This is a genomic window from Pseudomonadales bacterium (assembly GCA_024234165.1).
GTDB lineage: Bacteria > Pseudomonadota > Gammaproteobacteria > Pseudomonadales > UBA5518 > UBA5518.
The window spans coordinates 573286-688628 of sequence record JACKOP010000003.1 but is presented as its reverse complement, the minus strand read 5'-3'; the positions used below and the strand labels follow the sequence as shown (position 1 = coordinate 688628).

Sequence of the window (115343 nt, the reverse complement as noted above, 5' to 3'; positions counted from 1 at the left end):
CGGCTCCGAAGGCGAGTGGAAACCCTACGGCGACGAAGGCAACGACGCCTACGACACGGTCGAATGGGCCGCCGCCCAGCCCTGGTCCGACGGCAACGTGGGGCTTTACGGTGCCTGTGCCCTGGGACTGGCTGCCATCCAGGGCGCGGTTGCCGCACCCCCGCATCTGAAAGCCGTGTTTGCCTACATGACCGCAACCGATTTCCACTGCGGCTGGGCCTATTCCGCGGGCGGCGCGCTCGAACTGGGCTTCCAGATGTCGTGGGTGTGGAAGATCCTGGCGCGCGACACGCTGTCACGCCTCGGGCTGAGCGACGCAGAGCGGACCGCCGCAATGGCGCGCATCGACGCCGCAGCCACCGACATGAACGGCTCGGCCGCTTTCCTGCCGCTGATCGACTTCCCGCCCTACCAGGATGGTGCCGCCCCGTACTGGCGCGAGTGGCTCTCGCACCCTGCCTACGACGCCTTCTGGTCGAGCGTCGACAACGTCGCCGCCGCCGGACGCATCCAGGTGCCGGTAATGCACCTGAGCGCCTGGTACGACACCTGCCTCAAGGGACACATGGACTTCGACGCGGCGCTGCGCCGCGACGGCGATCCCGCGCTGCGCTCGCGCCATCGCCTGATCATCGGCCCGACCGACCACAGCGCCTACTACAACAAGCGGCCCTGCCACGCCGGCGAGCGCGACTTCGGCCCCACCGCGATGACCGGCCCCGACGTGCTGGCGGGAATGGCCTTCGACTGGTTCGGCCACCACCTGCGCGGCGAACCGCTGCGCGAGCTGCCCGAGCACGGCGTTCGCTACTGGCAGATGGGCGAGAACCGCTGGCGCGAAGCTCCCGCCTGGCCGCCCACCTACACGCTCAGGCCGTACTACCTGCACAGCGGCGGACGCGCCAACACCCGCCGTGGCGACGGCACGCTGGACACCCGCGCACCCGATGCCGAGGCCGTGGACAGCTTCGTCTACGCCCCCTTCGATCCGGTACCGACCACCGGCGGGCGCAGCATGATCGACGTGCCCACGGGTGTTGCCGACCAGTCGAGCGTCGAGGAACGCCAGGACGTGCTCGTCTACACCTCGGCCTGCCTGGCCGAGCCGCTGGTGCTGAACGGCCCGATCACGCTGGTGCTGCACGCCGCGAGCGACGCCGAGGACACCGACTTCACTGCCAAGCTGGTCGACGTCGAGCCCGATGGCTACTGCGCCAACATCGCCGAAGGCATCATCCGCGCCCGCTACCGCGAGGACCGCGCGCGCGAGGTGTTCCTGGTGCCGAACGAGCCGACCGAGTTTCGCATCGACCTGTGGGATATCGCCCATACCTTCCTGTCCGGACACCGCCTGCGGCTCGAGGTCTCGAGCAGCAACTTTCCGCGCTTCGACCGCAACCTGAACTCGCGCGTGACGCCTGCGCTCGGCGTCGCCAGCGACGCCCGCAAGGCGGTACAGCAGGTGTTCCACGACCACGCGCGCCCGTCGCGGCTGGAGTTGCCGGTGGCACAAGGTCAGGGCTGATGGTTCATCAAGTCCGCAAGACGCGCTGCGACGATCAGGCGTCGCGCAGAACGCTGAACTCCTGGTACAACCGTATCGGCAGCGAGGTTTCGAGACGCCAGTAAATCGTCATCGGCTTGCCACCTTCGGCGCGCTCGAGCACCACGGGACCGCAAGCCACATAGGGCTTCCCTTTGCTGCCACGAACAAACAACTGGAACTGCCAGCCGTTGTGAGGGCTATTCAGGTAGCGCTGGCCTGCTTTGGTCTCGGGTCCGGCGGCGTTTTGTGATTGCCAGTGAAAGCGTTCGGGGCTGATGGCATAGTCATGGTAGGCGATGCGTTCGTGGTAGCCATCACGCTTGTCCAGGGTGACGAACAACAACTCTGCCTGGCGTTCGTACAAGGCCAGAACACCCGCCTGAAATGGCGTGCGCCGCTCTGCCGTGAGCCAGCCGACAGCCGTCAGAATTTCGCGAATGCCATAGCTGCCATGCAGACTCAGCGGCACGTCTTCCAGCCCGGGGACTCGTACCACCGGCTTGAGTGAACGCGAGGCCAACACCTGCGCCAGCTCTCCCAGTTCATCGCACAGCTCGGGATATTGCGTGAGCCGGCCCAGAAAATCCTCACCGCTGCAGGTCTGCGTGCCAGCAGCCTCGATCTGGTAGCTCAGCATCTGCAGCAGACGCTGCTGGCGTGGGCTCTGTACACGGTAGTTGCCACGCTCCTCGCTCACCCGCCGTAACTGGTCGATGCGCTCGGGCTCGTCAAAGTGCAGCAGGTCGACGAAGCGCCGTCCGAGCTTGTCCTGCCCCATGCTGGCCTCACCAGCCAGCAGGCCTGCGTCGCGCTTGAGCTGCGTCCAGCCCGAACGGCCACTGCCGCGATAGATATCGTCGAGCTCTATCGCTTGATCACGCAGGAATTCAACCATCGTGACGACATTGCGCCCGCGCAATGCCGCGTAGCTTTGCAATTCGCTGCGCAGGCGTCGCCAGTTCAGCTGGATCAGTTCACGCAGGCTTACCAGTACCTGTTCGCGCGTCTGGCGCTGAAGCTGGATATGGCAACCCGGCGGCAACTGGCCAAAACCGTGTTCCACCGCCTCGACCAACTGCCCGCGCGGCAGACCGGTGAGCGCGCCAAGCAGCCGATCGAAACGGAACTCGCGCCGATGCTGGCCGACGAAGTCCAGGATCAGACAGCTTTCCTTCCCGGGTGACAAACGCAGACCCCGACCGATCTGCTGCTGGAACAGCACCGGACTGTGAGTAGGGCGCAACAGCAGCAAGGTATCGACCGCGGGCAGGTCGACGCCTTCGTTGAACAGATCGCAGGTGACGATGGCGGCGATCTCGCCACGCGCCAGCCGTTCGGGAGCACTGCGCCGCACATCGGCCGGGGTGCTGCCGACAACGCAGACAGCCGCAATGGCGACAGCGTTGAGTTTGGCCGTCATGAACTCGGCGTGCGCCACCGAAACGCAAAACAGCAGCGCTTTGCCACGTGTCGGGTCATCCGCCAGCCGGTGCCATTCCTGCAGCACCAGCCGTGCCCGGACATCGTTGCCGGTGATGAGCTTGTCCAGCGCCGCCAGCTCGCCCGCCTGGTTCCAGGGAACTTCGGAAAAATCGGTGTCGTCGTCGCAGGCGTAGTACTCGAAGGGGCACAGCAGCTGCAAGTCCAGCGCGTGCCACAGCCGCAGCTCCACGGCGGGCGAACCATCGGGACGATTGTCGAAGTAGCCGAGGATGGGCTTGCCGTCGCTGCGCTCAGGCGTTGCTGTCAGGCCCAACAGCAACTTGGGTTCAACGGCAGTCACGAAGGCATCGAAGCGATCGGCGGCGAGACGGTGGCACTCATCCACGACCACGGCATGCCAGTGGGAGGCGCCGTATCGATGCACCAATTGCCGGCTGGTCACGCTGTCGATGGTGGCAAACAGGTGGTCGTGCTGCTCGGGTTCGGAACCATCCGCCAGCAACTCACCAAAACCATGATCACGCAGCACCTCCCGGTAGGTGCGCAACGCCTGGCGCAGGATTTCCTGGCGGTGGGCAACGAACAACAGACGCGGACGGCCACCTACTTGTTCGCAGCTGTGCCGGTAATCAAACGCAGCCACCACGGTTTTGCCGGTGCCGGTGGCTGCCACCACCAGGTTGCGCCAGCGACCGTGCTCTCGCTCGATCTGCAGTTGCTCCAGCATGTCCTGCTGGTAGCGCCTGGGCTGCAGATCGAAATAGGTCGGCTGGGCCATGACGCCGTTGCCGGCTTCCTGCCGGAGTGCCTCGCTCAGAGCGCGACGGTGTTGTGGGTTGGCCGGATCGTAGGGCTGGAACTCGCTGTCTTCCCACAGGGTTTCGAAGTGTGCCCTGGCGTGCTCGAACAAATCGCTCTGGCCACGCTCGGTGAACTTGACCGTCCATTCAAGTCCACCCATCAGCGCCGCACCCGACAGATTGGCGCTGCCCACGTAGGCGGAACCAAAGCCGCTCTGTCGCTGGAACAGCCAGGCCTTGGCGTGCAGCCGGGTACGTCGCCCGTCCAGCGATACGCGAATTTCGCAGCCGGGCAAGCGTGCCAGCTCATCGAGCGCGCGGAGTTCGGTGGCGCCGGTGTAAGTCGTCGTGATGATGCGCAACCGCGTGCGTGGCCGGTCGTCGGCGCCGATGGCGGTCGCCGTCTGCAGCACGTCAAGCAGTTTGCGCACGCCAGAGTGGGTGATGAAGCTCACCAGGATGTCTACCTGGTCGCAGGCCGCCAGCTCACGGCGCAACTCGTACAGCAGCGAGGGCGAACCCTTGCCTGCCGTGAAAAGCCACGGCAAGACGAGCCCGGTTTGCGGCCACTCAGGGGCAGTCACACCCCGATGGACGGCGCGCAGTACCTGTAAGGGCTGGACCACGGGGTCGGGGGCAAGGTCGACATCAGCCAACTGCGAGCGCGCGTGCTGCAAGAGCGCATTCGCCAACTGCAACTGCTGTCGCTGTCGCTCGGAGGGGTCACCACCGAATTCATCGAGGACCTGCGTCAGTTGGCGTGCAAGCGCTTCCGACAGGCGCCACGCCACTTCCGTGGCCGGCAAGTCCACAAGCGCACGCTGCGACTCGCTGGTGCCTTGCAGCAAGGATTGCGTCAGCAGCAAGTCATACAGACCATCGGGCAAGGACATGAGTGAACGCAGCTAAATGGAATACAACGATCCTGCCGCCGCATGCCTGCCGACAGCGGCAAGAGCCGGATCGATATGCTGGGCGCGGGGCTCGGCTTTGCTCATGAAATGAGCCACTTTTTGCTAACGTCCGGATCACGGGATCCCGTCTAGTCGACCCGGCAGGCGGCGTCGCGCAGTTGTGAGCCCTCGATCGGCGCGCTTGCCTCGAACACGGGATGACCCTGCATCCAGGCGATCTTCCACGCGCCGTTTTCCTTCACGAAACGGTAGAAATGCTGCCCCTCCACCTGGGTTCGTGTATTGCCCGCGCTCCGCTGCGGGTTGTAGCCATAGTGGATGAAGTAGTCCCCGCCGCTGGCCTGGTCACCGTTGATCTGCACCCTGACGTTCGAGATGCTGCTGAACGAGCACTTCTCCGACGGGAACACACCGTGGAGGAACACGTCGCGGATTGCGGCCTTGCCTTTTGCGGGCGGCCGCGCATAAGCGCTGAGATCGTACTCGGCGTCCTCGCTGAAAATCGTCATCAGTGTGTCGATGTCCTTGGCATCGACGGCCCACCCGTAGGTGGTGGCGAGCCGCGCAATCTCCACCTCTGCCAGCAGATCCTGCGCTGCGGGCGCCTGGACTTCGCTTGCCGGTGCGGCGGCCGACACGGATGCCGCGAGTACCGATGCGACGAAAAGGCCGGTGAAGGAGCTCGCAACAGCGCAAAGTCTCATGATTCTGGTCTCCATGCGCGGCAGGTTCGAGGGTATTTGCAGAGTCGCTGGACTATGCGCCAGCAGCACGACGGAGGTCAATCGTCCTGACTACTGGATTGATGAAGCGGTCGCCGCACGAGCCCTTCGAGCGTCGACATGACCGACGCATGAGGACATTGCGCCGGCGCCGCGCGTGGCTGCTGATGGCCGCAGCAGGCGGGCATCATCGCGGGCAGGTCCGACCACCAATACCTGGAAAACCACACCCAGGGCGCTTGTGACGGTGTGCCTTTCGAACCCGGCTGCGTCAGGCCCGACAACGCGAGCAAGGATCGCGACGCCATCGCGAGCGCGAGCGCGTGGCCGCAGTGCGCATGGGGCGACCGGCCGGTCGCCCGTACGGGATTCGTCGTGCCCGTAGGGGCGACCGGCCGGTCGCCCGTACAGATAGGCCGGTCGCCCGTGCGGATATCCGGGCCGCCGCATGATTGACCGTCCGCTGCATGTAGTCGTAGCCTCCGCGGCAACCCCCGAGCAACGGCGATCAGGAGACGGTTCATGGCCCTGCCCGATATCGAGATCGGACTCAGCGAGGAAGACCTTGCGGTTCGCGACACCTGCCACCGCTTTGCGCGCGATGTGTTGCGTCCGGTCGGCATCGAACTCGATCGCCTGCAGGACCCGGCACAGGTGATCGCACGCGATTCGCTGCTGTGGGACATGTTTCGTCAGTACCGCGAACTCGGCCTGCACCAGGTGTACGCCGACACCACGATGGATCCTGTCGCCCGCGCGCGCATGATGTGCGTGGTCAACGAGGAACTGGCGTGGGGTGACGTCGGGCTGACGATCAGTCTCGGCCTGTCGCAATTCCACCAGCCGTGGATCGCCCAGTGCGGCAATGCCGAGTTGCACGAGCGCTTCTGTGATCCGGAACGGCTCACGATCGGCTGCTGGGCACTCACCGAACCCGACCACGGCAGCGACTCGGTCGCCTTCACCGAAACCTGTTTCGACGACCCCAAGGTACGCGCCAACTGCATCGCACGCCGGGACGGCGACCATTACGTGATCAACGGTCAGAAGGCCGCCTGGGTTTCGAACGGCAGCATTGCCGATATCGCCGTGCTGTTCTGCACGCTGGAACCACAACGGGGCTTTCGTGGCGGTGCGGTGATTCTGGTGCCGCTGGACCTGCCGGGGGTGGAGCGCCCGCGCCCGCTCGACAAGATCGGCCAGCGCTCGCTGAACCAGGGGCAGATATTCTTCAGCGACGTGCGTGTACCGGCCTCGTACCTCGTTGCCGGCCCCGACACCTACCCGTTCGTGCTGGAAGCCATGCTGTGCCAGGGCAACGCCGGCATGAGCCAGTTGTTCATCGGCGTGGCGCGTGCTGCGCTCGACCACGCGCTGGCCTACGCGCAGGAACGCGTGCAGGGCGGTGTGCCGATCGGTCACCACCAGAACGTGCGCCAGCGCCTGTTCCGCATGTTCATGAAGGTGGAGGCCGCACGTTCGCTGGCGCGGCGCACGGCGCTGTACCTGGCGGTGAATCCGCCGTCGGTCCAGCACGCGATCGCGGCCAAGGTGTTCACGACCAGCACCGCCTTCGAGGTAGCGAGCGAGGCACTGCAGATCTTCGGTGGCAACGGCCTGAGCCGCGAGTACCCGGTCGAGAAGCTGCTGCGCGATGCGCGAGCCTCGATGATCGAGGACGGTTGCAACGAGATGCTGGGGCTGATTGCCGGCGCACGCATCCAGGGGTTGTGAAAGCATGCCCCTCACGGCAACGCCGTAGCAGACCGCACCGGTCGAAAACATCATCACGGTGGTGCCACCGAAGCCCGACATGAACGGCACCCGGGTCGCCCAAGTTCCGCACTTCGTGCCCGGTTTTGGCGGGGTCGCCGCTAGCCACACTCCATGATTTCAACGACTTGGGCGTGCCGCAAGCCCGATTTCCAGACAATCGTGTTGTGTCACGCCTTAACGTTTTGATGGCTTTAATGGCGGGTTGGCATGTGATAGCGTTGACACATGTACACGCGCATCACCCGCTCCGGCGGCCGGAGCTACCTGCAACTCGTCGAAGGCTTCCGCACCCAGGCCGGGGTGCGCCAGCGCGTGGTCGCCAACCTCGGTCGCCTGGATGAGCTGGACGGCAAGAAACTCGATCCACTCATCCACGGCTTGCAGCGTGCGCTCGGTCGCGTGCCGATCTCGGCACCCGTGCCGGAGTACGACTCGGCACGGGCGCTGGGCGATGTGCATGCCCTGAATGAACTGTGGTCGAGTCTGGGTTTGGGCGATGCCGTACGTCAGGCCCTGCGCTCCTCGCGCCGCGCATTCGATGCCGAGGCGATGGTGCGGGCGATGGTGTTCAACCGCCTGTGTGCACCCGATTCCAAGCTCGGCTGTCTGGAATGGCTGGAGACGGTGGCGATCCCGGGCATGCCCGAGGCGGTCTCGCACGATCACCTGCTGCGCACGCTGGATGCGCTGATGGATCGCGCCGGGAAGGTCGAGGCGAAGGTGGCCCAGCTGTTGCGGCCGATGCTCGATCAGCAATTGTCGGTGGTGTTCTACGATCTGACCACGGTGCGCATCCACGGCGAGGGCCATGTTCCCGAGGATGTACGTGCCTATGGCATGAACAAGGAAACTGGCGGCATCGCCCGGCAGTTCGTGCTGGGCGTGGTGCAGTCGGCCGAGGGTTTGCCGCTGATGCACACCGTGCATGCCGGCAACGTTGCCGAGACCGCCACCCTCAAGGCCATGCTCGAACAGGTGCTGGCGCGCTTCCCGGTCGAGCGGGTGATCCTGGTCGCCGACCGCGGTCTGCTCAGTCTGGACAACATCGCCCAGATCGGCGAGCTGGCCCGGCAGACCGAGCGCAAGTTGCAGTTCATCCTGGCGGTGCCGGCACGGCGCTACGCAGAGCTGGGCGGCACGCTCGATGCGATGAGCTTCGGCGAGGGTCTGGCCGAAGGCCGCTTCGCCGAGCACCGGCTGGTGGTCGCGCACGATCCGACCCGAGCGGCCGAGCAGACGGCCAGCCGCCACCAACGCATCGCCGAACTGGAAGCCTTCGCCGACCAGCTTGTCGCCAAGCTCGACGCGCAGGACAAAGGCCTCACCGAACGCGGCCGCAAGGCCAGCGACCGCGGTGCCTACAGCCGCTTCCAGCAAGCCGTTGCCGAGGCCGAGTTGACTCGCTTCGTGAAGCCGCAATACCACGCCGAGCGCTTCAGCTATACCCTCGACGAGGCGGCCATCGCACGCGCGGAGACCTTCGACGGCAAGCTGGTACTGCTGACCAATGTCGAGGACTTTACAGCCGCGCAGATCGTCGAGCGCTACAAGAGCCTGGCCGACATCGAGCGCGGCTTCCGGGTGCTCAAGAGCGACCTTGCGATTGCACCGGTGTACCACCGCCTCCCGGATCGCATCCGCGCGCACGCGCTGATCTGCTTCCTGGCGCTGCTGCTGTATCGGGTGATGCGCATGCGCTTGAAGCAGCACGGCAGCGTCCACAGCCCGAAGACCGCGCTGGAGCTGCTGCGGCGAATCCAGCAGCACCGCGTCACTATCGGCACGCAACACCTGACCGGTATTGGCAAGATCACACCCCAGCAACTCCAACTCTTCGAGGCCTTGACCGTCAAAGCACCCGCCTGAAGCGCTTGTTGTGGCATTTTTGACTTACGTCACCAAGTCAAATCAAACACTTGCGTGATTAGCTGCGGAACTTGGGGGGTCGGGATCGCGCAGCCTGGCTCCTGCTGCACGTTGCGCGATCGGAACGACACGGCCACGCATCAGACGCCACCGATGCAGACGTACTTGAGCTCGGTGTAATCATGCAGTCCGTAGCGCGAACCCTCACGACCGATGCCCGACTGCTTGATGCCGCCGAAGGGAGCCACCTCGGTCGAGATCAGGCCGGTGTTGACCCCGACGATGCCGCACTCGAGCGCTTCCGCGACACGGAAGGCACGGCCCAGATCCCGCGTATAGAAATACCCGGCCAGCCCCACTTCGGTAGCGTTGGCGAGATCGATCACTTCGGCCTCATCGGAAAACCGGAACAGCGGTGCAACCGGCCCGAAGGTTTCCTCGTGCGCGATCAACATGCCGGCATTCGCGTCGAGCAGTACGGTAGGCTCGTAGAAGGTGCCACCCAGCGCGTGGCGTTTGCCGCCAACTGCCACGCGAGCGCCACGGGCGGTTGCATCGGCCACATGCTCCTCGACCTTGGCGAGTGCCTGTTCGTCGATCAACGGCCCCTGATCGGTGGCACCGGCCAGTCCGTCACCGACGCGCAACGTGCCGATCGCAGCCGTGAGCCTTGCGGCGAACGCCTCGTACACGCCGGCATGCACGTAGAGACGGTTCGCGCACACGCAGGTCTGCCCGGTGTTGCGGTACTTGCTGGCGATTGCTCCTTCCACCGCGGCATCGAGGTCGGCATCCTCGAACACGATGAACGGCGCATTGCCACCGAGTTCGAGCGAGACACGCTTGAGTCCGTCCACGCACTGGGCCGCGAGCCGCTTGCCGACCAGCGTGGAGCCGGTGAAGCTGAGCTTGCGCACCCGTGGATTCGAGGTCATCTCCGTGCCTATCGCCGCCGCGTCACGGCCGGTGACGATGTTGATGACGCCGGGCGGCATGCCGGCGCGCTCGGCCAATGCGGCGATGGCCAGCGCCGAGTACGGCGTCTGCAACGCCGGCTTGCACACCACGGTGCAGCCGGCGGCGAGTGCCGGACCGAGCTTGCGACCCAGCATCGCCGACGGGAAGTTCCACGGCGTGATCGCGGCCACCACGCCGACCGGCTGGCGGATCGTGAGGATGCGCTTGTCAGCGGCATGGGCGGGAATGGTATCGCCGTACATGCGCTTGGCTTCTTCGCCGAACCATTCGATGAAGCTGGCCGAATACGCGACCTCGCCACGCGCTTCGGCCAGCGGCTTGCCCTGCTCGGCCGTCATCAGACGCGCCAGGTCTTCCTGGTTTTCCATCATCAGATGGTAGAGGCGACGCAACCGTTGCGCACGCTCCTTTGCCGTCCTCGCCGCCCACGAGGGAAATGCCGCGTGTGCCGCCTCGATCGCCTGACGCGTTTCGGCTGCGCCCATGTCCGGTACCGTGCCAAGCAGCTCGCCGGTGGCCGGGTTGCGGACTTCACAGCGGCCCTTGCTGTCGGCATCGCGCCACTCGCCTCCCACCAGGCAGCGTTCGCGCAGCAGGTCGGGATCGGAAAGGGTGAAGCTGCTTGCCACACTCATGGGCGACTCCTTGCTTGCCGCACGCTGGCCCGCAAGCGTGCGTTGCACCGGCGGATTGGTGCTGTTCACTGCCCCGACCGATGACCGTCAGCAGCATGCCGGCCGTTCTGGGCGCAAAAGCCGGTGTTCTCGCTGGCGATGCTGTCCCTGTGGCTGTCGTGCGATGTGCTGGAGGCCCGCGCTGCGCCGGCTGGCAGCGCAGGCCAGGCGCTACCCGCACACCCTCTCAGCCGCCGCGCCCGAAGACCTTCTTCAGCAGATCGGTGGTGCGTGCCGCCGGGTTGTTGCGGATCGCTGCCTCCTGCTCGGCGATGACGTGGAACAGGCCGTCGATGGTGTGCTCGGTGACGTAGTGATCGAGATCCAGCGAGTCCTGGCTGGCATGGCCGCCCAGACCCTGCAGCTTGCCGAGCGCGTCGCTGACCGTGTCTGACGCCATCAACTCCTTGTAGCGATGCGTGACGCCGACCGCATCGGTGCTTTTGGCCACGATCGGTTCGATGCGTTCGGCGAGCGCAGCGCCAGCGGTGCGCCTGAAGAAGTCCGTCGCTGCGTGATCGCCTCCGGCGAGGATGTCGCGCACGTCACTCAGCGTCATCTGGCGGATCGCGTTACCGAAAATGTCGGCCACCTGCGGCACGGCCTGCTCGGCCGCATGGTTCAGGCTGCGATGAAAGGCGTCGAACTTTTCACCCTGCCCGAGCCGTTCGGCCACGCTACGGGTCTTGCGCAGCGCCTTGGGCAACGGGATACGAACCGCGTCGTTCTTCCAGAAGCCGTCCTGGCGGCCGAGTTGCTTGATTGCGCGACTGACACCGTTTGCAAGCGCCTCCTTGAGCCCGGCACCGACCTCGCGGTCATCGACCGCGGCAGCGGGAGTGGTCGCCTTCTGCGCGACGCCCTCGAGCACGTCGCGAAAATCCCTGGCCGGACTCGTGGCCGCCAGCAGGCAGCCGAGTACGGTCACCGCACCAAGCCAGACGATTCGCTGTGCACGCATCACACGCTCCTGGTGAATTGACCGAAAGGCGCCCCGGCGGTCGCGTTCGCAACGCTTGCACCGGCATGGGCCCGAACAGTTCCTCAGAGCCGGATATTGTCGTAATACGGGATCATGATCTCGTTCTCGCCCGGGTTGTCGGCACCGACCGTCGCCGGCATGCTCGGGTGCATCTCGCGGGGATCGATCAGCACGTTGATGCACGCCGGGCGCCCGGAATCCAGCGCGCGACGCAGCGCCGGCGCCAGCTCGGCGAGACGTTCCACCCGTTCGGCATGGCAGCCGAACGCCGCCGCAACCGCTTCGTACGGCGTATCCGGCAAGGTACAGATCACCCGTTGCTCACGGCCATAGATCAGATCCTGGCCGTGCGCAGACATGCCCCAGAGCCCGTTGTTCAGCACCACCGTGACGATCGGCAGCCCCAGGCGTGCCATCGTCTCGAACTCCTGGATATGGAAGCCGACCGCACCATCCCCGGTGATATGCAGCACCGGCGTGCCCGGATGCCCGAGCGCGGCACCGATCGCCATTCCAGGCCCCACGCCCAGACAGCCGTGATAACCCGCACCGATCAACTGCCACAGCGCATCTACGCGCAGCACCATATGCGTCCAGGCCGAAACCTCGCCACCGTCGACGACGTAGATGACACCCGGCGGTGCCGCATCGGCAATCGCAGCGACCGCGTGATACGGGTGCAGCGGGGACGCCTCGGGATCCGGAGCACCGAAGGCCGCACCCGTCATATGCTTCACCCCCGTGGCGGCTGCCACCCACTGCGAGCGGTCCGGCCAGTCGATCCTCGCGGCAGCGTCGGCGAGCGCGCGCAAAGCCTCGCGCGCATCGGCAAGCACCGGGATGTTCACCTCACGCAACTTCCCGAACTCCGACGGTTCGAGATCGATCTGCGCGACCGGCACCCCGGGCGCGATCGGCGTACCCAGACGTCCGCCGGTGAACATGCCGAAGCGTGCACCGACCACCAGTACCCCGTCGGTGCCAGGCTGCCCGGTCATCGCGAGCAGCGACAACAGCGCAAAATCCTTGCCCCAGAGCGGGTGATCGTAGGGCAGGGCTCCGTAGCCGTGACCGCCGCAAAAGACCGGGATTCCGCTCGCCTCGGCAAAGCGGCGCAGCTCCGGCTCCGCGCCACTGAAGCGGATGCCGTTGCCGACCAAGAGCGCCGGGCGCTCGGCCGTACGCAGCATCGCGATGATCGCAGCCACATCCTGCGGCGCCGGCGCCGGTGCGGTACGCACGTTGAGGCCGCGCGGCGGCTGCACCAGATCCGCGGCAACCGGGATGTGCAGCACGTCGATCGGCACTTCGAGCAATACCGGACCCGGCCGTCCGTTCAGACAGGTGCGCACGGCCTGTGCGGCGAGCTCGGGTATGCGTTCGGTGTGAGTGACGCGATGCGCCCACTTCACGCTCGGCAGCGCCATCGCGACCTGGTCCACACCGCCCTGCAGCGGGTTGGTCTCCACGTCGCGCAGCGGAGGCGATCCGACGATGAACAGCACCGGGATGGCGTCGAGGTAGGCATTGACGATCGCGGTGATCGCGTTCGTGAACCCCGGTCCCGAGGTGATGACGCACACGCCGAGACGCCCGGTGGTACGGGCGTAGGCGTCAGCCGCGTGTCCTGCCGAAGCCTCGTGGCGGAAATCGGTGAGTTGCAGCTTGTGGCACAGGCATCCCTGCCAGAACGATTCGAGATGCCCGCCATGCAATGCGAAGATGCGCTCCACGCCTGCCGCAGCGAGCGTGCGTGCCAGCAGCTCCCCGCCATCCGGACGGTCGTTCACAGCAGTCGTCATGTTCGGTGCCTCCGCTCGCCGTGTCGCAGTCGCGAGGCTAGCACAACGTCCGGGACCGCGGCGATTTCTTTGCGGTCAGGCTGTTTGCGGTCAGGCGGATCAGAACCGCAGCGTGACACCGGCGTTGAACGAACGCCCCATCCCCGGCACGGCGATTCCCCACCGCACACCGTTCATGCTCATCGTCGTGCCCTGGCCGATGTACGCACCGCCGAGCGGCAGCGCATAGGACTCGTCGAGCACGTTTTCGATCGCAAGGTCGACGCGCACTCGCGACCAGTTGTGACTGAGGTTCAGGTTCAGCAACTGGTAGCTGCCGGTGCTGATCTCGTTGCGCACAGCGGAAACATCGTCCTTGGCGTCGACCAGCACCAGCTCGAGCGCGTTGTCCCAGCCTCCCAGCCGGTGCGTCAGCGCGATCTTCGCGTTCAGCGGCATGATGTTGTAGAGACCGTCGCCACTGTCACGGTTCTTGCCGTCGGTGTAGTTCACGAGCGCTTCGACGCCCACTTCACCGATACCGGTACGCGCGATCGGCAGCCGTGCGTAGACATCGACGCCGTACAGGCGCGCGGACCGGTTCGCAAAGCCGAGCACATTGAACGCACCGACCGCGAAGCCGGGGCGTGCGATCGCATCGACATAGTCTTCGACACGCGTGTAGAACGGCGTGATCCGTAACTGGCGGCTGCGATCGGCCGAATGCCAGTCCAGGGCCGCAGACACGGTATGCGCCTGTTCCGGATCCAGCGCCGGATCGCCCACGTAGCCGTTGCCGTCGCCGACGAAGTTGTTCATCGTCGCGGCCATTGCCCAGCTGGACCAGGTGTAGCGCTCGTAGAGGTTCGGCGACCGCACCTTGTGCGCATAGCCGAACTCGACGTCGAGACGCGGTGACACCACACGGCGCGCCAGTGCGGCGAGATCCCAGTTGTCGTCACCGCGCGAACGGTCGAGCGCGTTGAAGCGCCGACTGTCGGCGTACTGCGCACCCATGGCATTCATCGCGCTGCTGTAGCCCTGTACATCCCCGGCATCGGTCGTGACGCGCTCGTAGCGCAGGCCGAGCGACGCAGTCCAGTCGGCGGCAAGGTGCGCCTCCCACTCGCCGAACAGCGCCTTGCGATCACGCTCACCGTCGCGGATGTTCCAGAACGTTCCCGGCCCCATGGCGCCGCCCGATGCGGGCCACCAGTCGTCGAGCCGGTACGACTGGTATTCGGCGCCGATGCGCAACAGATTTTCCGGCGACAGTCTCAGGTCGGCACGCAGCAGCGCACCCACGGTCGTGCTCTGCGTATACATCGGCATGCCGGCCGCGCAGGTGCCGGCAGGGTCACCGCTGAAGCGGATCGGTGCGCACGGCGCTCCACTGCCCGAGTTGCTGCCGTACCAGAAGCGCTTGTCGTCGCCGAAATCCATCAAGTGATCGACGCTCTCGCGATAGACACGCGCTTCGATCGCGACCGCGTCGAACGAGCCCTGGTAACGCAGGTTGATCCGTTTCTGCTCGTTGTCCAGCAGGTCCATGCGCTGGTTCGGGTAGAGCTGGTACGGCATGTCCTGGTAGCCGACGCCGAGGTGCAGCAGGTGCCGCTCGTTGCGCACCGCGAGTCCGAGCGTGTGGTTGCGGGTCTTCCACGCCGATGAGCCCACCTCGTCGAGGTCGAGCGTGTGGCCGGCACGGCCGGTCTCGCGCGTGGTCTTGAACGCCTTGCCGGCAACGTAGTTGTCCGACTGCGAGGTGGCACCGGTATAGTTCAGCGACACGTTCGTGCTGGCCCACGTTGCCGCCAGGTTGGCGGTCTTGCCATGGCCGTTGCTGCGATAGAGCACACCCGCCTCGCCCTCCAGCACCGGGCGCTGTCCGGGTGCAGCAAACAGCGGCGCGGCGGTTTCTGCGACGATGGTCGCGCCGATGCTGTCGCCGCCCATGCTGACCGGTGCGATTCCCGCGTAGACGTGCAGCGCCGCCAGTTGCGACGGGTCCAGATACGACATGGCCGGGTTCATGTGATTCGGACAGGAGGCGATCAGGTCCATGCCGTCGATCTTGATCCGCAGGCGATCGTCGGCCAGACCGTGCACTGTCGGCAGGCTGGATACGCCACCAGCGCCCCAGACATGCACCCCCGGTACGTTCAGCAGCATCTTCGCGCTGTCGCTCGACGAGGCACGCATGCGCGCCAGCGCTGCGCCATCGACGCTGTAGGCTCCCACCGCCTGCAGCAGCTCGACGCGCGCGCCGCGCACCAGTACTTCCTCGAATTCCTGTGCGGGTGCGGTGTCGTCGGCAACAGCGCCTGCCACCTGGGCGAGGGCAACGAGCAAGGCAATGCGATGCAACGGCATGAGGACTCACCGGCCATGTACGAAGGGCCGCGAGTCTGGTCAGAAAAGGGCGCCATGGGAATGCGACAGATTGTCGCGCCGCAGCGGCTGTCGCACAAACCCTGCACAGCGTGCGGCGATGCATTCGCATCGGGGGGCGTGCGCCGCAGGGACGCGGCGCTCGAGCCTGCAGGGATGCATTTACGGCGCCCCACCGGTGCGAATGCATCGCCGCGCGCTGTGCGCATCAACGATCGGATGTGGTTGCGACCGTCTCCGCAGTGGGCGTTCAGTCGCGTACCGGGCGCTTCTGCAGCTTGCGCTGCAGGGTTCGCCGATGCATGTTCAGGCGACGCGCAGTCTCCGACACGTTGCCGTCGCACTCCTGCAGCACCTTCTGGATGTGTTCCCACTCCAGGCGATTCACCGACAGCGGCCTCTCGGGCACGTCGACCGATGTATCACCCCCGTCACGATGAAACGCCGCCCGGATCTCGTCGGCATCGGCTGGCTTGGCGAGGTAGTGCACTGCGCCGAGCTTGATTGCCTCGACCGCAGTGGCGATCGAGGCGTAGCCGGTCAGCATCACGATACGGGTATTCTCGTCGAGATCCTTCAGCACACGCACCAGCTCCAGCCCCGACGCGCCCGGCATGCGCAGGTCGACCACTGCGTACTCCGGAGGCTCTGCCTGTGCCAGTGCGATGCCGGCATCGACACCATGCGCGACGCGCACCGTGTAGCCGCGGCGGCGGAAGGCCTGCGCGAGTACCGACGCGAAGACCTCGTCGTCGTCGACCAGCAGCAGGCTCGGCTGCTCCAGTGCAGGATTTTCAGTGCCCATCGCCGATCCGCAGTGTGGCGAGCGGCAGGCGCACACGGCAACGCGTGCCACCGCCCTCACGTTCGAACAGCCTGACTTCGCCACCGAAGCGGCGCAGCGTATGGAAGCTCAGGAACAGCCCGAGCCCCATGCCTTCCTGCTTGGTGCTGACGCCGGCGGTGCCGAGCAGCTCCCCGATTCCGGGCGCGATGCCGCTGCCACGGTCGCAAACCTCCAGCAACAGTTCCTCATTACTCCAACGCGCCCTGACCGCGACGGATTGCGGTGACGCATCGCCCGCGTTGTTCAGGACGTTCAGCAGCGCGTGCTCGAGCGTCTGCTCGATCACCAGCCTCGGCGCGGGTCGCGGCCCGTCCAGGTCGAGCTCGGCGTGCACGCCCGCGCGCCCTGCACGCCAGCTTTCGAGCAGGGCGCTCAACCAGTGCTCCAGATCGGTTGCGCTGCCGGATTCCGCGCGCCAGCCGCCTGCAGACGCTGCCAGCGAACCGAGAATCTGCTTGCAACGCTGGACCTGAGCGCGCAGCAACTCCAGCCGCTCGTGGTCGATCGCCTCGCCCGGCACCACGTCCTTCAACACCACCGCCAGCGTCGACAGCGGCGAGCCCAGCTCGTGCGCCGCGCCCGCAGCCAGCGTCCCCAGCGCGAGCACATGGTCCTGCTGCATCTGCTGCTCGTGCAGCGCCGCGATCATGCGGTCGCGATCGCGCACCGATCGCCCCATCTGCACACCGAAGCCTGCGATCAGCAGCGCACTGAACGTGAAGCCCGACCACATGCCGAGTTCGTGCAGGCCGACCGTGCCCCCGTCGTGCCCTGCGTGCACTGCCGGCAACGGCAGATGGAGGCGGCTGAGCAGCGCGTAGCAGCCCATCGTCAGTGCGACCATGGCCCACGCGTAGCCGCCCGGCAGCGATACGGCCGTGAGCGTCAGCGGCAGCAGGTAGAACGGCGCGAACGGATTCGTGACACCACCGCTGAGATACAGCAGCACGGTCAGCGCGCCCACCTCGAACGTGAGGTGCAGGAACAGTTCGGCGTCCACGACGGGCGCTGACCAGCGCAGACGCACGGTCGTCGCAATGGCGAGCAGCGCGACGCCTGCGAACAACGCCAGCATCGGCACCAGCGGCAACGGCAGGTGCCAGCGATAGAGCGCAAGTGCCGCCACCAGCACCTCGGCTGCAAGCACGATCAGGCGCAGCCCGTTCAGGCGACGCAGGTTGATCGTGTTGCTGGAGGGTGGCGGCGCTGCACGCGCCTCAATCGAGAAGCTGGACTCGTGCATCCTCCAACTCCCGCATCACCGGTCGCAGGATCGCTTCCTGGCGCTGCAGGCGGCGATGGAACAGACGCACCAGCTCTGCGTCACGTTCTGCACCGGCGTCTGCCACCAGCTTCTCCAGAGCCTCGTCGGCGGCGCAGCTGTCGGCAGGACGGAAACCGAGCAGCGCCGCGGCTTCGTCGAGGTCGGCTGCCTCGCAGGCGGGACCGAAACGATCGGCACGCCGCAGGTATTCGGCGATCCGCCACGTGGTGTCGGCCTCGTAGTTTGCAGCGGGATCGAGACCGGCCGGAACGTCGAGGCGTGCGAGCAGCGCATCATGACCTGCCGCGTAGCGCGAGCGTGCAGACCGCAGCTCAGCGATCGCGTCGAGCGCGATGCCTTGCCGGTGCGCGATCACCTCGAGCGGCATCCGCGCATACACCAGATACCACGCCAGGTAGCGCACGTAGTCGGTTCCGGGTGGAGGGGCTGCAACGGTCGCCGCAACCGACATCGGCGTACAGATGCCGAAGCGCACCGTGTGGTAGTCGACCGCTGCGATATCGATCGGTTCGCCGCGCACGCGCGCGTAATGCTCCAGTGCCGCAGCGATATCGCCGAGCGGTTCGCTGAGCGTACGCGACCGCAAGCCGCCGAGATCGGCGGCCGGATCACCCAGATACGCGACTTCGAAGTCGAGCATCGTGGTCACGCGCCCCTTGTCGAACAGGAACTGGCCGGAGTCACCGGCCAGGAAGCTCACTTGCGTGCGCTCGCGCGGCACGTTGCGATGCACCCAGCCGATCACGAATTCGATCAGTGGTTCGGGGCGTCGTTTCGCCTTGCGGTAGCCTCGCTCCCAGTGCGCGAAATCACCGAGCGCGATGCGTTGCGGATCGGCGGGAGGGCGCAGCCCGGCAGCGATGAACGGCGCCGTGTCGAGCGCATGCATGCGTGCCAGCAGCTCCATGTAATGCTCGAGCACCGCACGTCGTTCGGCAGGATCGGGACAGGTCGCGAGGTTGGTATGACCGTGCACGCGCTCCATCACGATGCCGCGCGGATGCGGACAGAAACCGTATACCTGCGGCACCGGCATGCCGTGCGCAGCCAGCACCTGCAATGCGTGCATCTCGTCTTCCAGCGTGTAGATGCCGTGGTCGGTGGAACCACGATCGCCCCGAAAATACAGCGGCAGCAGTTCGCCATCGCGCTCGAGATCCAGAAACCAGGCCGGGCGCCAGCGGGGCTGGCGCTCGGCACGCACGATGCGGCCACCGAGTTCGCGTTCGATCCATGCGAAGGCGCTGATCCACGGTTCCTGAACCTCGAGCGCTGCATCGTTCATGGCTTTCTCCTTCCGCTTCGCGTCGACACCCGGCATCCTGGCGCGCGCCTTCAGTGCAGGTGCGGCAGTACCTCGGCAACGAACAGTTCGAGGCTTTCCCAGCCCAGCTCGGGACTCATGCCGGCCATCAGCGGATGCATGTCGAGCCTGCCGTTGCGACGCGCGAGCTCGATACACTGTTGCGGGGTCACGACCTGGTAGTCCCCGCTGGCGCGCAGCACGTCGGCGGTCGGCAGGCTGCGAAAGCTGCCCTCGACACCCGCCTCATCCTGCCAGGCACCGTAGGCGTTGGTCTCGTGCAGGGCGTGCGGCATGATCTGCTCCCACACGCGATCCGGGTCGTGGGTGACGTGCACGAAGGTCGGTGCGGGAAGCGTGAACGGCGGCGGGTTTCGCCCCCTTCGTTCGGCTTCGTCGTAGTAGACCTGGTACAGCTCGGGAAGATGCGTCATGAAGCCGTCGGCAATGCGTCCGGCACGACGCGCTGCGGCCTTCGATGAACCGCCCAGTATGATCGGTATGTGCTCCTGCACCGGCCGTGGCCGTACCAGCACGGGACGGCCGTTGTAATCGAAACGCTCGCCGGTCCACGCCTTGCGCAGCACATCGATACCTTCCTCGACCAGTCGTCCCCGATCCTTGAGGTCGCGCCCGAACATGCGGAATTCCGACGCCACGTAGCCACCGACGATGGCCAGCATCACGCGCCCGCCGCTCAGGTTGTCGAGCACCGCGATGTCTTCGGCCATCCGCACCGGATCGTGCAACGGCAGGATCATGGCGCCGAACAGCAGGCTCATCCGGGTGGTACGCGCCGCGATGGCGGCGCCGAGCACCATCGGCGACGGGTCGTAGCCGTCCTCGCTGCCGTGGTGCTCGGACAGCAAGGCGGTGTGGAAACCGTGACGGTCGCAATACTCGGCCATGCGTACGGCTTCCGGGTAGAGCGTGCGTGCCGGAGTCCCGAAAGCGGGGCAGCGCATGTCGAAGCGTACGTTCAGCCAGAAATCCTGCGGTTTTGTCTCGCTCATATCCTCACCCTTGCGTCTGTCGCACGGCAGCGCTGCCTGCCGCCTCCCCTGGTTCGTACCGCCCGCATCGATGGTTGCAAACGATCAGGGGTGCTGACTGCTGACCGCGACGATTTCGCCGGTCATGTAGCTCGCGTAGTCGCTGGCGAGGAACACCATCACGTTCGCGACTTCCCACACCTCGGCACCGCGTCCGAAGGCTTCCTTCTGCTCGAGTTCGCGCAACAGGTCCACCGGCGTCGTCTTCTTCAGGAAGTCGTGCAGTGCAAGCGACGGTGACACCGCGTTGATGCGGATGCCGTACGGCGCCGCCTCCATCGCCGCGCAGCGTGTCAGCGCCATCACGCCGGCCTTCGCAGCCGCGTAATGACACTGGTCGGGCTGCGCGCGCCAACCGAGAACCGACGCGTTGTTCACGATCACGCCGGCCTGGCGCGGCTGCATGATGCGCAGCATCGCGCGCGTCATGCGCATGGTGCCGGTCAGCGTGATGTCGAGCACGCGGTGCCACTCCTCGTCGCTCATCTCGACCAGCGCCTTCGTACCGCCCAGCCCGGCGTTGTTGATCAGCACGTCCACGCCACCGAGCTTCTGCTCGGCCGCATTCACCAGTGCCTGCACCTGCTGCTCGTCGGTCACGTTGGCGACCAGCCCGAACACCTGTTGCGTGCCGCCGAGCGCCTTCAGCGCCTCGACCGCCTGCGCGGTGCGCCCTTCGTGGATATCGCTGATGAAGATCGCGCGGCAACCTTCCTCGACGCATTTCCTTGCCGCTGCGAAGCCGATGCCGGCACCGGCGGCGGCGGTGATCAGGATGGATTTGCCAGCCAGCAGGTTGTGGCCTTCGACGTAGCGCGGGGACAGGGTCATGGCAGCCTCTCAAAGGGCGTAAGGGGTTGTGATTGCATGCAGAGGGTACGCATTATGCCGCCCTCGATGCGCCAGGGCAGCAGTGGATCGCAATATTCTCCATCTGGCACGCGCCGGGATGGCGCGCTGACTACTGGCGCGTGTCCGTGGCCGGCAGCAGTTGCGGCAATGCGGCCTCGCCACGCTGCATTGCCGGCGGCGGCAGGTACACGCGCAGCGTCATTGCCCACTCGCCAGCGGGAGTGGGCAACCAGTTGGCACGATCGGACGGGGCATCGTGCTGCAGCAGCAGTTCGATATTGCCGTCGGCATCCCGTTGCAAACCCGGCGTACGATCACCGACCGCATAGCGGTGAATCGGGTTATCCGCAAAGAACAGCCTCCCGTCCGGATCCTTTTCGTACATCGAAACCGACCAGAATGCACCGGCAGCGATCGGCGGCACCACCAGCTTCCAGCGAGCGCTGCCGTGCAGCGGCTTTCCGTTGGGGTCCGTACTGAGATTCAGGTACATCGCCTCGTTCACGGGCAACGCACCGAGGCCAGCGAACGCAACCGCGGCACGCAACGCGTAGTCGGTACCGTAGGCGCCAACGGCTGGCGAGGGCAGGCTCCAGCCACCGACCGTGCGTGCGCCGTACTCCAGTCCAGGGCGCAACCGCTCGTGCAGCACCGGCAGGCGGCTGCGCCACGCCGCCTGTACCCGTGCATCGAGCCGGCCGAAGTCGCCCTTTCCGGCTCCCATGCCCAGATCCGACCACGCACGCACGCGCTGCGCCTGTTCGCCGACGGGAGGGTTGCGCACCAGCATTTCATCGACCACCGCAAGGAAATCCTGCGGGTCGGTCGAATCGCGTGCCGGTGCCCGCTGCTCGGGCAGCGCGGCGCCGGGATCCAGTGCCTCGATCCGGATCCCGTCCTGGATCTGGCGTACTGCGGGGATGTCAGTCGCATCGGCGACCAGGAAACGACCGAGCAACTGCACGTCGTTGGTGGGTGCACGGATCAGGCGTTCACCGGGCAGATCACCCTGCCAGTCCGGTCCGACCACGACCACGTCCACCGGACCGTCACCGTCGCTGCGACGCCCCAGGACCGCGATATCGTTGGTGTAGGCGTCGAGCAACGCGATCGACCAGTAACGTCCGTGCCCGATCACGGGCACGTGCACACGCACCGGCGTCGAGTGCAGGTCGAGCCACGCAGCCGAGTACAGCGTGTCGTTGTTCGGTGTGGTGGTCATGCGCGCCGTATGGTCGACCAGGGTGCGCCAGTGCACCGGCGTGCCGTTCGGCGTATGCCTATAGGGGTTCAGCGGGTTGCCCACCGAATTGAAGCGTGCACGCCCCATTTCGTAGAGCGGGAAGAATTCGATGAACGCTGCGTCGATGCGCTGCTCGAGAGTCGGCTCAGCGTAGGTGCGTGCACCGTCGTCCGCGCGCGCCTGTCGGTCCGCCACACTCGATCCCGACACCAAACCCAGCACGCATGCCAGCATCGTCACGGCTTTCATCGCCATTCCTCCGTTCACCGCGCAGCGAGCATGCGGGGGTCGTGGCGCAAGCCGCGACTTCCGGCGACCACTGTGGCCACCTCAGCGCGCCGCCCGCGGTTCCTTGGGCATTCCGAGCGCACGCTCTGCGATGATGTTGCGCTGGATCTGGTTGGTGCCGCCGTAGATCGTGTCCGAACGCGTGAACAGGAACAGCGACTGCAGCCTCGTCAGCTCGTACGGAGCGCCGGCGATCACCTCGGCCTCCGGACCCAGCACGTCCATCGCGAGCTTGCCGAGATTGCGATGCCACACGGCCCAGTACAGCTTGTATGCGGTTGCCTCGCGCGAGAGCGACCCGTCCTGCGTTCCCGAGAGCATGCGCATCGCGTTGTAGCGCATGATGCGCAGCCCGATCCATGCGTCGGCGATGCGCTGGCGGATCACCGGATCCTTGCCACGCCCGTTGCTCCTGGCGATGCGGATCAGCTCGTCGAGTTCGTTCTGGAACAGCATCTGCTGCCCCAGCGTCGACACGCCGCGCTCGAAGCCGAGCAGTGCCATGCCGATCTTCCAGCCATCACCGGGCTTGCCGAGCATGTCGCCGGCCTCGCAGACGGCGTCGTCGAAGAACACCTCGTTGAATTCCGAGGTGCCGGTGATCTGCTCTATCGGGCGCACCGTCACGCCCGGCTGCTCCATCCTGACCAGGAAGAAACCCAGACCAGCGTGCGCAACCGAGTCCGGATCGGTGCGTGCGATCACGAAGCACCACTGCGACTCGTGCGCCAGCGAAGTCCAGACCTTCTGCCCGTTCAGCAGCCAGCGTCCGTTCTCGAAGCGCGCACGCGTCTTCACGTTCGCCAGATCGGAGCCCGCGCCGGGCTCGGAGTAACCCTGGCACCACAGTTCGGTCCCGTTGCGGATCCCCGCCAGCAGGCGCGCCTTCTGGTCGTCGTTGCCGAACGCGATGATCGTGGGTCCCGCCAGCCCTTCGCCGATATGCCCCATGCGCCCCGGACCGCCCGCACGTGCGTATTCCTCGTGGAAGATCACCTGCTGCTCGATCGATGCACCGCGCCCGCCGTACTCGCGCGGCCAGCCGATGCAGGTCCAGCCTCCCTCGGCCAGGCGCTGCTCCCAGCGCTTGCGCTCGTGCGGAAACATGTGCTCGTCGCCCGGGCCACCGCGGAAACGGATCTGCTCGAACTCACCGCACAGGTTGGCGCGCAACCACTCGGCAACCTCCTGGCGGAAGCGCTCGTCCTCCGCGCTGAAACTGAGCCTCATAGTCCCAACTCCACTGCAATGCGTTCACGGTGTTCGGCCGCATCGCCGAGAAAACTCTCGCTGGCGCGCGCACGCTTGAAGTACAGGTGTACGTCGTACTCCCAGGTGAAGCCCACGCCACCGTGCAACTGCAGCGCGGTACCTGCGTTGAAGAAATACGTTTCGCTGCAATACGCCTTGGCCAGGCTGGCAGCCGCCAGCAGCTCGGCGTCACGGGCGCTGTCGGCAAGCGCTTCGTTCGCCACGCAGCCGGCGTAGTAGACCGCCGAGCGCGCGGCCTCGGCCTTCAGCATCATGTCGGCCGCCTTGTGCTTGATCGCCTGGAAGCTCGCGATCGTACGACCGAACTGCTGGCGCTCCTTCGTGTACGCGACCGCGATATCGAGGATCTGCTGCGCACCTCCGGCCTGCTCGGCGGCCAGCGCGACGGTCGCCAGTCCAAGGATTTTCGCCAGCGCGGCACCGGCTTCCTCACCGGCGGCGTCGAGCAGCGCCGTGGCAGGCACCCGCATCCGCTCCAGCCGAATCGCCGCCAGCTTGCGTGTCTGGTCCAGCGTCGGCAGCAGGCTGCGCTGCACGCCCGCCGCATCCGCCGGTACGGCAAACAGCGCGATGCCCTGCGCGCCACCGCTGCCGGGTGTGCGAGCAGCGACGATCAGCAGATCGGCGCCATGGCCGTCAACGACGTAGCGGTACTCGCCGTCAAGAACATAGCCATCGCCATCGCGCACGAAGGTGGCCGATACACCGCTGGCGTCCCAGCGCCCCGACGCGTCGCACCACGCGAGCGTGGCGCGGCATGAACCGTCCGCGATCGTCGGCAGCCAGCGTTGCTGCTGTTCATTGCCAGCCGCCACCAGCAACGCGTTGGCGCCCAGGCAGACCGAGGAAAAATACGGCGCGCAGAGCAGACGGCGTCCCATCTGCTCCATCAACGCGACCACTTCGACGTAGCCGAGCCCGAGGCCGCCGCAGGCTTCCGGAACATGGATCGCGGTCCAGCACATCTCGCCGGCGATCTTCTGCCACAGCTCCGGGTCGAAACCGGCCTCGGTGGCCATCGCACGACGCACGGCAGCGCAATCGCAATGGTCCGCCAGGAACTGCTCTGCCGTCTCGCGGATCATCTGCTGTTCTTCGGTGAAGGCGAATTCCATCTGAGCCCTCGTGTATCACCCGTGATGAATGCCGTTGCGCCCGGTCACGCTCAGGTGCCGAACACCTTCTGTGCCGGCACTTCCTTCGCGAGCAGTTCGGCCATCGCCTGCGTGATCTCGGCCGGCTCCCAGCGCGCCTGCTTGTCCACTCCCGTGGTGCTGCGCCAGCCGTCGCAGATCGCGATGCGTCCGCCCTCGACCTCGAACACGCGACCCGTGACGTGGGCCGAGGCCTCACTGCCAAGCCACACCACCAGCGGCGCGACGTTGGCCGCGTCGTAGCGGTCGAAGCTGCCGTCGGCCGGTTTTTTCATCATGTCCGCAAACACGTTCTCGGTCATGCCGGTACGCGCCGACGGCGCAAGCGCGTTTGCGGTGATGTTGTAGCGGCGCAGTTCGGCCGCCTGCACCAGCGTCAGCGACGCGATACCGCCCTTGGCCGCCGAGTAGTTCGACTGCCCGACCGCGCCCTGCAGCCCGGCGCCCGAGCTGGTGTTGATGATGCGCCCGCTCACCGTCTTGCCTTCCTTCGCCTGCTGGCGCCAGTGGTTGCAGGCGTGGCTGCTGATGCAGAAGTGCCCCTTCAGGTGCACGCGCATCACGTCGTCCCAGTCCTGTTCGCTGAGGCTGAAGAACATGCGGTCACGACAGATGCCGGCGTTGTTCACCACCACGTGCAGATCGCCGAAGGCGTCGAGCGCTGCCTTCACGATCAGCGCCGAATCCTGGTAGTTCGTGATGTCGTTGCTGTTGGCAATCGCCCTGCCACCGCCAGCGGCGATTTCGCTCACGGTACGTGCAGCGGCTTCCGGGTTGATGTCGTTGATCACCACGGATGCGCCTTCCTTCGCGAAAGCCAGCGCGTACTCGCGCCCGAGTCCGCCGCCGGCACCAGTGATGATCACGACGCGTCCGTCACAGATTCCTGCCATGTCCAGTTCTCCCGTTCGGTTCAGATGTTCGGTGGGTCGGGTTTCAATCCGACACGCGTGTCGGCATGAATGCCGACCTATAAATCCATGTCGGCATGAATGCCGACCTACATGGCATGAATGCCGACCTACAGTCGCTCGATGATCGTCACGTTCGCCTGGCCGCCACCCTCGCACATCGTCTGCAGCCCGAAGCGCCCGCCGCTGCGCTCGAGTTCATGCAACAGCGTCGTCATCAGCTTCGCACCGCTCGCACCCAGCGGGTGACCCAGCGCGATCGCACCACCATTCACGTTCGTGCGCGCGTGCGGATAGCCGGTCTCCTTCAGCCAGGCCATCACGACCGAGGCGAAGGCCTCGTTGATCTCGACCAGGTCGATGTCCTCGAGCTTCATTCCCGAGCGTTGCAGTGCGTAGCGGGTCGCCGGGATGGGCGCGGTCAGGTGCCAGATCGGATCGTCGGCACGTACGCTCAGGTGATGGATGCGTGCACGCGGGCGCAGACCATAGCGCTTCAGTGCGGCCTCGGAGACCACCAGCACGGCCGCTGCCGCGTCGCAGGTCGAACTGGAAACCGCAGCGGTGATGCCCGGGTACACCGGGTTGACCGGCGCCAGCGTCGCCATCTTCTCGAGCGTGCTGAGGCGCGCGGTCTCGTCCATGCGAAACACCGAACCGTCCGGCAGCGTGTACGGCACCACCTCGCGATCGAAGCGGCCCTCGGCGATCGCCTTCAGCGCTCGATCGTGACTCTCCTTCGAGAACACCTCCATCGCTTCGCGGCTGACGCCCCAGTGATCGGCGATGCGCTGCGCGGCATAGAACTGGTCGACCGGGGCATCACCGAAGCGGGCGCGCCAGCCGATGCTTTCCGCGAACGGTGTGGTGAATCCGAGCGGCTGCCCGGCCAGCATCGCCGAGGAGATCGGAATGCTGCTCATCGTCTGCACACCGCCTGCCAGCACCACGTCCTGCGTGCCGCTCATCACCGCCTGCGCGGCGAAATGCACCGCCTGCTGCGAGCTGCCGCACTGGCGATCGATCGTGGTACCCGGGACGGAGAGCGGCATGCCTGCGACCAGCCAGGCCGTGCGCGCAATATCGCCGGCAAGCGCGCCGATGGTATCCACGCAGCCGAAGATCACGTCGTCATAGTCTTCGGCAGGAATCGCGTTGCGCTCGACGATCGCACGGATCACGTGTGCGCCGAGATCGGCGCCGTGCACCGCGGCCAGCGAACCCTTGCGCTTGCCGGTGGGCGAACGCAGCGCGTCGACGATGTAGGCTTCGGCCATGGTGTGTTCCTCCGTTCAGAATGTGTTGCCGGCGCCGATCGCAGCACCCTCGGCAAGCACGAAATCCGCGACGCGCAGCTTGTGCAGCGCACGGTCTCCCCACGCGTTGTCGAGTGTCCACGCGCGCTTGGCGAAGATGTGCAGGTCGACTTCCCACGTGTAACCCATCGCGCCGTGCACCTGGATGCCGTTGCGCGCCGCCAGCAGTGCGGCTTCGCTGGTTGCGATCCTGGCGTGCGAGACCGACACCGCTACCCGTGCCGTATCGTTTGCGACGTCATAGGCAGCGCGATGTACCGTCGCCTTGGCGTACTCGAGCTTCACGGCCACGTTCGCCATCAGGTGCTGCACGGCCTGGAAGGTGCCGATCGCCTGCCCGAACTGCTTGCGATCGCGCGTGTACGCGACCGAGATATCGATCATGCGCTGGGCCAATCCCAGGCACTGGGCGGCAGCGCCGAGCGCGCCGCGGTTCAACGCCGCATCGATCAGCGCACGACCCGCAGCGCCCGCGGCGATGCAGCTTTGCGCCGACGGCGTCCAGTCGACCCGAAACAGGCGCCGCGACGGATCCAGACTCTCGTTGGCGACAGGCGTCACATCCGCACGCCGCACCGCATGCATCTCTTCGCCGTGCTGCAGCAACAGCAGGTCCGCCACGTGCGCATCGGCAACCAGCGGGTGACATTCGAGGCCGATCGCAAGCTTCGCCTCGCCGGCAGCAACGCGCGGCAGCCACTCGGCGGCAACCCCGGCATCGGCACAGCGTGCGAGCAGCGGCGCACCGACCAGCACCGTATCGATCAGCGGCTCCGGCAGCGCCACGTAGCCCATTTCCTCGGCGAGCAGCACGAAGTCGAGCTCGTTCATGCCGAGCCCGCCGTGCTCTTCGGCGACCGTGATGCCGGTCAGCCCGAGCCCCACAAGCTGCGCCCACAGTTCGTCCGAACGCCCGGTCGGGGTTTCCCACGCCGCACGTATGCGTTCAGGGGTGACTTCGGCGACCAGGAACTCGCGCACCGTGCGCTGGAACAGTCGCTGGTCTTCGCTGAAACGGAAATCCATGTCCCCTCCCTCAGGCACGTGGCATGCCGAGCATGCGCTGGGCGATGATGTTGCGCTGGATCTCGTTGGCGCCGGCGTAGATGGTGCCGGACTGCGCGAACAGGAAGCCGTCGAGCCAGTTGCCGACCGCACCCGCGTCGGGAGCGTGCGGCCACAGCTCGGCACGTGCGCCGAGAATGCTCAGCGCGGTCTCGTGCATGCGCTGGTCGAGTTCGGACCAGAAGATCTTGTTGGTGCTCGATTCCTCGCCGATCTTGCCACCGGCATTCAGGCGGCACGCGGTCTGGTAGGTGGTGAGGCAGTACGCTTCGGCGTCCATCCAGGCCCGCAGCACTGCCTCGCGCACCATCGGATCACGGTCGGCGCTCTCGCGATTGGCCCGGTACAGCTCGACCAGGCGTGCGGCCGTCTGCTGGAAACGCGCCGGGCTGCGCAGCATCAGGCCGCGCTCGAAGCCCGCCGTGGCCATTGCGACCTTCCAGCCCTTGCCTTCCTCGCCGAGGCGGCAGTCGAGCGGCACCTTCACGTTGTCGAAGAAGATCTCGGCAAAACCCGGCAAACCGTCGAGCTGCGGAATCGGGCGTACCGTGATGCCTTCGAGGTTCAACGGCACGAGGATGAACGTCAGGCCGTTGTGGCGCTCCGAACCAGGATCGGTACGGAACATGCCGAAGCACCAGTCGGCCCATACCGCGCGCGTCGACCACGTCTTCTGCCCATTGATCACGTAGTGATCGCCCTGGCGCTCGGCGCGCGAGCGGATCGCCGCCATGTCGGAACCGGCGCCGGGTTCGGACCAGCCCTGGCACCAGACCTCCTCGCCGGTCGCCATCTTCGGCAGGAAGCGCTTCTTCTGCTCGGCGGTACCGTATTCCATCAGCGTGGGACCAAGCAGGAAGATGCCGTTCTGGTTCACGCGCAGTGGTGCGCCGGCCCGCCAGTATTCCTCCTCGAAGATCAACCATTCGATCAGGTCGCAACCGCGCCCGCCGAGTTCCTCGGGCCATGTCACCATGCCCCAGCGGCCGCCATTCAGTTTCGCTTCCCACTCGCGGTGCTGGCGAAAACCCTCTGCGGTATCGAAGCTCTGCAACGGCTCCGCCGGCACGCTGGCCGCGAGCCAGGCACGGACTTCCTGGCGGAATGTCCGCTGTTTTTCGGTATAGCCCAGATCCATGTGTTCGCGTCTCCGGTCAAACGGTTGCGGCGAGAGATTCAGAAGCTCGCGTCGCGCTTCTGCACGAAGGCGTCACGCGCCTCCTGCGAGTCCTTGGTGGTATAGGCCTCGAGCGTGAAGCCCTGCTCGCTGCGGTACTTGTCCTCGAGATTGCCGTCCTCGATGCCGTTCAGCGCTTCCTTGGCAAGACGGATCATCGCGGGGCTCTTGGCCGCGATCTTTGCCGCGATCTCGCGCGCCGTTGCCCGCAACTGCTCGCGCGGCACCACACGCTCGATCGCGCCGAGGCGGTAGGCTTCCTGCGCGTCGATCATCTCGCCGGTGAAGTACATGTAGCGCACCTTCTGCACCGGGAACAGCCGCTGCAGGTGCGCACCCCCTCCCATTGCGCCACGATCGACCTCCGGAACGCCAAAGCGCGCGCACTCGGAGGCGACCACGATATCGGCCGCACCGCTGATGCCAATGCCGCCACCGAGCACGAAGCCGTGCACCGCAACGATCACCGGCTTTGGATTGCGGTGCACCGCCTTGAACGTGTCGTAGTTGCCCTTGTTGACCTTCACGATCACGTTGCGGTCGGCAGCAAGCTCCTTGATATCGACGCCGGCGCAGAAGCCCCGGCCTTCGGCTGCGATGATGATCACGCGCACGGCGTCGTCCTGCCCGAGTGCCTCGATCTCGGCGGCGATCGCCGCCCAGCCGTTGCTGTCGAAGGCGTTGACGGGCGGATGATCGAACACCAGTTCGGCGATACCTTCGCTGATCGTGGTCGTGAATGGTTTGCCCATGGTGCCTCTCTCTGTGGTGTTCCCTGTATCCGTCGGCATGAATGCCGACCTACGGCGTGGGTCGGGTTTCAACCCGACATCCATATCGGCATGAATGCCGACCTACAAATTCATGTCGGCATGAATGCCGACCTACGTGGCGCGCTTCGCCAGGCTCGCTAGGCACTCCTCGGCCTCGCGCACGATGCGCGCGATCAGATCAGCACAACTTGGCAGATCGTCGATCACGCCAGCCACCTGTCCGCTCGGCAGCACGCCTTCGGCAGGGCGGCCCTCGACCATCGCGCGCTGGATGATCATCGGCGCGTTCGCCGACATGATCGCCTGCGCCGGCGTGAGACCGTCGTCACGCTGCATCGCAATCGCCGCCTTCAGCAACTGTGACAACGAAGCACCTGTATGCTGGCGGAACGCCAGGCCGTTGCGGATCGCGATCAGCAGCCTTTTCAGCGGCCCTGCTCGTTCGAGTTCGACAAGCACCTCGTTCATGATCATGCGCTGCGGCAACCCGTCCATCGCGGTCGAAACCACGATGTCGGCCGGGTTCTTGCACGCGATGTAACGGTCTTTCGTCACCTGCGGCACCGGGCTGTCCGAGGTCATCAGGAAGCGCGTTCCCATCGCGATACCCTCGGCGCCGAAAGCCAGCGCGGCGACCAGTCCACGACCATCCTTGAAGCCACCGGCAGCGACCACCGGCGCCTTCACGGCCTTCACCACGGCCGGCAGCAGCAGCGTGGTTGGCACCGAACCGGTATGCCCTCCACCTTCGCCACCCTGTACGGTCACCACGTCGGCGCCGAGTTCGATCGCCTTGACCGCGTGCTTCACAGCGCCGACGGTCGGCATGCAGACGACGCCTGCATCTTTCAGCTTGCGGATGAACTCCTTGCCCGGTGAACGGCTGTAGCTCACCGCACGTACGCCGTATTTCACGACGAGCGCGACGATGTCCGCAGCATTCGGCTGATACATATGGAAATTCACGCCGAACGGCTGCGAGGTCAGCTCCTTCGTGCGCAGGATGTCACGCTCCATCTGCTCGGCAGGGATGGTCGCACCGGCCAGGAAGCCGAAACCGCCGGCGTTGCAGGTCGAGGCGACCAGCTTCGGATCGGCAATCCAGCCCATTGCGGTCTGTACCACCGGATAGCGGCACCCAAGCAGCTCGGTCAGACGGGTATCGAGCACGGTTTGTCTCCCTCGCTGTCAGCGAGCCGAGCGATCGCCCGGCGGGTTGTCCTTGATCTCGCGCGCGCGCAGGTTGTGCGGATCCATGCGCCGGATCACCTCGAGCTGCGTCGCAGTAGGCGCCGGCGTGGTCACCACGTCACCCGGAATACAGATCGGGAAGCCGGTGTTCTGCGCGACCTGCTCGGCACTGATGCCCGGATGCAGCGAACGCAGCCGGAGCTGGTGATCCGGTCCGCCGAAGTCCATCACGCACAGATCGGTGATCACCAGCCGGATATCGACCAGCTCTTCCATCGTGTAGCCCTTCGGCATGCGCGCCGGGTTGTAGCCGATCGAGGCCACCACGTCGCACTCACCATCCTTGAACACGCGCGAACTGTGCGCGGGCACGAAGAACGAGTTGGCATGATTGATCGAATTTCCGGGAAAGCCGCGCACGCCCAGCATCATCGCCTTCGGCTTCGCATAGTCGCCGATGCACGAGATGTTCGCCTGACCGAAGCGATCGATCTGGGTCGGGCCGACCATCGCATGGCGCTTGCCGCCCCAGACGTTGTCGAAGATCCGCGAGAAGCCCATCCACGTCTCGTACTGCGGGCGGAAATCGGCCGGACGCGGACCCATCGGATTCGGCACCGACAGCAGGAAGGCCTCGGAGTCGGTCATCAGCAGGTCCGGGTTCGAAGTCAGCATCGACAGTGATGCAGCCAGACGCGGAACCGTGCCGATGCCGGTGGCAAGCACTTCGCCGTCGTGACGCCAGGCCTCGGAAGCCGCGCAGATCAGCAGTTCCGCCAGGGTGTATTCGCTCGTTGCCATCGTCGCAGACCTCTGATCAGTACACAGGAAGCGCAAGCTTGCGGATCGCGTCCAGGCCGCCCACCGCCTGCTGGTAATGTGCCTCGGAATCGCCCACATACCGGCTCATGTACTCGGCCCAGCCGTTCTCGGCCGCGGCAGACGCCTGGTACTCCTTGAAGTGGGGCACGTCGAAGCCGTACAGCGGATTGCAGCTGCTCGGATGCGCGCCGCCGGGAATATGCACCACGCCGGTGGTTTCCGAACGCTCCCAGTAGACGTGGCGCGCCTCCTCGGGCGAGGCGAAGAACGCGGTATCGACGAGCTCGTCGCAACTCACGTAGGTCCTGGCCGCAGCGCGGGCCATCACATCGTCCATGTAATGGTCCGGCCCCTTGATCTGGCAGACCCCGCGCGCGTCGGCACGATCGACGTGGATCAGCGCGGCATCGAGCGGCAGTGCCGGCATCGCGACCAGCTCGCGTCCGTCGGCGTACGGCGACATGATCGTCTTGATCTGTGGATTGTGCCGCAGCACGTCGGTGCCAAAACCGAGGCGGGTCGGCAGGAACGGCACGCGCATCGCTGCTGCACGCAGGCCGAGCAGATACATGCCCTCGTCGATTTCCATCACCTCGATCTCGCCGCGCTGGCGCGCCAGACGGAAATACGGCTCGAGCGGAATGAAGTCCAGTGTCACGAACGCGAACACCAGCTTGCGCACCTTGCCGGCCGCACACAGCATGCCCACATCGGCGCCACCGTACGCGACCACCGTGAGGTCACGCAGATCCGATCGCAGGATCTCGCGTACCAGCGCCATCGGCTTGCGCCGCGGCCCCCAGCCTCCGATGCCGATCGTCATGCCATTGCGCAGCTGACCGATCACCTCTGCCGCACTCATCGTCTTGTTCATCGCGGTGCTTCCTCACCCTCGCCGGACAACGGGCCGGCAGTATAACCCTTTTGACCTGGCATCAATGAAATGAATCGCTGCTTTCTACGCATATCGTTTGCGATGACTGCATCAAAACCGGAATGCAACAGAGAAACCCTGCCACGCTACGCATTTTGCCGCTCCTGCGACGTACTGCACGGTACGATACGACTGATCCGGTAGTCGTGCTTCACGAAACGCGCCCCCAGCGAACACTCGGCGCGGCGCACACCCTCGATCGCATACACGTTGGCGTGCAGGAACGCACTCAACTGCTCCGCCGACTGCACCATCGTGATCGCCAGAATATCGAAACGCCCGACCATGATAGCGACGAAACCGATCTGCGGGTCACGCGCCAGCGCCTCGGCGACCGCCCGGCTGTAACTGCCACGCTCCACCTCGACACGAATGAACGCCAGCGCCGGGTTCACCAGCTTGCGGATGTTCGTGATCGCGGTGATCCGGATCTGTCCCTCTTCCTCCATGCGCCGGATGCGTGCCCGCACCGTGCCTTCGGTGACCCCCAGCACCTCCGCGATACGCCGGTTGCTGGTGCGCGCATCGCGCACCAGATGGTCGAGGATGCGCTGGTCGACCTCGTCGAGGCGCCGCTCAGTCATCGAAGGGCACCCAGTCGGGCTGGTTCTTCAATACATCGACGGCGAGTCCGGTCAGGATGCGACGCACCCCGGCGATGTTCACCAGTCGATCCGTCACGAGCTCCGCCAGATGTTCGTGGTCACGCGCCACCATCAGCAGTTCGATATCGTGCGTGCCAACGACCAGACTGACCGAAAACACCTCGTCGATGGTGGCCAGCGCCTCGGCGACCTCGATCGCCGGGCGTCCGTCGACCTCGACACCGACCGCCAGCAGCAGCTCGTAGCCAACCGCCTCGGCATCGGCCACCGCGACCACCTTCATGGTGCCCGAGGATTCGAGCTGGCGCACCCGCGCGCGCACGGCGGATTCGGTCAGATCGAGCGTGTCGGCGAGGGCACGGAACGCCATCCTGCCGTCGGCGCGCAGCAGCTCGATCAGCCGCCGGTCCGTCTCGTCCAGCCCGGCCATATGTGCCAGGCGCGGCTCGCGCGGCGACGCCTCGCTCATGGCGCGCTCGCCACCGTGTTCAGGCGGGCTGCCCGCGCAGCACGGTCTTCTGCACCTTGCCGGCCGCGTTGACCGGCAGCGCAGCCACGAACTCGACGCTGCGCGGCACCTTGTAGTTCGCCATGTTGCGCCGGCACCAGTCGATCACGCCCTGCTCGGTCAGCGCAGCGTCCGCTCGCAGCACGATGAACGCCTTCGCCACTTCCCCCATGCGCTCGTCGGGCACACCGATCACCGCTGCCTGCGCGACGCCGTCGAGCGAACACAGCAGATTCTCGATCTCGGCCGGATAGCAGTTGAAGCCGCCGACGATGAACATGTCCTTGATGCGATCCGTGATACGCAGATAACCCTCCGCGTTCAGGACGCCGATGTCGCCGGTCTTCAGCCAGCCATCGGGAGTGATTGCCTCCGCAGTCGCGATCGGATCGTCGAAATAGCCCTGCATGACGTTGTAGCCGCGCACCCACACCTCGCCGGGCTCGCCGGCCGGCACCGGCTCACCGGCTGCACTGGCACAGATCACCTCGACCCCCGGCATGGCGCGCCCTGCCGTCGTCGCGACCAGCTCGGGCTCATCGTCGAGACCGCTGATCGTGACCACACCACAGGTTTCCGTCAGCCCGTAGGCGGTAAGCACCGTGCGAAAGCCCAGCTCGCTGCGCATGCGCCGGATCAGGTCAACGGGCACCGACGCAGCGCCGGTGACTGCCAGGCGCAGTGACGACAGGTCGTAGTTCTGACGCTCCGGATGCGCGAGCAGCGACTGGTAGATCGTCGGCGGCCCGGGCAGCATGCTGACACGCTCGAACTGGACACGACGCAACACCTCGGTGACATCGAAGTTTGCCACCGGCAGGATGCACGCGCCGCGGATGATTGCCGCGAGCCAACCGGCCCTGTAACCGAAGGAGTGGAAGAAGGGGTTGATGATCAGGTAATTGTCACCGGCCGTGAGGCCTACGGTGCGGCTCCAGGTATCGAAGCTGCGGATATTCTGCGCGTGTCCGCACATCACACCCTTCGGCTTGCCGGTAGTACCCGAAGTGAACATCAGGTCGAGCGTATCCAGCGGCATCACGCGCGCTGCCAGTCGCTCGACCTCTGCGTCGGCTACCGCACCTCCCCGTGCGACGAAATCATCCCAGCCTGCGTGAGCGCCACGTGCCTGACCGAACAGCACGATGCGCTCGAGCGCCGGCAGGTCCTGGTTCTCGAGCATCTCCGGGTAATGGTTGCCGGCGAACTCGGACACGGTGAACAGCAGCCGCGCCCCGCTACGCTGCAGGATGTACGCCGCCTCCGCCCCCTTCATGCGCGTATTCAGCGGCACCAGCACGGCCCCGATGCTCTGTGCACCGACGGCGGCAAGGATCCACTCGTGGCGGTTCGGTGCCCAGATCGCGATGCGATCGCCGTGACGTATGCCGGCGGCAACCAGCGCCCGCGAAGCCTCACGGCAACGGGCTGCCAGCGCGATGAAATCGAGCGTCAATTCGCCTTCGACGAGTGCCGCACGCTCACCGTGCGTCGCTGCCGCCCACGCGATCAGTTGCGGCATCACCTGCGGTATGGCGAATTCTTCCTGCATTGGATCCTCCGATGAGATATCGCATCTTCATGCCACTGTATCGACGCAAAATGATACTTTTGCCGCCCGAGCAGCACAAGAATTCGTAATGTAACAGCCTGGAATCTGCGCATCGATTTCGACACGAACCACGCTCCACGGCCCCGCACACAAGCACGCTGCCGCTGTCTGCTTACAGGCGCTTCGTCTATCCTTTGGCCAACGCCGATCCCGGGCACACCCACTGGCCTTGACCAGGCATGACCGCATGAGCGAAACCATTGCAGCGGCACAGGCAGCCTACCGCGAAAGCCGCGCCGAACATAATGCCCGCGTTCGCTGGTACTACGCCATGCCGCTGCTCGCCATCGCAGCCGTGATGCTGGTGGCCCACCTGATGGGCGGCTCGATGGCGCGACTCGGGCTGCGCGGCACGGTCCAGGGCTACGCGATGGTGTTTGCGTATCTGGCGCTGATCGCGCTGGCGGGCTTCCTGGGAGGGCCGCGATCCCGGGTACGCGCCCCCCGTCTGCGGCAGTTGCTGGACGATACCTGGATGCTGCTGCTGATGCCCGGAGCCGGCGCACTGGCGGCGCTCGACGCCGTCAGCGGCGATATCTCCGCGTTCACGATGATCTGTCTGCCGGTGGCGATCTTTCACAGCACACGGGTGCGAGCCGCGATCGCACTGCAGGCCTGCGGCTTCGCATGCGCCGCGGCCGGCATCCTGCTGCAGGCGCGGCTCGACCCGATCTCGCGATCGGTGCTGCTGACCGTGATCGCGCTCAGCTCCACCGTGTTCGCATACATCGGGATCCATCTCGAGCGTAACCGCAGGCGCGCTTTCGTTGCCGGCTGGGAACTCGCCGCGCACTCAAAGACGCTGGAGGAGCTCAACGCACGGCTCGAAGGGAACAATCAGACGCTTGCGCAGCACGGCGACGAGCTTGCACAGCTCAACGCGGAGCTCGAAACACGCAGCGCCGAACTCGAAGCCGCGAACCGGCGTCTCGAGGAGCTGGCGGGCACCGACCCGCTGACCGGCGTCGCGAACCGTCGTCAATTGTTCGAAGCGATAGACCGCGAATTCGGCCGTGCGCGCCGCTTCGACAACGAGCTCGCCCTGGCGGTGCTCGACCTCGACAATTTCGGCCCGGTCAACAAGATGCATGGGGTAATCGCCGGTGACGAGGTGCTGCGCGATTTCGCCGCCACGCTGCGCAGCCAGGTGCGCAGCATCGACATGGTCGCGCGCTACGGCGGCGAGGAGTTCGTGGTCGCGATGCCGGACTGCTCTGCAGCCGCGGCGCTGCAGCTGCTGGAGCGCGTGCGCGTGCACCTCGAGGCAACCCCGCTCAGTTCGCGGCGCATCGCGATCACCTTCAGCTCCGGTGTGGCGGAGCTTGCGCCCGACGATCATGACACCGCCAACATGCTGCACCGCGCGGATGGGGCGCTGCGCAAGGCCAAGGCCGCGGGCAAGAACCGGGTGGAACGCGGTTGAACGCGATCCGTCAGCCGAGCATCGACGCCTCGCCCGTCTCGATCACCGCGATCCTGTCCCTGGCGCTGCCATCGAGCGCGGTGTTCCTGGTCGGAACACTGGTCGCGGTGATGATGATCCGCTTTGCTGCGGGCCTCGGTGCGGATGCGGTCGCCGCAGTGAGTGCCGGGACGCGCCTCTACAACGTGTTCTTCGCTGTCGCGACCGGGATCAACGCCGGTGCGCTGGCGCTGATCGCCAACGCGTGGGGCGGCGGCCTGCGCGAAGAGGCCGAACAGTATTTCGCGGTATCGCTGCTGATTGCACTGCTGCTCGGTGCGGCGGTCACGCTGCTGACCTGGATCGGCGCCGACTGGCTGATCGGACGCTTCGGACTCGACCCCGGCGCGCACGCCAGCGCCGTGAGCTTCATCTGCTGGCTGTCACTGTTCTATCCACTGATCGGCACCTCGCTGGTCTTCGGGTCCGGGCTGCGCGCGGCCGGCGACGCACACACGCCGATGTTCGTTGCGTTACTGGTCAACCTGGCGTCCGCGCTGCTCGCGTGGCGCTGGAGCGTCGTTCCACCGTTCGGTCATGCCCCCCATGTGCGCTACATCGCGCTCGGCATGGGGCTAGGCAACACGGCCGGCTTCGTGCTCACGATCCTGTGGTGGCGCAGCGGGCGGCTACGGCTCGCGATCGCGCGGCCGGATCATCGCTACCGCGAGCGCCTGCGCGCGCTGTGGCAGATCGGATATCCGGCGGCGATCGAACAGGGGCTGCTGCAGGTCGGTCTGATCGCGTTCCTGTGGGTGGTCGCACATTACGGTACGCCCGCGTTTGCCGCCTACGGCAGCAGTGTGAGCCTGATGTCACTCGCCATGGTGGTCGGCTTCGGATTTGCCATCGCCGTTTCGGTACTGGTGGCACAGCAACTCGGCGCAGGATCGCCCGCGAACGCCCGTCGTGTCGCACTGCGCGCCCTGGGCGTAACGGCCGCGATGCTGAGCGTGCCCGGACTGCTGCTGGCGTGGTACGCACACCCGGTTGCGTTGTGGCTGACCGGCGATACAGCGATCGCTGATCACATGGTACCGATCATCTACGCATTCACCGTGACACTGCCGTTGCTCGCCGTCGAATTCTGCATCGGTGGGGCGCTGCGCGGTGCCGGCGACACCCGCTTTCCGGTACTCAACGTGCTGGTTGGGCTGGTGGTGGTGCGCTTTGGGCTTGCACTGCTGCTGTGGCAGCTCGATTTCGCGGTCGAGTGGATCTACGCCACCCTGATCGCCGACTACGCAGTGAAATCGGTGTTGTTGATGCGCCGTTTTCGCTCCAGTCGCTGGATCAAGCTGCCCGTCGCAAACCCGGCTCCAGGCGAATGAGCCGTCATCGACCTGCCTGTCGAAGGATTTGACAGTTCACCCGGAGCCTGCCTTCGATTTCACGGTATCTGATTGATTTTACATTATTTTTGTAAAAGTGCCCGAATCTTGCTTGCCGCTCCGGAAACGGATGATCACGGGACTGGGCATGCCGTTACCACTGCGTGACGAAGGCGCCTCACTGAAACAGGCTCTTGCGGACGACACGCGCGCACGCCTGCGATCGGCGTGCGCGGATGTCGTGAATATGCTGTTCGACAGCGCGGCACTGGCAGACGACGCACAACGTCATGCGCGCACGCTGTTGTGGCTGCGTACGCTGCGCGAGCGTGGCGCTGCGATCATCGAGGCACTGCAGACGGATCTGGCGCGTTCCGGCGGAGTGAGCCGGACGCCCGACGGATGCGAGCTGCACGACCTGTTGCGCCACCATTTTGCCGTGCTCGACCCGCAACCCGACGAACTTGCGTTGCTCGCAACCGTGTTCAGGCAGCGTCTGCTGCAGGCGTACCCAGCGATCGATCCAAACCGGCGCGGCAACGATGTCGATGCTGCAACGGAGCGCATCGTTGCACGCCTGCGGATGGGTGCTCGGGATGCAGCGCTCGCCGAACGCGACGGCGGTGGACCCGATCCCGCAACACTGGCCACCCTGGCGGCAGCGGCTCCGTCTGCCGCGCGTCCCCGCAGTATCTGGCATTCCGTCGTGCCGACAGTGGTCGCATCGATGATGCTGCTGATCGCGGCGGGTCCGCAGGCGCCGGCATCGACGCAGGCTACCCAGACTACCCGGGCCGCCGTGACGACACTCACCGCAACCACGATCGTCCCGAGCGTGGCGAAGACGGCACAACCCGAGGCAGCCGCAAGCGATGTCACCGCTGATCCCGAAGCCGGCACAGCATCGCCACCGGCACCCGACACGCACGCGGCCACGGATCCAGCACCGAACGCACTCGATGAGACACCGGCACCACCGCCAACAGTGCCTGCATCGGTACCTCAGACCGTCAGCGATCCACGTCTGGTGTTGCAGGTGGAATTCCTGCTGCACCGCGCCGACGCCGCGCTCGCAGCCCTGCGCCTCACGGAACCGTTCCCGGACAGCGCGGCAGCGAACTATACGGCCGTGCTGGCCCTGACGCCGGACAACACACGGGCACTCGAGGGACTCGAACGTATCGTCGCGATGTACGGCAGCCTGGTGAGAGCTGCACTGGCAAGCGGCAACATGATGTACGCCAACGAACTCTTCCAGCGCGCGCACAGCGTGCAACCCGATTCACCGCTGCTGGCGCAAATGGACCACGAAATCGCGACGGCAGGCGGCTCAGCGCGCTGACCAGACGCCCTCGCATTCGATCGAACGCCCCTCGCGCTCGAGCTTGATCAGGTGCGCCCACAAGGAGTACTTCGCCATCAGGTGCATGGCGGCAGGCACATCGTCGTAGGCAGCCGGCACCAGCTCATCGAGGGTGCCGGCACGCGCCGCCAGCACACCAGCGATCTTCTTCTCACGCTGCAGCCGATGCGCGACGATGGCGTCGATCGCTGCGAGCGGCTCCGGCATCAACGCACCGTGCCCCGGCGCAAAGCGCTGCAGGGGCAGCGCGCGCAGACGGTGCAGCGACTCGAGATAGTCGTGCATGTCGCCACTGGGCGGAATGATGACCACCGTCGAGCCGTTCATGATGTGATCGCCGGTCATCAGCGTGCCCTCGTCCTCGAGCAGCACGCAGTAATGGTTCGCGACATGCCCCGGCGTATGGATCGCGCGCAGCCTGAACTCGCGCGTAGCCAGCAGCGGCTCCGCGCCGAATGGCACGTCGGGCCGGAACGAACGATCCTGGTAGGGATCATCGGGCGGGGCCGGCGCACCACGCAATTCGGCACCGGTTTCACCCGCCAGCCGCAGTGCGGCCGGCGAATGATCCTCGTGGGTATGCGTGACCAGGATCCAGCGGATCCGGCCGGCTCCCGCCGCGAGAATCGCGTCGATATGGGACGAATCGTCGGGACCGGGGTCGATCACGGCGATCTCGCGCGTGCCGACCAGGTAGGTATTGGTTCCCGGTCCGGTCATCACCGAAGGATTCGGCGCGACGATACGGCGCACGCGCGCCGAAAGCGTGCTGGTCCTGCCCGGTTCGAGCGTGATCATCGTCCCGGCCCTGCCTGCGGATGCAAGACCGCAGTCGGCCCCTGCACGCGTGCGCTCAAGCAACGAGGCCCGGAATCGGCGCTGCCGGATCCACGTCGGCATCGTAGTCGACACCCTGAAAGCCGAAGCCGAACAACTGCAGGAACTCCTGCTGGTAGCCGGCGAAATCGGTGAGCTGATCGATGTTCGCGGTCTCGACCAGCGGCCACAGGCGTTCGACCTCGCGTTGTACCTGCGGGTCGAGCTCCTTGCCGTCCATGCGCAGGCGCCCGGCATCGTCCAGCGCCGGTGCCGCCGCGTACAGGGCGGTGCGAAACAGACCATCGACCTGCTCGATGCACCCCTCGTGGGTCCCGCGCGCCTTCATGACCCTGAACAGCAGCGCAAGATAGAGCGGCATGATCGGAATCGCCGAGCTCGCCTGCGTGACCACCGCCTTCAGCACCGACACGAAAGCCTTGCCGCCGAGCGGTGCCAGCTTCTCGTTCAGGCGCAGCGCAACGCGATCCAGATCCTTCTTTGCTGCGCCGATCGTGCCATCCCAGTAGATGTCCCACGTGATCCGGTCACCGAGGTAGGTATAGGCCGTGGTACGGGCTCCCGGTGCGAGCACGCCGGCGCCGGCGAGCGCATCGATCCACATCTCCCAGTCCTCGCCCCCCATCACGGCCACCGTGTCGGCGATTTCCTCGGCACTCGCCGGATCGAGCGCGACCTGCCGGATCTCGCGCCGATCGGTATCCAGCGTGCGCTCCTCGATCCGCTTGCCGATCGGCTTCAGTGTCGACTTGTGCGTGACGCCGGTCGCGGGATGCGTCCGTCGCGGTGCCGCCAGGCTGTAGACCACCAGATCTACCTGTCCGAGCTCCCGGCGCACCAGATCGATCGTCTTCTGCTTGACCTCGTCGGAAAACGCATCACCGTTGATGCTCCATGCGCCCAGCCCTGCCGCCGCAGCCTCACGGTGAAACGCGGCACTGTTGTACCAGCCTGCGGTGGCGCACTTGCCGTCGCTGCCTTCCTTCTCGAAGAAGACTCCCACCGTCGACGCTCCACACCCGAACGCTGCCGTGATCCGCGACGCCAGCCCGTAGCCCGTCGACGCGCCCAGCACGAGCACGCGTTTCGGCCCGTTCGCGATCGGCCCCTGCGCTCGCACCCAGGCGATCTGCCTGGCCACACTGGCCGCGCAACCGCTCGGGTGCGCCGTGATGCACATGAATCCGCGAACCTTGGGCTTGATGATCATCGTGTGTCGTTCCTGTTGGAATCGGTTGCGCTGCGACGACGCATTATAGCCCCTACCCACCGGCCACCCGCACCGCCTGCGGACGGATCGCCTACCGGCGTTCGAAGCGGTACATCGCGCTGCCCGCAGGCCAGTTGCTCCTTGCCATCGTGCCGGCAGGCGGTGCATCGTTCGCATCGGGATGGGCGCTGCCTTCGCTCCAGAACCACACACCACGCCGATCCGGCACGGCAATCTGCGCGCTGAAGTGTTGCTCCCATTCTTCGCGACTCACGTGCTCGACCGCTGCAGCGATGCGCTCGCGATCGCCGAAATCCAGCGCCCCGATCGTGATCTCGGCCCAAAGCCGCTGGCTTGCCTCGGCAAGCGATTTCGGCTTCTCGCGCAGACGCTCCGCAAGCGATTGTCGATGGCGTGCGAACGTCGCCTCGTCGAGCTCGTTCGCCGTCTTGCGCTGCCCGGCGAGAAACTCCTCGAACGCCGCCGCCAGCCCGCGCGGCGCCGCCACCGGCGACTGCACTGCGAAGACCACGCCAGGCACCCGGTACAGCGGGTAGTTCTGCGCAAACGTCACGTAACCGAGCTGCTTCTCGGTTCGCAGTTCGTTGAAGAACGCCGCCCCCAGGATCTGCGCATCGAGGGCAACCCGCGCCCGCTCTTCGTCGCTGCTGTCTGCACCCTGCACGTACAGGAGCAGCGCGGAGTCCGGATGATCCACCTTGATCTCACGCGCAAGCGAGCCGCGCTTCAGCGCGACGACTTCGACCGGCGGCACCACAGCCGGTGGCGGCGAACCCAGCGCCGTGCGCGCAAGCTCAGCGAGTGCGCGCGCCTCGTCGGGGCTGTAGTTGCCGTGCACCAGCATCTCCAGCGTCAGCGCACCGCGCAACTCGGCAACGAAGCGTGCCAGATCCTCCGGCCCCGTCTGCTCGAGCGCTGCACGCAATTCGGCGTCGCGGTAGTTGCCTGCGACCAGGCTGGAGTGCATCTCGTCGACGAGTTGCTGGTACGGCGGCCGCCGCGCGCTGTTGCTCCACTGGCGCAGCAGTTCGGTGCGAATCGCAGCGAGGCGTTCCGGCGCAAACCGCTCGCGCTGCAGCGTTGCGAGCACCTTGCCGAGCAGCACCGACTGCCGATCATCGTAACCGCCGATGCGCACCGTCAGCCCGCGCGCATCGGGCTCCACGGCGTAATCGAGCCCGGCGAGCGTGGCCGGATAGGCGTATTCGTTCAGTGCATCGTTCACGAGCCGCGCATGCAACACCGCCAGCGCCGCATCGCGCGCACTGCGCCCGGGAACCGGCGACAGCAACTGCAGCACGATCGATGCCTTGGGAACTCCGAAGCTTGCGTCCTGCAAATGCCACAGCCGCAGTGACGCGGAATCGACGAGCAACTGCGGGCGCTGCTGCGCCGCGACGACCTGTTTCAACTCCACGTTGTGCGGCACGAACTCGTTCGGCCCGGGCAACACGAGCGGTACCGTGACTGCGGCCGCCTCGCGCGCCAGCTCGTTCGCATCGAGCCGGCTCACGCCGTAGGGCGTCTCGAACCAGCGACTGCTGCGGTCCGTTGCCACATCGCGGTGCGACAGCGTGAGCAACAGGTTGTCTGCACGCAGGTAACCAAGGTATCTGGCGATCAGCGCCGGGTCGTAGTCGCTGTACACGTAGGGCCCTCGCAGCGCGTCGCTGACCGGGTACTTCTGCAGCGACTCGGCCAGTCCGATCGCCGCCGAGGTCGGACTGCCCTTTTCGCGGAAACGGAAACCAAGCGCGGCCAGGTCTGCCTGCTCGCGAAAGCGCCACTCGTCGACGCCACCACGCACCGTCTGGACGGCATGCAGCACCAGCGCAGTGATCTCGCGGTAGTGCGCCACACCCTGCGCAGTGAGCTGCAGGCTGATCTGGAACGCGTCTTCACCGTAAAGGTCGAGCCCGGCCCCGGCGCTCAGGCTCTCGGCCCAGCCGCGTGCCTTCAGCGCCGACAGCACGCTCCCGGGCCCCTCGTGACCGAGCAGGTTGCCGATGTATTCGAGCGGCTTCGCCGCGTAACGCGCGCGCGCCGACGGCATGGGAAACAGCAGCGTCAGCTCGCGCAGCTCCTTTTCGGGGCGGATGCGCACCTCGAGTGGCAACGTTCCCGGCGCGAACATCGAGGGCACGTCGTGCAGTTCGCTGCGCCCGTGATCCGCGACCACACCGAAGTCCTCCGCGACCAGCGACTGCAGCTCGTCGAGCGATTCGCGCCCCAGCACCACCAGCGTCATCAGCGCCGCACTGTAGTAGCGCTCGTGAAACGCCAGCAGATCCGCGCGCAGACCACCGCGGGCAACGTCCAGCGTCTGCAGGTTGCCGACACCGAGCTTCGCGAGCGGATGGTCCGGGCGCACCAGTTCGCGCAACACGTCGTACTCACGTCGTCCATCGTCCTTCAGGCCAAGGCGGTATTCCGAGTCCACCGCATTCGCCTCGCGCTCGACGTAGGCCGGATCGAACAAGGGAGCGACGAAGAACTGCGCAAAGCGATCCAGCGCGGGCGCGAGGCTTGCCGGTTCAACGCTGAAGAAATAGTTCGTGCGGTCGATGCCGGTGTAGGCGTTGTTCGAGCCACCGTGCGCGTTGATGAACTCCATGTACTCGCCCGGGTCGGGATACTTGCGGGTGCCAAGGAACAGCATGTGTTCGAGGAAATGCGCCAACCCCTGCCGGTGCGCCGGATCGTTGCCGGAGCCTGCGCGCACCAGCAGGCTCGCTGCCGCCTTGTCGGTCTGCGGATCGGACACCAACAGCACGCGCATGCGGTTCGGCAGTTCGAGATAGCGGTATTCGCGTGAATCGTGTGCACTGCGGACCACCGCGTCGGTGGCGGCTGGCGGCACCGTGGCACAGGTCGCCAGCACGACACAGAGGAACGGCAGCAACAGCAGACGCAACGGCATCGATGCACGCATGGAGATACTCCGCAGGCGGTGGCAATGAATGAATGAATGAAGAATGAAGGATGGATGGGGTCGAGCCGGCTCAGCTGGCAACACGCTTCTGCAGCACGTGGGTGTAGACATCGTTCTCGCACGAGAATTCCAGCAACAGGTTGCCGCTCTGTTCGCAGAATGCATGGAAATCACGCACCGAACCCGCATCCGTGCTGAGCACGCGCACGCGCTCCCCGGGCGACATCGCATTGAGGGCCTTCTTGGCCTTGAGCAGCGGCAACGGACAGGACATGCCGCGTGCATCCACCTCGTGCATCGAACCGTCTCCGTACGTACGATCAGCCGTATCCGGCTGGCGTTGTAGTATAACTACCGCGTTTCGACGCCCCAAGCACGGAATCTTTGGTGTGCAGGGCGATCGAATACGGCGATTCGTCCAACCAGCAGCAGAGGCCAGCCAGTCACGTGCCATTTCCGTTCGCCAGCGTCTGCAGTCGCTCGCTTGCTCTTGCCATCGGCGGCCTTGCGCTGGTCATCGGCTGGCAGAATGCCCAGGCGATCGACATCGAACTGCCTGCTCTCGGCGACGCGTCGTCAGCAGTGGTTTCGCCACAGGTGGAGCGCAAGCTCGGGCAGGCGTGGCTGCGCATGTTCCGCAGCCAGGTGCGCACGGTATCCGACCCTCTGCTGGCAGACTACCTCGAGCACCTCGTGTTCGATCTCGCCTCCCACAGCGAACTGAGCGAGGTGCAACTCGACGTCGTCGTGGTCGAGAACCAGACCATCAACGCATTCGCGGTCCCCGGCGGCATCGTCGGGATACATAACGGCCTGTTGCTGTACGCGGAACACGAGGACGAACTCGCATCGGTCATCGCGCACGAACTCGCGCACCTCAGCCAGCGTCACTTCGCACGCGGTGTCGAGGAGGCACGCAGCAAGTCGGTGCCGAACATGCTGGCATTGCTGGGCAGCCTGGTCATCGCGGCAACCGCCGGCGGCGATGCAGGCATGGCGGCGATCACGGCGACCCAGGCAGCGATCCAGCAGCAGCAACTGCGCTTCAGCCGCTCACACGAGAGCGAGGCCGACCGGATCGGGATGCAGACGCTGGTTGCCACCGGCTACGACCCCGAAGGCATGCCACGGATGTTCACGCGCATGCTCGAATCGCTGCGCTACGCAGGGCAACGCCCGCCGGAATTCCTCCTCTCGCACCCGGTGACCGAGAACCGCGTCGCCGATTCGCGCAACCGCGCCCGCAATTCTGCGCAAGGTGGCCGTCAGAACAGCGTCGATTTCGCGCTGATGCGCGCACGCGTGCAGCTCTCCTTCGCCGAGACCCCGGGCTTTGCGATCAAGCGCTTTCGCGCCGAAATCGACAAACACGGCGAGGGTACGCCCGGTGATATCTACGGCCTCGTGCTGGCACTGACCCAGGCCAACGAACTGGAGCAGGCGCGACAGGCCCTGGCACCATTGCTGCGTGCCGATCCGGGACGCATCGCGTATGTGCTCGCGGCCGCGGATATCGACCTCGCAGCAGGCAATCCCGGCGCTGCCGCCGAGCGCCTGCAACGCCAGCTCGCCGTCAGCCCCGGCAACCATCCCTTGACGATGGCGTACGCCGAAGCGCTGCAACGCCAGGGCGACCCGCAGCAGGCTGCGCGCATCCTGGCTGCGCACGCTCAGCGTCGGCCTGCGGATCCACAGGTGTGGTACGAGCTTGCCGAAGCCTGGGGACTTGCGGGACGCATTGTCGATGTGCACCGCACCCGTGCCGAGTACTTCATCCTGAATGGTGCGCTGGACCAGGCCGAGCACCAGCTCGGTTACGCACTCGATCTCGCCTCGGGTGACTTCCACACCAGCGCCAGTGTGCAGGCACGCATCACCGACATTCGCGCGATGCGGGAAGAAATCGACCTGTAAGACAGCGCTTCAGTCGAACGGACGCGTCGGGTTTGACACGAATCCCTGTCGGCATGAATGCCGGCCTACGTGGGTCGGGTTTCAACCTGACGGCTTGGCGCAAATTCCTGTCGGCATGAATGCCGACCTACGTGGGTCGGGTTTCAACCCGACAGGTTTGACGCGAATTCCCGTCGGCATGAATGCCGACCTACGTGGGTCGGGTTTCAACCCGACAGGTTTGACGCGAACTCCCGTCGGCATGAATGCCGGCCTACGCCCTGGCGCGTTCGCGCGAAAAATTGACCATGCGCTGCAACGGAATCATCGCGCGTGCACCAAGCTCACGATCGACTTCTATCTCGTGTCCCGGGCCACCGTCCAGACAAGCCAGCAACGCTTCCAGATCATTCATCGCCATCCACGGACAGTGGGCACAACTGCGGCAGGTGGCTCCCTCTCCGGCCGTCGGGGCGATGATGAACTCCTTGTCCGGAACCTGGCGCTGCAACTGGTAGAAGATGCCCTGATCGGTGGCCACGATGAAGCGTGGATTCGGCATACGGCGCGCCGCATCGATGATCTGCGTGGTGCTGCCGACGGCATCCGCCAGCGCGATCACCGGTGCCGGTGACTCCGGATGCACCAGCACGGCAGCGTCCGGGTACACCTTCAGCAGATCCTCGATCCCCTTGGCCTTGAACTCCTCGTGCACGATGCAGGCACCGTCCCACAGCAGCATGTCGGCACCGGTCTCGCGTTGCACCCACGAGCCGAGATACTTGTCCGGCGCCCACAGGATCTTCTCGCCCCGTGACGAGAGGTATTCGACCACGTCGAGCGCGATGCTCGACGTCACGACCCAGTCGGAGCGCGCCTTGACGGCCGCCGAGGTGTTCGCGTACACGACGACGGTGCGGTCCGGGTGCCGGTCACAGAACTCCCCGAACGGACCCGCAGGGCAGCCGACATCAAGCGAGCAGGTCGCCTCCAGCGTCGGCATCAGTACCCGCTTGTCGGGAGTGAGTATCTTCGCGGTCTCGCCCATGAAGCGCACGCCTGCGACGACCAGCGTGCTCGCCGGATGGTCGTGCCCGAAACGGGCCATCTGCAGCGAATCGGAAACGCAGCCGCCGGTTTCCTCGGCAAGAGCCTGCACCAGTGGCGACGTGTAGTAGTGCGCGACGAGGACTGCATCCGTCTCGCGCAGGCGCGCGGCAATGCGCGACTTGAGGCCCGCTATCTCCTCATCGCTCAACTCGACGGGATGCCTGGTACGCAGGAACGCCTTGACCATTTCGGCCTCGGCGGCCATGTGCCCGAGCTGCATCGGATCCCCGGTCGTCATGCAGATCTCCGCGAAATCACGTGGCGAAGCATAACATGCATCCGCATTGTATATTTGACTTCACGCATCGGCACTCACCCAGTCCGGCACGTGCGTCCATGCCTGGCGCATCTCCACGCGCATCGAATCCAGGTCGGGCTCGAAGCGACGCACGGTCGCCCAGAAGCGCGGCGAATGATTCATCTCGACCGTATGGCAGAGTTCGTGCAGCAGCACGTGGCGCAGCAACGGCGGCGGCAGGAACAGCAACTGGTAGTTGAGGCTGATGTCACCACGCGTCGAGCAACTGCCCCAGCGCTTGCGCTGGGCACGGACCGTGACACTGGCGAAATCGAGACCGGTCTCCTCTGCAACCGCTTCCAGACACTCCGGCAGCGTGTCACGGGCGCGCCGCATCACCCAGCGACGCAGTGCTGCAACGCGCGCCGGCACGTCGCCAGAGGCACCGCTCAACAGCAGCTGACCGTCGTCCTTCATGGTCACGCGCGCCGACGCCGAAGACGTATGGCGATGCACTACGTCCCATTCCTCTTCGAGACCGGCCAGCAGGATAGTGTCAGGCAATTCGATCCCGTCGGCGCCGGCAGCGCCGAATTCGTCGATGCCCAGCGCATCGAGCTGATGTGCCACCCAGTCACGCCACTCGTACGCAAGCCGTGCAAGCTGGAGGCGACTCACGCCCGGCGGCGTAACCATCACCAGCCCGTCACGCGGATTCAGCGTGAGACGCACACGACGACTGCGCGGCGAAACGCGAATCCGGTACGGGATCCGGCGTCCGTCGGCGAGATGGATCAACGGCATGCTGCAGACACGGCGACAAGCGGCAAACGGGCCATTATTGTAACGCCGTGCGCCGGGGTGACGCAGGCGCAGGATGTCACACTCGCAACAGCCAGCCTGGGAGCCTCGTTCATGAGTATCCGTCCCTTCACGATCGCCATCCCTGACGAACGCCTCGACTGGATCGCCCGCCGGCTCGACGAGGCGCAATGGCCCGACCCCGCCGAGGGAGAGCCCTGGGCCTACGGCACCAGCATCACCGTGCTGCGCGATCTGGTCGAGCATTGGCGCAGCGCATACGACTGGCGCGCACGTGAGGCGGCAATGAACCGCTTTGCGCAGTTCCTGGTCGATGTCGACGTGGACGGAACGCCGTACTCGATCCACCTCATCCACGTCACCGGCCGCGGACCGCAGCCGCAGCCGAAGCCGGTACTGATCACCCACGGCTGGCCGGGTTCATTCGTCGAATTCCTCGACGTGATCGAACCACTGACCGACCCGGCCGCGCACGGAGGCGACGCCGCCGACGCGCTGAGCGTCGTGATCCCGTCACTGATCGGCTACGGCTTTTCGTCCAAGCCACGCAAGCCGATCGGACCACGGACGATCGCGCGCGCCTTCGACGCTGCGATGGCTGTGCTCGGCTATCGCGATTACGTAGCCCAGGGCGGTGACTGGGGCGCCTCGGTATCGAGCTGGCTCGGCTACGAAGCACCAGGCTGCACGGCCGTTCACCTCAACTTCACGTTCGGATGGACCAACCCCGACACGCGCCCCGAAACCGCAGAGGAAATCGCCGCGGTGACGGCTATCGGCAACATGTGGCGCGTCGAGAGTGGCTACATGGTCATCCAGTCGACCAAGCCGCAGACGCTCTCCTACGCGATGGGCGACAGCCCGCTCGGCGTTGCCGCCTGGATTCTCGAGAAATTCCACCGCTGGTCGGACCTGCCCGACGGCGACCTCTGGGCAGTCCATTCGCGCGAGAGGATCATCGACAACATCATGGTCTATCTGGCGACCGGAACCTTCGGCACCGCCTCGTGGCTGTATCGCGGCGTGCTGGACGAGCCGGTTCCGCCCGGTGCACGGGTACTCAAACCCGTTGCGGTCGCCAACTTCCCCGGCGAGCTCACGCGCTATCCGCGCTCGATGGTCGAAAAGAGCTGCAACGTGGTGCGCTGGAGCGAGCAGCCACGCGGCGGACACTTTGCCGCGATGGAACAGCCCGCGCTATTCGTCGCCGAACTGCGCGAGTTCGTTCGCAGCCTGCGCTGAAAGCCGGGCTGCGCGTCAGGGCGCGCCCGCAGGGGCGACCGTCCGGTCGCCCCTGCGGTTCGGGCAGGACTGGAGCGGCGCGAGCGGCTTGGCTGAGGGCGCGCACCGCCAAATGTCTCAATCCGGCGTTCAACCCTGTGGACGTGCCGTCGGCCTCCACCTTCACTCTGTCCAGGAAGGAGGGTCCAGAGGCGTACGCAGCGCCGGTGGTGATGAAGACAACCTTGCCCTCGACTGGTTTGCTCATCGTTTGCCCCCTTCCGCGGGATCGGCCCAGCCACCGCATCGATAGGCGGAGGTGAGGATCACCGAACCGCGAGCCAGATCGAGGAAGCGCGCGACGTTGTTCATCTCACGCTTGTGGTTGGCCTTGAAAGCCGCTTCCTTGCCGCCGGCGTTCCAGTACACCAGCGGGTCGGTCATGGCTTCGAGCGCGTAGCATTCCTCCACGATGCCGTCCCACATCGGCGCGCCGGCGGTCAGCACGCGCGTCACGATGTTCTGGCAATAGTAGAAGCTGTCCTGCGTCTCCATCCCGACCACGGTCTGGTCGCGCATCCAGATATCCATGTAGCCGTCGCGCGTGATGTCCGGGCGCTTGAACAGGAAGGCGATCTGCGAGAAGCCGGGCACGCGATCGTCCTTGCCGGGTGAGTCGGCGTTGGCGCGCGGCGTGGACTCCGCCACCGCGTAGCCGGCGATGCGCGTGACCGACTCGTCGAGCACCGCCTCGACCCGGGTGCGGATGTTCGCCGAATTCAGCCAGAACGAGACGAGCGCGTCGGGCGCGGGTTTCACCGGCTCGGCGCGCATATGCGCACCCGGCGCGACCACGTCGTCGACGATGTTGAACTGCAGCCTCTCGACGCCGAGCTCTCGCAGCGCCGCGCGCACCGGACCCAGAAGACGACTATTGAAGGCAGGCAGCGCTTCGCTCCCGTCCTTCCACAGCACGTAGATCAGCTTTTCCATGACCACTCCCTTTGCCCGGCAGTCCAGTGGGCAGAGGTTCTGCCGAAAACCGCCAGGACGGTTCAGCGTACCGCGCCAGATCCGGCATCGGGGCCGCCGAGCCAGAGTTCCTGCCGTCGCACCAGATCGACCGAGATGAAGGACAGGCAGAGCAATGCCCCTGCCCGCCGGCGTCAGGGTTCGAGCGGAAACAACTGCACGGCAGCACCATTGACCACGCTGGTGCCGGAAGCCATATCCAGCACGTCGTCGTCGATCAGGTCATTGCAGCTCACACCGGGCTGTACCGACGTGGCGATCGACTGCAATGAATCACCGTAACGGTGCCCGAAGCCGTGCGGCAGGCTGACCACGCCAGTCATCACTTCGTCGCTGACCTCGACGATCACTTCCGCGCTGCCGACACGCGAGCTCACACGGGCGCGGCCACCATCGATCAGGCCAATGCGAAGGGCGTCGTCGGGATGCACCTTCAGGGTGCAACGATTCCTGCCACGCACGTACGCACGCTGGTTGTGCAGCCAGCTGTTCATGTCGCGCAGGTGGCGACGCCCGATCAGCAACATGTCGCTGGGCCCACAACTGCCACGGCGTTCGAACTCCGCGCGCAGCCGCGGCAGATCGTCGGTGAAGATATGGTGCATCAGATCGATGCGACCGCCCGGCGTACGCAGTGCTTGCGGCAACGCCGGCTGCATCGGACCAAGATCCACACAACGATCACCGGCAATCACCTTGGCCAGCGACAGACCATCGGCCGCATCGTCGAAACCATCACCATACGGCCCGCAGCGCAGCATGGCGTCGAGCATGCGTTCGGGACCGCCCGTCTCGCCGAGCCTGACCAGCATCGTTGCAGCGTCCACGTTGCGCCCCGGCACTGCGGCAAGCTGTTGCACCAGACCTTCGATGATCATGTCATCCATGGTTGGCGCATCGATGCCGGCTACACGCGCCGTGATCTCGAGGAGGATCTCCCACAGGTCCATCGACCCCGGGTCAGGCGGCAGCACTGCCGGCGAATAGTTGACGAAATTGCGCAAGCTCGTGCTCTGCGACATCAGATCGCAATTGTTGCGTTCCAGTTGCGAGCGGGAGGGCAGGATGATGTCTGCCTGGCTGGTGGTCTCGTTGATGTAGATATCCATCGCCACCATGAAGTCCACGGATTTCATCGCTTCGCGAATGCGCTTGCCGTTCGGCACGCTGAGCACCGGGTTGCCGCACAGCGTCATCACGGCACGCACCCGGTCCTTGCCCGGAGCGGTGATTTCTTCTGCCATCAGCGAGGCTGGCAGCTCACCGCAGGTTTCGGGAAAGCCGCGCACCCGCGAATGCCAGCGGCCGTAGGGAGGCGCGTGCGCAGCCTCGCTGGCCGGGCCGGACATGCCGGTCGCTGGGCGCGGAAACATCATGCCGCCACGCCGATCGAGCTTGCCGGTGAGCAGGCTGATCGCACAGATCAACCAGTGCGCCAGCGTACCGAAGCGCTGCGTGCTCACGCCGCAGCGCCCGTACAGGGTGGCGCGTTCGGTGCCCTGGTACAGACGCACCAGGTCGCGCAGCACCTCTGGGGCCACACCGGTGATCGCCGCCGTGTTCTCCGGGGTAAAACCGTCAGTCAATGCCCGCAGTCCATCGATGCCGTCGATCAGTGGCCCAAGCCGACCCGGATCGACACCATGACCGGCAAACAGCACGTTGACGAACGCCAGCAGGAAGAAGGCATCGGTACCCGGACGGATGAATATGTGCTGGTCAGCCGCAGCCGCCGTCTCGTTGCGCCGCGGATCGATCACGACCACCTTGCCGCCACGCGCCTGCAGCTCGTCGAGGCGACGCCCCACATCCGGCGCCGACATCACGCTGCCCTGCGATACCCGCGGGTTGGCACCCATGCAGATGAACAGATCGGTGTGGTCGAGGTCCGGCACCGGGAAGGCCCATTGCTGGCCGAACAACGCATGGCAGACCATCTGCTGCGGATGCTGGTCGACCGTACCCGACGAGAAGAAGCGCTCGGTCTGGAACAGCTTCATCAGCGGCTGCAGGTAGAGCTGTGCGCCGTAGTCGTGGCCGGTAGGCTCACCTACGTAGATGGCGATGGCATCCTTGCCGTGCTCGGCGCGAATCGCGCTGAGGCGGCTGGCAACCGTATGCAGCGCTTCTTCCCAGGAAATCTGCTCCCATCCGTTCGCAGTACGCCTCACCGGATGGCGCAGGCGCTCGGGATCGTCGTGGACATGGTGAATAGCCTGCGATTTGGCGCACACGTAGCCACCGCTGCGATGGTCGTTCGGATCGCCACGCACGGACAATATGCTGTCGTTGCGGCGGTCGACCTGGACCAGCAGCCCACAACTCGCCTCGCAGATCGGACACGAGCGGCGCACGGTTTCGATGTGCGACCCCACACCGGCACCAGGACTGTCTGCGACAACCACGGCCTCGTTCATGTCGTCCTCCTCCGCCAGCTCCCGGACCTTGCTTCGATATTCCCGAACTGCAACTTTCCAGCCGCTTGGGCAACAGGATTATAAACGCGCTGCGCAGCCGCCCGCAGCACTGACGGCAACGCCAAGATCGCAACGCTGTAATGACATCGATGCTGCGGCTGATCGATCGGGATATTTTTGGCTCCGGAGGGATCAAACGGCTGCGTCGTCCGCCTGCTCTCTTGCGGAACGGATGCAGACATCGTATGCAGACAACATCGGAACCGGGAACGAGAAGGCAATGCGCATTCTGGTCATCGAAGACAACCGCGACATCCTCGCCAACGTGCTCGACTACCTGCAGTTGAAGGGCTTCAGCGTGGACTGCGCGCAGGATGGCCTGAGCGGGCTGCATCTGGCGAGCAGCGGGCATTACGACCTGATCGTGCTCGACGTCATGCTGCCGGGCATCGATGGCTACCAGGTCTGCAGGCGCCTGCGCGAAGACAGCCGCAGCGAGGTTCCGATCCTGATGCTGACGGCACGTGATGCGCTCGAGGATCGCCTGCAGGGCCTGCAGGTCGGCGCGGACGATTACCTGATCAAGCCCTTTGCGCTGTCGGAGCTGGTCGCGCGGATCGAAGCCATCCTGCGTCGCAGCAGCGGCGGACATAAACGCCTGTTACGGGTGGCCGATCTGTGTTATGACCTCGACACCCTGCAGGTGAGTCGCCGCGGACAAACGCTCAAGCTGAACCCGCTCGGGCTCAGATTGCTGGCCATCCTGATGCAGAAAAGCCCGGCCGTGGTACGCCGCGAAGTACTGGAAGAAGCGCTCTGGGGCGAGGACAGCCCGGACAGCGACAGCCTGCGCAGCCACGTCCACCAGCTTCGCCAGATAGTCGACAAGCCTTTCGACAAGCCGCTGCTGCATACCATTCACAGCGTGGGCTACCGGCTTGCGGAGCTGCCTGATGACCAGGCCTAGACAGCCTTTTGCGCGCCGCCTTCTGGTGGCGTTCGTGCTCATGACGGCGGCCGTGAGCGGGATGTTCTCGCTCGGCATCGTTGCCGTGGTCCACTTCGTCGAAGCACACCTGGTATCCCGTGAGCTTGGCCGCGATCTCGACGACGTGCTGCAGCAGGACATCCGCCAGGGACGCCCGCCACGACACGATGCCGACACGCAATTCTTCTCTTCCGAACTCGATGGATACGCGATTCCGGCATATCTGCAGGGCTTGAAGGAGGGGTTCACCGAAGTCGAGCATGGAGACGATGCGTACTACGCGTACACCCGGGTCATCGATGGCCACACGTATATGCTGCTGGAGGAGCAAAACGAATTCGAGCGGCGTGAGGACACCCTTTTCATGGCCGTACTCGTGGGCTTCGTGCTGTCGGTCCTGAGCGCCTGGGGACTGGGTTACATGATGGCGCGAAAGGTCATGGCTCCGGTCATCCGGCTGGCGTCACAGGTGCGCCATCGCGACCAGCTTCACGCCGCCGCACCCCCGCTCGCCCCCGAGTATGCGAATGACGAAATCGGCCAACTGGCTGCCGCGTTTGACAGCACGCTGGACCGGATCCGCCAGATGCTGGAACGTGAGCGCCTGTTTGCTGCCGACGCCAGCCACGAGTTGCGCACACCGCTGATGATCATGGCCAGTTCCTGCGAACTGCTGGCCGAAGCGCCACTGGGCCAACGCGAACACGAACAGGTATCGCGCATCGCCCGTGCCGTCGAGGAAATGCGTGAACTGGTGGAAACCTTCATGCAATTGGCACGCGACAAGAACAACGGGACGACTTTTGCCCGCACTGCCCGGCTGGACACGGTGGCGGCAGAGGAAGTAAGACGCTGGGGCGAGCTGATACGGGCGAAGGGACTCGACTTCGAGTTCATCGAGGAAGGAAAGGACGACACGCTGTACAACGCCACGCTGCTGCGCAGCGTGATCGGAAACCTGCTGCGCAACGCCTTGCACTACACCGAACAGGGCTACGTGCACCTGGTACTGGAATACGGTGCGTTCCGCGTCGAGGACAGCGGCAGCGGAATTCCATCAGCCGATCAGACGAGAATTTTCGAGCCCTTCGTGCGTGGTTCCAGGACACGCGGAGACGGGCTGGGTCTCGGGTTGTCACTGGTCAAGCGCATCTGCACCCGGCAGGACTGGGAAATCAGCGTACACAGCGATCCGGGCGGCGGAAGCTGTTTCAGGGTATCGATGGGCAATCGATCTTGACGAATTCATGTGTTTTGACGAAATTTTCACACCCGCATTTTTAGGGTAACGGGAAATCCACCGCGCAAGTGCCTCTGATGCCAAAACAGAACGTCATCGAACTCGATTTTTCGCGCAAATACGATCGTGAACACGCACGACAGTATCTGCACAAGCATCAGGATGGACTCGCGCGCCGCCTCTCGAACTGGCGCGACGTGCAGCTTGCGCGACGCGCGCTGAAGATTGCCGGTGAGCCCAGCCTGGTTCTGGACCTTCCCTGCGGCGCCGGGCGCTTCTGGCCCTTGTTGTGCGAGCAGCCGAACCGGGTCGTATTCGCCGCCGACAACTCCGCGGACATGCTGGCCACGGCACAGGCCGCCCACCCGCCGGAAGTAACGTCACGAGTACACGCATTCCAGACTTCGGCGTTCGCCATCGACCTCGATGACGAGGCTGTGGACTGCGTGTTCTGCATCCGGCTGTTGCACCACGTCGAAGCACCGGCCAACCGGCTGACCATCCTGCGCGAATTCCACCGTGTCAGTCGCGATACCGCGATCGTGTCGTTATGGGTGGACGGCAACTACAAGGCGTGGAAACGTCGCCGCCTCGAGCAGCGTCGTGCAGCACGCAAATCGGATGCCGCAAACCTGAACCGATTCATCGTGTCGCGCAGGGTGATCGAACAGGAGTTTGCGCAAGCCGGCTTTGATATCCTCGCGCGGCTGGACTTCCTGCCACGGTATGCGATGTGGCGAACCTACGTGCTGCGCAAGACGAACTGACCACAACATGACTGTAGCGAGCACTGCTGCCGCGCCGGTAAGCGAATTCCAATGCTGGTGGGACCGGCAGGGGCAGTGGGTCGAACCCGAGAACATTCGTCGTGGCGGCAACAGCGGCGTGCAGTTGCTGATGCAGGATGACCCTCGCCTGCCGCCGCTGTACTGCAAGCGTCAGACCGGACACATTTACCGCAGCCTGCGCCACCCCTGCGGGCAGCCTACCATTCTGCGTGAACTGCAGGCCTACGAGGCGATCGCACGCCTGGGGATCCAGGTGCCGCGCGTGGTCTTTGGTGGTGCTCGCAAGCACCAGGGTCAGTGGCAGGCATTGCTCATCACCGAAGCACTCAGCGGCTTCGTCAGCCTGGATCATTGGTACGCCGGTGCTCCTGCAGCCACGCTCAATCAGGCGATTCTGCGCCAGCTTGCGGCAAGCCTGGCCCGCCTGCACCACGCACGCTGGCAGCACGGCTGCTGCTACCCCAAACACATCTTCGTCAAGGCGGAAACACTGCTCACCGGCGATGCCGTGGCCGAGGTGGCTCTGCTGGATCTGGAAAAGTGCCGGCACCGCCTGCGCGTCGCAAACGCATCTTCGCGTGACATGGCCCAGCTTGCCCGTCATTGGGGAGCCATCCCCGCTGCCGATCTGGATTTTCTGCACCGCAGCTATGCGACGGCCTTCAACGCGTCGTAGCGACGACAAAACCCCAGGGGAAATCCAGGTTTTGATCGCGTAGGCTCACGGCAGGATAGACGCCGAGCGCCAGCGTCTCTTGCTTGACGCCGACACGATAGGACAGCCGCCAGTACCTCGCGCCTGATGGCGACACTTCGAGGAACATTCCGCCCCCGTCGCTCAGGCGGCAAGCCCTTTCCGTCGGCTTGGCGTTGCGGATTTGCGCGTCATTCAGCGGCATTGTCCCCGTGTCGGTATTTTTTGCGGTATTGCTTACCGCACATGACCAGATACCGCCAAACGTACTGCCAACAGCGGCGCAATGTCTAGCCGTTTCATGGGGTACCTTGGGGCGATCAGAAACAAAAAAGCCCGGAAAATCCGGGCCTTGGCGTCTTTCTGGGGTTTCTTGGAAGGGGGTACTGGTGGGTCGTGCTGGATTCGAACCAGCGACCAATTGGTTAAAAGCCAACTGCTCTACCGACTGAGCTAACGACCCGTCGAAGGACGCGTATGGTAGCGGCTGACCATCAAAAAACAAGAGCCCTTTATTGCAGTTCAGAAATTCTGCTGCAGATACTCGCGCGCCTGCTGCGGCGCAGTGCTGTCCGCACCCGCGTACTCGTTGATCACACGGTCGAGCATGTCCCGCGCACGCGCGGTATCGCCGTTCTGGTGATAGATGCGGCCGAGTTTGAACATCGCATCGGGAACCCGCCGGTTGTCACCAAACTGCGCCAGCAAGGTTTCGAAATGTTTTCTGGCGCGCTCGCTGTCGCCTTCGAGCAGGTACAGTTCGCCGAGCCAGTAATGCGCATTGCCGGCATAGTTGCCAGCCGGGTACTGACCGACGAAGGCATTGAATGCCGTCCGAGCCTCAGGAAACTTGCGCGCCTGGATCAACGCATAGGCATCACGATAGGCCTGCTCCTCCTGTGCCGATGCGGCAGCACGTGGTGGTGCTGCCGGCGGCACTGGTGCCGCCGACGCATCGATGGGCGCTTCGGACGCGCTCGGTCCCGGAGCAGCAGGACCCGAGGCGTCCTGCGCCGGCGGCACGCTGCCGCCACCCATGCTGCTGATGCGTCGATCCAGGCTGATGTAGTCGTCGAGCCGCTGTTGCTTGAGCTGGCGCAACTGCTCACCCTGCTCCTCGACGATGCCACGCAACTTCATCACCTCGTCCTGCAGCAACTGGAGCTGATAGAACAGCTCACCACTGGCCGCCACCGGTTGCGCCGGAGTGCGGGCAGAACGCTGCTGTGCGGGTCCGCCGTGGCGGGCTGCTCCGGCACCACCGGGTTCGACCACCTCGACTTGTGCGACTGCCAGCGGTGCGGCGACGAGCATCGCGGCCAGAACGACGATTCCGCGCATGGTGTCCCGGCCTCAGCGCAACTCCACACGCCGATTGCGCGCCCAGGACGCCTCGTCCTGACCGAGTGCGGCCGGACGCTCCTCACCATAGCTCACGGCCTCGATCCGACTACGGTCGATCCCCTGCAGGATCAGGTAGTTGGCAATCGCCTTTGCGCGACGCTCACCGAGCGCGAGGTTGTACTCGCGCGAACCGCGCTCATCTGCATGGCCTTCGAGGCGAACCACGCCGCGTTGGTTGCGCAGCGCGTTCGCCTGCGCATCGAGTGCTGCGCGCGTCTCGGGCGAAAGCGCCGATTGGTCGAAGTCGAAATAGAACACGGTCTGCAAGCCACCCAGGCCACGCGCGGCCATTTCCTCCGGCGACAATCCCCCATCCGAACCCACACCGACCGAGGTCGCACCACCGTCGCCTACCGCCGTGCCGTCCGGCATGTCCGACGTCGCACTCCCGCCACCCGCACCCTTGTTGCCACTGCAGGCCGCCATCAGCGCCGCCAGAAAAATCGCGGTCGTCACGCGTACGAATCGCTTGCTCATGCTGCTCACGGATCGATCATCCTCATGTATCCAGTTTCGGGGGGAGTCAACGCATGTACGGGGACCACGCCGGCTCGCGCACTTCGCGCGCCGCCGACGGCAAGAAATACTTGACATTCGCGTCCACCGACACGACGGCGAGTATACCTTTACCCAGTCGCTTCGTCGCGTAAATAATCATGCTGCCGTTCGGCGCGACGCTCGGGGATTCGTCGTAACTGGTCTCGGTCAGCACGCGCACCGTATTGCGCTGAAAATTCTGCAATGCAATGTGAAACGGCCCGTTCGATTCGCTGCGGTGCACGTAGACGATCCCGGAACCATCCGGCATCGGTCGCGGACGCGAATTGTAGGCGCCCTCGAAGGTCAGCCGCGTCAGTTCACGCGTCACGACATCGACACGGTAGATATGCGGCCGTCCGCCGCGATCCGATGTGAACACGATCGAGCGTCCGTCGGGCATCCACGCCGGTTCGGTATCGATCGCGAAGTGATTCGTCATGCGCGTGAGTTCACGCGTCGCCAGATCCATCACGTAGATCTCGGGGTTGTCGTCCTTCGACAGCACCATGGCCATGCGCCGCCCGTCGGGCGACCAGGCGGGCGCGCCGTTCAGCCCGGGAAACGAGGTCAGCTTCTGCCGCTCGCCGGTTGCGATCACCTGCCGGTAGATTCCCGGGCGGCGGTCCTCGAACGACACGTACGCGAGCTGCTTGGCATCCGGCGACCATGATGGCGACAGGATCGGCTCGGAAGATTCGAGGATCATCTGTGCCCGCTCGCCGTCGGCATCGGCCTTGATCAGACGGAAATTCTGCCGGCTGCCCTCCTGGGCAACCGAAACGTAGGCGATCTTGGTCGAGAAGGCCCCCTTGATACCGGTCAGTTTCTCGTAGACCTTGTCAGCGATGTAGTGCGCAATATCGCGCAACTGGTTTTCGGAACCGTTCACGGTCTCCTGCAGCAGCACCGACTGACGCAACACGTCCAGCAGCTCGAACTGCACGCGATAAAGCCCTGCCGCATCGCGCGTCATGCGACCGACCACCAGGTAGTCCACATTCATCAGGCGCCAATCGGTATAGAACACCTCGCTCTGCTGATGGGGTTGCGCAATCATGTCGGAAACCCTCATCGGGGCAAACATGCCGCTGCGCTGCAGATCGGCCGACACCACCGCATCGACCGCAGTTGGCGGCAGCAACCCCGGCGTGGCGCCCAGCGGTACAACCGCGATCGACGTCGGATTGTCCGTACCGCGCGTGATCTCGATGCTCAATTCCGCCGCATGGGCAACGGCGCAGCCAAGCAGCCACAGTAAAACCACACCCACACGCTTGATCACTGGCGCAGATCCTCTGGTCGGAACACAAGTTGCAAAGTTCGCAGGCGACGTTCGAACACCTGTGGCGGCGCATCGGCCACTTCCGGAAAGCGTGCCGCCTTGTTTACCGCGTTGACCGCACTGCGATCGAACGCGTCGTCACCGCTGCTCTTCAGCACGCTGACACCCACCACTTCGCCGGTAGGGATCAATTGTATCCGCAACACGACCTGCATATCGCGACGTGCGCTCGGCGGACGACTCCAGTTGTCCTCGATCGCCTCCGCAATCGCGTCTTCATAGGTACTGGTTTCACCCCCCTCGGCCAGGGCATCCTCCGCTGCCAGCGCGAGGGCGAGCTCCCGCTCGCGCTGCTGGCGTTGGCGCTGCTCAACCTCCCGTTGCTTCTGCTCGCGCTGGCGTGCCTGCTCCTGCACACGCGGGTCGGGTTTGGGTGGCTCCGGCTTGACCTGCGGTTTGGATTGCGGCTTCGGTTTCGGTGGTTCCGGCTTGGGCTTCGGTGGCTCTGGCTTGGGCTTCGGTGGCTCCGGCTTGGGCTTCGGTGGCTCTGGCTTGGGCTTCGGTGGCTCTGGCTTGGGCGGCTCGGGTGGACGCTGGGGCGGCGTCTGGGCCGCGGGTTTCGGCGCCGACTTCGGGCTGCTCTTTTCCTGTGCAACGAGACGCGCCTTGACGTGCCGTGGCGCAGGCTTCACCAACGGCTCGCGCGTGGAGTGCCAATTCATGGTGAGCACAGCCAGCAGCGCTGCATGCAGCACCAGCGTGACTGCCACGGGCACGATGTAACCCTCGAGGGTGCGCATGGTTCAGGGGTTCTCGGTCACCAACCCGACGCTCGTCGCACCCGCCTGCTGCAACTCGCTCATCAGCACGACCACGGTGCCATAGGGAACCTTTTCGTCACCCCACACCAGCACGGGCGTCTTCGGCTTGGCCTTGAGTATCTTGCCGACCTTGTCCTTGATGACCGCGAGCTGCTCGGGGCGGTCAGGTGAGCCGCCGAGGTTGATGTAGTACGTCCCGTCAGCCTTCACCGACACGATCAGCGGCTCGTCTTTCTGGTTCTCGATCGGTTCGGAAGCAGCATCCGGCAATTCCACCTCGACACCCTGCATCAGCATCGGTGCGGTGATCATGAAGATGATCAGCAGCACGAGCATCACGTCGATGTACGGCACGACGTTGATCTCTGCCATCGGCTTGCGGCGTTCCCTTGACATCGTGGTCCTCCGGCTCTCAGGCACTCTTTCTGCCAGCGTGCGCCTGGCGATGGAGAATGCTCGAAAACTCCTCCGCGAAGGTCTCGTAGTTCGCCACGAGGCTGTCGACCTGCGCGGAGTAGCGGTTGTAGGCAATCACTGCAGGAATTGCCGCGAACAGGCCCATTGCGGTCGCGACCAGCGCTTCCGAGATGCCCGGAGCCACCGTCGCGAGCGTCGCCTGATGCACGTTGGCCAGCCCGCGAAACGAGTGCATGATCCCCCATACCGTGCCGAACAAACCAACGTACGGACTGGTGGAACCCACCGTGGCAAGAAACGGCAGGTGGCGCTCGAGGAACTCGACCTCACGCGAAAGTGCCACACGCATCGCACGCTGCGCCCCCTCCATGATCGCGTCGGATTCGATGCCTGCCTGCTGACGCAGACGCGTGAACTCCTTGAAACCGGCCCTGAACAGGTTCTCCACTCCTTCGATCTGTCCGTTGGCCTCGAGACGGGAACTGCCGTCGCGATAGAGCTGTCCGAGATCGATACCGGACCAGAACGTCTGCTCGAAGTCCGTGAACTGCTTCTTTGCGCGGCGCAGCAGCAGTGCACGCTGCACGATCATCCCCCACGACACCACCGATGCCATGAACAGGATGAACATGACCATCTGGACGGTCAGACTCGCCTCTGCGACAAGACCCCAGAGCGACAATTCCTGGTTCACCTGGAACTCTCCGTTGACTGATGTATCGATTTTTCCGGCGTGTCTGCCAATGCAGCCTCGAGCGCCATGCGCAGCGCTGGCGGCAACGCACGCGGGCGCCGTGTGCTGCCGTCCACGCAAGCCACCGTCACCCGCGCGCGACAGATCTCTGTTCCCGCACGCAGCACGCGTTGAGCGAACTGCAGCCGCGCACCGCGCACCTCACGCAGCGAGGCACACGCGTCGAGTTGATCGTCGAGCACTGCGGCATGCAGGTACTCGACCTCGAGCGAGTGCACCACGAACAGGAACTCGCCATCGAGCAACGCGGCCTTTGCAAAACCCAGTCGGCGCATGAACTCGGTGCGAGCCCGCTCGAAATACTTCAGGTAATTCACGTAGAACACGATGCCACCCGCATCGGTATCCTCGATGTAGACACGCACCGGCAGCCGCAGCTCGTCACTCAGCGCGGCACCCGCACTCACGTTGCGTCTCCGTCGAGCAGATCGGGTATCGCGTAACTGCCGCGCGGCTGCAGCCCGAAGTGCAGATACGCGGCACGCGTCACCATGCGCCCGCGCGGCGTGCGCAGCACATAGCCCTGCTGGATCAGAAACGGCTCCAGCACGTCTTCGATGGTGCCGCGCTCCTCTCCGATTGCCGCCGCCAGACTGTCGACACCAACCGGTCCACCGTCGAACTTCTCGATCATCGCAAGCAGCAGACGACGATCCATGTGATCGAAGCCCTGCTGATCGACGCTCAGCATGTCGAGCGCCGCATCGGCAATCACAGCATCGATGCGCCCTTCGTGGCGCACCTCGGCAAAATCGCGTACGCGTCTGAGCAGGCGGTTTGCGATCCGTGGCGTACCCCGCGAGCGGCGTGCGATCTCGCGCGCACCGTCTGTGTCGATTTCGAAACCGAGCAGCCGCCCCGAGCGTGCGACGATGTGCGCGAGGTCGGCAACCGAGTAGAACTCCAGCCGCTGCACGATGCCGAAGCGGTCGCGCAAGGGCGAGGTCAGCAGGCCGGCACGCGTGGTCGCACCGACCAGCGTGAATTGCGGCAAATCGAGCTTGATCGAACGCGCCGCCGGCCCTTCACCGATCATGATATCGAGCTGGAAGTCCTCCATCGCGGGATACAGAACTTCCTCGACGTGCGGACTGAGCCGGTGGATCTCGTCGATGAACAGCACATCGCGCGGTTCGAGGTTGGTCAGCATCGCTGCAAGGTCACCAGCCTTCTCGAGCACCGGTCCCGATGTGCTTTTCATCGAAACGCCCATTTCATTCGCAATGATGTTCGCCAGCGTGGTCTTGCCCAGGCCGGGCGGACCGAAGATCAGGGTGTGATCGAGCGCCTCGCCTCGTCCACGTGCAGCGGCGACGAAGATCTCCATCTGCTCGCGCACTACCGGTTGCCCCACATAATCGGCGAGCATGCGCGGCCGGATCGTGCGATCCAGCACCTCGTCCTGACGCATGCCCGCAGGCCCCACCAGCCGGTCGGTCTCGATCATCTCGCGCCCTCAGCGTCCACTTCCCAGCGCCTTCAGGGCACGCCGGATCAGTTCCTCGCTGGCGTCCACTGTGTCGTCGAGCACCGCTGCCACTGCCCGTGTCGCCTCAGATGGCTTGTAGCCAAGCGCGACCAGCGCACTCTCGGCATCGTGTACCAGCCGGTTGCGGCCCACTGCAGCAATGTCCGGCGACGCCGGCGCTCCGTCACGTCCAGGCGCCGATTCCGGCCGCCATTCACGCAGCACATCGCGCATCTCGACCATCAGCCGTTCCGCGGTCTTCTTGCCTACACCAGGCAGTCGTACCAGTGCGCTGGCATCACCACGCTGCACGCAGCGCGCGAATTCATCGCTGTCCATGCCGGACAGGATCGCCAGCGCCAGCTTGGGCCCCACCCCACTGACACGAATCAGCGCGCGGAACAGCTCACGGTCATCACGATGCCAGAAACCGAAGAGTTGCTGTGCGTCCTCGCGCACCACGAAATGCGTGTACAGCACCACTTCCTGCCCAACCGGCGGCAGGCGGCACAATGTGCTGATCGGCGCCTGCACTTCGTAGCCGACACCAGCAGCATCGATCACGAGTTCAGGCGCCTGCTTGTCGACGATGATGCCGCGAATCCGTCCGATCATGTCTGTTGTATCCGTTGCCCCTCAGCGCACACGCCCGCGCCGGGTCGCACGCGCCTCGGGCAGACGCTCCAGGCCCTGGCGCGTATGAGCATGGCACAGCGCCACAGCCAGCGCATCGGCCGCGTCTGCCTGCGGTGCCGCAGGCAGACCGAGCAATGCGCACACCATGTGCTGTACCTGCTCCTTGCCGGCCGCACCGGTCCCCACCACCGATTGTTTGATGCTGCGTGGTGAATACTCGAACACCGCCAGACCCAGGCGTGCTGCGGCGACGATCGCTGCGCCGCGGGCCTGCCCAAGCTTCAGCGCCGAACCAGCGCTGCGGGCCACGAACACCTGCTCGATCGCGAGTTCGGTCGGACGGTAACGTTCGATGATTTCGCTCAGGCAGTCGAATATGCGTCGCAAGCGTTCGGGCAGCTCCGCGTCCGCGACCCGGATACAGCCGCTGCCGGCATACTCGAGGCGCTTGCCCGTGCTGTGGATCACTCCGAAACCGGTCACCCGCGAACCCGGGTCCACCCCGAGAATCACAGCCGCCGTCGCCGGCGCACCATGCCCGGGCGACTGCACACCCACGTTCAGCCTGTGGTCTCCGCTGCGGGCGCGCGCAGCCGGATGTGCAGGTCACGCAGTTGTCCTGCATCGATGACGCCAGGCGCCTCGGTGAGCAGGCAGTTCGCACTCTGCGTTTTCGGAAACGCAATCACGTCGCGGATCGAGGCCGATCGCGTCATCAGCATCACGAGTCGGTCCAGACCGAACGCCAGACCACCGTGCGGCGGCGCCCCGTAGCGCAGCGCATCGAGCAGAAAACCGAACTTCTCGTGTGCCTCATCCTCGCCGATCCCAAGTATGCGGAATACCGATTGCTGCATGTCGCGCGTGTGGATACGAATCGAACCACCGCCGAGTTCCGTACCGTTCAGCACCATATCGTAAGCCTGCGAAAGCGCACTCCCCGGATCATTGACCAGAACCTCCGGCGCACAGGCCGGACGCGTGAACGGATGATGCAGCGGACTCCAGCGCCCCTTGTCGTCACGCTCGAACATCGGGAAATCGACCACCCACAGCGGCGCCCACTCGCAGGTGTAGAGATCGAGATCGGCACCAAGCTTGCAACGCAGGGCTCCGAGCGCTTCGTTGACCACCTTCGCACGGTCGGCGCCAAAGAAGATGAGATCACCGTCCTGCGCCGCAGTGCGCTCGAGCAACTCGCGCCTTGCTTCGAGCGGCAGGAATTTCACGATCGGCGATTGCAGTCCTTCCTCGAGGTCGTTGCGATCGTTCACCTTGATGTATGCCAATCCCCTGGCGCCGTAGATTCCGACGAAACGCGTGTAGTCGTCGATCTGCTTGCGACTCAGCAACGCCCCTCCACGAGGCACTTTCAGCGCTGCAACGCGCCCCTCCGGATCGCTGGCCGGCGCTGCGAACACCTTGAAGTCCACATCGCGCATCAGATCACTCACCTCGACCAGTTCGAGTGGGATGCGCAAATCAGGCTTGTCGCTGCCGAAACGCCGCATCGCCTCGGCCCAGGTCAGGCGCGGAAATTCACCGAGATCGTGCCCGAGAACCACGTCGAACAGCTCGCGCACCATGGCTTCGGCGGTCGCGGTGATCTCCGCCTGGTCGGCGAAGGCGAACTCGATGTCGATCTGCGTGAATTCTGGCTGGCGGTCAGCACGCAGATCCTCGTCACGAAAGCACTTCACGATCTGGTAGTAGCGATCGAAGCCAGCCACCATCAGCAGCTGCTTGAACAGTTGGGGCGATTGCGGCAGCGCGAAGAAACGCCCCGGGTGCGTACGGCTCGGCACCAGATAATCCCGCGCACCTTCGGGCGTTGCACGCGTCAGCATCGGTGTTTCGACTTCGATGAAACCACGGTCGCCGAGGAAATTGCGAATCGAGCGCGCGATATCGGAGCGCAGACGCAGGTTGCCGAGCATCTCCGGGCGGCGCAGATCGAGATAGCGGTAGCGCAGCCGGGTCTCCTCACCGACATGCGCGTGCTCGTCGAGCTGGAACGGCGGCGTTTCGGCTACGTTCAGAATTTCCAGTGCGCTCGCGTAAACCTCGATGCACCCGGTCTTCATCGCCGGGTTCACGGTGGCTTCGCTGCGCTCGCGCACGCGCCCTCGCACGCACAGCACGTATTCACTGCGCACGCGATCGGCAATCGCAAAGTGTTCGCCGCAATCCGGATCGACTACGACCTGCACCACTCCCTCGCGATCGCGCAAGTCCACGAAAATCACGCCACCATGATCACGACGGCGGTCCGCCCAGCCACAGAGCGTGACCTCCTGGCCAGTGTGGGAGACGTCGAGATCGCCACAATAGTGCGTGCGCATACCTGGATTCCGCCGTGTTCGAGTGCCTGGTTGTCTCAATTGTTGCCGTCTGCAGCGGGTGCTGCCGATGGTGTTGCAGCAGCGGCTGGCTTGTCGGGGGCCGTCGCGCCCGCCGCGTCGCCCGCCAGATTCTTCTTGCTGCCGCTCTTGAAGTCGGTCTCGTACCAGCCGCCGCCCTTCAGCCGGAAGCCGGCGGCGCTGATCTTGCGCCGCAGCTTCGTCTCGCCGCAGCTGGGACAAAGCGTCAGCGGTTCATCCGCGATCTTCTGCAGTTTCTCCAACCCGTGATTGCAGCCATCGCAGCAGTATTCGTAGATGGGCACGCCAGGTCCTCCTGCGGATATCCGGTCACACCGGCTGCGTCGACGACACAGCCAACAAAAAGACCGGGGATTATACTCCAGCTCCCACGCATGGATTATGCGAATTCATGCCGGATCCCGGACATCGGCGGCTGGCGCTGACGCCCCGGCAACGTCACCGCGCAGCGCCTGCTGGCGGGCGCGCAGAATTGAGGCAACACGCTGTTGCCGTGCAGGAATGAATGCATTATATATACGCGCGCTGCCGCGAGCCGCGCATGAAATCCGGTTTCTGCAGTATGCAAACAGGCTTCATCGGTGCGGGAGCCGCATCACCGAACAACCCCCCGAACCCACAAAGGAAGACACATGGCCGCAGACAAGAAAAAAGCCGCGAAGGCAAAGGCAGCTCCGAAGAAGGCTGCTGCAAAGGCAGCCCCGAAGAAGGCTGCTTCCAAACCCGCCGCGAAGGCTGCGGCAAAACCAGGACCGATCAAGGATCGCTGGAGCAAGACCGAGATCCTGAACGAAATCGCCGAACGTACGCAGGTCTCGCGCAAGCAGGCTACCGCCATCATCGATGAGCTTGCGGACATCATTGGTCGCCATCTTGGCAAGGGCGGCGCCGGTGAATTCGTGCTGCCGGGGCTGTTCAAGATCAACACCCGCAAGAAGCCTGCACAAAAGGCACGCAAGGGCGTCGATCCGTTCACCAAACAGGAGCGGACATTCCCTGCCAAGCCTGCCTCGGTATCGGTGAAGGTTCGCCCGCTGAAAAAACTGAAGGACATGGCTCACTGAGCCGCCCGGCACTCAGCCGGATCGAACGCCCTCACGGACATCCGTGGGGGCGTTTTGCATGCCTGCGCAATCCCGCACGCGAGACTCCCTCATCACGCCGCTCCAAGAAGGTCTCGCAGCGTCGCACACAAGGCGTCGCATTCGACAGCAGAATAAGGGGTGACGGGCACTACGCCCCAGACCGGACGCGGCCACGCCGGATCGCCCGTGAAACGCACGATATGGTGTACATGCAACTGTGGCACCTGGTTGCCGAGTGCGGCGACATTGAGCTTGTCACCGCCGAAATGCACCATCAACGCGCGGCCGAGCCTTGCCGATTCGCTCCAGAACTGCGCCAGATCCGGCTCGGAGAGCTCGTGAAGCTCACGCAGAGCGCTGCGCCGTGGCACGAGGATCAGCCACGGATAGTTGCGATCGCGCATCAGCAGCACGCGGCACAGCGGCAGATCGCCGACCAGTGCACAATCCGCCGCAAGCGCGGGATGCAATGCGAATCCGGTTTCCTGTTGCGTCATCGTTCCTTCCCTTCTTCACGGTCGTTTTCGCCTGTACGCTGATCACCCGTAGCCGTAGAATCCGCTGCTCCAACCCAACCTCCGGATATCGCGGAATACTAGCAGCATGCGCGCCAGCCAGCTCCTGATCGCCACCCTGAAGCAGACACCGGCCGACGCCGAGGTGATCAGCCACCAACTGATGTTGCGCGCAGGAATGATTCGCCGCCTGGCGTCCGGCCTCTATACCTGGCTCCCGCTGGGCCTGCGGGTGTTGCGTAAGGTCGAGCGTATCGTGCGCGAGGAAATGGACCGCAGCGGAGCGCAGGAAGTCCTGATGCCGGTGGTGCAGCCGGCGGAACTGTGGCAGGAATCAGGACGTTGGGTGCAGTATGGCCCGGAACTGCTGCGCATCGCGGATCGTCACGAGCGCGCCTTCTGCCTCGGACCCACGCACGAGGAAGTGATCACCGACCTGGCACGCAACGAGTTGCGCAGCTACCGCCAGTTGCCGGTCAACTTCTACCAGATCCAGACCAAGTTTCGCGACGAGATCCGCCCGCGCTTCGGCGTGATGCGTGCGCGTGAGTTCGTGATGAAGGACGCCTATTCCTTCCACCTCGACGAGCAGTCGCTGGACCGGACCTACCGTGAGATGCACCGTGCGTACTGCCGCATCTTCGATCGCATCGGGCTCGACTACCGCCCGGTAGTGGCCGACACCGGCAGCATCGGCGGCAGCGAGTCACACGAGTTCCACGTGCTTGCCGACTCCGGCGAAGACGCGATCGCGTTCAGTGATACCGGCGACTATGCCGCCAACGTCGAGAAGGCCGAAGCGCTTGCGCCGGCAGAGCCTCGTGCAGAACCGCGCGAGACATTGACCGAAGTGGCGACACCGGGCAGGCACACGATCGCCGACGTCAGCGAGTTCCTGAGTGTCACTCCGCAAGGCACGCTGAAGACACTGATCGTGATCGGCACCGAGACGCCGTTGGTGGCGCTGGTATTACGCGGCGACCATCAGTTGAACGCAATCAAGGCCGAGGCACATCCGCTGGTCGCCACGCCTCTGCGCCTCGCCGACGACGCTGCGATCACCGCAACGCTCGGCTGCCGTCCGGGTTCGCTGGGACCGGTGGGCATCGGCATTCCGGTACTCGCCGATCGCAGTGCTGCCGTTCTGTCCGACTTCGTCTGCGGTGCAAACCGCGATGGCTACCACCTGTGTGGTGTGAACTGGGGACGCGACTGCAGCCACGACGAGGTCTGCGACCTGCGCAACGTGGTCGACGGCGATGCCAGCCCCGACCACCAGGGCACCCTGACGGTACGTCGCGGCATCGAGGTCGGGCACATCTTCAAGCTCGGGCGCAAATACAGCGCAGCGCTTGGCGCGCGCGTGCTCGACGAGACTGGCGCCGAATGCACCCTGATCATGGGCTGCTATGGCATCGGCGTTTCCCGTATCGTCGCGGCGGCAATCGAGCAGAACCATGACGGCACCGGCATCGTTTGGCCCCGGGCGATCGCACCGTTCACGGTCGCAGTCGTACCGCTGAATGCACAGAAGTCGACACTCGTACGCGAAACTGCCGAGCGGCTGTACGCGGATCTCACCGCCCTCGGCATCGACGTGCTGCTCGACGATCGCGAAGAGCGCCCCGGCGTCAAGTTCGCCGACATGGAGCTGATCGGGATTCCGTATCAGGTGGTGATCGGCGAGCGTTCGCTTGCGAACGGCATGGTCGAATACCGGCAGCGCTCCGGAGGCGAACGCGCGGAGGTGCCGGTTGCATCGATCGCGCAGTTGCTGCGTGACCGTATAATCCAGAACTGAACCCGAAAGCGAGGAGAAGACGATGATCAAACTGATCCTGCTCGTGGCGATCGCCTGGCTGCTGTGGCTGATCCGTGAGGAACTGGTACAGATGGGCGAACGCCAGCGCAACCTCAAGGCGATGCTGGAACGGCTCACGGAACGCGTCGATCGTCTGGCCAGCGCGACCCGTCAGCCGGACTCCGGAAGCGACGACTGATTCAGCCGCGGTGCAGCCAGCGCGCGACGTCCTCGGCAAAGTAGCTGAGGATCATGTCCGCGCCGGCGCGCCGGAACGCGGTCATGGTCTCCATGACCAGCGCACGCTCGTCCATCAATCCGGCTGCCGCTGCGGCCTTGATCATCGCGTATTCCCCACTGACCTGGTAGACGGCGAGCGGGCGCGCACAGTGGGCACGGATCGCGGCCAGCACGTCGAGATATGCGAGCCCCGGCTTGACCATCAGGATATCGGCGCCCTCTTCCTCGTCGCGCAGTGATTCCGCGAGCGCTTCGCGGGCATTGGCTGCGTCGAGCTGGTAGGCGGCACGGTTGCCCTTGAAACTGCTGTCGACCGCATCACGGAACGGACCGTAGAATGCCGAGGCGAACTTGGTCGAGTACGACATCACCGGCAGGTGCGAAAAGCCGGCCCCGTCGAGGCCGGCACGGATTGCAGCGATCATCCCGTCCATCATGCCCGACGGAGCGATCATGTCGACACCCGCATGCGCTGCGGTCAGCACCTGGCGCACCAGATTCGTAACGGTCGGGTCGTTCAGCACCCGGTCACCCTCGACCACACCGCAGTGACCATGATCGGTGTATTCGCAGAAACAGTTGTCGCTGATCACCAGCATGTCGGGCGCCGCATGCCTGGCACCACGGATCATGCGCGCCATCAGCCCTTCCGGATTCCAGGTGTCGCTGCCACAGGCGTCCTTGTGCTGCGACACGCCGAACAGCATCACCGCACCGATACCGAGATCGCGCGCACGTGCAACGACCTCGCCAAGCCCGGCCTCGGTATGGCGCACCACGCCCGGCATGCTCGGAATCGGCACGGCACGCTTCGCGCCCTCCTCCACGAATACCGGCAGGATAAGTTGCGAGGGTGCAAGCGAGGTCTCGCGTACCAGCGCACGCAAGCGCTCGCTGCCACGCAGACGACGGAAACGGAACCGCAGTTCGGTCACGACAGGGACTCTCCGGTGCGATGCAGGTGAATCGGACTCAGACGCCCATGTTGCCGAGCGTAACCAGCATGCTGTTGACGATCGCCGTCAGATTGGGATGGCGCGCCTCGAAGCCGCTCAGCGCCTCCTCGAACTCGGCCACCAGGCCAGCAGGATCGCCGACGCGGTTCTCCGCATCGAGTTCGTGCTGCACGCTCTCCGCAAGCCGATGCAGTCGCGCGAGCCGCGCCACATCGGCGCTATCGGTACGTGCGATTTCCTCGCGCAGGCGCACCAAGTCGGCACGCAGTCTGTCGATCGGCATGACAAGTCTCCGGCTGTCGATGTCCGGATTATCGACCATCACGCCGGGGCGGCATACCCCCGCGATCACGACGAATCCTGACGTATTGGCAATTCGAGCCGGATGTCGACTGGTTGGGATCGTGGCGAAAGACACGGCACGACCCCGTCGGCATGAATGCCGACCTGCGCCCAGATCAGGTCCGCGCGTGGCAACACCTTCGCGTCGGGGGGCGTGCGCCGCAGGGATGCATTACGGCATCCCTGCGGTGTGAAGGCATCGTCGCGCGCTGCTTGCCCCGACAATCAGAGGCTCTTGCGACAGCCTCTCAGGGCGCACCGTCGAAGAAGGTACGGAATCCGCTCGGTGCATGGCGCCCGAAGCAGATCGTCTCCAGCGTGCCCACGCCTTCGCGATCCCCCATGCGCGCACGCACCATCTGGTGCACATGGATGCTGCTGTACTCGAGAGGATCGATGGCATCCAGGCGCCACGTTTCGCCGGTGATCGCTTCCTCGCCCTTCCAGAACCCGTGCCCCCATTCGGGGTGCGAATAACCGATCCCCTTCATCTGGAACGCCACCAGTGGTTCGAGCGTGATCGTCAGTTCCTCGCCGGAGTGTTCCACGAAGTGGAACTCGGCAGCGCGACTGCGCCGCGTTCCCTGCTGCCAATGGATGCGATGACGCGCGGTCTGCATGTGTCGCAACGCGGTTTCCTGCTGCGGCACCAGCTCGGGTGCTGCGTAGACCGGTTGAATGCACGCGGCGAGTTGCGTCGGATTGCCGTCACGATCCTCGAATGTGTTGAACTGCGTGCACACATCGCCGAAATCGATCGGGGACCAGACCCAGTAGACGCCGGGCTCACCGTTCATCAGCCCGGGCGCACCGCCTTCGGGCTCACCGACCGGTCGCACACCCCACGACTTGTCGCGCGCCCCGAAGGTGCTTTCCCGGCGCACCTCGTAACGGCGCCCCTCGATCGCGAAGTGCCCGTGCCAGCAACCGAACTGCGTGAAGCGGCTGTTGTGCATGATCAGGCGACCGTCATCATACATGACGTTCTTCGGCTCCTCGGTCGGCACGCTGCGCGCCTCGAACATCAGGTCGCACTCGATTCCGGTCTCGTTCGGCAGCAGGCGCACGCGCACGCGGCGCATCGGTTCGATCACCTCGACCGTGAACGGACCGACCACCGTATGCGCGCGCTCGTGCGGCGCGCGCCGGGAGCCGTGGAAACTGTGCTGCACGCCGTCGACCACCACGCTGAAATGGCCGTCCAGCACGCGCCGGTTCGGATACAGCCCGAGACCGACCTCGAATATGAACGCCCCGGCGGTATCGAAACCGTTGAACCAGTAGCGATCGTAGAAATTGCGATCGCTCTGCGAAGGCTGCGCTACGGGCTCGTGCGTCTGGTGGATGCAGTAGTCGTCGAAGCTGGTGATCATTGGCATGCCTCCTAGGCTTTCCGCCGCACTATCCACGGCTGGCATCGGCGATGCAAGTTACGCTTTTGCCAGAGACTGCATTCTGCCGCCGGCCCCGCAACTCACTCGCGGAACGTCGTGATCGCGACATCGTAGACGCCGGCTTCACGCGCCTGGTCAGCGATCGCCGCGAACACCCCGGTAGCGGAATCCTCGTGAGCACGCACGACCAGTCCGGCCTGCGGCCGGGTCGCATGCAGGCGCTCAAGGGCGGTGCGCACCGAACGCACGTCGATGCGGCGCGCGCCGAGCCAGATCTGATCGTCGTGCGCAACAGTCAGCACCAGACTGCGCTCCCCGGCATCGGCTTCCATGGCCGCCGCAGGCGCACCCGCGACGCCGATTCCCGTCTCGCGCACGAAGGACGCGGTCACGATGAAGAAGATCAGCATGATGAAGACCACATCGAGCAGCGGCGCGAGATCGATCTCCACATCTTCTTCTGCGGCACGCCGGTGCGGAATGTGCGCAATCATGGTCTGCGCTCCTCAGCCCAGCAGCCGTGCTGCCCGTTCCAGATAGCGCTCCACGATCCGCGCCACCTGCTCGGGCGGTGCGGTCTTCATGCCTCCACTCGCCCCCTTGACCAGTCGCGCATACACCCCCTCGACGATACAGGCCTGCTTCCACCAGCCGAAGGCCGCAAAGAAGTCCGCATCGGCCAGCGGCACACCGCTGAATTCCTCGTAGCAGGCGACGACCTCGGCACGACGCGGAAACTGCGGCAGGCGAGTAGGGGCGTCCGGCAGCAGCGTGATGTCGTCCCCCGGCTCTGCCCAGTACATCAGCGACCAGTAGAAGTCGGCTACCGGATCACCGATCGTGCACAGCTCCCAGTCGAGCACAGCGCACACGCGATGATCGGCACCCAGCACCGTGTTGTCGAAGCGGTAGTCGCCGTGCGCCAGCGCAGACGGACGCGTCTGTGCCGGGATCTGCGCGCTGAGCCGCTCGTGCAGCGTTTCGAGCAATGGCAGGTCGCGCGTCTTCGATGCCTCCACCTGGCGGCGCCAGCGTGCCAGCTGGCGTGCCACATAGCCCTCGTGTCGACCAAGGTCGCCGAGACCGATCGCCACCGGATCCAGCGCGTGCAGTGCTGCCTGTGTCGCCACCAGCGAGCGCATTGCCACACGCGCCTGCACCGCATCGAGCGATGCGGCCGCACCCGCATCACGCAGGATCAGCCCATCGACGAAGCTCATCGCATAGAACTGCGCACCCGTGATCGTCTCGTCGGCACAGTACGCGAGTGGCCGTGGCACCGGAACCGCAGGTGCATTTGCAGCCAGTGCGCGCATGATGCGCCACTCGCGGCTCATGTCGTGGGCGGTCGCGAGGGCTCCGGCCACCGGCGGACGACGCAGCACGAACACCGCGCCGCGTGCATCCTCGACGCGGTAGGTCAGATTCGACCCACCTGCAGCTATCAGCCGGAAGCTGAGCGGCACCACCAGGTCGGGTAACTCCTGGGCCAGCCAGTCGACGACGCGCTCGCGATCGATCCCCTTCAGCACCGGCGCTTCGCTCATGACACCGTCCCCGGCACGCCGGCACGGATCTCGCCCACACGCTCGCCGAACAGCTCCTGCGCACGCCGCCGCCGCGCAGGCATATACTCGCTCGGCTGCTCGACCGCGACCCAGTTGCGCAGCAGTTCGCGTACGACGGTCTGCTTGTGCACCTCGTCGGCACCGTCGGCGATGCGCAGCGCACGTGCCGTGCGGTACATCTCCTCGAGCGGCAGGTCGGAGGTATAGCCGAGGGCGCCGTGGATCTGGATCGCGCGATCGATGATCGCGAGCAGTGTGCGCGGCACGACGAACTTGACCAGCGCGATCTCGCGGCGCGCCTCACGGCTGTAGTCGCCGCTCTGATCCATGCGCCAGGCAGCGCGCAGCACCAGCAGGCGCGCCATCTCCAGTTCCGCGTGCGACTCGGCGATCATATCCTGCACCATCTGGTGCTTTCCGAGCGGCTTGCCCTGCGTGACACGGGAAACCGCGCGCTCGCACATCATCTCGAAGGCGCGCGCGGCCTGCCCCAGGCAGCGCATCGCATGGTGGATGCGCCCGCCACCGAGGCGCTTCTGCGCCAGCACGAAACCATCGCCCGGTTCACCGATCATGTGATCGAGCGGGACGCGGCAGTTCGTGAACTGCACTTCGGTGTGCCCGCCGATGCGATCCATCAACCCGTCACCGGAGAACGGGTGATGCATCGAACCGACGTCGCGCAACAGTTCGACGCCGGGATGACGGCACGGCACGACCAGCATCGCCGCGCGCCGGTGCAGTGGTGCTGCGGGGTCGGTCACTGCCATCACGAGCATGAAATCCGAGACGCTGGAGTTCGATGCGAACCACTTGCGTCCGTTGATCACCCATTCGTCGCCGTCGCGCTCGCAACGCGTCGTGATCCCGGTCGGGTCGGAACCGCTATTGCCTGGCTCGGTCAACGCGAAAGTACTGCGCACTCGCCCTGCGAGCAGCGGCTCCAGCCAGCGTATGGCCTGCTCCTCGTTGGCACCGGCAGCAAGCAGTTCGGCGTTACCGGAATCGGGCGCCTGACAGCCGAAAATCTCCGGCGCGAGCACGCTGCGCCCGAGCACCTCCTGCAACAGCGCCAGACGGAGCTGCCCCATGCCGCCACCGCCGTGCTCTGGCGGCAGATGCGCCGCCCACAGCCCGCGCTCCTTCACCTGCTGCTTGAACGGTGCCCAGAGCACGTCGAGCTGGCGCTGGTTCAAGCCCTCGCCCGCGATCTCCAGCGGTATCACGGTCTCATCGACGAACCCGCGCACCCACGCGAGGTCACGCTCGAAATCCGCATCGGTACTGAAATCCCACGCCATTGCAGATCCTCCCGGGTGTTTGCGGTTCAAGGGCAAGCTGCGCCCATGGTAGCGTCCGCCGCCACGGGCGCAATGCCGGTGCTGTTCGACTTCGGGTGACGCTGGCGCTCAATCCGCCGCAGTATCGGACCGGCACAGGGCTTCGATGATCGGACGGTCGGCAGCGGGAAAGTCGAAGGGATCGAGGTGATGTACTGCCACCCAGCGCAGCGGTTGACCTTCGCGCCCGCGCACATCGCCGGCGAACGCGGTCACGCGCCACACATGCAGCTCCACCGAACGGTCGGGATAAGCGTGCCGAACCGTGAGCAAGGGCTGCGCGCTTTCGACGCGGATACCGAGCTCCTCGTGCAGCTCGCGGGCAAGCGCTGCTTCGACGCTCTCGCCGTCGGCGATCTTGCCACCCGGAAACTCCCACAGACCGCCCTGGTGCAGGTGTGCGTGGCGCAACGCGACCAGCACCTCGCCAGCCGCGTTGCCGATCACGCCGACGGCGACGCGCAACATCACCACTCAGGTACGGTATTCGGCGTTGATGCGCACGTAGTCGTGCGAAAGGTCGCTGGTCCACACGCTCGCCGACGCCGCGCCACGACCAAGATCGATCACGATCCGGATCTCCTCACGCGCCATCACGCGCTGTCCATCAGCCTCGGTATAGGCAGGATCACGCGCCCCGCCACGCACGATCGGCACCTCGTCGAGATCGATGGCCACTCGCGCGACATCCAGTCCGGCAACGCCGGCGCGCCCGACCGCAGCGAGAATGCGCCCCCAGTTCGGATCGCTGGCAAACAGCGCCGTCTTCACCAGCGGCGACTCGGCGACTGCATACGCGGCACGCCGGCACTCCGCGACGTCGAGCCCACCCCGCACCATCACCTCGACGAATTTCGTCGCACCCTCGGCGTCGCGCACGATCGCCTGCGCGAGTTCCAGGCAGACTTCCTCGAGTGCCGCCGCCAATTCCATCGCGCCAGCATCCGTGATCGAGCGGATCGGCGGTGCGCCGGCCGCACCGGTTGCAACCAGCACGCAGGCGTCATTGGTCGACGTGTCACCATCGACCGTGATCGCGTTGAAGCTGGCGTCCACCGCGCGCCCGAGCAGCGCATCGAGCAGCGCCGGATCGACCGTGGCGTCCGTCGCAACGAAGGCGAGCATCGTCGCCATGTCGGGACGGATCATGCCCGCCCCCTTCGCGATGCCGCTGACCGTCACCGCGGACGTGCCGATACGCACACGACGGCTGGCTCCCTTGGGCCGTGTATCGGTGGTCATGATGCCTTCGGCTGCCATTTGCCAGCCTTCGGCATCCAGCGCCGCCAGCGCCTGCGACAACCCCGCAATCACACGGGCGGTCGGCAGTGGCTCGCCGATCACGCCGGTCGAGAACGGGAGGACGGCTTGCGGTGTCAGCGCCACGAGATCCGCAAGCGCGTCACAGCACGCGCGGGCGTCCTGTATCCCGCGCTCACCGGTACCTGCGTTGGCATTGCCGGTATTGATCAGCAGATGGCGTACTCCGGCGGCCGTCGCAAGATGTTCGCGAGCCACCGTCACCGGTGCGGCGCAAAAGGCGTTGCGCGTGAACCGTGCAGCAACGCGACTGCCCGGAGCCAGTTCGAGGATCACCAGGTCGCGGCGACCCGGCTTGCGGATGCCGGCGCAGGCGCTACCGAGGCGCACGCCCTGCACCGGGGCGAGCGGAAAGCGGGAGGCTGCGCCTACTGCCATCGAATGTACTCCTCGCGACGGCGTGCGCCGATCAGGCGATCTGCCCGTGGCAATGCTTGTATTTCTTGCCCGAACCGCATGGGCACGGCTCGTTGCGCCCGACCTTCGGCGTCTCGCGCACGAACGGCTCCGCTGCCACCGCCGGTGGCGGTTCGGCGTCAGCCGCATCCTCATCCGGCGCAACCGCCAACCCGGAAGCCGATGCATGCATGTAGCGGGCACGCTGCTGTTCGCGTTCCTGCGCTTCGCGCTGCTGGCGCTCCAGCGCCTCGACTTCCTCCTCGCTGCGCACCTGTACGCGCGACAGGAATCGCACGACCTCGTACTTGACGTTCTCGAGCAGTTGCTCGAACAGCTTGAACGCCTCGCTCTTGTATTCCTGCTTCGGGTTGCGCGCGGCATAGGCGCGCAGGTGGATGCCCTGGCGCAGCGCGTCCATCGTCGCCAGGTGTTCCTTCCACAGCGTATCGAGCACCTGCAGCATGATATGGCGCTCGAGCTTGCGGGCTTCCTCGCCAAGCGGTGCGATACGGTGGCGGTAGTCTTCGGCCACTGCGTTCACGATGCGCTCACGCACCGCACGCTCCTCCAGTCCGGACTCCTCCTCCAGCCAGTGCACAACCGGCAATTGCAGCCCGTATTCGGCGTGCAGGTGCTGTTCGAGGCCGGCGATGTTCCACTGCTCCTCGATGCTTTGCGGTGGCATGAAGCCATCGATCACGCCATTGACCACATCGGCCCGGATCCGCTCGATGGCGTCGCTGACATCGGCTGCCATGAGCAGTTCGTTGCGCTGCGTGTAGACCACGCGACGCTGGTCGTTGGCGACATCGTCGTACTCGAGCAACTGCTTGCGGATATCGAAGTTCCGGCCTTCGACCTTGCGCTGCGCCTTCTCGATCGCATTGCTGACCATGCGGTGCTCGATCGCCTCGCCGCGCTGCATCCCGAGCGCCTGCATGAACCCCTTGACGCGATCGGACGCAAAGATACGCATCAGATTGTCTTCGAGCGACAGATAGAAACGCGACAGCCCGGGATCCCCCTGGCGGCCCGCGCGTCCGCGCAACTGGTTGTCGATCCGCCGCGATTCGTGTCGCTCGGTACCGATGATGTGCAGCCCGCCGGCCTCGAGCACACGGCGGTGACGCCCCTCCCAGTCCGCACGCAGCGCCGCAACCTTTGCCTCGGTGACATCCTCGATCTGCGCGATCTCGGCCTCGAGATTGCCACCCAGCACGATGTCGGTACCGCGACCGGCCATGTTGGTTGCGATCGTGACCGTTGCGGGCCGTCCGGCCTGTGCGATGATCTCTGCCTCGCGCTCGTGGTACTTCGCGTTCAGCACCTGGTGCGGAATCTTCTGCTTGTGCAGGAACTGCGAGAGTTCCTCCGAGGTTTCGATCGACGCCGTGCCGACCAGAACCGGCGCGCTCTTGTCGGTGTACGACTTGATGTCGGCGACCACCGCCTCGAACTTTTCCTCCTTGGTCAGGTACACGAGGTCGTTCAGGTCCTGGCGGATGCACGGCTTGTTGGTCGGGATCACGACGACGTCGAGGCCGTAGATCTGGCGGAACTCGAACGCTTCGGTGTCTGCGGTACCGGTCATCCCGGCAAGCTTCGCGTACAGGCGGAAATAGTTCTGGAACGTCGTCGAGGCCAGTGTCTGGCTTTCGGACTGGATGCGCACGCCTTCCTTGGCTTCGATCGCCTGGTGCAATCCTTCCGACAGCCGCCGCCCCTGCATCGTGCGCCCGGTGTGCTCGTCGATCAGCACCACCTGTCCGTTCTGCACGATGTACTCCACATCGCGCTGGAACAGGTGATGAGCGCGCAACGCCGTATGCACATGGTGCAGCAGCGCGAGATTGATTGCGTGATAGAGACTCTCGCCTTCCGGCAACAGGCCTTCGGCGATCAGCAACTGCTCGATGAACAGATGCCCGTCCTCGGTGAGTTCGACCTGGCGTGTCTTCTCGTCGATCACGAAGTGTCCTTCGGCACTTTCCTCGGCAGCGCGGCGCATGCGCGGCACCAGCGCATTGATGTGCTTGTACAGCCGCGAACTGTCCTCGCTGGCACCGGAGATGATCAGCGGCGTGCGCGCCTCGTCGATGAGAATCGAATCGACCTCGTCGACGATCGCGAAATTGGGCTCGCGCTGCATGCGGTCCTCGAGACTGAAGACCATGTTGTCGCGCAGATAGTCGAAGCCGAACTCGTTGTTGGTGCCATAGGTGATGTCGGCTGCGTAGGCTTCGCGCTTGCTCTGCGCATCCTGCCCGGTGAGGATCACACCGACCGTCATGCCGAGGAAGCGGTAGATCGGCGCCATCCAGTTAGCGTCGCGCTGCGCAAGGTAGTCGTTCACGGTCACCACGTGCACGCCCTTGCCGGCAAGCGCGTTCAGATAGACCGGCAGGGTAGCGACCAGCGTCTTGCCTTCACCGGTGCGCATCTCGGCGATGCACCCCTCGTGCAGCGTGATGCCGCCGATCATCTGCACATCGAAATGCCGCATGCCGAGCACGCGCCGGCCAGCCTCCCGCACGCAGGCAAATGCCTCCGGCAGCAGCTGGTCCAGCGCTTCACCACCGGCAAGGCGCTCACGCAAACGCACGGTCGACGCACGCAGCTCAGCGTCGTCGAGAGCGCTGATCTGTGGTTCCAATGCGTTGATACGCGTCACGATACGCCGCATTCGCTTGAGTTCGCGGGCGTTCTTCGTGCCGAAAATCTTCTGGATCAGCGAGCGGACCATGGTTCAGGCGGGTTCCGGGCGTGAAGCGGCACGCGATTATAACCGAGGCAACCGTACTGCCGCGCGAGCTTGCATGGTGAAGCAACGCTCCGGCAGCCCCGGAGCGTCTCTGGATTGCGACAGGATCAGCGGTTCAGGCAAGCGACGTTCAGGCCGCCGCACGGATGCGGCGGTAACTGCCGGCGACTTCTTCCACCAGCTCCCACGCATCGGGGCGCGCAAGCAGCGCACGCAGCAGGGCCACGTTCATCGCATGCCCCGATTTATGGCCGCGGAACTCCGCCACCAGGCGCCGGCCGAGCAGGTACAGATCGCCGATCGCATCGAGAATCTTGTGCCGCACGAACTCGTCCTGGTAACGCAATCCGTCTTCGTTCAGGATGCGATCGCTGTCGACGACGATCGCGTTGTCGGTACTGCCGCCGAGCGCAAGGCCGTGCGAGCGCAGGTACTCGACTTCGTGGGTAAAACCGAAGGTACGTGCGCGACTGATGTCCTTCACGAACGATGCCGTCGCACTGTCGAAGCTTGCCGTCGCCTTGCTGTGGCGCAGCACCGGATGATCGAACTCTATCGAGAACTCGACCCGGAACGAATCCGACGGATACAGCGCCGCGAACTTGTCACCATCGCTCACCTCGATCGGGCGCAGCACGCGCACGTAGTGGCGCGGCTGGTGCTGCTCGGCGATTCCGGCCGACTGCAGCAGGAATACCAACGGCCCCGCACTGCCGTCCATGATCGGCACCTCGGATGCCGACAATTCGACGATCATGTTGTCGATGCCGACGCCCGCGCACGCCGCAAGCAGATGTTCTATCGTGCCGACCTGGACCCCGTCGCGGCGCAGCATCGTGCACAGCCGCGATTCGCATACGTAGTCCACTCGCGCCGGCAACTCGACCACGGGATTCAGATCCACGCGCCGGAACACGATGCCGGTACCCGGCGGTGCCGGAAGCAGATTGAGGTGGATGTCCTCACCCGTATGCAGACCGACACCGCGTGCGCGAATCGAATTGCGAAGCGTATGTTCCATCGTCAGCATTTTCACAGTTGTACCCCACCCATATGGTTATCCGATCTGCGGGGTCGGCCTGCCTTGTCGACGGATGCCGTACACCGCACCATGCGTGGCGCGGCGCACGGGTCCCACCCGTTGCCGGCCCTCAGTCCACTTGCCGGCGCAGAAAAGCGGGAATATCCAGATAATCCAGATCCCGCTCCGCACCGACCGCGATCTGCGGCCGCTCGGCTGCCGGCTCGCGCCCTCCGGCCTGGCGTCGCCGCACCGCCGGCGAATCCAGCCCGCGATAATCCGGACCGGCAGCCGCCACGTGCGTGTTGTCGACCACCTTGACCGGTCGCTCCTTGCGCGCTTCACCCAACCCCGTGGCCACCACCGTGACCTTGATCTCCCCGTTCATTTCCGGATCGATCACCGTTCCGACCACCACGGTCGCGGAGTCAGATGCGAACTCCTCGACAGTGTCGCCGACTTCTTCGAATTCGCCGAGAGAGAGATCGGGTCCCGCGGTGATATTCACCAAAATACCCCGGGCTCCCTGCAGATTGATGTCCTCCAGCAACGGGCTGCGGATCGCCGCCTCGGCAGCCTCGCGCGCACGGTTCTCGCCACGTGCAACGCCGGTTCCCATCATCGCCATGCCCATTTCCGACATCACGGTACGCACATCCGCGAAATCGACGTTGATCATCCCCGGGCGGATGATCAGATCGGCAATGCCCTGTACCGCGCCGAGAAGCACGTCATTCGCCGCCTTGAACGCATCGAGCAGACTGGTGTTCTTGCCAAGCACGCTGAGCAGCTTCTCGTTCGGGATCGTGATCAGCGAGTCGACGTGCTGCTGCAATTCCAGCAATCCCTCTTCGGCGATCGTTGCGCGCTTCTTGCCCTCGAACTTGAACGGCCGGGTGACCACCGCAACGGTCAGGATGCCGAGCTCCTTGGCCACCTCGGCGACGATCGGCGCCGCACCGGTGCCGGTGCCGCCACCCATGCCAGCCGTGATGAACACCATATCGGCACCGCCCAGCACTTCCGCGATGCGGTCGCGATCCTCGAGTGCCGCCTGGCGCCCGATCTGCGGATTGGCACCCGCGCCGAGCCCCTTGGTGATACCCGAGCCAAGCTGCAGCACGGTACGCGAGGCGATGTCGGACAGTGCCTGCGCGTCGGTATTCGCGCAGATGAACTCCACCCCATCGACCGAGTTGCCGATCATGTGCTTGACGGCGTTGCCGCCGCCACCACCGACGCCTACCACCTTGATGACTGCGGTCTGCGGTACGTTGTCTACCAGTTCGAACATGGCTCACACCTCTCCGTTGAATTGACTGACGGTCCAAAAATCAGAAATTGCCCTGCAACCACTGCTTCATCTTCTTCACCAGGCCGCGGCCCGGAGCTTCCTTGACACCTGCGCCGGCCGCGTACTGCTTGACGCCGAACAGCAGCAGTCCCACGGCCGTCGAATAGATCGGGTTCTTCACGATATCGGCCATGCCCTGCACGCCGGCGGGAGAACCGATGCGTACCGGCATGTGGAAGATCTCCTCGGCGAGTTCGACCACGCCTTCCATCTTCGAGGTGCCACCGGTCAGCACGATGCCGCCGGCCAGCATGTCCTCGAAGCCGCTGCGGCGGATCTCCGACTGCACCAACGTGAACAGCTCGTCGTAGCGCGGCTCCACGACCTCCGCCAGCGCCTGCCGCGACAGGTCACGCGCGCCGCGCTCGCCGACACCGGGCACCTTGATCGTCTCGTCTGCGCCGGCCAATTGCGCGAGCGCGCACGCATAGCGGATCTTGATCTCCTCGGCGTACTGCGTCGGCGTGCGCAACGCCATCGCAATGTCGTTGGTGACCTGGTCACCGGCGATCGGGATCACGCCGGTATGGCGGATCGCGCCTTCGGTGAAGACCGCGATATCCGTCGTGCCACCGCCGATATCGACCAGGCAGACGCCGAGCTCACGCTCATCGTCGGTCAGCACCGCGTAGCTCGATGCGAGTTGTTCGAGGATGATCTCCTCGACTTCGAGGCCGCAGCGACGAATGCACTTCTCGATGTTCTGCGCCGCATTGACCGCACAGGTCACGACGTGCACCTTCGCCTCGAGGCGCACGCCGGACATCCCGAGCGGCTCCTTGATCCCCTCCTGGCTATCGATGATGTATTCCTGCGGCAGGATATGCAGGATCTTCTGGTCGGCCGGTATCGCCACCGCCTGCGCTGCATCGATCACGCGTTCGATGTCGTGCGCGTAGACCTCACGGTCACGGATCGCAACGATGCCGTGCGAGTTCAGGCTGCGGATGTGGCTGCCGGCGATACCGGCATATACCGAGTGGATCTGACAGCCTGCCATCAATTCGGCCTCTTCGATCGCACGCTGGATCGACTGCACGGTCGATTCGATATTGACCACCACACCCTTCTTCAGGCCGCGCGAAGGGTGCGAACCCAGCCCGACGATCTTCAGCAAACCGTCGCCAGCAACCTCGCCGACCATCGCGACCACTTTCGAGGTGCCTATATCCAGCCCGACAATCATCTTTCCGCTCATCGATACCCTCATTCACTGCTGTGTCGCGCCGGCGCCACCGGCGCGCGCGCGATACTTGCGTCCCGCTGCCGGTTCGCCCTTCCAGGCCACCGCGACGCCGTTGGTGTAACGCATGTCCAGGCGCTCCACGCGGTCGCGCTCCATCGCCCAGTCGTGCGTGAACAGGCGCGCCATCCGCGCGGCCCTGCGCTCGATGTCGCGCCGCCCCAACAGCACCTCACTGCCGTTGTCGAGCCGCATGCGCCACGCGTGCTTGCCGTCCAGCATCAGTCGTGCGATGCGCAGCCCCGCCGGCTCCAGCAGCCCCGTGAACACATCGAACTGGCGCAGCAACATCGTCTCGCTGCCCGCAGGTCCGTCGACACGCGGCAACTCCACACCCGGCAGCCCGACCTGCGGATGAAACACCTCGGCGTAGGGGTTGAGGTACGCGTCGTCACCGAAGCGCAGCACCGGGACCTGCTCCGTGATGAACACCATCAACCGATCCGGCCAGGCGCGGCGCACCGTGACCTGGTACACCATCGGCAACGCCAGCAGGTCGTCGCGGATGCGCGCGAGATCGACCATGAAATAACCCGTACCCAGATGCGGCAGCATGATCCGCTCCACCACCTCGCGATCCAGAAAGCGGAAATCTCCGTTTACCGTGACCTTGCTGATCGGCACGTTTGCGACTTCGGTCAGTGCGGCGTAGCCGAGTCGCAACGCCACCACCAGCAGCACCGCGATCGTTACCGGCGTCAGCCACGCTGCACGCGTGACGCGCCGGCCAGCACCCTTGCGCGTCGCGCCGCGGCGCAGTCCGGCCCGACCACCGAGGCGCAGCAACACGCTGCTCATGCACCGGACCCCATGTACTGGCTGCACGCGAGACTCGCATTGAAGATGCGCGCCACCAGATCATCGAAACCGATCCCGGCCGCCCGTGCTGCCATCGGTACCAGGCTGTGGTCGGTCATGCCGGGCGAGGTGTTCACCTCGAGCACCAGAAATTCGCCACTGCCGGCATCGCGCATCACGTCCACGCGCCCCCACCCGCTGCAACCCAGGCTGTCGTAGGCGTGTGCGGCAAGCCGGGCGAGCGAGCGCTCCTCGGCCGGCTCGAGCCCCGAGGGGCACAGGTAGCGCGTACTGTCGAGACGGTATTTCGCGTCGTAGTCATAGAACGTGCGCGGTGTTTCGAGCCGGATCGACGGCAGCACCTCGCCATCGACGATCGCCACCGTGTATTCCGGGCCGTCGACACGGCGCTCGACCAGCACCTGGGTGTCGTATCGACGCGCCAGCGCGATGGCCGCGCGCAGCGTCGGCGCGTCGTCGACCGGCGAGATGCCGATGCTGGAGCCCTCGCTGGCCGGCTTCACGAACAGACGCGGCCCGAGCCGGGCGCTCAGCGCCGCATAATCCGCGGCGGCGTCCCCGACCAGCGCAAAGTCCGGCGTGGCGACACCCTCGGCCTGCCAGAAGCGCTTGCAACGCAATTTGTCCATGGCCAGCGCGCAGGCGAGCACACCGCTCCCCGTGTAGCTGATTCCCAGCGTCTGCAGCGCTCCCTGCATCGCACCGTCTTCACCGCCTCGGCCATGCAGCGCTATGAACGCATGCGCCACACCGGCATCGACCAGACGTTGCACGACGTCCGCGCCAACATCGAACGCCAGCACCTCGCCCAGCCGTCGCGCGAGCGCCGCGTGCACGGCTCGCCCGGAGGCGAGCGATACCTCGCGCTCCGCCGACGTGCCACCCATCAGCACGGCCACCGGTCCGCGCAGCGCTGCGGTATCGATCGCGAACTCCCTCATGCCTGCCTCTCGCTTCGAGTGGCCCACTCGACGACGGCTCCGACCAGCCTGCCAACGCTGCCCGCGCCCTGCAGCAGCAGGAAATCGTCTGGCCTGAGCACCTGCTCCAGCAGTTCAAGCACGTCCTCGGTTCGTTCGACGAAGATGGGGTCGATGCGTCCGCGCTGGCGGATGCTGCCACTGAGACTGCGCCCGTCGGCACCCGGCAACGGATCCTCGCCTGCCGGATACACCTCGAGCAGCAGCAGCACATCGACCTGCGACAGCACGCGCACGAAGTCCTCGTAGAGTTCGCGCGTGCGCGAATAGCGGTGTGGCTGGTACACCATCACCAGGCGCCGCCCGGGCCAGCCGGCACGCACCGCGGCAAGGTTTGCTGCAACCTCGGTCGGGTGATGCCCGTAATCGTCGACCAGCAGGAAGCTGCCACCGGCGCACGGAAGCTCCCCGTGCGACTCGAACCGTCTGGCCACGCCCTGGAAATTCGCCAGACCACGCACGATGGCCTCGTCAGCGACGCCCTCGTCGCTCGCCACCGCCACCGCAGCCGTCGCGTTCAGCGCATAGTGACGCCCGGGCAGGCCAAGGTGCAGATCGAGCGCGGCACGCCCCCCGGGGCGCAGCACCCGGAACCGCGAACTGGCCCCGTGCTGCCGGTAATCGCGCAGGCGATAGTCGGCGGATTCCGATTCGCCATAGGTCAGAACCTGGCGCGCCACCTCAGGGAGGATCGAAGCCGCTGCCGGATCATCGATGCACACCACGCACATGCCATAGAAAGGCAGGTTGTGCAGAAACTCCACGTAGGTGCGCTTCAAACGCTCGAAATCGCCGCCATAGGTCCCCATATGGTCGGCGTCGATGTTCGTGACCACGGCCACCATCGGCTGCAGGTGCAGGAACGATGCATCACTTTCGTCGGCCTCGGCGACCAGATAGCGGCTGTCGCCCAGACGTGCATTGGCCTGCACGCTGTTCACGCGCCCGCCGATCACGAATGTGGGGTCTAGTCCTGCCTCGGCGAAGATCGTCGCGATCATGCTCGTGGTGGTGGTCTTGCCATGGGTGCCCGCAATCGCGATGCCGTGACGAAAGCGCATGATCTCGGCAAGCATCTCCGCGCGCGGCACCACCGGCACGCGACGTTCGCGCGCGGCGACGATCTCGACGTTCCCGGCAGTGATCGCACTCGAGGCAACCACGACATCCGCGCCGGAAATATTCGTCGCACGATGACCGATGTGCACTTCGATGCCGAGCGAGCGCAGGCGATCGATCACCGCCGATGCGGCCGTGTCGGAGCCCGAGACGCGGTAGCCCTGATTGCACAGCACCTCGGCGATTCCGCACATCCCCGAGCCGCCGATGCCGACGAAATGGATATGTCTGATGCGACGCATCCCGGGAACCGGCGTGTGATGCTGCCCGCTCATCGTGCAATCTCCAGGCATGCGGTGGCGACGCGCACCGCGGCGTCAGGCCTCGCGAGCGAACGGGAACGAAGCGCCATCGCGAACAGCTCTGCGCGCGCCGACCCGAGACGCTGCAGTTCTGCAGCCAGCCAGACTGGTGTGAAGTCACGCTGAGCCACTGCGACCGCCGCACCCGCAGCCACGAGCCAGCGCGCATTCGCACTCTGGTGATCGTCGATCGCCGTGGGCAGCGGCACCAGCAGTGCCGCCAGTCCCGCGGCCGCGAGTTCGCTGATGGTGAGCGCCCCGGCGCGGCACACGACCAGATCGGCCCATGCGTATGCATTCGCCATGTCGTCGATGAATGCGCTGGTGCGGGCTTCCACACCCGCCTCGCGATAGCGTTCCGCACAGGCCGGGAGCTCCTGCGCCCCGCACTGGTGCCACACCTCAGGGCGCTGCGCAGCGTCGATCAGCGCCAGTGCAGCCGGCAGGGTTTCGTTCAGCACGCGCGCTCCCTGGCTGCCGCCGACGACCAGCAGCCGCAGCGCGCCCTGGCGCCTTGCAAGACGCTGCTCGGGGGCCGGCAGGCTCGCGATCGCCGCACGCACCGGATTGCCGACGACCTGCGCCCGCGGGTTCCCGGCGAACGGCCCCGGCAACCCGAGCAGGATGCGCCGCGCCAGGCGTGCCAGCAGGCGGTTCGTGGTCCCTGCGATCGCGTTCTGCTCGTGCACCACGATCGGCACGCGCAGCAGCCACGCCGCCAGCCCGCCCGGACCGGCGACGAAACCGCCAGTGCCGAGCACACAGGACGGGCGCAGCCTCCACAGCAGGCGCAGTGCCTGCACCACGGCGCGCAGCAAGCGCAGCGGCAGCAGCAGTTGCTCGCTGCGACGCTTGCCGCGCACACCGCTGGTGTCAAGGAAGTCCAGCGCGATGCCGGCCGCCGGCACCAGGCGTGCTTCCATGCCGCTGCGCGTTCCCAGCCAGTGCACCCGCGCTCCGCACGCGACGAGCTCTGCCGCCGCCGCAAGCCCGGGGAACACATGCCCACCGGTCCCGCCGCCGGTGATCAGCACCAGAGGCTGCTGCTCAGGCATGACGCAGCCTCCATGGCGCAGGCGCCGCAACCGGTGCGATACGCAGTTCGCGCTCGATGCGCAGCACCAGCCCCATCATGGCGAGCAGGACCAACAGGCTGCTGCCACCGTAGCTGAGGAACGGCAAGGTCAAGCCCTTGGTGGGCAGCAGGCCCGCATTGACGCCGATGTTGATGAACACCTGCGCTGCGACAAGCAACGCAATGCCGAAGCACACATGGGCCTGGAACGGCTGCTGGCGCCGCGCAGCCTCGCTGCCGATGCGCAGGATGCGCGCCACCAGCGCTGCGAACAGTGCGATCAGCGCCATGCAGCCGATCAGTCCGAGTTCCTCGGCGATGATCGCGAACACGAAGTCGGTGTGAGCTTCCGGCAGGTAGAACAGCTTCTGCACGCTGTTGCCGAGCCCGACGCCGAACACCTCGCCACGACCGAAGGCAATCAACGCCTGCGTGAGCTGGTAGCCACCGCCAAACTGCTCCGACCACGGGTCGAGGAAGGTGATCAGGCGCTGCACCCGGTACGGGGACCACACCGCCACGACTGCGGCGCCGCCGAGGGCGGGCAACAGCAGCACACCAAACTGCAGCAGGCGCGCTCCGCCGAGGAACAGCATCGCCATTGCAGTGCCGCTGATCACCACCGCAGCGCCGAAATCGGGTTCGAGCAGCAGCAGCAGCACCACCACGCCGAGCAACCCGAGCGGCTTGAACATCCCGCGCCAGTGGTTCTGCACCTCGTGCTGGCGCCGCGTCATGTAGCCTGCGAGGTAGACGATGAAGAACAGCTTCATCAGCTCGGAGGGTTGCAGATTGAACGGACCGAAAGCGATCCAGCGTGTCGCGCCGTTCACTTCGCGACCGACGCCGGGAACCAGCACCAGCGCGAGAATGGCGATCCCGGCCACCAGCAGCCACGACCCCGCGTGTTCCCACAGCCGCACCGGCAACTGCAGCATCAGCCACAGCGCACCCGTTCCCAGCACCAGAAAGATCGCGTGACGGACGATGTGATAGAAGGGATCACCGTACTGTTCCGCGGCGTAATCCATCGACGCCGAACCCATCATCACGAAACCCGCTGCCGACAGCGTCACCACCAGCACGAGCAGCTGACTGTCGAGACTGCCAGCGCGGCGGATCAGCACGGCTTCGGTCTGTGTCGACTGCATCTCAGCCTGCGCCTCCGCCCGCGAGTGCCTGCACGGCACGTACAAATGCGTCGCCACGCTCCTCGAAGTCACGGAACATGTCGAAACTGGCGCATGCCGGAGAGAGCAGCACGATGTCGCCCGCCCGTGCGAGGCCGCGTGCCACACTGACCGCCGCATCCATCCCGGCAGCACGGTGCACCGGCAGCACGTCGCCGAGCGCATGCTGCATCCGCGCGGCCGCCTCGCCGATCAGCACCACGGCACGCCCCACGCGCTCGAGCTCGGCAGCAAGCGCCGTGAACTCGTTCTCCTTCGCCACGCCACCGGCGATCAGCACGATGCGACCGGCGCAGTCGGCGGCGAGGCCACGCAACGCAGCGACTGCGGCCGCCACATTGGTTCCCTTGGAATCGTCGAAGTAATCGACACCTTCAAAGTGGCGCACGTGCTGGCAACGGTGCCGCAAGCCCCGGTACTCGCGCAGCACCGCGAGTTGTGCCGCACGCGGTATGCCTGCCGCGTCGGCCAGCGCCACCGCAGCCAGCGCGTTGCCAACGTTGTGGCGCCCGCGCAATCCGAGTTCGGAGACGCCCAGCAATGGCTCGCCGCCCTGCGCCAACCACGGCCGACCCGCCAATGCGACGAGTCCGTAGTCCGGCGCCTGCGCCGACCCGAGCCCGAAGCTGCTGCGCGTGCCCGTGCAGCGCGCCGGCACAAAGGTCCGCGGGTCGTCACGGTTGAACACCACGTGGCGGGCACCGTCGTAGACGCGCAGCTTCGCCCGATGGTAGGCGTCCAGATCGGAATAGCGGTCGAGGTGATCCGGTGCGAAATTGAGGATCGTCGCCACGTCGGCAGCGAAATCGATCACGGTCTCGAGCTGGAAGCTCGACAACTCGAGCACGTAGAGCGCCGCTGCGGGATCCAGCAGTTCGAGCGCCGGCGTACCCAGATTGCCGCCGCAGCCGCAGCGCAGACCGGCCGCGTGCGCCATCATGCCGACCAGCGTGGTGACCGTACTCTTGCCGTTGGTACCCGTGATCGCGACGATCGGTGCACGCGCCTCGCGATGGAAGAGTTCGATATCGCCGATCACCGCCGCACCGGCAGCACGTGCTGCAGCCAACGCCGGCCCATGCGGATCCAGCCCTGGACTCACGAGCAACTCGCGGGCGCCGGCGAGAAAGGCTGCATCGAGCGCGCCAGTACGCAACTCCACGTCGGGAAATTCGCTGCGGAACGACTCGAGTGCGGGCGGGCGCTCACGGCTGTCGACAACCGCAAACGGCACGCCACGCCGTGCCAGAAAGCGCGCGCACGACAGCCCGGTGCGGCCCATGCCGACTACGATTTGCGAGGCCTTTGCTGCGGCGTCTTGCATCATGTGAATGGCTGCTCAGCGCAATTTCAAGGTCGCCAGCCCGAACAGGACCAGCACCACGGTGATGATCCAGAAGCGCACGATCACGCGCGGCTCCGGCCAGCCCTTGAGCTCGAAATGGTGATGGATCGGCGCCATGCGAAAGATCCGCTTGCCGGTCAGCTTGTACGAGCCGACCTGCAGCATCACCGATACGGTCTCCATCACGAACACGCCACTCATGATGAAAAACACGATCTCGTGGCGCACGATCACTGCAATGACACCCAGCGCGGCACCGAGCGCCAGCGCCCCCACATCACCCATGAAGACCATCGCGGGATAAGTGTTGAACCACAGGAAGCCGAGTCCTGCGCCGACCATCGCCCCGCAGAAGATCACCAGCTCACCGGCGCCGGCGATATAGGGAATGTGCAGGTACGGCGCAAACTCGCTGTGTCCGGCCAGGTACGCAATCACCGCGAGCGCACCGGCCACCAGTACGCTCGGCAGGATCGCCAGCCCGTCGAGACCGTCGGTGAGATTCACGGCATTGCTCGCACCGACGATCACGAAATAGGCGAGCACCACGTAGAGCGGGCCAAGCGCGAACGCAACCTGCTTGAAGAACGGCACTATCAACTGGGTTTCGGCAGCAGAGCCTGCGTTCGCGTAGAGATACACGGCAGCCCCGGCACCTGCCAGCGACTGCCAGAAATACTTCCAGCGCGCCGGCAGACCACGCGGGTCCTTCTCGATGACCTTGCGGTAATCGTCGACCCAGCCGATGGCACCGAACGCCACCGTCACGGCGAGCACCACCCAGACGTAACGGTTGTCGAGATCGCCCCACAACAGCGTGCTGGTCACGATGCCGACCAGGATCAGTGCGCCCCCCATCGTCGGCGTGCCCGCCTTGCTGAGGTGCGACTGCGGTCCGTCGCTGCGTACCGCCTGGCCGATCTGCCCGCGATTCAGCCGCCGGATCATCACCGGCCCCACCAGCAAGGTGATCGCCAGTGCGGTCAGCACGCCGAGGATGCCGCGAAACGTCAGGTACTGGAATACCGCAAATCCCTTGGCATACTGGCTGAGCCACTCGGCCAACAACAGCAGCATCAATGCCTCCCTGCCCCGGCCACGCCGGGGTCCGCGTCGACGAGTGCGTCCACCACCCGCTCCATCGCCGCCGCACGCGACCCCTTCACCAGGATCACGCAACCGGGACGATCGAAGCTGCGGCAGGCGGCGGTCAGCTCTTCATGTGATGCGAAGATCCGGGCACCGGTGCCGAATCCCGCCGCGAGCGCCTCTGCATGTTCGCCGCAGGCGAACAGCTGCGTGACACCACGCAAGCGCGCATGCGCCCCGACTTCACGATGCAGGTCGCGGCTCCCGGCACCGAGTTCGGCCATCGCACCGAGCACCAGCACACGCTCACCGTCGAAGCTCACCAGCGAGTCGATCGCGGCCCGCACCGACCCCGGATTGGCGTTGTAGCTGTCGTCGATCAGCAAGGCGCCGCGTGTCGTGACACGCGGCTGCATGCGTCCGGCTACCGGAACGACCGCCTGCAGGCCGGCGCGAATCGCCTCGGGCCGCACACCGAGCGCCACCCCGACCGCAGCAGCGCATACGGCGTTCGCCACCTGCTGCACGCCGGGCACTGCCAGGCGCACATCGCCGCATCCGGCCGGGGTCAGCAGACGAAAGCGTGCGCAGCCATCCTGCAGTCGCACGTCTTCGGCGCACACGTCGGCGAGTGCATCGCCTCGCACACTGACTCCGATCACACGCCGCGATCCGACGCGCGCACGCCACGTGGCAGCGAAGGGATCGTCGAGATTCAGTATGGCGATGCCATCGGCACCGAGCGCCTCGTAGATTTCGCCCTTGGCAGCGGCCACCGCTGCCAGCGTGCCGAAGCCCTGCAGGTGCGCCGGCAACGCGTTCGTGACCAGCGCCACATCCGGGCGCACGAACGCTGCCAGGTACGCGATATCGCCGGGCCGGGCGGCACCCATCTCGATGACCGCCGCGTGCGCCTGCGGCCCCAGTCCGAGCAGCGTCAGCGGCACTCCGACCTCGTTGTTGAGGTTGCCGGCGGTGGCGTGCACCGGACCGCCGGTGCGCAGGATCGCCGCGATCATCTCGCGCGTCGTCGTCTTGCCGGCACTGCCGGTCAACGCCACCACGGGGCCGCTGAACAGCTCACGGTTATGCCGTGCAATCGCACCGAGCGCCCGCAGCGTGTCGGGCACCAGCAGCACCGGAACGCCGGCGCTGACCGGACGCGAACACAGCAGCGCAACCGCTCCGCCACGCTCGGCCTCGCCGACAAAGGCATGCGCATCGAAGCGCTCGCCGCACAGCGCGACGAACAGGCTTGCCGGCGCAATCGCGCGTGAATCGGTGCTGACGGCGGTGAAATGCACGTTGTGCGCGGGTGCAGCCACGCCCAGCACGCGCGCCACCTCCACCAGGCCCATCGCTCGCATCATGTGCGTAGCTCCCGCGCTGCGAGTGCCGCACGTGCAATCGCAGCGTCGCTGAACGGCACGCGCACCCCGCGCGCTTCCTGGTACTCCTCGTGCCCCTTGCCGGCGATCAGCACGCAATCGCCCGGCGCAGCCCGGGCGATTGCGTAGCGGATCGCCGCGGCGCGATCGCATTCGCGGCGAGCGCCTGCAGCCGGGATTCCGGTCGCGATGTCGTCGATGATCGCCTGCGGATCCTCGCTGCGCGGGTTGTCGCTGGTCAGCAGCACTTCGTCAGCGTGTTCCCATGCGATACGCCCCATCAACGGGCGCTTGGCGCGATCACGATCACCACCACAACCGAACACGCACCACAGCCTCCCGCTGGCGTGTTCGCGCAGCGCGCGCAGCGTCTGCTCCAGCGCGTCGGGCGAGTGCGCATAATCGACGATGACGAGCGGCGCACCCGCGGCATCGATCCGCTGCATTCTTCCGGGCACCGCGGGTGCGTTCTCCAGCGCGGCAAGCGCGTCGCCCAGCGCCACACCGCTCATGCACAGCGAGCCAAGCACTGCCAGCGCGTTATACAGATTGAAGCGCCCGAGCAGCGGCACACGCAGCGTTCCCGTCCCCCACGGGCTGAGGATCTCGGCAAGCAGCCCGCGTGATCCGGCCGTGACGCGCACCGCCCGCAACGGCGCATCACCGTCGCCGAGCGCATAGCCGAGCCCCTGCATGTCGCCTGGCAAGGTCTGCAGCAGGTGTCGCCCCCAGCCATCATCGGCATTGATCACCGCATGCCGAAGTCCGGGGTGTGCGAACAGCAGGCGCTTGGCCGCACCATAGTTCTCCAGCGTACCGTGGTAGTCGAGATGATCGTGACTGAGATTGGTGAACACGGCGGTGTGCAGATGCACTGCACGCACGCGACCCTGTTCGAGCGCGTGCGAAGACACCTCGAGCGCTGCGGCTCGTGCATCCTCGGCGCGCAGCACCGCCAGCATGCGCTGGATCGAGACCGCATCGGGCGTGGTGTGCCGGGTTGCGTCGAGCCGGCCCGGGAAGCCCCACCCGAGCGTACCGATCACGCCACAGCGCGTGCCGAGCGATTCCAGTGCTGCGGCGATCAACTGCGTGCAGGTCGTCTTGCCGTTGGTTCCGGTCACCCCGAACAGCGTCAGCTCCCGGGACGGATCACCGTAGAACCGCCCTGCAATCTCGCTGACCCGCTCGGCGAGTCCAGGCACCGCGATGATTGCGCCGGAGGATGCAGCACCGCTGGCCGCGTCTGCCAATACCACACGCGCGCCCCGACCAAGCGCATCGGCGGCGAACGCCATACCGTCATGATGAGCGCCGCGCAGTGCGATGAACGCCTCGCCGGCGCGTACTTCCCGGCTGTCGAGGCTGAGACCCGACAGCACAAGAGCACCTTGCGCCGTTCCCGCGAACTCGGGCAGCAGTTCGGCAAGCGTACGCGCCGTGGCCGCCGTGGCGCTCATGCCGGCTTCCTCGCCAACGCCTGCGCAGGCGGCAGGATCTGCTCCAGATCGTCGGGAGCCACATTCATCAGCCGCAGCGCACCGGCAACCACGGACGAAAACACCGGTGCCGCAATCGCACCACCGTAATAGACTCCACCGCGCGGATCACTGACGATCACCACACCGACCACGCGCGGATCGCTGGCTGGAGCAAAGCCGGCAAACAGCGATACGTAGCGATCTGCCTCGTAGCCATGCGACCCGAGGCGATGCACCGTCCCGGTCTTGCCGGCAACCGTGTAACCCTTGATTGCTGCCCGCACGGCGGTGCCGCCGGGCTGGGTCACGGTGCGCATCATCGTGATCAGCTCGGCAACCGACTCGCGCTCGTACACCTGCTTTTCCTGGCGTGTCTCGCGCGCACGCAGCAGCGTGATCGGACGCTCGACACCGCCCGCCGCGATGACGCTGTACGCCCGCGCAAGCTGCAGTGGCGTCACCGACAGCCCGTAACCGAACGCGAAGTTCGCACGCGCCACGTCGCTCCACTTTCGCGGCGCAGGCAGCCTGCCGATGCTCTCGCCCGGAAACCCGGTGCCCAGTGACTGCCCCAGACCAGCGCGCACGAACACATCACGGATCGCGTTCGGATCCAGTGACAGTGCGATCTTCGTGGTTCCGACCTGGCTCGACTTGGTAATCACGCCGCCCAGCGACAGCAGGCCGTAATTGTTGTGATCACGGAATGTCTTGCGCCCGACGCGGATATACCCGGGAGAAGTGTCGATCGTCATCCCGGGGTGGTACTTGCCGCTTTCGAGCGCAGCAATCATCGTCAGCGGCTTCATCGTCGAGCCGGGTTCGAACTGATCGGTGATCGCCCGGTTGCGCAGCGCCTGACCGATGTCCGCGCCACGATTGTTCGGGTTGTACGACGGCACATTGGCCATTGCGAGCACTTCACCGCTGCGCGCGTCGATCAGCACCACGCAGCCTGCTTCGGCGCCGGCGGCTTCGACTGCCTTCGTCAGTTCGCGGTGCGCGAGGTACTGCATGCGCAGGTCGAGGCCAAGCTCGAGTGCCCGGCCCGGGCGTGCTGGACTCAATTCCTGCACGTCGCGGATCACGTGACCGAACAGATCCTTGATGACCTGCTTCGACCCCTCTACGCCGGCCAGCCATTCGTCGTACGCGAGCTCGATGCCTTCCTGCCCGTGATCGTCGACGTTGGTGAACCCGATCACGTGTGCGGCAATCTGCCCGGCGGGATAGAAGCGCTGGTATTCCCGGCGCGCATAGACCCCGACGATGCCCAGATCGAGCACGCGCTGTGCGTCGGCCGGCGTCATGCGCCGGCGCAGATACGCGAACTCGCGGTTCGCCAGTGCGCGCATGCGCTGCTCCAGCTCGCCCGCCGGCACCTCGAGTGCGCCCTCGAGCCGCGCCCAGTCTCCGGCCTGCATGCCGGCTACCAACTGGCGCGGATTCGCCCACAGCGTCTGTACCGGAGTGCTGATCGCCAGCGGTTCGCCATTGCGGTCCGAGATGATTCCCCGGTGTGTCGGGATCGGCTCCACCCGCAGGGAGCGTGCATTGCCCTGCTTCTGCAGGAAGCGGTAGCCGCGCTCGGTGTCGAGCAACTGCAGTGATATCAGCCGCGCCACCAGCACGAGCGCCAGACAACCGAGCCCCACCGCCACCACGCGGATGCGCCACGCCGGCACGGCTGCGACCGGCCGCGTCTTCATTCGCCCACCAGCACGCGAAATTCCCCCTCGACCGGAACCATGCGCAGTCGCTCACGCGCGATGGCCTCGACGCGGGCATGCGAGGACAGTGTGCCGCGCTCGAGCAGCAGTTGCCGCCACTCGTTCTGGATCTCGTTCTCGTCACGCCGCGCCTGTTCGAGCTGGCGAAACAGCTCACGCGAGCTGTGCGCGGTGTAGATCACGCCGAACGACGACGCGACGACCAGCACCAGCAGGACCAACGCCAGCCAGGGCCAGCGATTGCGCCCGGGCGCAGCTCGCAGCGCACTCTCCACGTCTGCCATCACGCGGCCCTCCCGTCGCTTGCCAGGCGCTCGGCGACACGCAGTACCGCGCTGCGCGCGCGGGGGTTGTTCGCGACCTCCGCTTCGCACGGGCGCATTGCACGGCCGAGCCGTTGCAGCCGGGGCGCAACGACGGCCGGCATGCCGGGTTGCCCGGAATGACGCGAGGCATCACGCATGAAGCGCTTCACGATGCGGTCCTCGAGCGAGTGGAAACTGATCACCACCAGCCGACCACCCGGGCGCAGCAGCTCGGCGGCCTGCGCCAGCGCGGTGACGAGCGCTTCGAGCTCGCCGTTGACGAAGATGCGGATTGCCTGGAAGGCGCGCGTCGCCGGATGCTTGCCTTTTTCCCAGGCCGGATTTGCTGCAGCCACGATGCGGGCAAGCTGCGTGGTGGTGTGGATCGGTGCGCTTGCACGCTCGCGCACGATCGCCGCCGCCATGCGTCGCGCAAAGCGCTCCTCGCCGTACTCGCGCAACACCCGCTCGATCTCTTCGGCGCGTGCACGCGCGATCCATTCGGCAGCACTGCGCCCGGCGTGCGGATCCATGCGCATGTCGAGTGGTCCATCCTGCAGGAAGCTGAAGCCGCGGTGCGGATCATCGAGCTGTGGCGAGGACACGCCGAGGTCGAACAGGATGCCGTGCACGCCACCCTGCATGCCGTGACGATGCATGACCCGCGCAAGTTCGGCGAACGACGCCTGCTCGATCGTGAAGCGCGGATCGTCGGCAAGCACCGCCGCTCCGGCAGCACTCACCGCCTCGGGATCACGATCGATCGCAAGCAAGCGACCGCCGACGGCAAGGCGCCCCAGAATCGCGCGGGAATGACCACCACGACCGAAAGTTCCGTCCACGTACCAGCCAGTGGGATCTGTCACCAGAAAATCCACCGCCTCCTGCAACATCACAGGTGTATGCATCGCAACCGCCTGCCGCCGCTGGCCTAGAGTGACAATCGCAGCATCTCGGCGGGAATCGCATCCCCGGCACGAGTCATCTGCAGGCAGTTGTCACGCTCAGCCAGCCACGTGTCCTCGTCCCACAGTTCCATCTTGTTGCCCTGCCCCACGAGCACGGCCTTCTTGTCGAGTCCGGCGTACTCACGCAATGCCGGCGGGATCAGCACACGCCCACTGGCATCGCACTCGAGATCGCTCGCATAGCCGATCAGCAGGCGCTGGAAGCGACGCACCACGGGATTCAGGGTCGGAAGTGCCTGAATCTCGCGCTCCAGCTCTTCCCAGGTCGGCAACGGATAGACCAGCAGGCAGCGGCTCTGGGTGTCGATCGTCGCCACCAGCTGCCCGGCGCACAGCGACTGCAGCCGATCCCGCTGACGCGCAGGCATCGCCACGCGCCCCTTCGGATCGATGCTGAGATGGTGTACGCCGCGGAACACTGTCAGTTGCAGCCCGTTTTATTGTTGAAAATATCCCCATTCATCCACTTTCACCCACTTCGTCCCACTTTTTTGCACTATATGGACGCGCAAACTACCGGTCAAGGACGCAAAAACCCCTGACGCATGAAAATTTTTCTTTTTGAATCAAAGAATTACGAACGGATAAGGAGCACAGGAAAGGCTCACCAAAACGATTGGCGCCCCTTTACATGCCGTTGCACAGACAACTTAAAGTGAAACCTCAACAATGAGAATATTTTGTTATTAATTATAATAAAACTAATACAAGTCGTAATAAGAAGCAGAGTCGGCCTGTAAGCCGGGTTCTGTCGAGGACAGTCATTCATCTGGGACGAGCGTCACCGCGCGCCTCTAGCGACCTACCCGAACCCCGTGCGGGCCGCACGAAAGGGTTCCTATTTGGTCTTGCTCCGGGTGGGGTTTACCATCGCCACGCCTGTTGCCAGCCGTGCGGTGCGCTCTTACCGCACCATTTCACCCTTGCCTGCAACCGCCACCACGAAGGCGGAGGCTGCATCGGCGGTATGCTTTCTGTTGCACTTTCCGTGGGCTCACGCCCCCCAGGCATTACCTGGCACCCTGCCCTGTGGAGCCCGGACTTTCCTCCCGGAAAACCCACACGCAGAGACGCGGGCGCCTCCTGGTGCGAAGATCTTCCGGGCGACTGCCCGGCCAACTCTGCGCCGCGGAGTATATCACCGCGACGCTTCGGTCGGCCGCAACGCCAGGGCACTGCGGTAGACCTCGTTGCGTGCCCGCCCGCTGATCTGCGCCGCGCAGGCAACGGCCTCGCTGAGGGACATGCGCTCGAGCAAGGCCTTCAGCAGCACGTCGAGGCTCACGCTCACCTCATTCTGCTCGACAATCGCTTCGGCACCATCGAGCAGCAGCACGACCTCGCCGAGTTGCTGCTCCGGATCGCCCTCGACCTTCAGCAGCACGTCGTCGACACTGCCGCCGAGCACCGTCTCGTGCACCTTGGTCAGCTCACGTGCGAGCACACAGCGTCGCCCGCCACCGATCGTCTGTGCGACATCACGCAATGTCTCGAGAATGCGCCGCGGCGATTCGTAGAACACCAGCGTGCGGGTCTCCGTTGCCAGTTCAGCCAGACGCGCCTGACGTGCCGCGCTGCGCGCCGGGAGAAAACCTTCGAACACGAAGCGATCGGTAGGCAACCCGGCAACGCTCAACGCAGCGATTGCCGCACAGGGTCCGGGCACCGCCACCACCGTTACGCCTGCCGCCCGCGCGTCGCGCACCAACCGGTAGCCCGGGTCGGAGATCAGCGGCGTTCCGGCATCCGCCACCAGCGCCACCGAATCGCCTTCACCCAGGCGGCGCAGCAGGCCAGCACCACGGGAAGCCTCATTGTGGTCGTGATACGCAATCACCGGACGCGATATGCCCAACTGCGCCAGCAACCGTCGGCAGCGTCGAGTATCTTCGGCAGCGATCACGTCGACACCCGCGAGCACATCGACAGCACGCTGCGTGATGTCAGCGGGGTTACCGATCGGGGTCGCCACGACAAAAAGCAAGGTTCCACCCCCACGCCGGCAATCGCGCCGCAGCCGCTGCGACGGTTTGCGTTAGTATACCGGCATGACATCACCGCTTCGCCGTTACCTGCCCGTCCTGCTGGCCCTGCTCGTCGCGACCGGCTGCTCCGAGCAACCGACACGTCCGGACACCGACACGCCCCCGGCTCCTGCCGAAACACGTCCCGTGATACCGCAGCAGCCTGTCGAGGACGAAGTCGAACGGCTGCTCGCACTGGCAGCGCGTAGCGGCAAGTCCGCAGCTGCCAGCGAAGCGCGCCTGGATGCAGCGGCGGAGCTGCTGCGCCGGGGTGATCTGGTGCGTGCACGCGCGCTGCTCGATGAACTCGCGTCAACCACCCTCCAGCCACGGCAGCAGGCACGCCATGCACTGCTCGGGACGCAGCTCGACCTGGATGCGGGAAACGCGCAGGGCGCGTTGCTTCGCCTGCAGTCGATCGCACCCGCGGCGCAGCAATACGATAGTGCGCTGCAGGTCGAACTGGCACTGACGCGCGCCGACGTGTTCAGCGCCCTGGACCGCCATCTCGACAGCGCACACGAACGCACGCTGATCCATCCCTGGCTCAGCGACGAGACGATGCGCCGCGACAATGTGAATGCACTGTTTGCTGCACTGGCCGCCGTCGACATGCCCGAACTGGAACGGGCAGCTACCGCTGCCACGCGCGAAGACTGGCGGGGCTGGCTGGAACTGGCCACGCTGGTGCGCGACATTCGTCGCGGACCGCGCACCCAGCTCACCGAACTGGCACGCTGGGAACGACGTTACGCACAGATCGCTCCGCTACGTTCCGCCGCCGACATGCTCCCGGTGATTCGCGAGCGCATTCGCCAGCCTGCACGCATAGCGCTGCTGTTGCCCCTGAGTGGCGACGCCGCGGCGGGCGGGCTGTCGGTGCTGCACGGCTATCTCGCTGAACACCTGCAGCAATCGTCTGCCGGCGAGACGTTGCCTCCAGTCGCCGTGGTCGACACCGCAGCGACGAACGGTGGCTTTGCGGCCGCCTACGCCGGCGCGATCGCCGACGGCGCCGATTTCGTGATCGGCCCCCTGCTGAAGGAAGACCTGGCTGCCTTCGGGCCTGCACTGCCGGTCAGCGTGCCTACGCTGGCATTGAACTTTTCGGATGCACCCCCACCGCTGGACGGACATCTGTACAGCTTCGGCCTCGATGCCATCGACGAGGTCGACCAGCTCGCACGATCCGCATACGAGCGCGACTTTCGTCGGGTGGTGCTTCTGAGTGACGACTCCCAGCTTTCACAACGTCAGTTGGAGCGGTTTCGCGAACGCTGGCACGCGATCGCGGCAGAAGACGTCGCCGATGCGCTGACACTGACCGATCTCAACCTAAACGCGTTCCGGCGAGACTTCGAGCGCATGCTGCTGATCGAGGGCAGCAGGCAACGCACTGCGGCACTGACGAGGCTGCTCGGACGCGAACTGATCAGCGAAGCCCGACGGCGTCAGGATCTGGACCTGCTCGTGATGTTCGCCAATCCAGTCGCCGCGCGTTCGCTGCGCCCCCTGGTTTCCTTCCTCTATGCCGGCGACCTGCCGCTGTGGGCGACGAGCCAGAGCAACGCGGCTCAAACCGACCGGCGCGACGACCGCGACCTCGAGACAGTGCACCTCCTCGACGCACCGTGGTTTTCCACTGCCGAACGCCCGCTGCGCGATGCGCTCGGCGATGGCGCACCACCGGGTGGGATGCAGCGGCTTGCGGCTCTCGGCGTCGATGCCTGCAGGCTGCAATCACGCACCGGACTGCTGGAATGGATGAACGCGCTGGGGCTGTCGGGGGCAACCGGCGAGTTGCTGCTCGATGGGAACCGGCGCCTGCATCGCCGCCTGTCGTGGTATGTATTCACCGACGGCATTGCCGTTGCCGAGGACGCCCGCGCGTCACTCGCGGCGCCGTCTCGCATCGACAGTCTGTCCACGGAGGGAGAGACGCCATGGAGCACCGAAGCCGGCATGCAACCGACTCAGCAACCATAGGTCGTGCGGCAGAAGATCATGCGCTGCAGCAACTGAGCACACAGGGATTGCGGCTCGTCGCGCGCAATTTCCGCTGCCGCCTCGGCGAAATCGACCTCGTGATGCGCGATGGCGATACACTCGTGTTCGTCGAGGTGCGCGCACGCGCCAGCGCCAGCGCACGCTTCGGCAGCGCCGTCGAAACCATCAGTGCGACGAAGCGACGCCGCCTGCAGGCGAGTGCCGCGTTGTTCATCGCCTGGCATCCATCGCTGCAACGCCAGCCGCTGCGATTCGACCTGTTCGCGATCGACGGAGCGCCTGGCGTCGCCACACCGCGCACTACCTGGATCCGCGGTATCTTCGACTGAGCTTGGGGAGTTTTCACATGGACCAGATCGACGACCCCCTGCAGGCACTGTTCGCAGCCCACGTGGATGCGGTCTATCGCACTCTCGACGTGCTCTACACGGAGGTATCGCGTGCCGTCGACCTGCTTGGCGACAGTCTGCTGTCCGGTCACCGCATCCTCGTCTGCGGGGTGGGCATCAGCTCCGCACTGGCCCAGGGTTTCGCCGCCGTACTGCTGAACCGCACTCACATGGATCGACCCGCGTTGCCCGCGATCCTGATCGGTGCCGAACACACGGCGAGCGGTGCGATTGCGGAATCTTACGGGGTTGCAAACGTCTTCTCGCGCCAGGTGCGCGCGCTGGGCCAACCCGGCGACGTGCTGGTACTTGTCCAGGGTTCCAGGAACGTCTCCGTGCTGGGACCTGCGATCAGCGCTGCGCACTTGCGCGAAATGCGCGTCCTCGTACTCTCGGCAGACGACGGCGAGCACGCACCGATCATCCTCGCGCGTGAGGACGTCGAATTGCAGGTGCCGCTACAGGATCCCTTGCGGGTGCTGGAGTGTCAGCAGTTGCTGCTGGACGCCCTGGCAGAACTGCTCGAAATCCGCCTGTTCGGATCCGCTTGAGTGCTATTTCACCACGCGTAACGAAGGTTTCCCCGAACGGCTCGGGTCGTCGATCCCGGGCGGTTCAGGCGTGTCCGGCGGCTCCGGATCGAAGACCATTCCCTGGCCATTCTCCCGCGCATAGATTCCAAGCACTGCAGCGACGGGAACGAGGATGTCGATCGCAACCCCGCCGAATCGGCCGCGGAAACGGATTTCCTCATTGCCCATCGTGATGCCACCGACGGCCGTCGGTGAAATGTTCAATACGATCTGCCCGTTCTTCACGTACTGCTGCGGCACATCGACGCCCCTGGCCATCGCATCGACCAGCAGATACGGCGTACAGCCGTTGTCGACGATCCACTCATGCAGCGCACGCACCAGGTAGGGTCGGCTCGATTTCATCTTGGGACCTGAAGCGCAGGCAACGAGTTCCTGGCCGAACTCGCCAACATCACTGTCGAGTGCGTCGTCAGCCGCACGGCAATCGCACCATGCACACCTGCATGCACCGTCATCGGCCTGGTGCGAGCCGCCCGGGCGACCCGCACCCTCTTCATCAATGCACGTCTTTCCAGTACTCGCGATTCAGCAAGTAGGCAAATACGCCGAAGACCACCACGAACAGCAGTGCATAGACACCGAGTCGCTTGCGTTCGAGCGCCATCGGCTCGGCAACGTAGGCGAGAAAATTGGTCAGATCAGCCGCCACTGCGTCGAACTCCGCATTGGTCATGCTGCCGGCCTGCCCCACCGCGAGCGTGGCGCATTTGTGCTCACCTGCTGCCACGCATTCCGGTACTCCCTGCAACTCGGCCATCACGTGCGGCATCGCAACGTCCGCAAACACGCGGTTGTTGACACCCCATGGGCGGGCCGGTGAATCGTCACGGTAGAAATTGCGCAGGTACGTATAAATCCACTCCGGTGTACGCGCACGCGAGATCAGGGTGAGATCGGGTGGTGGCGCACCGAACCACTTCTTCGCCAGCGGCACCGGCATCGCGTTCTGCATCAGATCGCCGATCTTCGTATTGTCGAAGATCAGATACTGCTCGGCGAGTTCGACCGGTATGCCCAGATCGAGCGCGGTGCGTTCGTACCGCGCATGCTTCAGCGAATGGCAACCCATGCAGTAGTTCATGTAGTACTTCGCACCGCGCTGCAGCGACTCCTTGTCGTGCAGATCGGCCTGGAACGAGTCGCACTGGATCGTTCCGCACGAAAGTTCGGCTTCCGAGCCCACCGCCTTCAGCGGCAGGAACGCAAGCAGGCCGACCAGCACCAGTGCCCCGACGAACTTCACCGGTCCGATGCCGCCGTCCATCGTGACGCGCGCCGGCTCCGGCTGCGTCTTCTCCATGCGCGTATAGAACGGCATCAGCAGGAAGAAGGCGAAATAGAGAACGGTGCACACCTGCGCCAGCGCAGTGCGCGCAGGGGTCGGCGGCTTCACGCCAAGAACGCCGAGGATGATGAACGATGCCGCGAAGATCACGATTGCCGCACGGCTCAGCACACCCTTGTAGCGAATCGACTTCACGGGGCTGCGATCGAGCCACGGCAGCACGAACATGATCGCAATGGCTGCCGCCATCACCACGAAACCGCCGAACTTGTCCGGTACTGCCCGCAGCATCGAATAGAACGGCGTGTAGTACCACACCGGTGCAATGTGCGCGGGGGTCTTCAGTGAATCCGCCTGTTCGAAGTTCGCGTGTTCGAGGAAGTAGCCGCCCATCTCGGGGAAGAAGAACAACACGGTGCAGAACACGAACAGGAACACCGAGATCCCGACCAGATCGTGCACGGTGTAATACGGATGGAACGCCACGCCGTCGAGCGGCACACCGTTGGCGTCCTTGTTCTTCTTGATCTCGACCCCATCGGGGTTGTTCGAACCGACCTCGTGCAATGCCAGGATGTGCAGCAACACCAGTGCGAGCAGAATGATCGGCACCGCGACCACATGCAGTGCAAAGAAACGGTTCAGGGTGATACCGGAGATCAGGTAGTCACCGCGTATCCACTGCACGATGTCCTCACCGAAGTACGGAATCGCACCGAACAGCGAGATGATCACCTGCGCGCCCCAGTACGACATCTGGCCCCAGGGCAGCACGTACCCGAGGAAGCCTTCCGCCATCAGCGCGAGGTAGATCGTCATGCCGAAGATCCACACCAGCTCGCGCGGCTTGCGGTACGAGCCGTAGAGCAGTCCGCGGAACATGTGCAGATAGACGACTGCGAAGAACGCCGAAGCACCTGTGGAGTGCATGTAGCGGATCAGCCAGCCGTATTCCACGTCGCGCATGATGTATTCGACCGATGCGAACGCGCGTTCGGCCGAGGGCTCGAAGCTCATCGTCAGCCAGACGCCCGTCAGCAGCTGGTTGACCAGCACCAGCAGCGACAGCACGCCGAAGAAAAACCAGAAATTGAAGTTCTTGGGCGCGTAGTACTTGCCCATGTGGGTGTCCCACGCGCGTACGATCGGCAGACGCGCATCGACCCAGTCCCGCAGACCAATCAGCCAGTTCATTATGCGGTCTCCTGATCAACGCCGATTACCAGAACCTTGTCTCCCTCGTAGCTGTATGGCGGCACTTCGAGGTTGGTGGGCGCGGGCACGCCCTTGAAGACACGTCCCGCGAGGTCGAACTTGGACCCGTGGCACGGACAGAAGAACCCACCCAGCCAGTCCGCGCCGCCCAGATCGGTTGCCCCCACATCGGGACGATACTTCGGCGCGCATCCAAGGTGCGTGCACAAGCCGAGCAGGACCAGGTACTCGGGCCGGATCGAACGCTGCACCGGATCGACGTATTTTGGCTGCACCGACTCCTGCGACTGGGGATCGCGCAGTCGGTCGATCAGTGCCTGCTGCTTGAGCGATTCCAGCGACTCCGTCGTGCGCCTGACTACGTAGACCGGCTTGCCACGCCACTCGACGACGACCATCTGACCGGGTTCGAGCTTGCTGATATCGGCTTTCACAGGTGCGCCGGCCGCCCGCGCCTTCGCGCTCGGGTTCCAGGAGGCCACAAACGGCACCGCGACACCGACGACGCCTGCCGCACCCACCACCGAAGTGGCGGCGGTCAGGAACTGCCGTCGCTTCTTGTTAACGCCTTGATTGCTCACGAGGGGAAGTCTCCGATCCTGGATGGATGCAACACCGTGTAGTCCGGTGAATTTTGCGGACGGAATGCTAAAGAAAAACCAGGGTTGTTACAAGAAACGGCCTTCCCATGGTCGGCCAGAATGGTCTCCCGCCATGATCCAGCAGATGACCAGGGCATACGGACTACCTTCCGACCGCCGATCGAAGCACCCGCATGCGTCGGACGAAACCAGTCGCCCCAATCGCGACACCCCGTGCCCAAGCGTCACCGGCCCGGCCCGATCCACGAGCGGGTGGCGGCTTTGCTGCCTCCGTGTCCTGCCGGGCCGGCATCACCGCGACGGCCCGACATGCGGAGCCGGCCGCTCTCCCTGCAGCGGACAAGAGCCACAGCCACCTTGGCTCAGCGTAGCGGCATGGTGCATCGCCTGCATCGTGCTGGTCTGACGGATATTCTGTTCGAGAAAAATACTCGCCGTCCCGATTTTCCCGATGATGCCGCAACGCTGCATCACCTGGTGCATCTGCGGCCGAACTCCGCAGAGCAGCACCCGGATGCCACGTGCCGACAGGCGATCACACAGTCCCTCGAGTTGCGCCATGCCCACGGCGTCCGGGTTGCGCGCCCGCTTCATGCGCAGCACGACTACCTGCGTGTTGGCGTCGACCTGCTCCTCGATGCGCTCCATGTGACGCTCGATGTTGGTGCCAGCGGCAAAGAAGAATTCACCTTCGAATCCGTAAATCCGGATCCGCGGGCAGGCGTCGTCCTCCGGCAACCGCTCGTGAACGATGCCGTCCTCGGCCGGGATGAACTCAGTCATGTGCATGTTGCCCGCGCGCGGGACGGCAAGCATGAAAGAAAGGAACGTCCCGATCAGGATGCAGAACTCGATGGAAATGGCAAAGGCCGTGACGGCCGTTACCGTCACGATGATCGCATCGTAGCGAGTCACTCGCAGGTGGAAGCGCAGATCGTGGAAATTGATCATGCCGGCGGCGGTGACGATCAGGAGCCCCGCCAGCGCCGGGCGCGGAATGAAGGCCGCGTAGGGTGCGAGCACGACCATGACGACAGCGACTGCGATGGCAGAGATCACCCCGGACCACTGGGTACGCGCCCCTGCCTGCTGGTTGATGGCCGAGCGGGTCAGTGACCCCGAGCCCGGCATGCAGGAAAAAAACGAGCCGACGATATTGGCCATGCCTTCGGACAGGCATTGCTGGTTGAGGTCGAGCTTCTGTCGGGTGACCGCAGCAATGGCCTTGGACATGGAAATGGCCTCCAGCAGCCCGAGCAGCGCGATGGCGAGCGCCGGCGTGGCGAGCTCTTCCATGAGAGCCACATCGAGCACGGGCATTTCGGGTCGCGGCAGGGTCGCCGGGATGGTGCCAACCACCTTCACTCCCATGGCGGCAAAGTCGAAATAGGCGCTGAGCCCCGCCATGACCAGCACGACCAGCAGGAATTCGGGCAGCAGCACCCAGGACCAGCGCCGCTTCAGCCAACGCAGCGCGACCACCAGCGTTATCGACGCAAGACCGATGTAGACCGTAGGCTGGTGCACGTCGCCGCCAGCGACCAGCGAGTGATAGACCCGGAGCAGGAAGTGGTCATGAACGTCGCCGACCGCGCGCTGGCCCAGCAGGTTCTTCAGTTGGTCGAGGACAAGCAACAGACTCGCGCCGGCGGTAAAGCCCACGATCACCGAATGCGAAATATAGCGTGTCAGATCACCGAGTCGCAGCAGGCTGATGCCCAGCTGGATGCTGCCGATCATGAACGCCATCAGCACCACGGCCTGCAGGCGCTCTCCGGGGTCGACGATGGCACCGACCGCGCTCAGCAGCGCGATCGAGATGGCGTTGGTCGGACCGTTGATCAGTTGTCGCGACGAGTCGAAGACTGCGCCGACGGCTGTCATGATGATCGCGGTACACAGCCCCACCTCGGGCGGCAGCCCGACGACCATCGCGTAGGCCATGGCCTGGGGTACTGCAACCGCAGCGACCGAGAGGCCGGCGAGCAGGTCGCCGCGGGCATCGCTGGTGCGGTAGCCGCGCAGCACTTCCAGGGCCGGGATCCGGAGATAGGACGGTCTCATCGATGGCTCATGCCTCGACAGCGTCCCAAGGCGCGGTCGTGGTGTCGTGGTTCTGCACGTGCGCTATGCCATCGCCGCCCTCAGGCCTGCTTGCAGGCGATATACCCTCGGATCATCCTGCCCGGGTTCAACCTGCAGGGAACATCGCTGACCGGCCCAATGTGGCGGCATGTCCAAATGGGCCTGACAGCAGACAGAAGGTCGATCAGCGCTTCGAGTACTGAGGGCGCTTGCGTGCCTTGCGCAACCCGACCTTCTTGCGTTCGACCTCGCGCGCATCGCGGGTCACGTAGCCCTGCTGGCGCAACGTCGGCTTCAATGTTTCGTCGTATTCGATCAGCGCACGCGTGATGCCATGGCGGATCGCGCCGGCCTGACCGAAGCTGCCACCGCCAGCGACCGACACCTGCACATCGAACTTCTCGCCCAACCCGAGCAGCTCGAGCGGCTGGCGCACGATCATGCGCGCAACCTCACGCCCGAAGTACTGTTCCAGCGGGCGGTCATTGATCGAGATGCTGCCGCGTCCCTGCCGGAGGAACACCCGGGCAGTGGCGGTCTTGCGTCGTCCGGTTCCGTAATACTGCGTGGCTGCCATGTGTGCGTCCCAGTCAGAGCTCCAGTGCTTGCGGTTGCTGCGCGGCGTGCGGATGGTCGCCGCCGGCGTAGACCTTCAGTTTGCGCGCCATCGCGCGACCCAGCGGATTCTTCGGCAGCATGCCGCGTACCGCCAGTTCGATCGCCTGCTCCGGCGCCTTCTCGATCAGCTTCTCGAAGCTTATCGACTTCAGCCCGCCGGGATGGCCGGTATGGTGGTGATAGATCTTCGATTTCGCCTTGTCACCGGTCACACGCACCTTTCCGGCATTGACGACGACGATGTAGTCACCCGTGTCCGTGTGCGGTGTGAACTCGGGCTTGTGCTTGCCGCGCAGCCGCGAGGCGATCGCACTGGCCATGCGACCCAGCGTCTTGCCGCTGGCGTCGACGACGTACCACGACTGTTCGACGCTGCCGGGTTTGGCGGAATATGTCTTCATTTCAAACCTCGACGGGTAAGGTGCCCGGAAAAGGGGCCGAATCTTACACCACGGGCTTTTGCTGCCACAAGTTCGATGGCGGGAATTTTCACGCACGGTGCGCGCGCGCCAGGTACTCGTGAGACTGCATTTCCATCAGACGGCTCACGGTGCGCCGGAACTCGAACGCCAGCCTGCCGCCGGCGTAGAGCTCGGCAAGCGGCGCCGCGCCCGCCAGCACCAGCTTCACGTTGCGATCGTAGAACTCGTCGACGAGGTTGATGAAACGCCGCGCCTGATCGTCCGTCTCGGCAGTGAACACCGGAACACCACCGATCAGCACGGCATGGTATTCACGAGCCAGCTCGATATAGTCGTTCTGGCTGCGCGGTCCGTCACACACATCGTCGAAGTCGAACCAGACCACGTCATCGGCACAGTAGCGCGCACGTATCGGGCGCCCCTCGACTTCGAGCACACACTCCGCAACCGGAGTCTCCGGCGCCAGGCTGGCAAAGCAGCGCATCAGATTTGCTTCGGCAGCATCGTCGAGCGGGCTGTGGTACAGCTCGGCCTGCTCGAGCACACGCAGCCGGTGATCGATGCCACCGTCGACGTCGATCACCCGCGTGTGGCGCTTGATCATCTCGATCGCCGGCAGGAAACGGGCACGCTGCAGTCCGTCGCGGTACAGATCGTCAGGAGCCACGTTGGACGTGGCGACCAGCGTCACGCCACGTGCGAACAGCTCCTCGAACAGCCCGGCGAGCAGCATCGCGTCGGTAATGTCGGCGACGAAGAATTCATCGAAGCACAGCAACCGCGCCTCGCGCGCAATACGCGCCCCGACCAGACGCAACGGATCCTTCTCGCCGGCACAGTCACGCAGCTCGCGATGCACACGCTGCATGAATCGGTGGAAATGCGTGCGCAACCGCTCCTTGAACGGAATGCTCTCGAAGAACAGGTCCATCAGGTGCGTCTTGCCCCGCCCCACGCCGCCCCACATATAGAGGCCGGTCACCGGCTGGCGCTTCGCCCGCCCCAGGCGCACGGCGAGGCGCTGCACCACACCGCCCTCGTCTGCGGCAAGGAGTTCGTCGTGGACGCGCTGCAACTCGTGCACCGCACGCTCCTGGGCAGGATCGTGCACGAATCCTGGTCGTTGCAGTTCGGCATGATAACGATCGACCGGGCCCATATCCCTCCCTTGCGACGCGATCACCGGCCTCGAGGCGGTGCGCAATTTATCGGTGCGCTGACGTGATCGCAACCCGAGCGCGGCCGGGCTGCGCCTACCTGCAGTCCGGCATAGTCGCTATACTCGGCGACACCACCAGCAGCACCGCATCGGGAGCATACCGTTGTACAGTTCTGTCGTTTTCTGGATCACCGCGCTCTCCTGCCTGCTGGCAGGTGCCATCGCTGGCTGGCTGCTGCGGCGCGCCTTCGACCCGTCGGAGCAGCATCAGCGCGAGCTGGAACGCCGCCTGCACGAGAGTGAAATGGCACTGCACGACTACCGCAACCAGGTCACCGAACATTTCCGGGGTACCGCCGAACGGGTCAACCGCCTGACGGAGAACTACCGCGAATTGCATCAGCACCTCTCTGGTGGAGCCATCGAACTCTGCGACGTCAGCGCGGCGGATACCGCGCCCTTGCTGACCAGCCTCGGCGCAGCACCCCATGCAAGCGCTGCCCCGTCCGACACGGCCACCGCCGTGAACCCGCCGCTCGACTACGCACCGCGCAGCTCACCGGATGCCCCCGGAATCCTGAACGAGGAATACGGTCTGGACCGCCCTCGCGGTGGAGCCTGAGCAGCGCCCGTCAGGCAGGGCGAAACGCGTCGTGTCGAAAGGCCTGCAGGGCATGGGCTGGCCGGTTGCCGTCGGCCTGATGGCTGCGCTGCTGATCATCCAGACGCTGCATTATCGTGATCTCGCCAAACGTAGCCCGGCGCTGGCGACCCCGGCCGCACCCGTCTCGTACGCCGACGCCGTGCGGCGCGCCACACCGGCAGTGGTCAACATCTATACCCGTACGGTCGTACGTGACCCTCTGGCCATGCCATTCTTTCAGGGCCGACTGTTGCGTGAACGCATCCAGCGCAGCCTGGGCTCCGGCGTGATCATGACCGCCGACGGCTACATCCTGACCAACAATCACGTCATCCGTGGCGCCAGCGAAATCCTGGTCCTGCTCGCCGACGGGCGCGAGACGATGGCGCGCCTGATAGGCAGCGACCCCGACACCGATCTTGCGGTGCTCGACATCGACCTGCCCGATCTGCAGCCGATCACCGTCGGCGACGTCGATACGGCCGAGGTCGGCGATGTCGTGCTCGCGATCGGCAATCCCTACGGTTTCGGCCAAAGCGTCTCGCAGGGCATCATCAGCGCCACCGGGCGCTACGGCCTGCAGCTCAACACCTACGAGAACTACATCCAGACCGATGCAGCAATCAATCCCGGCAACTCGGGCGGTGCACTGCTCGACGCCCACGGCAACCTGCTCGGCATCAATACCGCGATCTACTCGCGCAGCGGCGGCTCGCAGGGCATCGGCCTCGCCATCCCGGCCGACTACGCAATCAAGGCGCTGCGCGACATCGTCGACCACGGCCAGGTGGTACGCGGATGGCTCGGTGTCGAGGTACAACCACTACCGGCGCGGATCAACGGCACCGACCAGGGCGGACTGACCGGGATGGTCGTGAGCGACGTCGAACCGGGCAGCCCGGCCCAGGCGGCCGGCTTGCAGCCGGGGGACATCCTGCTTGCACTGAACGGAACACCGACCAGCCAGGGGCGAAACGCCATGTATCGCATCCTGCTGATGGCACCGGGTGACGCGTTCACGCTGACGGTGTGGCGCAACGGCTCGACGCAGGAGCTCCGCGGCAAGCTCGGGCAACGGCCCGTCCACTAGTCCTCGAGCGCGGCGCGCAGCGCCTGCGTCATGCGGGCGTTCTCCTCGGCGCTGCCGATGGTCACGCGCAGACACCCTGCGAGCAGCGGGTGCGAACCGTCCAGACACTTCACGAGCACGCCGCGCCTACGCATGCGTTCGTGCGTCGCCCGCGCGTCCGCAGCGCGCAGCCTGATCAGCAGGAAGTTCGCCTCGCTCGGCCAGACTTCGAGCCGCGGATCGCTCGCGAGCACGGCGAACAGGCGGGAACGTTCGCCGACCAGCATCGCGGTCTGTTCGCGCAGTACCTCGTAGTGGTCGAGCACCACCGCTGCCGCAACCTGGTTCAGCGTACCGATGTTGTACGGCAACCGCAGCTTGTCGAGTTCGTCGATCCATGCCGGGTCGCCGAACAGCATGCCGAGCCGCAGCCCGGCCAGCCCCAGCTTCGACAGCGTGCGCATCACCACCACGTTCGGATAGCGCACGAGCAGATCGGCATGATCACGCGAGGCGAACGGCAGGTAGGCCTCGTCGATCACCACCAGCGCCCCGCAGGACTCGATCAGCGTACACACGGCGTCGTGCGCAAAAATATTCCCGGTCGGGTTGTTCGGACAGGCGAGAAACACCACCCGCGGCCGGTGGACGCGTACCGCCTCGAGCATCGCGGGCATATCGAGAGAGAAGTCTGCTGCGAGCGGCACCTCGTGGAACGGCACGCGCAGCCACTGGGCGATCAGTCGGAACATCACGAAGGTCGGTGCCGGTGCCAGCACCCCGTGCCCGGACGTGGCAAGCGCCGCGATCAGGATCTGGATGATCTCGTCCGAACCATTGCCGAGCACGATGCGCCAGCGCGGATCCACGCCGAAAGTCTGCTGCAGTCGCCGGGTCAATGCCTGCGCCTGCGGATCCGGGTAGCGGTTCAGCTCGACTGCTGCCAGACGCTGTGCGAGATCCGCGCGCAGCCCAGGCGGCAATGCAAACGGATTCTCCATCGCGTCGAGCTTCACGAGCCCGCCGGCATCGGCGACGTGATAGCCGGCGGTAGCGCGCACATCGGCACGTACCAGCTCGGCGACCCAGTCCGGCACGCTGCGCCTGGTCATGCGTCTTCCCCGTCGCCAAGACGCGCTGCCGCAGACAATGCGTGCGCGTGCAGGGATTCTGCCTGCGCGAGCACCCGTGCAACCTCGCCAAGACGTCGCGCCCCCGCCATCGAGCAACCGATCAGCGAACTGCGCTTCTGGAAGTCGTGCACGCCGAGCGGAGACGCGAAACGCGCGCTGCCAGAGGTCGGCAGTACGTGACTGGGCCCCGCGCAGTAGTCGCCTATCGCCTCGGATGTGAAGCGGCCGAGGAAGATCGCACCGGCGTGGCGGATCGAATCCAGCAGCGCCTGCGGGTCTGCGACCGAGAGCTCGAGGTGTTCCGGCGCGATGCGATTCGATACCTCCGCGGCATGCGCGAGGTCGCGCACGTGAATGAGTGCGCCACGACGGCCGAGCGATGCCGTGATGATCGCCGAGCGCTCCATCGACGGCAGCAGGCGCTCGATCGCCTGCGCGACGCGGTCGAGGAAAGCCGCATCCGGACTGATCAGGATTGCCTGGGCATCCTCGTCGTGCTCGGCCTGCGAGAACAGATCGAAGGCGATCCACTCTGCATCGGTTTCACCATCGCAGATCACCACGATCTCCGACGGCCCTGCGATCATGTCGATACCGACTTCACCGAACAGTTGCCGCTTCGCTTCGGCGACATACACGTTGCCGGGGCCGACGATCTTGTCCACACGCGCCACGGTAGCCGTCCCCAGCGCAAGCGCCGCAACCGCCTGTGCACCGCCGATCGTGAACACACGGTCGACGCCAGCGACTGCGGCTGCAGCCAACACGACATCGCTCAGCTCACCGTGCGGCGCAGGCACCGCCATCACGACCTCGTCGACGCCGGCAACACGTGCCGGGATCGCGTTCATCAACACCGTCGACGGATAGCTCGCCTTGCCGCCCGGAACATAGATGCCGACCCGCCCGAGCGCGGTGATGCGCTGCCCGAGCAGGTTGCCGTCGGCGTCGTGGTACTGCCACGGATCCTGCAACTGGCGCCGGTGGTACTCCGCGATGCGGGCCGCAGCCTGCTGCAGTGCAGCGCGTACCGGCTCGGCCATGCGCCGCAGCGCAGCCTCACAGGCGTCGGCTTCGATCCGCAATTGCGCACCGCTGTCCAGCGCGCGCGCGTCGAAGCGGTTGGTGTACTCGAGCAGTGCGGCGTCGCCTCGTTCGCGCACGGCGCCGATGATCGCTGCCACGCGCGCCGCGAGCCCCGGATCACGCGCCGTCGCAACCGCGAGCAACTCACCCAGTACGGCGTCGAAACCGTCCGCCGTGGCGTCGATCCGGCGAATCACTGCCCCGCTCCCCCTGCCTGCATATCGCGACGGACCACGGCCGCCGCGATCCCTTCGACCAGTTCACCGAGCAAGCGCGGACGCAGCTTCATCGCCGCCTTGTTCACGACCAGCCGCGAACTGACCTCGGCAATCGTCTCCAGCGGTTCCAGCCCGTTTGCGCGCAGCGTGTTGCCGGTGTCGACGATGTCGACGATCCGCTCGGCGAGGCCGAGCACCGGCGCAAGCTCCATCGCACCGTAGAGCTTGACGATGTCGGCCTGTACGCCACGCGCCGAATAGAAGCGCCGCGCGACAT

General features: G+C 65.2%; 103 protein-coding genes, 1 tRNA gene and 1 other RNA gene (2 of these 105 only partly in view). 20 read left to right on the top strand and 85 right to left on the bottom strand.

The genetic code is table 11. The features are described 5' to 3' along the window. A protein-coding gene (locus H7A12_12440; protein MCP5321611.1) for a CocE/NonD family hydrolase crosses the window boundary here: on the top strand, nucleotides 1-1525 show its 3' portion. Its footprint begins 230 nt before the window's first position; 1525 of the gene's 1755 nt are visible here — the last part of the coding sequence; its start codon lies beyond the left edge, outside the window; it ends in the stop codon at nucleotides 1523-1525. A gap of 34 nt (nucleotides 1526-1559) precedes the next feature. Here H7A12_12440 and H7A12_12435 read toward each other — a convergent pair whose 3' ends face one another. Further along, complete coding sequence (locus tag H7A12_12435) at nucleotides 1560-4682, bottom strand: DUF3427 domain-containing protein (protein ID MCP5321610.1); 3123 nt, start codon at nucleotides 4680-4682, stop codon at nucleotides 1560-1562. A gap of 149 nt (nucleotides 4683-4831) precedes the next feature. Then, nucleotides 4832-5407, bottom strand: coding sequence for a nuclear transport factor 2 family protein (locus H7A12_12430; GenBank protein ID MCP5321609.1), 576 nt, complete (start codon nucleotides 5405-5407; stop codon nucleotides 4832-4834). Nucleotides 5408-5947: 540 nt separating this feature from the next. On the opposite strand from H7A12_12430, the gene H7A12_12425 reads away from it, so the two are divergent. Both H7A12_12425 and H7A12_12420 read left to right on the top strand, forming a co-directional pair. Further along, the gene (locus H7A12_12425; GenBank protein ID MCP5321608.1) at nucleotides 5948-7159 is read left to right on the top strand and encodes an acyl-CoA/acyl-ACP dehydrogenase; all 1212 of its coding nucleotides are present in this window, start codon (nucleotides 5948-5950) and stop codon (nucleotides 7157-7159) included. A 267-nt stretch (nucleotides 7160-7426) separates the two neighbouring features. Next, entirely contained in the window at nucleotides 7427-9067 is a 1641-nt protein-coding gene (locus H7A12_12420; GenBank protein ID MCP5321607.1) for an IS1634 family transposase, read from the top strand. A 140-nt stretch (nucleotides 9068-9207) separates the two neighbouring features. On the opposite strand, the gene H7A12_12415 is transcribed toward H7A12_12420, so the two are convergent. The 23 genes from H7A12_12415 to H7A12_12305 all read right to left on the bottom strand — a co-directional run bounded on the left by H7A12_12415 (nucleotide 9208) and on the right by H7A12_12305 (nucleotide 36023). Continuing rightward, nucleotides 9208-10680 carry an NAD-dependent succinate-semialdehyde dehydrogenase gene (locus H7A12_12415; protein ID MCP5321606.1) on the bottom strand — a complete coding sequence of 491 codons (1473 nt, stop codon included), beginning with the start codon at nucleotides 10678-10680 and terminating at the stop codon, nucleotides 9208-9210. 226 nt (nucleotides 10681-10906) lie between these two features. After that, nucleotides 10907-11680: a DUF4197 domain-containing protein gene (locus tag H7A12_12410; protein ID MCP5321605.1), complete on the bottom strand. Its 774-nt coding sequence runs from the start codon at nucleotides 11678-11680 to the stop codon at nucleotides 10907-10909. A gap of 83 nt (nucleotides 11681-11763) precedes the next feature. After that, a complete protein-coding gene (locus H7A12_12405) occupies nucleotides 11764-13503 on the bottom strand; it encodes a thiamine pyrophosphate-binding protein (protein MCP5321604.1) in 1740 nt (579 codons plus the stop codon). A gap of 99 nt (nucleotides 13504-13602) precedes the next feature. Next, on the bottom strand, nucleotides 13603-15855 hold the full coding sequence (locus H7A12_12400; GenBank protein MCP5321603.1) for a TonB-dependent receptor: 2253 nt from the start codon (nucleotides 15853-15855) through the stop codon (nucleotides 13603-13605). 268 nt (nucleotides 15856-16123) lie between these two features. After that, the gene (locus H7A12_12395) at nucleotides 16124-16678 is read right to left on the bottom strand and encodes a response regulator transcription factor (GenBank protein MCP5321602.1); all 555 of its coding nucleotides are present in this window, start codon (nucleotides 16676-16678) and stop codon (nucleotides 16124-16126) included. After that, entirely contained in the window at nucleotides 16668-17963 is a 1296-nt protein-coding gene (locus H7A12_12390) for a HAMP domain-containing histidine kinase (protein ID MCP5321601.1), read from the bottom strand. The genes H7A12_12395 and H7A12_12390 overlap by 11 nt, the downstream gene beginning before the upstream one ends. Then, the gene (locus H7A12_12385; protein MCP5321600.1) at nucleotides 17938-19290 is read right to left on the bottom strand and encodes a phosphotransferase family protein; all 1353 of its coding nucleotides are present in this window, start codon (nucleotides 19288-19290) and stop codon (nucleotides 17938-17940) included. Before H7A12_12385 ends, H7A12_12390 begins: the two co-directional genes overlap by 26 nt. Before the next feature lie 50 nt (nucleotides 19291-19340). Continuing rightward, nucleotides 19341-20321, bottom strand: coding sequence for an LLM class flavin-dependent oxidoreductase (locus tag H7A12_12380; GenBank protein MCP5321599.1), 981 nt, complete (start codon nucleotides 20319-20321; stop codon nucleotides 19341-19343). Nucleotides 20322-20405: 84 nt separating this feature from the next. After that, on the bottom strand, nucleotides 20406-21191 hold the full coding sequence (locus H7A12_12375) for an SDR family oxidoreductase (GenBank protein ID MCP5321598.1): 786 nt from the start codon (nucleotides 21189-21191) through the stop codon (nucleotides 20406-20408). Nucleotides 21192-21321: 130 nt separating this feature from the next. Continuing rightward, nucleotides 21322-22704, bottom strand: coding sequence for a DUF1254 domain-containing protein (locus tag H7A12_12370; protein MCP5321597.1), 1383 nt, complete (start codon nucleotides 22702-22704; stop codon nucleotides 21322-21324). A gap of 81 nt (nucleotides 22705-22785) precedes the next feature. Next, nucleotides 22786-23973 carry an acyl-CoA dehydrogenase family protein gene (locus H7A12_12365; protein MCP5321596.1) on the bottom strand — a complete coding sequence of 396 codons (1188 nt, stop codon included), beginning with the start codon at nucleotides 23971-23973 and terminating at the stop codon, nucleotides 22786-22788. Further along, complete coding sequence (locus tag H7A12_12360) at nucleotides 23970-25130, bottom strand: acyl-CoA dehydrogenase family protein (GenBank protein MCP5321595.1); 1161 nt, start codon at nucleotides 25128-25130, stop codon at nucleotides 23970-23972. Before H7A12_12360 ends, H7A12_12365 begins: the two co-directional genes overlap by 4 nt. 50 nt (nucleotides 25131-25180) lie before the next feature. Continuing rightward, complete coding sequence (locus H7A12_12355; protein ID MCP5321594.1) at nucleotides 25181-26062, bottom strand: SDR family oxidoreductase; 882 nt, start codon at nucleotides 26060-26062, stop codon at nucleotides 25181-25183. Nucleotides 26063-26190: 128 nt separating this feature from the next. Further along, a complete protein-coding gene (locus H7A12_12350) occupies nucleotides 26191-27357 on the bottom strand; it encodes an acetyl-CoA C-acetyltransferase (protein ID MCP5321593.1) in 1167 nt (388 codons plus the stop codon). 15 nt (nucleotides 27358-27372) lie between these two features. Beyond that, the gene (locus H7A12_12345) at nucleotides 27373-28422 is read right to left on the bottom strand and encodes an acyl-CoA/acyl-ACP dehydrogenase (GenBank protein ID MCP5321592.1); all 1050 of its coding nucleotides are present in this window, start codon (nucleotides 28420-28422) and stop codon (nucleotides 27373-27375) included. A 10-nt stretch (nucleotides 28423-28432) separates the two neighbouring features. Beyond that, nucleotides 28433-29599, bottom strand: coding sequence for an acyl-CoA dehydrogenase family protein (locus H7A12_12340; GenBank protein ID MCP5321591.1), 1167 nt, complete (start codon nucleotides 29597-29599; stop codon nucleotides 28433-28435). A gap of 38 nt (nucleotides 29600-29637) precedes the next feature. Then, on the bottom strand, nucleotides 29638-30390 hold the full coding sequence (locus H7A12_12335; protein ID MCP5321590.1) for an enoyl-CoA hydratase family protein: 753 nt from the start codon (nucleotides 30388-30390) through the stop codon (nucleotides 29638-29640). 132 nt (nucleotides 30391-30522) lie between these two features. Beyond that, nucleotides 30523-31581 (bottom strand): nitronate monooxygenase, encoded by a 1059-nt coding sequence (locus H7A12_12330; protein ID MCP5321589.1) that lies wholly within the window; start codon nucleotides 31579-31581, stop codon nucleotides 30523-30525. 18 nt (nucleotides 31582-31599) lie between these two features. Next, entirely contained in the window at nucleotides 31600-32403 is an 804-nt protein-coding gene (locus H7A12_12325) for a ketoacid CoA transferase (GenBank protein MCP5321588.1), read from the bottom strand. A gap of 16 nt (nucleotides 32404-32419) precedes the next feature. After that, nucleotides 32420-33298 (bottom strand): CoA transferase subunit A, encoded by an 879-nt coding sequence (locus H7A12_12320; protein MCP5321587.1) that lies wholly within the window; start codon nucleotides 33296-33298, stop codon nucleotides 32420-32422. Between the two features lie 146 nt (nucleotides 33299-33444). Beyond that, entirely contained in the window at nucleotides 33445-33942 is a 498-nt protein-coding gene (locus tag H7A12_12315) for an Lrp/AsnC family transcriptional regulator (protein ID MCP5321586.1), read from the bottom strand. Then, nucleotides 33935-34432: an Lrp/AsnC family transcriptional regulator gene (locus tag H7A12_12310; GenBank protein MCP5321585.1), complete on the bottom strand. Its 498-nt coding sequence runs from the start codon at nucleotides 34430-34432 to the stop codon at nucleotides 33935-33937. Before H7A12_12310 ends, H7A12_12315 begins: the two co-directional genes overlap by 8 nt. 19 nt (nucleotides 34433-34451) lie before the next feature. After that, nucleotides 34452-36023: an AMP-binding protein gene (locus H7A12_12305; protein MCP5321584.1), complete on the bottom strand. Its 1572-nt coding sequence runs from the start codon at nucleotides 36021-36023 to the stop codon at nucleotides 34452-34454. 247 nt (nucleotides 36024-36270) lie between these two features. Here H7A12_12305 and H7A12_12300 point away from each other — a divergent pair, with 247 nt between their 5' ends. From H7A12_12300 to H7A12_12290, 3 genes are all read left to right on the top strand, one after another. Further along, nucleotides 36271-37506, top strand: coding sequence for a diguanylate cyclase (locus H7A12_12300; GenBank protein ID MCP5321583.1), 1236 nt, complete (start codon nucleotides 36271-36273; stop codon nucleotides 37504-37506). After that, nucleotides 37503-38876 carry an MATE family efflux transporter gene (locus H7A12_12295; GenBank protein ID MCP5321582.1) on the top strand — a complete coding sequence of 458 codons (1374 nt, stop codon included), beginning with the start codon at nucleotides 37503-37505 and terminating at the stop codon, nucleotides 38874-38876. Before H7A12_12300 ends, H7A12_12295 begins: the two co-directional genes overlap by 4 nt. Nucleotides 38877-39006: 130 nt before the next feature. After that, complete coding sequence (locus H7A12_12290; protein MCP5321581.1) at nucleotides 39007-40218, top strand: hypothetical protein; 1212 nt, start codon at nucleotides 39007-39009, stop codon at nucleotides 40216-40218. Here the strand turns inward: H7A12_12290 and H7A12_12285 are convergent. The 4 genes from H7A12_12285 to H7A12_12270 all read right to left on the bottom strand — a co-directional run bounded on the left by H7A12_12285 (nucleotide 40207) and on the right by H7A12_12270 (nucleotide 45537). Beyond that, nucleotides 40207-40959, bottom strand: a complete 753-nt coding sequence (locus H7A12_12285; protein ID MCP5321580.1) for an MBL fold metallo-hydrolase — start codon at nucleotides 40957-40959, stop codon at nucleotides 40207-40209. The two genes, H7A12_12290 and H7A12_12285, sit on opposite strands and share 12 nt — an antisense overlap. Nucleotides 40960-41092: 133 nt before the next feature. Further along, nucleotides 41093-42286: a trans-2-enoyl-CoA reductase family protein gene (locus H7A12_12280; protein MCP5321579.1), complete on the bottom strand. Its 1194-nt coding sequence runs from the start codon at nucleotides 42284-42286 to the stop codon at nucleotides 41093-41095. A 91-nt stretch (nucleotides 42287-42377) separates the two neighbouring features. Then, nucleotides 42378-45239, bottom strand: coding sequence for an insulinase family protein (locus tag H7A12_12275; protein ID MCP5321578.1), 2862 nt, complete (start codon nucleotides 45237-45239; stop codon nucleotides 42378-42380). Nucleotides 45240-45309: 70 nt separating this feature from the next. Next, entirely contained in the window at nucleotides 45310-45537 is a 228-nt protein-coding gene (locus H7A12_12270) for a sulfurtransferase TusA family protein (GenBank protein MCP5321577.1), read from the bottom strand. 149 nt (nucleotides 45538-45686) lie between these two features. Between H7A12_12270 and H7A12_12265 the strand changes: the two genes are divergently transcribed. Beyond that, a complete protein-coding gene (locus H7A12_12265) occupies nucleotides 45687-47153 on the top strand; it encodes a M48 family metallopeptidase (GenBank protein MCP5321576.1) in 1467 nt (488 codons plus the stop codon). Nucleotides 47154-47406: 253 nt separating this feature from the next. Here H7A12_12265 and nadA read toward each other — a convergent pair whose 3' ends face one another. Then, nucleotides 47407-48447 carry a quinolinate synthase NadA gene (gene nadA / locus H7A12_12260; protein MCP5321575.1) on the bottom strand — a complete coding sequence of 347 codons (1041 nt, stop codon included), beginning with the start codon at nucleotides 48445-48447 and terminating at the stop codon, nucleotides 47407-47409. A 93-nt stretch (nucleotides 48448-48540) separates the two neighbouring features. Beyond that, nucleotides 48541-49284 carry a DUF45 domain-containing protein gene (locus H7A12_12255; protein MCP5321574.1) on the bottom strand — a complete coding sequence of 248 codons (744 nt, stop codon included), beginning with the start codon at nucleotides 49282-49284 and terminating at the stop codon, nucleotides 48541-48543. 111 nt (nucleotides 49285-49395) lie between these two features. On the opposite strand from H7A12_12255, the gene H7A12_12250 reads away from it, so the two are divergent. Beyond that, nucleotides 49396-50544: an alpha/beta fold hydrolase gene (locus tag H7A12_12250; protein MCP5321573.1), complete on the top strand. Its 1149-nt coding sequence runs from the start codon at nucleotides 49396-49398 to the stop codon at nucleotides 50542-50544. Between the two features lie 243 nt (nucleotides 50545-50787). On the opposite strand, the gene H7A12_12245 is transcribed toward H7A12_12250, so the two are convergent. Both H7A12_12245 and H7A12_12240 read right to left on the bottom strand, forming a co-directional pair. After that, a complete protein-coding gene (locus H7A12_12245) occupies nucleotides 50788-51516 on the bottom strand; it encodes a hypothetical protein (protein MCP5321572.1) in 729 nt (242 codons plus the stop codon). A 173-nt stretch (nucleotides 51517-51689) separates the two neighbouring features. Continuing rightward, nucleotides 51690-53972: a molybdopterin-dependent oxidoreductase gene (locus H7A12_12240; protein ID MCP5321571.1), complete on the bottom strand. Its 2283-nt coding sequence runs from the start codon at nucleotides 53970-53972 to the stop codon at nucleotides 51690-51692. A gap of 280 nt (nucleotides 53973-54252) precedes the next feature. Here H7A12_12240 and H7A12_12235 point away from each other — a divergent pair, with 280 nt between their 5' ends. The 4 genes from H7A12_12235 to H7A12_12220 all read left to right on the top strand — a co-directional run bounded on the left by H7A12_12235 (nucleotide 54253) and on the right by H7A12_12220 (nucleotide 57664). After that, nucleotides 54253-54939, top strand: coding sequence for a response regulator transcription factor (locus H7A12_12235; protein ID MCP5321570.1), 687 nt, complete (start codon nucleotides 54253-54255; stop codon nucleotides 54937-54939). Beyond that, entirely contained in the window at nucleotides 54926-56200 is a 1275-nt protein-coding gene (locus H7A12_12230; protein MCP5321569.1) for a HAMP domain-containing histidine kinase, read from the top strand. Before H7A12_12235 ends, H7A12_12230 begins: the two co-directional genes overlap by 14 nt. Nucleotides 56201-56277: 77 nt before the next feature. Beyond that, nucleotides 56278-56967, top strand: a complete 690-nt coding sequence (locus tag H7A12_12225; GenBank protein ID MCP5321568.1) for a class I SAM-dependent methyltransferase — start codon at nucleotides 56278-56280, stop codon at nucleotides 56965-56967. A 7-nt stretch (nucleotides 56968-56974) separates the two neighbouring features. Then, nucleotides 56975-57664, top strand: a complete 690-nt coding sequence (locus H7A12_12220; protein MCP5321567.1) for a phosphotransferase — start codon at nucleotides 56975-56977, stop codon at nucleotides 57662-57664. Here the strand turns inward: H7A12_12220 and H7A12_12215 are convergent. From H7A12_12215 to H7A12_12150, 14 genes are all read right to left on the bottom strand, one after another. Next, nucleotides 57651-57887, bottom strand: coding sequence for a DUF4102 domain-containing protein (locus tag H7A12_12215; GenBank protein ID MCP5321566.1), 237 nt, complete (start codon nucleotides 57885-57887; stop codon nucleotides 57651-57653). The two genes, H7A12_12220 and H7A12_12215, sit on opposite strands and share 14 nt — an antisense overlap. A 182-nt stretch (nucleotides 57888-58069) precedes the next feature. Then, a tRNA-Lys gene (locus tag H7A12_12210) sits at nucleotides 58070-58145 on the bottom strand. A 59-nt stretch (nucleotides 58146-58204) separates the two neighbouring features. Further along, complete coding sequence (gene ybgF, locus H7A12_12205; GenBank protein ID MCP5321565.1) at nucleotides 58205-59023, bottom strand: tol-pal system protein YbgF; 819 nt, start codon at nucleotides 59021-59023, stop codon at nucleotides 58205-58207. Nucleotides 59024-59035: 12 nt separating this feature from the next. Then, nucleotides 59036-59512, bottom strand: coding sequence for a peptidoglycan-associated lipoprotein Pal (gene pal / locus H7A12_12200; GenBank protein ID MCP5321564.1), 477 nt, complete (start codon nucleotides 59510-59512; stop codon nucleotides 59036-59038). A gap of 97 nt (nucleotides 59513-59609) precedes the next feature. Beyond that, nucleotides 59610-60908 carry a Tol-Pal system protein TolB gene (gene tolB / locus H7A12_12195; protein MCP5321563.1) on the bottom strand — a complete coding sequence of 433 codons (1299 nt, stop codon included), beginning with the start codon at nucleotides 60906-60908 and terminating at the stop codon, nucleotides 59610-59612. Next, nucleotides 60905-61708 carry a cell envelope integrity protein TolA gene (gene tolA / locus H7A12_12190; GenBank protein MCP5321562.1) on the bottom strand — a complete coding sequence of 268 codons (804 nt, stop codon included), beginning with the start codon at nucleotides 61706-61708 and terminating at the stop codon, nucleotides 60905-60907. Before tolA ends, tolB begins: the two co-directional genes overlap by 4 nt. 3 nt (nucleotides 61709-61711) lie before the next feature. Beyond that, complete coding sequence (gene tolR / locus H7A12_12185; GenBank protein ID MCP5321561.1) at nucleotides 61712-62125, bottom strand: protein TolR; 414 nt, start codon at nucleotides 62123-62125, stop codon at nucleotides 61712-61714. A 16-nt stretch (nucleotides 62126-62141) separates the two neighbouring features. Then, on the bottom strand, nucleotides 62142-62840 hold the full coding sequence (gene tolQ / locus H7A12_12180) for a protein TolQ (protein MCP5321560.1): 699 nt from the start codon (nucleotides 62838-62840) through the stop codon (nucleotides 62142-62144). Next, nucleotides 62837-63289, bottom strand: coding sequence for a tol-pal system-associated acyl-CoA thioesterase (ybgC, locus tag H7A12_12175; GenBank protein ID MCP5321559.1), 453 nt, complete (start codon nucleotides 63287-63289; stop codon nucleotides 62837-62839). The genes tolQ and ybgC overlap by 4 nt, the downstream gene beginning before the upstream one ends. Nucleotides 63290-63303: 14 nt before the next feature. After that, the gene (ruvB, locus tag H7A12_12170) at nucleotides 63304-64347 is read right to left on the bottom strand and encodes a Holliday junction branch migration DNA helicase RuvB (protein MCP5321558.1); all 1044 of its coding nucleotides are present in this window, start codon (nucleotides 64345-64347) and stop codon (nucleotides 63304-63306) included. Between the two features lie 9 nt (nucleotides 64348-64356). Then, entirely contained in the window at nucleotides 64357-64983 is a 627-nt protein-coding gene (gene ruvA / locus H7A12_12165) for a Holliday junction branch migration protein RuvA (GenBank protein ID MCP5321557.1), read from the bottom strand. A 21-nt stretch (nucleotides 64984-65004) separates the two neighbouring features. Further along, nucleotides 65005-65556, bottom strand: a complete 552-nt coding sequence (gene ruvC / locus H7A12_12160; GenBank protein ID MCP5321556.1) for a crossover junction endodeoxyribonuclease RuvC — start codon at nucleotides 65554-65556, stop codon at nucleotides 65005-65007. Nucleotides 65557-65564: 8 nt separating this feature from the next. Beyond that, nucleotides 65565-67346 carry an aspartate--tRNA ligase gene (gene aspS, locus H7A12_12155; GenBank protein ID MCP5321555.1) on the bottom strand — a complete coding sequence of 594 codons (1782 nt, stop codon included), beginning with the start codon at nucleotides 67344-67346 and terminating at the stop codon, nucleotides 65565-65567. Nucleotides 67347-67381: 35 nt separating this feature from the next. Then, a complete protein-coding gene (locus H7A12_12150; protein ID MCP5321554.1) occupies nucleotides 67382-67669 on the bottom strand; it encodes a zinc ribbon domain-containing protein in 288 nt (95 codons plus the stop codon). 348 nt (nucleotides 67670-68017) lie between these two features. Here H7A12_12150 and H7A12_12145 point away from each other — a divergent pair, with 348 nt between their 5' ends. Beyond that, complete coding sequence (locus H7A12_12145; protein ID MCP5321553.1) at nucleotides 68018-68449, top strand: HU family DNA-binding protein; 432 nt, start codon at nucleotides 68018-68020, stop codon at nucleotides 68447-68449. Between the two features lie 92 nt (nucleotides 68450-68541). Here H7A12_12145 and H7A12_12140 read toward each other — a convergent pair whose 3' ends face one another. Beyond that, on the bottom strand, nucleotides 68542-68967 hold the full coding sequence (locus H7A12_12140) for an HIT domain-containing protein (GenBank protein ID MCP5321552.1): 426 nt from the start codon (nucleotides 68965-68967) through the stop codon (nucleotides 68542-68544). A 106-nt stretch (nucleotides 68968-69073) separates the two neighbouring features. Here H7A12_12140 and H7A12_12135 point away from each other — a divergent pair, with 106 nt between their 5' ends. Both H7A12_12135 and H7A12_12130 read left to right on the top strand, forming a co-directional pair. Continuing rightward, entirely contained in the window at nucleotides 69074-70786 is a 1713-nt protein-coding gene (locus tag H7A12_12135) for a proline--tRNA ligase (GenBank protein MCP5321551.1), read from the top strand. Between the two features lie 22 nt (nucleotides 70787-70808). Beyond that, the gene (locus H7A12_12130; protein MCP5321550.1) at nucleotides 70809-70985 is read left to right on the top strand and encodes a hypothetical protein; all 177 of its coding nucleotides are present in this window, start codon (nucleotides 70809-70811) and stop codon (nucleotides 70983-70985) included. Between the two features lies 1 nt (nucleotide 70986). Here H7A12_12130 and hemB read toward each other — a convergent pair whose 3' ends face one another. From hemB to rsmI, 27 genes are all read right to left on the bottom strand, one after another. Beyond that, nucleotides 70987-71961, bottom strand: coding sequence for a porphobilinogen synthase (gene hemB, locus H7A12_12125; GenBank protein ID MCP5321549.1), 975 nt, complete (start codon nucleotides 71959-71961; stop codon nucleotides 70987-70989). A 37-nt stretch (nucleotides 71962-71998) separates the two neighbouring features. Beyond that, nucleotides 71999-72265, bottom strand: a complete 267-nt coding sequence (locus tag H7A12_12120) for a DUF4404 family protein (GenBank protein MCP5321548.1) — start codon at nucleotides 72263-72265, stop codon at nucleotides 71999-72001. A 307-nt stretch (nucleotides 72266-72572) separates the two neighbouring features. Continuing rightward, nucleotides 72573-73697: a hypothetical protein gene (locus H7A12_12115; GenBank protein ID MCP5321547.1), complete on the bottom strand. Its 1125-nt coding sequence runs from the start codon at nucleotides 73695-73697 to the stop codon at nucleotides 72573-72575. Nucleotides 73698-73798: 101 nt separating this feature from the next. Then, nucleotides 73799-74212 carry a biopolymer transporter ExbD gene (locus H7A12_12110; protein MCP5321546.1) on the bottom strand — a complete coding sequence of 138 codons (414 nt, stop codon included), beginning with the start codon at nucleotides 74210-74212 and terminating at the stop codon, nucleotides 73799-73801. A 12-nt stretch (nucleotides 74213-74224) separates the two neighbouring features. After that, on the bottom strand, nucleotides 74225-75265 hold the full coding sequence (locus tag H7A12_12105) for a phosphotransferase family protein (protein MCP5321545.1): 1041 nt from the start codon (nucleotides 75263-75265) through the stop codon (nucleotides 74225-74227). Continuing rightward, the gene (locus H7A12_12100; protein ID MCP5321544.1) at nucleotides 75262-76587 is read right to left on the bottom strand and encodes an acyl-CoA dehydrogenase family protein; all 1326 of its coding nucleotides are present in this window, start codon (nucleotides 76585-76587) and stop codon (nucleotides 75262-75264) included. The genes H7A12_12105 and H7A12_12100 overlap by 4 nt, the downstream gene beginning before the upstream one ends. A gap of 108 nt (nucleotides 76588-76695) precedes the next feature. After that, on the bottom strand, nucleotides 76696-77094 hold the full coding sequence (mutT, locus tag H7A12_12095; protein MCP5321543.1) for an 8-oxo-dGTP diphosphatase MutT: 399 nt from the start codon (nucleotides 77092-77094) through the stop codon (nucleotides 76696-76698). A 6-nt stretch (nucleotides 77095-77100) separates the two neighbouring features. Beyond that, the gene (gene argJ, locus H7A12_12090; protein ID MCP5321542.1) at nucleotides 77101-78324 is read right to left on the bottom strand and encodes a bifunctional glutamate N-acetyltransferase/amino-acid acetyltransferase ArgJ; all 1224 of its coding nucleotides are present in this window, start codon (nucleotides 78322-78324) and stop codon (nucleotides 77101-77103) included. Between the two features lie 31 nt (nucleotides 78325-78355). After that, complete coding sequence (gene secA, locus H7A12_12085) at nucleotides 78356-81088, bottom strand: preprotein translocase subunit SecA (protein ID MCP5321541.1); 2733 nt, start codon at nucleotides 81086-81088, stop codon at nucleotides 78356-78358. 148 nt (nucleotides 81089-81236) lie between these two features. After that, nucleotides 81237-82133: a UDP-3-O-acyl-N-acetylglucosamine deacetylase gene (locus H7A12_12080; GenBank protein ID MCP5321540.1), complete on the bottom strand. Its 897-nt coding sequence runs from the start codon at nucleotides 82131-82133 to the stop codon at nucleotides 81237-81239. 124 nt (nucleotides 82134-82257) lie between these two features. Then, nucleotides 82258-83421 carry a cell division protein FtsZ gene (ftsZ, locus tag H7A12_12075; GenBank protein MCP5321539.1) on the bottom strand — a complete coding sequence of 388 codons (1164 nt, stop codon included), beginning with the start codon at nucleotides 83419-83421 and terminating at the stop codon, nucleotides 82258-82260. A 40-nt stretch (nucleotides 83422-83461) separates the two neighbouring features. Next, nucleotides 83462-84691: a cell division protein FtsA gene (gene ftsA / locus H7A12_12070; protein MCP5321538.1), complete on the bottom strand. Its 1230-nt coding sequence runs from the start codon at nucleotides 84689-84691 to the stop codon at nucleotides 83462-83464. Then, the gene (locus tag H7A12_12065) at nucleotides 84692-85522 is read right to left on the bottom strand and encodes an FtsQ-type POTRA domain-containing protein (protein MCP5321537.1); all 831 of its coding nucleotides are present in this window, start codon (nucleotides 85520-85522) and stop codon (nucleotides 84692-84694) included. Then, a complete protein-coding gene (locus tag H7A12_12060; GenBank protein MCP5321536.1) occupies nucleotides 85519-86454 on the bottom strand; it encodes a D-alanine--D-alanine ligase in 936 nt (311 codons plus the stop codon). The genes H7A12_12065 and H7A12_12060 overlap by 4 nt, the downstream gene beginning before the upstream one ends. Nucleotides 86455-86480: 26 nt before the next feature. Beyond that, complete coding sequence (gene murC, locus H7A12_12055) at nucleotides 86481-87917, bottom strand: UDP-N-acetylmuramate--L-alanine ligase (GenBank protein ID MCP5321535.1); 1437 nt, start codon at nucleotides 87915-87917, stop codon at nucleotides 86481-86483. Beyond that, nucleotides 87914-88999, bottom strand: coding sequence for an undecaprenyldiphospho-muramoylpentapeptide beta-N-acetylglucosaminyltransferase (gene murG / locus H7A12_12050; protein ID MCP5321534.1), 1086 nt, complete (start codon nucleotides 88997-88999; stop codon nucleotides 87914-87916). Before murG ends, murC begins: the two co-directional genes overlap by 4 nt. After that, a complete protein-coding gene (ftsW, locus tag H7A12_12045) occupies nucleotides 88992-90170 on the bottom strand; it encodes a putative lipid II flippase FtsW (GenBank protein ID MCP5321533.1) in 1179 nt (392 codons plus the stop codon). Before ftsW ends, murG begins: the two co-directional genes overlap by 8 nt. A gap of 1 nt (nucleotide 90171) precedes the next feature. Continuing rightward, entirely contained in the window at nucleotides 90172-91533 is a 1362-nt protein-coding gene (locus H7A12_12040; GenBank protein MCP5321532.1) for a UDP-N-acetylmuramoyl-L-alanine--D-glutamate ligase, read from the bottom strand. A 15-nt stretch (nucleotides 91534-91548) separates the two neighbouring features. Further along, nucleotides 91549-92631 carry a phospho-N-acetylmuramoyl-pentapeptide-transferase gene (locus tag H7A12_12035; GenBank protein MCP5321531.1) on the bottom strand — a complete coding sequence of 361 codons (1083 nt, stop codon included), beginning with the start codon at nucleotides 92629-92631 and terminating at the stop codon, nucleotides 91549-91551. Further along, nucleotides 92631-94013, bottom strand: a complete 1383-nt coding sequence (locus H7A12_12030; protein MCP5321530.1) for a UDP-N-acetylmuramoyl-tripeptide--D-alanyl-D-alanine ligase — start codon at nucleotides 94011-94013, stop codon at nucleotides 92631-92633. Before H7A12_12030 ends, H7A12_12035 begins: the two co-directional genes overlap by 1 nt. Next, the gene (locus H7A12_12025) at nucleotides 94010-95491 is read right to left on the bottom strand and encodes a UDP-N-acetylmuramoyl-L-alanyl-D-glutamate--2,6-diaminopimelate ligase (protein MCP5321529.1); all 1482 of its coding nucleotides are present in this window, start codon (nucleotides 95489-95491) and stop codon (nucleotides 94010-94012) included. The genes H7A12_12030 and H7A12_12025 overlap by 4 nt, the downstream gene beginning before the upstream one ends. Then, on the bottom strand, nucleotides 95488-97221 hold the full coding sequence (locus H7A12_12020) for a penicillin-binding protein 2 (GenBank protein ID MCP5321528.1): 1734 nt from the start codon (nucleotides 97219-97221) through the stop codon (nucleotides 95488-95490). Before H7A12_12020 ends, H7A12_12025 begins: the two co-directional genes overlap by 4 nt. Continuing rightward, nucleotides 97218-97526, bottom strand: coding sequence for a cell division protein FtsL (gene ftsL / locus H7A12_12015; GenBank protein MCP5321527.1), 309 nt, complete (start codon nucleotides 97524-97526; stop codon nucleotides 97218-97220). The genes H7A12_12020 and ftsL overlap by 4 nt, the downstream gene beginning before the upstream one ends. Next, nucleotides 97526-98455, bottom strand: a complete 930-nt coding sequence (rsmH, locus tag H7A12_12010; GenBank protein ID MCP5321526.1) for a 16S rRNA (cytosine(1402)-N(4))-methyltransferase RsmH — start codon at nucleotides 98453-98455, stop codon at nucleotides 97526-97528. The genes ftsL and rsmH overlap by 1 nt, the downstream gene beginning before the upstream one ends. A 23-nt stretch (nucleotides 98456-98478) precedes the next feature. Continuing rightward, nucleotides 98479-98934 carry a division/cell wall cluster transcriptional repressor MraZ gene (gene mraZ, locus H7A12_12005; protein ID MCP5321525.1) on the bottom strand — a complete coding sequence of 152 codons (456 nt, stop codon included), beginning with the start codon at nucleotides 98932-98934 and terminating at the stop codon, nucleotides 98479-98481. A 302-nt stretch (nucleotides 98935-99236) separates the two neighbouring features. Continuing rightward, nucleotides 99237-99638, bottom strand: an RNA gene (gene rnpB, locus H7A12_12000) — RNase P RNA component class A. 15 nt (nucleotides 99639-99653) lie between these two features. Further along, nucleotides 99654-100532, bottom strand: coding sequence for a 16S rRNA (cytidine(1402)-2'-O)-methyltransferase (rsmI, locus tag H7A12_11995; GenBank protein MCP5321524.1), 879 nt, complete (start codon nucleotides 100530-100532; stop codon nucleotides 99654-99656). A 31-nt stretch (nucleotides 100533-100563) separates the two neighbouring features. On the opposite strand from rsmI, the gene H7A12_11990 reads away from it, so the two are divergent. From H7A12_11990 to H7A12_11980, 3 genes are read left to right on the top strand one after another with little or no spacing between them, the layout of a single operon-like run. Then, complete coding sequence (locus H7A12_11990; protein MCP5321523.1) at nucleotides 100564-102525, top strand: penicillin-binding protein activator; 1962 nt, start codon at nucleotides 100564-100566, stop codon at nucleotides 102523-102525. Further along, complete coding sequence (locus H7A12_11985; GenBank protein ID MCP5321522.1) at nucleotides 102483-102875, top strand: YraN family protein; 393 nt, start codon at nucleotides 102483-102485, stop codon at nucleotides 102873-102875. Before H7A12_11990 ends, H7A12_11985 begins: the two co-directional genes overlap by 43 nt. A 17-nt stretch (nucleotides 102876-102892) precedes the next feature. Next, nucleotides 102893-103486, top strand: a complete 594-nt coding sequence (locus tag H7A12_11980; GenBank protein MCP5321521.1) for an SIS domain-containing protein — start codon at nucleotides 102893-102895, stop codon at nucleotides 103484-103486. A 3-nt stretch (nucleotides 103487-103489) separates the two neighbouring features. On the opposite strand, the gene H7A12_11975 is transcribed toward H7A12_11980, so the two are convergent. From H7A12_11975 to H7A12_11945, 7 genes are all read right to left on the bottom strand, one after another. Then, nucleotides 103490-103873, bottom strand: coding sequence for a ClpXP protease specificity-enhancing factor (locus H7A12_11975; GenBank protein MCP5321520.1), 384 nt, complete (start codon nucleotides 103871-103873; stop codon nucleotides 103490-103492). 154 nt (nucleotides 103874-104027) lie between these two features. Next, complete coding sequence (locus H7A12_11970; GenBank protein MCP5321519.1) at nucleotides 104028-106013, bottom strand: ubiquinol-cytochrome c reductase; 1986 nt, start codon at nucleotides 106011-106013, stop codon at nucleotides 104028-104030. Then, a complete protein-coding gene (gene petA / locus H7A12_11965) occupies nucleotides 106010-106612 on the bottom strand; it encodes a ubiquinol-cytochrome c reductase iron-sulfur subunit (GenBank protein MCP5321518.1) in 603 nt (200 codons plus the stop codon). The genes H7A12_11970 and petA overlap by 4 nt, the downstream gene beginning before the upstream one ends. 312 nt (nucleotides 106613-106924) lie before the next feature. After that, on the bottom strand, nucleotides 106925-108697 hold the full coding sequence (locus tag H7A12_11960) for a SulP family inorganic anion transporter (GenBank protein ID MCP5321517.1): 1773 nt from the start codon (nucleotides 108695-108697) through the stop codon (nucleotides 106925-106927). A gap of 205 nt (nucleotides 108698-108902) precedes the next feature. Continuing rightward, complete coding sequence (gene rpsI / locus H7A12_11955; protein MCP5321516.1) at nucleotides 108903-109295, bottom strand: 30S ribosomal protein S9; 393 nt, start codon at nucleotides 109293-109295, stop codon at nucleotides 108903-108905. A 13-nt stretch (nucleotides 109296-109308) separates the two neighbouring features. Continuing rightward, complete coding sequence (rplM, locus tag H7A12_11950) at nucleotides 109309-109737, bottom strand: 50S ribosomal protein L13 (protein ID MCP5321515.1); 429 nt, start codon at nucleotides 109735-109737, stop codon at nucleotides 109309-109311. Between the two features lie 88 nt (nucleotides 109738-109825). Next, nucleotides 109826-110917, bottom strand: coding sequence for a cell division protein ZapE (locus H7A12_11945; protein MCP5321514.1), 1092 nt, complete (start codon nucleotides 110915-110917; stop codon nucleotides 109826-109828). 163 nt (nucleotides 110918-111080) lie between these two features. On the opposite strand from H7A12_11945, the gene H7A12_11940 reads away from it, so the two are divergent. Beyond that, the gene (locus H7A12_11940) at nucleotides 111081-111539 is read left to right on the top strand and encodes a YhcB family protein (GenBank protein ID MCP5321513.1); all 459 of its coding nucleotides are present in this window, start codon (nucleotides 111081-111083) and stop codon (nucleotides 111537-111539) included. Between the two features lie 31 nt (nucleotides 111540-111570). Then, nucleotides 111571-112650: a trypsin-like peptidase domain-containing protein gene (locus H7A12_11935; GenBank protein ID MCP5321512.1), complete on the top strand. Its 1080-nt coding sequence runs from the start codon at nucleotides 111571-111573 to the stop codon at nucleotides 112648-112650. On the opposite strand, the gene H7A12_11930 is transcribed toward H7A12_11935, so the two are convergent. The 3 genes in view from H7A12_11930 to H7A12_11920 are tightly spaced (each overlapping or abutting the next) and all read right to left on the bottom strand, a layout consistent with a single transcriptional unit that may run on beyond the window. Next, nucleotides 112647-113741 (bottom strand): histidinol-phosphate transaminase, encoded by a 1095-nt coding sequence (locus H7A12_11930; protein MCP5321511.1) that lies wholly within the window; start codon nucleotides 113739-113741, stop codon nucleotides 112647-112649. The genes H7A12_11935 and H7A12_11930 overlap by 4 nt on opposite strands. Then, complete coding sequence (gene hisD / locus H7A12_11925; protein ID MCP5321510.1) at nucleotides 113738-115045, bottom strand: histidinol dehydrogenase; 1308 nt, start codon at nucleotides 115043-115045, stop codon at nucleotides 113738-113740. Before hisD ends, H7A12_11930 begins: the two co-directional genes overlap by 4 nt. Continuing rightward, a protein-coding gene (locus H7A12_11920) for an ATP phosphoribosyltransferase (protein MCP5321509.1) crosses the window boundary here: on the bottom strand, nucleotides 115042-115343 show its 3' end. 421 nt of this gene lie beyond the right edge of the window; only the last 302 of its 723 coding nucleotides appear in the window; its start codon lies beyond the right edge, outside the window; it ends in the stop codon at nucleotides 115042-115044. The genes hisD and H7A12_11920 overlap by 4 nt, the downstream gene beginning before the upstream one ends.

Coding starts and splice junctions, on each gene's coding strand:
- H7A12_12435 (MCP5321610.1), bottom strand. CDS start 4,682: ATGTCCTTGCCCGATGGTCTGTATGACTTGCTGCTGACGCAATCCTTG.
- H7A12_12430 (MCP5321609.1), bottom strand. CDS start 5,407: ATGAGACTTTGCGCTGTTGCGAGCTCCTTCACCGGCCTTTTCGTCGCA.
- H7A12_12425 (MCP5321608.1), top strand. CDS start 5,948: ATGGCCCTGCCCGATATCGAGATCGGACTCAGCGAGGAAGACCTTGCG.
- H7A12_12420 (MCP5321607.1), top strand. CDS start 7,427: ATGTACACGCGCATCACCCGCTCCGGCGGCCGGAGCTACCTGCAACTC.
- H7A12_12415 (MCP5321606.1), bottom strand. CDS start 10,680: ATGAGTGTGGCAAGCAGCTTCACCCTTTCCGATCCCGACCTGCTGCGC.
- H7A12_12410 (MCP5321605.1), bottom strand. CDS start 11,680: ATGCGTGCACAGCGAATCGTCTGGCTTGGTGCGGTGACCGTACTCGGC.
- H7A12_12405 (MCP5321604.1), bottom strand. CDS start 13,503: ATGACGACTGCTGTGAACGACCGTCCGGATGGCGGGGAGCTGCTGGCA.
- H7A12_12400 (MCP5321603.1), bottom strand. CDS start 15,855: ATGCCGTTGCATCGCATTGCCTTGCTCGTTGCCCTCGCCCAGGTGGCA.
- H7A12_12395 (MCP5321602.1), bottom strand. CDS start 16,678: ATGGGCACTGAAAATCCTGCACTGGAGCAGCCGAGCCTGCTGCTGGTC.
- H7A12_12390 (MCP5321601.1), bottom strand. CDS start 17,963: ATGCACGAGTCCAGCTTCTCGATTGAGGCGCGTGCAGCGCCGCCACCC.
- H7A12_12385 (MCP5321600.1), bottom strand. CDS start 19,290: ATGAACGATGCAGCGCTCGAGGTTCAGGAACCGTGGATCAGCGCCTTC.
- H7A12_12380 (MCP5321599.1), bottom strand. CDS start 20,321: ATGAGCGAGACAAAACCGCAGGATTTCTGGCTGAACGTACGCTTCGAC.
- H7A12_12375 (MCP5321598.1), bottom strand. CDS start 21,191: ATGACCCTGTCCCCGCGCTACGTCGAAGGCCACAACCTGCTGGCTGGC.
- H7A12_12370 (MCP5321597.1), bottom strand. CDS start 22,704: ATGAAAGCCGTGACGATGCTGGCATGCGTGCTGGGTTTGGTGTCGGGA.
- H7A12_12365 (MCP5321596.1), bottom strand. CDS start 23,973: ATGAGGCTCAGTTTCAGCGCGGAGGACGAGCGCTTCCGCCAGGAGGTT.
- H7A12_12360 (MCP5321595.1), bottom strand. CDS start 25,130: ATGGAATTCGCCTTCACCGAAGAACAGCAGATGATCCGCGAGACGGCA.
- H7A12_12355 (MCP5321594.1), bottom strand. CDS start 26,062: ATGGCAGGAATCTGTGACGGACGCGTCGTGATCATCACTGGTGCCGGC.
- H7A12_12350 (MCP5321593.1), bottom strand. CDS start 27,357: ATGGCCGAAGCCTACATCGTCGACGCGCTGCGTTCGCCCACCGGCAAG.
- H7A12_12345 (MCP5321592.1), bottom strand. CDS start 28,422: ATGGATTTCCGTTTCAGCGAAGACCAGCGACTGTTCCAGCGCACGGTG.
- H7A12_12340 (MCP5321591.1), bottom strand. CDS start 29,599: ATGGATCTGGGCTATACCGAAAAACAGCGGACATTCCGCCAGGAAGTC.
- H7A12_12335 (MCP5321590.1), bottom strand. CDS start 30,390: ATGGGCAAACCATTCACGACCACGATCAGCGAAGGTATCGCCGAACTG.
- H7A12_12325 (MCP5321588.1), bottom strand. CDS start 32,403: ATGGCAACGAGCGAATACACCCTGGCGGAACTGCTGATCTGCGCGGCT.
- H7A12_12320 (MCP5321587.1), bottom strand. CDS start 33,298: ATGAACAAGACGATGAGTGCGGCAGAGGTGATCGGTCAGCTGCGCAAT.
- H7A12_12315 (MCP5321586.1), bottom strand. CDS start 33,942: ATGACTGAGCGGCGCCTCGACGAGGTCGACCAGCGCATCCTCGACCAT.
- H7A12_12310 (MCP5321585.1), bottom strand. CDS start 34,432: ATGAGCGAGGCGTCGCCGCGCGAGCCGCGCCTGGCACATATGGCCGGG.
- H7A12_12305 (MCP5321584.1), bottom strand. CDS start 36,023: ATGCAGGAAGAATTCGCCATACCGCAGGTGATGCCGCAACTGATCGCG.
- H7A12_12300 (MCP5321583.1), top strand. CDS start 36,271: ATGAGCGAAACCATTGCAGCGGCACAGGCAGCCTACCGCGAAAGCCGC.
- H7A12_12290 (MCP5321581.1), top strand. CDS start 39,007: ATGATCACGGGACTGGGCATGCCGTTACCACTGCGTGACGAAGGCGCC.
- H7A12_12285 (MCP5321580.1), bottom strand. CDS start 40,959: ATGACCGGACCGGGAACCAATACCTACCTGGTCGGCACGCGCGAGATC.
- H7A12_12280 (MCP5321579.1), bottom strand. CDS start 42,286: ATGATCATCAAGCCCAAGGTTCGCGGATTCATGTGCATCACGGCGCAC.
- H7A12_12275 (MCP5321578.1), bottom strand. CDS start 45,239: ATGCGTGCATCGATGCCGTTGCGTCTGCTGTTGCTGCCGTTCCTCTGT.
- H7A12_12270 (MCP5321577.1), bottom strand. CDS start 45,537: ATGCACGAGGTGGATGCACGCGGCATGTCCTGTCCGTTGCCGCTGCTC.
- nadA (MCP5321575.1), bottom strand. CDS start 48,447: ATGGCCGCCGAGGCCGAAATGGTCAAGGCGTTCCTGCGTACCAGGCAT.
- H7A12_12255 (MCP5321574.1), bottom strand. CDS start 49,284: ATGCCGTTGATCCATCTCGCCGACGGACGCCGGATCCCGTACCGGATT.
- H7A12_12250 (MCP5321573.1), top strand. CDS start 49,396: ATGAGTATCCGTCCCTTCACGATCGCCATCCCTGACGAACGCCTCGAC.
- H7A12_12245 (MCP5321572.1), bottom strand. CDS start 51,516: ATGGAAAAGCTGATCTACGTGCTGTGGAAGGACGGGAGCGAAGCGCTG.
- H7A12_12240 (MCP5321571.1), bottom strand. CDS start 53,972: ATGAACGAGGCCGTGGTTGTCGCAGACAGTCCTGGTGCCGGTGTGGGG.
- H7A12_12235 (MCP5321570.1), top strand. CDS start 54,253: ATGCGCATTCTGGTCATCGAAGACAACCGCGACATCCTCGCCAACGTG.
- H7A12_12230 (MCP5321569.1), top strand. CDS start 54,926: ATGACCAGGCCTAGACAGCCTTTTGCGCGCCGCCTTCTGGTGGCGTTC.
- H7A12_12225 (MCP5321568.1), top strand. CDS start 56,278: ATGCCAAAACAGAACGTCATCGAACTCGATTTTTCGCGCAAATACGAT.
- H7A12_12220 (MCP5321567.1), top strand. CDS start 56,975: ATGACTGTAGCGAGCACTGCTGCCGCGCCGGTAAGCGAATTCCAATGC.
- H7A12_12215 (MCP5321566.1), bottom strand. CDS start 57,887: ATGCCGCTGAATGACGCGCAAATCCGCAACGCCAAGCCGACGGAAAGG.
- ybgF (MCP5321565.1), bottom strand. CDS start 59,023: ATGCGCGGAATCGTCGTTCTGGCCGCGATGCTCGTCGCCGCACCGCTG.
- pal (MCP5321564.1), bottom strand. CDS start 59,512: ATGGCGGCCTGCAGTGGCAACAAGGGTGCGGGTGGCGGGAGTGCGACG.
- tolA (MCP5321562.1), bottom strand. CDS start 61,708: ATGCGCACCCTCGAGGGTTACATCGTGCCCGTGGCAGTCACGCTGGTG.
- tolR (MCP5321561.1), bottom strand. CDS start 62,125: ATGTCAAGGGAACGCCGCAAGCCGATGGCAGAGATCAACGTCGTGCCG.
- ruvB (MCP5321558.1), bottom strand. CDS start 64,347: ATGATCGAGACCGACCGGCTGGTGGGGCCTGCGGGCATGCGTCAGGAC.
- ruvA (MCP5321557.1), bottom strand. CDS start 64,983: ATGATCGGACGGATTCGCGGCATCATCGTCGACAAGCAGGCGCCTGAA.
- aspS (MCP5321555.1), bottom strand. CDS start 67,346: ATGCGCACGCACTATTGTGGCGATCTCGACGTCTCCCACACTGGCCAG.
- H7A12_12145 (MCP5321553.1), top strand. CDS start 68,018: ATGGCCGCAGACAAGAAAAAAGCCGCGAAGGCAAAGGCAGCTCCGAAG.
- H7A12_12140 (MCP5321552.1), bottom strand. CDS start 68,967: ATGACGCAACAGGAAACCGGATTCGCATTGCATCCCGCGCTTGCGGCG.
- H7A12_12135 (MCP5321551.1), top strand. CDS start 69,074: ATGCGCGCCAGCCAGCTCCTGATCGCCACCCTGAAGCAGACACCGGCC.
- H7A12_12130 (MCP5321550.1), top strand. CDS start 70,809: ATGATCAAACTGATCCTGCTCGTGGCGATCGCCTGGCTGCTGTGGCTG.
- H7A12_12120 (MCP5321548.1), bottom strand. CDS start 72,265: ATGCCGATCGACAGACTGCGTGCCGACTTGGTGCGCCTGCGCGAGGAA.
- H7A12_12115 (MCP5321547.1), bottom strand. CDS start 73,697: ATGATCACCAGCTTCGACGACTACTGCATCCACCAGACGCACGAGCCC.
- H7A12_12110 (MCP5321546.1), bottom strand. CDS start 74,212: ATGATTGCGCACATTCCGCACCGGCGTGCCGCAGAAGAAGATGTGGAG.
- H7A12_12105 (MCP5321545.1), bottom strand. CDS start 75,265: ATGAGCGAAGCGCCGGTGCTGAAGGGGATCGATCGCGAGCGCGTCGTC.
- H7A12_12100 (MCP5321544.1), bottom strand. CDS start 76,587: ATGGCGTGGGATTTCAGTACCGATGCGGATTTCGAGCGTGACCTCGCG.
- mutT (MCP5321543.1), bottom strand. CDS start 77,094: ATGTTGCGCGTCGCCGTCGGCGTGATCGGCAACGCGGCTGGCGAGGTG.
- argJ (MCP5321542.1), bottom strand. CDS start 78,324: ATGGCAGTAGGCGCAGCCTCCCGCTTTCCGCTCGCCCCGGTGCAGGGC.
- secA (MCP5321541.1), bottom strand. CDS start 81,088: ATGGTCCGCTCGCTGATCCAGAAGATTTTCGGCACGAAGAACGCCCGC.
- ftsZ (MCP5321539.1), bottom strand. CDS start 83,421: ATGTTCGAACTGGTAGACAACGTACCGCAGACCGCAGTCATCAAGGTG.
- ftsA (MCP5321538.1), bottom strand. CDS start 84,691: ATGAGGGTATCGATGAGCGGAAAGATGATTGTCGGGCTGGATATAGGC.
- H7A12_12065 (MCP5321537.1), bottom strand. CDS start 85,522: ATGAGCAGCGTGTTGCTGCGCCTCGGTGGTCGGGCCGGACTGCGCCGC.
- murC (MCP5321535.1), bottom strand. CDS start 87,917: ATGAGCGGGCAGCATCACACGCCGGTTCCCGGGATGCGTCGCATCAGA.
- murG (MCP5321534.1), bottom strand. CDS start 88,999: ATGCCTGAGCAGCAGCCTCTGGTGCTGATCACCGGCGGCGGGACCGGT.
- ftsW (MCP5321533.1), bottom strand. CDS start 90,170: ATGCAGTCGACACAGACCGAAGCCGTGCTGATCCGCCGCGCTGGCAGT.
- H7A12_12040 (MCP5321532.1), bottom strand. CDS start 91,533: ATGCAAGACGCCGCAGCAAAGGCCTCGCAAATCGTAGTCGGCATGGGC.
- H7A12_12035 (MCP5321531.1), bottom strand. CDS start 92,631: ATGCTGCTGTTGTTGGCCGAGTGGCTCAGCCAGTATGCCAAGGGATTT.
- H7A12_12030 (MCP5321530.1), bottom strand. CDS start 94,013: ATGATGCGAGCGATGGGCCTGGTGGAGGTGGCGCGCGTGCTGGGCGTG.
- H7A12_12025 (MCP5321529.1), bottom strand. CDS start 95,491: ATGAGCGCCACGGCGGCCACGGCGCGTACGCTTGCCGAACTGCTGCCC.
- H7A12_12020 (MCP5321528.1), bottom strand. CDS start 97,221: ATGAAGACGCGGCCGGTCGCAGCCGTGCCGGCGTGGCGCATCCGCGTG.
- ftsL (MCP5321527.1), bottom strand. CDS start 97,526: ATGGCAGACGTGGAGAGTGCGCTGCGAGCTGCGCCCGGGCGCAATCGC.
- rsmH (MCP5321526.1), bottom strand. CDS start 98,455: ATGCATACACCTGTGATGTTGCAGGAGGCGGTGGATTTTCTGGTGACA.
- H7A12_11990 (MCP5321523.1), top strand. CDS start 100,564: ATGACATCACCGCTTCGCCGTTACCTGCCCGTCCTGCTGGCCCTGCTC.
- H7A12_11985 (MCP5321522.1), top strand. CDS start 102,483: ATGGAGCACCGAAGCCGGCATGCAACCGACTCAGCAACCATAGGTCGT.
- H7A12_11980 (MCP5321521.1), top strand. CDS start 102,893: ATGGACCAGATCGACGACCCCCTGCAGGCACTGTTCGCAGCCCACGTG.
- H7A12_11975 (MCP5321520.1), bottom strand. CDS start 103,873: ATGAAATCGAGCCGACCCTACCTGGTGCGTGCGCTGCATGAGTGGATC.
- H7A12_11960 (MCP5321517.1), bottom strand. CDS start 108,697: ATGAGACCGTCCTATCTCCGGATCCCGGCCCTGGAAGTGCTGCGCGGC.
- rpsI (MCP5321516.1), bottom strand. CDS start 109,295: ATGGCAGCCACGCAGTATTACGGAACCGGACGACGCAAGACCGCCACT.
- rplM (MCP5321515.1), bottom strand. CDS start 109,737: ATGAAGACATATTCCGCCAAACCCGGCAGCGTCGAACAGTCGTGGTAC.
- H7A12_11945 (MCP5321514.1), bottom strand. CDS start 110,917: ATGGGCCCGGTCGATCGTTATCATGCCGAACTGCAACGACCAGGATTC.
- H7A12_11930 (MCP5321511.1), bottom strand. CDS start 113,741: ATGACCAGGCGCAGCGTGCCGGACTGGGTCGCCGAGCTGGTACGTGCC.